Origin of the sequence: Paenibacillus sp. Soil750 (assembly GCF_001428045.1) — a bacterium.
GTDB classification, from domain to species: domain Bacteria; phylum Bacillota; class Bacilli; order Paenibacillales; family NBRC-103111; genus Paenibacillus_E; species Paenibacillus_E allorhizoplanae.
The window spans coordinates 114,000-229,342 of the sequence record NZ_LMSD01000004.1 but is presented as its reverse complement, the minus strand read 5'-3'; the positions used below and the strand labels follow the sequence as shown (position 1 = coordinate 229,342).

The window sequence follows — 115,343 nt, the reverse complement described above, 5'->3', positions numbered from 1 at the left end:
TACTCTGAATATATTTATGCACAAGAAAAGATAATGTTTGTGTCGTTGTTGAGTGCCCAAATATAGCTTTATTTAGAAGTCGCATATAATACGACTTTTATTAATGACAGAAAGTTCTTGTAAAAATTAGATATCAAGAACTAACGAAACATTGCTACAGAAGAGGTGACTATCGTGATCTTAGGCGCGTCAGCTACTGTTTGAGAGACAGGCACCATATAGCGAAAGCGTATACAATAGGTGGCACGTTTTTGATGGGAAACCCGCTAAAAAAACGTGTAAAAGGTTAATGGGGCGGTATCTCGAGATAAACCTGTGGAAATCCCTCCAGCAAACCTTTTTCTGTTTTGGTAGATACTTACCATCACAACACAAAAAGGACCGAAAGCGTTACGTATGCCTTCAGTCTTTCCTTACAGGAAGAAAAAGGATTATCTAATTGGGTGTAGAAAAAGAGTGAATCGGAATTTTTGGTACTAATGGATGGAGGCAGCGTTGTGGGCATTTACCTTAAAGAAGTGAGAATTCGTAATTTTAGGTCGTTAAGGGAGATCAATGTATCTTTGGATTTTACTACGATCCTTGTGGGAGCAAATAATTCAGGTAAGACCGCATTTCTTAAAGCTCTCGAGGTCGTTTTCGGGCTGGAGAACAAAAAGGTGAAGAAAGAGGACATATACTTATCTGGAGCCGGGAATTCCTATCCTAATGAAGCGGTTATCGATGTGCTTATTGTCCCTGTAGACGATCACGGAGAAGTATGTAAGGAATTCGATAATGGTTGGTACCAGCACTTTGGTGCTAGCAGAATCCAATTGGATGATGAGGATAATCATATTTTGCCCATAAGGACTTTCGTAAAGTTTGATCCGGTAAGAAACGGTTTTGGTATATCCCAATTTGTTCTTGATAAATGGTATGCGAATCCTGAATTTTGGAATGATTCCATAACGAAGGAGCAGGTGCCATCGGGGTTAATGGATATATTGCCACTTGTCTATTTGGATGCACAGAGAGATATTGTTGATGATCTGCGGAATCCTGATTCGTTCTGGGGCAGGATTGTTGCGGACGTTGGGATGGGACTGGAAGAAACAGTTGAAGCGGAGAAAGACTTGGATCGAATGAATCAGATGGTCATAGACCATAGCCCTGTATTGTCACACATACATGGACAACTTCAAATGTTAAAAGATATAAATGCTGGTACCAGCAACGAGGTGGTTGTTTCTCCATTACCGCGAAAAGTACGCAATCTCTACCGTGGAATTGATGTCTTGTTTAAAGACGGGATCAGTGAGTTAATGCCGTTGGAGCAACACGGTATGGGGACGAGAAGTTGGGCTACCCTTCTGGCGCTTCGTTGTTACATTTCTTGGTTGAAAAAAGTACATCACGATAAGAATACTCCATATCACTGCATGCTGGCTTTGGAGGAACCAGAAGCCCATTTGCACCCCCAAGCTCAACGCAATCTTTTGGCGCAAATTAGTGGAATTGGGGGACAGAAGATCATAAGTACTCATTCCCCCTTTATAGCGAGTGTATCTGAATTATCTAGTTTGAGACATTTCAGAAAAGTAAGTGCGGAAACTGTCGTTTCCTCTATTATGACAGAAGCCCTCGAACCGGAGGACCTGAGAAAAATCGAAAGAGAAGTCATGAATACCCGCGGCGAATTATTGTTTGCAAGGGCTATTATCCTCTGTGAGGGGGAGACTGAAGAACAAGCTCTTCCACTCTGGTTTCATGAATATTTCGGGAAGCGTACATTTGAAATGGGAGTTAATGTAGTGGGGGTCGGAGGGAAAGGGAAAAAATATTTACCCTTTCTACGGGTTGCAGAAGGTTTGCAAATCAAGTGGTTTATCTTCTCGGATGGCGAGATGGATACGGTTGATGAACTGAGGACCGCGGTCACTGAAGTGGGATACACCTTGCCTGATTCAAATATAGTTACTTTGGATACAGGAATGAAATTTGAAACCTATATGTTGGCAGAGTATTATAATGAGATGGAGAACTTGATCCGAGATTTGCATCTGACTAAAGCAGTTAATGATCATCATAAACAAGCCATTCAAAATAAGGTTTATTCTTATACTGATCTGCAAGATGAGCTAAAGGGAGGAAAAACTAGATTCGGACCTATAGTTGCACATAAACTGATTGGCTTGCCGGACCAAGCTAAGAGAATTCCGTCGAAAGTGAGGACTTTATTCGAAGCGTTGTCCCATGAGTTTGATACCCATTAGAGAGGGGTTGTTCCCATGTCTTACCTGTTAACGGAATTACAGAAAAAAGTAGTAGAGCATAAGAATGGACCACTTTTGATCCTGGCAAAGCCGGGAACAGGTAAAACCTTTCTGTTGGCACAAAGAATAAAGAAGCTATTGACCGATGAACAGGGAAACCACCATATATTGGTTCTCACATATACCAAAGTGGCGTCTGAATCCTTGAAATCCAGACTGTCTCACGAGCTTTCGGAGATGGAAGGTTGGGAGCAAAGAGTATATATCGGGACGTTGTTGAAGTTTGGTCTTGACATGCTTAGGGCAAGAGGAGATCTAATTGGACTACAGTCTAACCATATGGTTCTGATGGATGAATATGAGCGGAACGATGTTCTTCGGAGAGTTGTCTACTCCCTACCTGATATGGATAGAAGCTCATTTCATCCAGAGAAAAGCCGGGAGACTTTAGATTTTATCAGGGGAAGAAAACGTCAATTGACACCCCCAATAGAGATTCCCCTGATTCAGATAGACAGCCCAGAACTAGAGGAGAATGAGCTGCTTTATCGTGAATATGACCGATATTTGCGGCAACATGGGCTGCTGGACATGGATGATCTGATTTATTTGCCATACCGAATCATCAAAGAGCGTGAATCTCTAGGTGAATTATATAGGAAACAATATACTTATGTTTGTATGGATGACGGACAGGACTTGGATTTTGCAAGTTATCAGCTTATCCGAGCTCTGTACCCCGATACAAAGAGTAATATTATGATAATGGGAGATCCTGACCAAGCTATATTTTCTTTTATGGGAGGAGACGGCTCATGTTTATCAAGCTTTCAGCGGGATTATGAGCCCACGGTTATTGAACTGGATAAAAGCTATCGTTTACACGAAGATATTGTAAAGTACGCACGGAAGCTTGTCCCAGAGCTAGAGCTTGAGCCCAATTTCATTGGTAAGGAAGGTTCTGTTGATGTAAAGGGCTTTGAAACTCAGGAAGCGGAAGCAGCATGGGTAGCGGACAACCTTAAGGAAATCCAAAAGTTGGGAATAAAGGGTTTAGAGAATCCTCCAGCCTGGAACCAGATGGCTGTTATAGCACGGAGCAGGCATACCCTAAGGAAGGTGGAAGTCGCGCTTAGACAAAGGGGGATTCCTTACAATAACGGAACCTTGGGTTACTTGGAAAGCGAGTCACGTTTTATTCAGCTTTTTGAGCTTGGTATAAGAATTATGACAAGTTCATCAAACCGCATAAACATGGAGCAAATGTTGAATTTCCTTCAAGTTAAGCGCAAACCGGAATCCATCCTGAATACTAATCGGGGAATAGATGCTCTTCATGCCATGAAGAATTTAATAAATGGACAAACGGGAAGCTCCAACTATGACGTTCTTCTTAAGGTGTGGGATTTTCTATCTATGAATCCTTCGTCCTTTCCTGACGCACTTGAAAAGTTAAGATTTTATATGGAGGATGAATTAGAAGGCAATTGGGAATCCCATGGGGAAGGCTACATCATTCAGGATGATCTGGCCATGTGGTCTGACTACTGGAAACAATATATGAACACCAAACCTATAAGACCGTCCCTTTCCCAATTTCGAACTAACCTGCCGGGTTTAACCCGGAAAAATAATACCAGTGGTGTGAACTTGTTGACGGTTCATCTCGCCAAAGGGTTGGAGTTCGATATTGTGCATATTATTGAACTTAACCAGGGGACTTTGCCATTTCAGCATATGGAGCTTTCCGAGGAGAGGAAAATCTTATATGTCGCAATGACCAGAGCTAAACGAATGCTTTATTTGTCCTATTGTGAAAGTAAAGGAACAGGAGCCCGCAAAAGAAATCTTCGGCCTTCTGTTTTCTTGGAGGAAATGGGCTTGTTAACAGAGCGGACCTGACGAAGGTCCGCTTTTTATTGGCAAGGTACAAATTTGATAACGGGGGATCTTTCTGAAGAGCCACGCAACGCAATAAATGCTTCAAATTTTTTGGTCAGGGGTCAGGGGCCATGCCAAAACAAAGAAGTCCTCATTAAATGAGAGCATTTCTGTTATTTTTAGCAGAAATGTAAAGGGGATTCACTTTATGAATACGATCGGGGTTAAGATTAAGCAAATTCGTAAAGTTAATTATATGACTCAGATTGAATTCTCAAAATTAATTGGAATTAGCCAAGGTGCTATAAGCCAAATCGAGAAAGGAAAAGCAAAACCTACAATTGAAACATTGCAGGAGATAAAACAAGTGTTTTCGAACAGATTTGAATTGGCTTATTTTAGAAAGCTATGGAACTATAGAACCATAGAACCATAGAACCATAGAACCATCTATATCTGAAATTGAGCTAAGTAACAAATTAAGAGCACTTGATAACAGCTTATAAAGAAAATTTTTTGAGTTTATTGATTTTTAAATTAACACGAACACAATCTTGTGAAGTAGAAGAAATATAGCGCATATTCTTAATTTTGGTTTATTGGTAAGTTGACCCGTGGTCGAAGAATCTTCGCTCAGAAGAAAAACCACAGGATAGTTTTCATCCTGACGGTTTTTTGGTGCTTAAGTGGTGGGGGCATCCGCCATCTCGGGAGAAAATTAATTAGACTGAAAAAGCATTTTAACATAAAGTGAAGCTTTAGTCTTATCAATGGTATAGAGCTTTTTAGGTGGATTCAGAGGCGGATCAAGCCAGCCAGATCTATCAATCTAAGCTGTCTACTTTCAGAGCCAAGATCCCTAAAGTCACGGTAGAGAAAAATTATATTTCTATTCGCTTAAAACCGAAAGACTCGAGATAACCTCTGTCCTCATCTGTTAGAGTAGGCACAGCCCAAATTAAAGAGTATTTTGCACGTGTACTTGCTACATAACCTATCCGAGTTCCTTCCCCATTACCATTAAGCCAATGTTTCCAATGGGCCCCACTTCCACGATTATGTTTACTTGATACAACTAAGACGCCATCGAAGTCACTGCCTTTAACAGAATGAATTGTATTAATAGTAATGGATTCAGGTTTCTCTGCATTGTTTAATATAACTACAGTATCGGTTGCAGTACCACTAGGCGCTTTGAAAGTCGGTAAATTATCGAAGTCACGTATATCACTGTCAAATGCCTTTAGATTTATATAAGCAGATTTTAATAAAGTGGAACGTTGTTCCCGAGCTTGCTTATACCAGTGGCTATAATTTTTACCGACAATGTCAGTCAATTGGGGAATAGAACAACATAACTCAAGGAAGTCTTTAATAAATATCCTCCATCGAAAAGCTGAGTTAATGCCAGATGGACAATGATAACCTTTGCTTGTTCTTGCGCCACCAAACCACCTCTGCAATTCCTTTCCAGCGAATTCCAAAGCTGTTCTTCGTGTTATTGGTGTTTTTAAGTTCCACAGTTGAATGGCATTGAGCAGTAAGTGGGTGTTTATTTTATGTTGTATTTCAAATTCTGATTTTAAGTTATGCTGTCGAACTAAAATTGTTGATCTGTCTGAAGATAGATTAAAACGTCTAAGGAGAATTGAATATTGATTTTCAATCAAATTTAAATCCGAATATTCGTAATAACATACACTATCATCATTTAATTTATTTTTGTTTAATCCTCTAATTGGCAAGGATATAGATGAAATTCGATTAGCTAATTCCACAATCGGTTGGCAACTTCTAAAATTATCCGTTAAACTCAGATTTTTAAAGGTTGATAGATAGCTTTTTGTATATGCTGGATCTGCATCTTTAAATTCATAAATCGATTGATGTAAGTCACCAATAAAGTGAAGGCTAGTACCTGATTCTCTGAGCTTATTAAGAATTTCTATTTCAATCCATGATAGATCTTGGCATTCATCTATGAGTATTGTTGGAAACCTAGTTGTAATTGATCTTGCGATTCTCCTGTTTTTCAAGATTGTATAGCCTACATTGTTCATATCCTCAAAGGTTGCAAAACCATCACCTAAAAACTTCATTTTTGCTGCATGGAATTCTTGTTTTACATATTCAATTTTAAATAACCATTCTTTACCGGTTTTTTTGCGTATACTCTCAACATAAGCACTAAAACCAGGAGAATTATAGTACTCTGTAACACTCATTTTAATATTATCAGGTATAAATATTATGTAATCGTTGCTTTTGAAATCAAAATAAATTTGGTTTGCGTAAAGATCTCCCGAATGACCTGCTGAGGTCACATAAGGAATAGATATTTTGTATTTTACTAGCCAATGGTTGTTAAAAACATCAACAGATTTATCTACAAGTCTAAATGAAGTATCGTCACCTATTTTTTTATGATTGAAATATTTATATCCAAATAATTGGGAAATATATCCATGAATAAACCCTGTTAAAGTTCCTATATAGTGCGGATGAAAGGATGTTTTTTTTGAAAAACTCTCGACTCGATTCACGATAGTGTCAGTTGCTTCATTAGTGAAAGTCAGAACAGCAATTCCACTTTTAGTGTTGGTCCATTTATTAATTTCATAAGACATCTTCATCCCAACAACCTCAGTTTTTCCACTACCTGCACAAGCTTCTAAAAAGACATTATCAGTCATAGATGACAATATATAATCCAGTTGTTGTTCTGTCTTTTCAGTCACACGGCATTGCTGGTACCCTGAGCAGGGTAATGTTTTACTAGTGTGATTTTCAAAGCAACTTTCAAAACTTTGTGTGGGATCTTTGCTACACAATACATGAGCAATTGCATTTTGGATATCTAGCTTATTCACCTGTTTCACCTCCACATGCCCATAGAATAGCATCTTCTAAGTATTTAGGGATAAGCACTATCTTGCTAATGTTCTCAAGTATTGACTCTAAATTTGATTTATCTTTGTTAAGACCCTTTAGCTCCCCGTTAATTTCGAGATCAATTAGATCAGTAAATGCTTGAGCATATACCCCTTTTCCAACTTCATCATTATCAATATGTTCAAGTAGAAATTTGGAATCATTTGATAGTGACGTTTCATCAGTGTAGTTATTATCTCGGCTAATAATCTCGTCACAAAATTTTGTGATCTTACCGTCTTTGGTAGGCCAAAGTTCTTTTAGAGTACGCGCCATTATTTTTGTGTTTTTTTCCATTGCGATATCGTATTCAAATGTCTTAAGAGGAGATCCATATAGACGCCCCCATCGACTTTTGTTAATTTTATCAATAAGTGAAAGGGCACTATTACTTCCTAGAGGACGATTACTTGGAAGTGGATATACTTCGATTGATTTAGTTAACGGGTCACCGTCTTTATCTTTTTTTAATTCCCCATCTTTATCATAAATTGGTATCACATCTTTTGGAGGGTCGTTATCTGTGATACCAGAACAAAAGAGAGGTAACTTAACTTCATCTGTAGAATCATCTAGGCAAGAGAATAACTTCATGAAATGTTTAAAATTAATTCCGTTAATGTTGATAGTCGATACTCCAGCCTCTTCTAAAGAATTTGGCAATAACTGCTTGGAATTCTCAATTGCCGCTTTGTTATATTTGGCTAAGACTACCTTTGCAAATACGGGAATCAGCATAGCTTCGCTGATTCCTTCAACTAAAATAATACCTTTTGAAAATAATAATGTTGATTTTGTAACATCCAACCATCGCTCTAAATAATTTTTGCTATCCCCTAGCTGTATGAGTCCAAGAGGTGTAGAAATAATTTGATTCCCCTTTTCTACGATATGAACTAATTTGTCAATACTAATTGATGAAGCTAGGACAGGTGAATGAGTAGTAATAAAAATCTGAGTGTTTGATAAAGACTCACTCATTTCCTGTAAGTATTTTATAAATTTCACTTGAAGTTGAGGGTGTAGGTGTGCTTCAGGTTCTTCAATTAATAAAACAGTCATGAGATTGTTATCTTTAAGCAATTCAAGTTCAGCAAATACAGTGGCAATATACAGTAAATTATTATAACCAAGACTATTGGTGGCAATATCTCTGAATTTATTAGGATCGGTCTCATTGCTATTTGGGAAAAAGACCATCTTAATACTTTCGACAATTTTACTGAAGCTTGTGTCTGCGAACTGCAAATTTATGCTCTGTCCAAGTCGCTGTCCCAAGGTTTCGTTTAATTTGCCATTAATATTGCTTTTAGCCAATGAAATTTCATTATATTTTCCATCCGTATTGTTTGTAATATTATCGTTGAACTCTTTAACACTATTTACAAGTATCTCTTTTTGATCTCCGTATTGCTTTTTTAATAACTGTGCCAGTCGTGATTTTTTCCCATTTGTTAGTTTCTCTTCTGCATCTCTAAGCGGCGGCAAATAGATGCAGTCTATACAATCAAATGTCTCGTCCTCAAAAATACTGGATTTGGAGTTTCCTCCCCAAATTTCCTTTTTGTAATAACCTTTTCGGTTGGGGTTTGAATTTACCTCTAAGTGAAGAAGGGCTTTGAAATCAGCATCACACCATGTCAAAAATGTAACTTCTTCATCTGGAGTAAGTGATTCAAAAGTTAGGTCGATCTTTATTTTATCTGAAGAGGATTTCTTGTCTAACGATATATAAAAGTCGTCCTCAGAGATATTCATATATGAGAATTCATTCTCTCGAAGGATTAACCTAAGAGCATTAATTATTGTTGTTTTTCCAGAACCATTTTCACCAACTAATACATTAAGTCCTTCATTGAATTTTATAGTTGATTTCTCTTTTGCGTTTTTATAGCCTGTTATGCTCATCTCGGAAATATACATTCAAAGCTACACCTACCCAATAAGGATTTTTATAGTAAAATAATACCATGAGACGATGACTTGCTATTAGTACTTTTTTCCTCCAAAAGGAATACGGGACCTAGCTACGCGGCTATCGCAGATCCCGTATAAGTTCCTTCAGTTAGATAATCCCTTTCAGTGTCTTTGTCGAATCTTTCCCTTTCTTTTTATGCCATGTTCCATCCGGGTTCATAACACCCTTGTGCTTCCCTTGTTTGTTGTATACCTCTACCTCGCCATGGAGATTATCTTTGTGATAGTACCAGCCTGTCCTTGGATCTTGGTAAATCACTTCCCCTTTACATATCTTTTTAGTCCTCTGCATCCCCTTGAAAACAGGGTATTTGGAGGCTGGTTCACTTACCCAATCGATAAATTTTTTCATGATTTCTTCGCTCCTTTTAGTTGTGTGGGAAATAAAAAAAGCGCTGGAAAACCAGCGCTTAACCCACGTTTTTTGCGGAAAACAAAAAAAGGCCCAAGTAGGCTGCCGTAACCGGCAACCCACTCGGGCCTTTATATAAAATGGAAAATATGAAGTTGTATGAGAAAATTTGAAAACAAAAAAAGCCTCTTTATAAGAGGCCTGATTAAAGAGAAACTAAAAATACCCATTTAGGGCTAATAAAATATGCTCCATGGCCATACAGAGTTAGAGGCGACACGAGGAAGGGAGAGTTTAAACGGGTATAAACAGAAAAAGGCCCATTTTGGGCCTATTTAAGAATCATAATCTATTCAGTTGGTGTTAGCCCTCAAGACGTATTCTAGGGCTAGTCAGAGTAGTTTCGTCCTTTACCCTAATAGAAAGCCTCTTAGGTTAAGAAACTGAAAAAGCCTCTTTAGAGGCTTCCGATAATAAGCATTTAAATGTGCAATAGAGAGGATCGATCATCAATGAATAAGAATAGAAATAATCACGTTAACGTTGAATTCGATACCGAGTGACAGGATAACCTTGTCGAATATTTAGTTCCCCAGCTCGTCCATCAAAATATAGACGTTTTTAAATTTTTTTCAATTCTTTTTTTGCTTCGAGCAAAATGTTTCTCTCCGCTCTATTCTTGGTTAAATTCAAAGTTGGTTGAGTGACACCTAGTAAATCAGCTGCTTCCTTCTCCATTAATTCACGTTGACCATAAACCAGTTCCATCACCTGGATCTGTCTCGGTCTGCGAAGGATTTGCAGATGTATTCCCAGTTGAACAACCCATTGAAACAATGTTCGCCGTTCGGGTAAAGGGAGATGATGTCCATTAGCGATCTCCACACAAGATTGCAACACCCATTTTCGTTGCTCCTCCCGACTTAACTCAACCTTCGGAGAATGCTGGGAAGCAAGAGCATACTGCTCGAGAATAAATTGCTTAGGCTTAGCGGAGGACGAGTTATCGGCGTTCACATACTTTTCTCTCTTCCAGATCCTTTTGACCCTGCTTTCTACCTTGATTCGAATAAGGGTTAGAAGTTTGCCGCGATCACGTGAGTATTTTGGAATAAACTCCGTAATGATATCCTCATACAGTTGTTCCTCCAATTCCTCTCGAGTCATGATAGTGACATCGTTCCACAGTTCCCTAACTACTCTCTTTATAAGAGGTCGGAAATATGATTTAAAACGAATTAGCTCACTATTGGCTATAGCTTCATTCCGTTTGATTTTCCAAGCGATTTCTAGTGCCTCAGAATCGGTTAGTACGGGCTCTATGGGCTGCGGTAAAGTACCGCTTGGAACTTCAGTTAGGTCTTCAATACGTCTTAATGTGAAGATTTGAAATGGCTTCTTTAAATTGCTACCATACCTCTGCTTTACATATCCCAGCGCAACTTTTTCGGAAGGTGCCGTTACAAACTCATCAACGACGATTCCGTGGAAAGTAGTACCTTGCACTTTGTAATCGGGCAATACAACACCTCCTATTCGTCAGTATTTTAACACACTTTTTGCAACTACAAGAAAATAGCCTATATATAATTGTTCTTAAAATTCTGTGGGGAAATGGTTTGTTTTTGGTCGAAGAGTCTTCGATTGGAAGTTGAGGTAGCGATTCACTATTAATATTTAGTTAGAAATAAATTATTATAAAAATATCGATAATAACAATAAAGGATTTGGGGGACTTTATGATTAACGAAGAATATCAGTCAGACATTGCGTCCGTTACACCTTTAGGTATTCGTCTTCATCATTGGCTTTACTCTGGCAGGAGAGCAGTCCGAGAACAATGGTTTCACAAAGCAATTAGTAGTGGAGATTGGAGTATTTCTGTATTATATGATTCGTCAGATAGGTCTCATCTGTTTCTTCCCGATCATAATCTCGAGCTCTGCAGTATCATTCAGTTCAAAATTTTTGATCAGGATGAACTAAATCAATATCATAGCCTTATTGAAATTTATAAGGAGAGTAAGAAGAAGTTAAACAGACTTAAGCGGGGGCATAGGCATGGATATTTACGCTAAGTTGGAACTAATCGATGATAACCCCCATTCAAAACTGGTAAGCGAATTGTATTCCCTTCAACCGATTGGATTAAAAACCGGATATGTAGAATCATTGACAAGCTATATAACTCGGCTTGCGAAAGCGCATTGTGTAAGAACGGGTTCCATGTTCTCAAAAATCTTTTTTCCGTACTTAAATAAGGATTACATGAATAATGGAGGTAGCGGCTTTTATACGTCAGCTCACTTAATAAACGGGCTTTCAAATGTTGCGAATGAATTTATAGAGATGATATCAGCTCTAACTGGAATAAATACCATCGATCAACTGACTCTTTTGAGATTTAAGAGTGTGATTCCAACTAGAGGGCTATATAGACCTAATAAAGCATGGTGTCCTCGCTGTTTCGATGAAATGAGGCATCAAGAAGAGATGGTATTTGAACCACTATTATGGTCAATACGACCTGTAAATGTCTGTCTAAAACATCAAATAAACCTGTTGGAGAAATGTAATAATTGCTGCAGCAATATTCCGATGTTAGATGGTCGAAGTAAATCCGGCTACTGTCCCAAGTGTTCTAACTGGCTAGGCATTGAGGAATTGGATACTAGTGAAGGAGTTGCTAGTGATTGGGATGTTTATAGAGCTAAACTGATTGAAGAGCTGCTTTCCTCACAGTGGGGACGCTTTGAAAGTGCTGATGTGACGTGGACATTATCTAGACTTGTCGATCAATTTACTGGTGGTAATGTATCTGAGTATGCGAAGTTTGTTGGCGTGCCTAAAACAACGTTCTGGGGATGGTATTCCGGAAAGAATTTACCTACACTAGACGATGCGCTCAGGATTTGTAATAAGTGTGATGTAACTCTTGTTGCGTTTTACTCAGGTAGTTCACTTGGGAAGAATGGGAAATTTGTAATTGTGAATACAAGGATCAAGAAGGAAAATGTCTTCCTTACAGCAAAATCGATTCCTGAAGTTGGAAAGGATCTTGAACAAGTGATAATGAACCGGAAAAATATGCGGATCAATGTAACCCAGATTGCCGGTGAGCTGCAATGTAATAAAAAGACATTATATAAGTACTTCAGGCCAATATGTAAATTGCAGACTAGGATGAATAAGTATTACAAAGCTGGGCTTAAGGGATTGAGGCTAACTAAATTAACAGGAGAAGTTTCAAGGGCTTTTATTTCTTTAATTGATACCGGACAAATACCTACGGTCCGCAAAATTGAGACAAAGCTTAATCGTCCTGCTATCTTGCGCGAAATGGAAGTCAAAAAGTACTACAATTTCCTGAAAACAAAGGTGGACTGAGAAAGTGTTATTCCTCAACAAATGCTACATGTAGAACTTTTTTTGAAAAAAACATCTACATGTGGTAGGATTATTAATTTACATGGAGAATTATTTGAATAATCTAACAATATGAGGTGAGCGAATTGGCCATCAAGGACTTCTCGATTATTACTCAGAAACTTCATCTCTCCGAGCAAGCCGTTAAGGTCATTGAAAACATTAGAGGATTACCACCGTCTCGAAATGTTCGAAGTGGCAAAGGAAATGTCACAGGATTTTACCCAAGTACTAAAATGGGCATGACTATTCAATTCGAGAGTCATACATTAGAGTTAGCGGCAATTTATTTAAAGGAACACGATGAGACTGTACTTGAATATTACGATCAACCTCCTGCCTTTCCAATTCAATATTCAATTACTGATAAAAATAATAAAGTGAAAAATAATGGTCATCTGTACACTGCTGACTTCTTTGTTATAGAGGATGACTGGATCGGCTGGGAAGAATGGAAGCATGAAAAAGATTTATTGCAATTAGCGATCAAGTATCCCACTAGATATGTTTTAGACGAAGGCATCTGGCGTTGTCCTCCAGCTGAAGAGTACGCAAAAAAGTTTGGACTATCCTTCCGTGTAAGAACAGATAGAGAAATTGATGTAACCTACCAACGGAATATGATATTTCTTGATGATTATATGCTCCGTACCCCCCTCACTGTAGATACTAAGTTTGAGGATGTACTAACTGAAATAGTCTCAAATAAACCTGGGATATCTCTTAAAGACCTAATAGTACTTCATTCCTTGGACCCCGACGAAATTTATACCTCGCTGTTAAATAAATCAATTTATTTAGATCTCTTTAAGGAACCTCTTGCAGATTCTGATATTGTAAAAGTTTTTTTGAATAAAGAAGTCGCCAAAGCCTTTATGAATGTTAAGGAAGTCGAAATTGAAAGGAGTATACACTCAAACATAATTGACATCGAAGTAGGCAGCTGCATTCAATGGGATGGTCGAAAATATACTTTCTTGAATATTGGAGAGACCACGTACACCCTATTGAGTGAAGATGAAAAGTCAATAAACGTACCTATAGCCGTATTTAAAGCACTAGCAAAGGAAGGATTAATTCGAGGATTACAAGTGAAGGATTCCAAGGGTGATACTGCATTGAATATCATAAAAGGCGCGAGTAAGGATCAATTAATGGAGGCAAATCGTAAATTTAAACATGTAATGATGTACATTGAAGAATCTGTTGTACCGGCCGGTCTCTCGGTGAGAACGCTGAGGCACTGGGTAAAAAATTTTAAAGAAGCCGAAGTACAATATAATAATGGTTTCCTTGGCTTATTACCTCGAACTAGTACGCAAGGTAATGCATACAGTAGGTTTTCAACAGAAGTATTGGGGATCATAAATAGTTTTATTGAACAGTATTATGAAACCCCAGTAAGAAGGAATAAAAGTACGGTGTACAGGTTGTTGGTGGATGCTTTAAAGAATCAAGGACATATAGCGCCGAGTTTTCGTACTTTCAGTACGATGGTAGACGAGAGGCCAAAACATGAGCAAAAAAGAAAGAGAGAAGGGCATAAGGCTGCATACAATAGTGAACCCGTCTATCTTGAACTTGATCAACAAACTCCGCGTCATGGTGATCGTGCTTTTGAGATTTGCCATATCGATCACACAGAATTAGATATCGAACTTGTTTGTTCAAGAACGGGAAAAAATTTAGGGCGCCCTTGGGCAACGTTCTTAGTTGATGCTTTTAGCAGAAGGTTGTTAGTGGTATACATTACTTTTGATCCGCCCAGTTATAGGACATGCATGATGGTTCTTCGTGAATGTGTGAAAAGGTTTTCGAAACTTCCCCAGAAACTCGTCGTCGACGGTGGTAAAGAATTTCATAGTGTCTATTTCGACTCTATGCTGGCGTATAATAAAGTAGTTAAGTTGGAACGGCCTGGTGCAAAACCTCGATTTGGTTCGGTTTGCGAAAGACTTTTTGGCACCACTAATACAACTTTTGTCCATAACTTACTTGGGAATACACAGGCAACTAAAAATGTAAGACAAGTTACTAAAGAGGTCAACCCTAAAAATCTTGCTGTTTGGAATCTTGGTAGTCTCTTCGAGAAATTAAAGGAATGGGCATACGAAGTTTATGATACAAGCGATCATCAAGCCGTAGGTCTTTCTCCGCGGGATGCGTTTCTTCAATCGGTTGCGCTAACAGGGAGAAGGCAATTCGCATTTATTAAGTACGATGAGACTTTTCAGATGCTATCTTTACCTACTACTCGTAAAGGAACGGCCAAAGTAGAACCAGGTAAAGGAGTTAAAATGAACAGGTTTTATTATTGGTCAGACAAATTATTGCATCCTGAAATTGAAGGCAAGCAAATTCCTGTTCGTTATGACCCCTACAATATGGGAATAGCGTATGCCTATTTCTTAAATCAGTGGATAATGCTAAATTCAACGCATTACAAGTCCATGGCTAATAGAACGGAGAAAGAGTTAATGCTTGCAGCGGACGAACTCAGGAGAAGACAGAAACTACACGGCAAGACTGGTGATGAAATTTCTGCTGCGAAACTTGTCCAATTTCTTAAGTCCGCTGAGGCAGAGGAAGTATTGCAAAAACAACGGCTTAAGGATAATGAGCAAAAATCTATTTTTGAAGTTATTAAAGGTGGAAAGTCAGAAGAATTGCTGACTAAAAAAGAAACACAAAGCAAGAAATCATCTTCCAAATTAGTAGCGTTGCCAGTTATTAAAAATAAAATCGATATTAACTCCGAGGGATTTTTACGATTGGAGGAGTTTTAAATATGGCTGGTAACTTCGGATTTCCAGAAGAGATACTGAACTCCGACAAAGATAAGAAGATAACCTATTTCAAAAAATATACGGTTTCACATTATTATTTAAAACATGCTTACAAAAAATTGTGTGATACCATCTCTAAACCAGTTAATACCCCAGTCATATTGGTTTATGGACCTTGTGGTGTGGGTAAAACTACTTTATTTTTAGGAATTGCTAAACATTTTATAGAGTTAGCCGCAAAAGAATTAACCGTTGACCCGGGTCGTATTCCGATCGCAGGTATGGAAGCGATCGCCCCAGATACCGGTAATTTCGATTGGAAGGATCATTATATAAGATCACTAAAATCATTGGATGAACCATTAATTGAAAAGAAGATAGATTTTGAAAGCAGGAATGATAAAACGAATAACCACCTTGCAGCGCGTGCTTTTAGAAGCTCATTAGAAAACGCGCTGAAATACCGTCGGCCTTATGCATATATGATTGATGAAGCCCAACATTTAGCTCATATCACAAGTGGGCGGAAGTTGCGAAACCAAATGGATGTAATTAAGTCTCTAGCATCAAATTCTCGTGTGCCCCATGTCTTGTACGGTACGTATGAATTACTTCCATTTCGTAATTTAAGTGGCCAGCTAAGTAGAAGAGGCATTGATATTCATCTCCCACGGTATCGAACTGAAGTTAAAGGTGATATGGATCAATTTATTTTTGCATTAGGTGCTTTTCAAAAGCACCTCCCTTTGGAAAATGAACCAAAGCTTGTCGATAATTATGAGTACTTTTATCAGAGATCTTTGGGATGTGTTGGGATATTAAAGGATTGGCTTTTAAAAAGTTATACATTTGCAATAGAAAACAAACGGAAAGTTTTAAGTATGGATATCTGTAAGGAGTTTTCTCTTTCTGATGATCAATGTGTGAAAATTATTCGTGAAGCCCGAGAAGGCGAAAGTTTGCTTGAAGAGAATCAGGAAAAACAAAATGAATTACTCCGTTTGTTAGGAATGGACACCAAAGATGATGAACTTATTGAAACGACAGGACGAAAGAGGAAAAACAAAGTCGGTGAGCAGAATCCTACACGTCATAATGTAGGCGAGGTTAGGAATGCACAATAGTACGAAATTTTTAGAGTTATGTAATGAAGCTGATGCCGCTCACCAAGTTAGGAGTGTATTGTATCCGTTAAAACCTATAGGCTTAGGCACTCCTTATATGGAGTGCCCTAGTAGTTACATAATTCGATTAGCAGAGGCGCATAGTGTAAGGCTAAAAGAAATAGTTAAAATTGCTTTACAGGCCAATGGGGCAGCTATTCAAGATCCTAGCGTGAAAAAGCTTAATGGAATGGGTTTCAATGTAGCAAATATCTTGAAGGGCTTGGAGATGGTAACTTCCCGAAACGATTTAAAGCTATTAGGGACCCTGAACTGGAAAGGTTTTATTAAAAATAAGAATATAAATAAAGATCATAAGACATGGTGTCCAAATTGTTTCGAAAGCTGGAAAAGAATTGGGTATATTCTATACGAACCTCTTATCTGGCAGATTAGTGGGATTGAATTTTGTTATAAACACAACACACGCTTAGTAAGCCATTGCCATTCTTGCAAGGAAAGCTTGGAAGTTTGCAGTGATTTAGAGAGAATCGGGTATTGTCCAAAATGTTCGGCTTACTTAGGGAAATATAAGATTAATAAAGAATACCGGATGACTCCTGTTGAAAAAGAAAAGGCTGACTACGTCGCGGAAAGTATAGTCAATGCAAGGAATATTGCGGAGTTAAAACCAGAACGGCATGACCAGGCAATAACCCTCAAGCAAGTCACCGATATAGTGGACAGAAATAATTCGGTGGCCTTCCGATTATTTCAGGAGAGTTCAAGTGAGTATAAGTTCTATTAAAAATAAAAACCGAAGTAGCCATTTTGTTGTATTATTCCTAGTTTAAGATGTTTCTACTTGCAATCCTGTCCAAAGTTGACGTTGCAAAATGTACTCATTTGGATGAAAAACATGTCCAAATGCAGTAATCATGACAATTTGAAAATTTTTGACTAATTGTAACTGTCATATTTTTCGGGTTTTTGGCCAAAAGGCAACGTTGATGGGCTATTTTAAAGCTTTTGGACATTAATGATCTCACCAACCATTGCCCTCTTCTCCCTCTACCCGATCTCTTATAGAGTTGCAGGTCTAGCAATGGAGTGCTGGGCCTTGAAATATCGTGGATGCATGGAAAAACCAGTCAAGGCTAAATGGACGCGCCGCAGCCTTGACTGGTCAACTGTTCTGCTCACCTTAGCAATCAGATCACGGACATTCAACTCGTTTTGTTGATTATCTCAGAGTTCAAATATTAGTTGTTAAAATGTGGCGAATATAATGTTAGTCTGCCATAGATCACTTGGTGATGTATAATAGATGAAACAAGTAAATACACTATTGAATTATACTAAAAGGATTGCATCAATTGAATAACAAGGGGCTTACAAATGACTAACGAAGAATTCAAAAAACTAAAGGCTGATTTGTGGGCAGCTGCTGACCAGCTGAGAGCCAACTCGGGACTAAAATCCACAGAATATGCTACTCCAATTTTGGGGCTTATCTTTCTGCGTTTTGCTGAGAGCAAATATTCACAACACGAAGCAGAGATTAACGCAGAATATAATAGACTAAAAGGCACACGTATAGAGCGCGATGTTCATGAAATAGCTATTGAAAAGTGCGGATTCTATCTCCCTGATGAAGCAAAATACAACCACCTACTTAATCTACCGGAGAGTGAGAACTTAGCACAGAAGGTAAAGGAAGCAATGGTGGCTGTCGAGAAATTCACCACTGAGCTTGAAAATACACTGCCAAAGGACGAATATTACAGTGTTAATGGTAAGGAAGACAAGACCGTCCTGAAGAAACTCTTGAAAAATTTTAAAGACATTCCAGACGACATTAGCATTGACCTATTTGGTGAAATATACGAATACTTTCTTGGCAACTTTGCACTTGCAGAAGGTCAAGGCGGCGGTGAGTTTTTTACCCCGTCAAGTGTTGTGCGTTATATGGTTGAGGTGCTTGCTCCTACTGAGGGTAAAATATTGGACCCTGCTTGTGGCTCAGGCGGTATGTTTGTTCAGACAGCTCATTATATCAAAGAGCACAAACATAACGGGAACGACATCAACCTGCGTGCCTACGGTGTGGAGAAAACAGGTGCAACCGTTAAGCTTGCGAAAATGAATCTTGCCCTGAATAACATTAGAGGAACAATAACCGAAGCCAATTCTTACTATTTAGATCCCTATGATTGCTTTGGTGCATTTGATTATGTAATGGCAAATCCTCCGTTTAATGTGGATGGCGTGGAACTTGACGCAGTGAAATCTCAGCCACGCTTTAATACCTATGGTGTACCGCAGAATAAAACGAAAAAAACGAAAAACACCAAAGGTGACAAATCGGAAAACGTACCTAATGGGAATTACCTTTGGATCAATATGTTTGCAACCTCTCTGAATGAAAAAGGTAGAGCCGCCCTTGTTATGGCCAACTCTGCATCAGATGCAGGCCACAGCGAGAAAGAAATTAGAAAGAAATTAATAGAAGAAGGCCTCATCAGTCAAATGCTGACCATGCCCAAAAACATGTTTAGCACAGTAACCCTACCTGCTACCCTTTGGTTTTTTGATAGGCAAAAGAAGAATAAAGATGAGATCTTATTCATTGATGCAAGAAATGTGTTTACTATCATCGATAGAGCTCACGTTAAATTCAGTGACGAACAAATAAAAAACTTAAGTATGATATCAAGATTATATGAGGGCAACATTGAGGCATTTAACACCCTTATTAATGAATATAAAATGAACCTTGAACATGCAGAAACAGAAGTTGAAATGAAGTATTGGCAATCTAATATAGATTGGCTTACTGAGCGTTTCCCAGAGGGTAAATACTGCGATGTCTTAGGGCTTTGTAAGGTAGCAAAGATCGAGGGAGAGGATGGAATATCCGCCCAGGATTATTCGCTTAATCCTGGGCGTTATGTTGGCGTGGTTATGGAAGAAGACGGCATGACCAAAGAAGAATTTAACGCAGAAATGTTAAGGCTTAATGAAGAACTTACAACTCTAAACAGAACCGCGCAGAAGCTAGAAGGGAAGATAAACGAGAATTTGTTGTCTTTGGTGAGTGAGTGATGTGGGTAGAAAAGAAGTTAGGAGATATATGTGAACTTGGAGATGGCGCACATACAAAACTCAATAGAGTAAATGATGGGATTCTATATTTATCATCAAAAAATTTTCAAAATGGAAATATTAATTATGAAAATGTTGATTATATTAGTATTGAAGACTATAACAGACTATTTAGCATTAGCAATAATTCAGTGAGGAACTTACAGGCTGGAGATTTAATAATAGGCATAATAGGAACAATCGGCAATGTGTATGTATACAAAAAGGAAGATAAATTCGGTATTTCAAGTTCTGTTGCTATAATAAGACCAAATGCAAAAGAAGTAAATTCATACTATTTATACTATGTATTGAATAGTAGCTACTTTCGAAAAATGTTAGATATTATGAAGGGTGGCGTTGCACAAGGGTATATTAATTTACCGCTTCTAAGAAAAATGCCAATATTACTTCCGCCCCTACCTACCCAACAAATAATTGCAGATATATTATCTGTCTACGATAATTTCATTGATAACAACAACCGTAGAATAGAGCTATTGGAGCAATCCGCTCAGCAAATATACAAAGAGTGGTTTGTGCGTTTCCGTTTTCCAGGCTATGAAACTGCCAGCTTTACAAAAGGAATACCTAACGGTTGGGAAGTAAAAAGTATATCAGAATTATCACACATTACGGATGGGACACACGATACACCAAAGCCAACTGATGAGGGGTATTACCTCATTACAGGTAAACATATTGTAAACGATACTATTGACTTTTCCACTGCTTATTACATTAGTGAAAAAGACCATATTGCTATAAGTAAACGGAGTGGTTTAGAAAAAGGAAATATTTTATTTTCCAATATAGGAACGATAGGATCTACCTGCATAATTGGCGAAAATACTGACTTTAGTGTAAAGAACGTTATTATAATTAAACCGCATGATAATAAAGGCACTTGTTTTTTATATTGTTTATTGAAAAATAATACTACTCAAGAAATATTTAAACAGCAAGCAAGCGGGTCATCGCAACAGTTTATTTCTCTTGGTTTTATGAGGAAGTATAAAGTGTTAATACCGAATCTAGAAGTGCTTAAAAAGTTCTCATTGCTAGTTGAACCAATATTGGATGAGAAATCATTGTTGCATACCAAAAACAAAAACCTAGCCAAACAGCGGGATCTATTACTCCCTCGCCTAATGAACGGGCAATTGGAAGTATAGATAATGAGAAAACCACTGATTAAAAAGTATCTTGAACTATCGTTGTAATATCGGCAGATCCAAGAAGAATAGTATTGGGGGACTCACATATGCCACGCATCATTACAGAGGACATGATCGAGCAGGCGACGATCAAGTTGCTGGTTGAATCAAACGGATACAACGCCATGAACTGCTTTACACCGGAAAAGGAAACATTACCCGATGGCACTGGCAGAGAGAATAAAAAGCAGGTTGTCTTGCAAAGCATCCTGTTTAAAATGCTATGCAAAATCAACCCGACTATCCCTGTTGCAACAATCAAATCAGTGGTAGAAACCTTAAGGCATACCCCCCATACTGCAGATTTAATGGCGATTAATTGTACAAATTATCAAATGCTAAGAACGGGTATAACCGTAAAATATGAAGTGAACGGCAAGCAAGAAAGCAATACATTAAACATTATCGATTATAAAGAACCACTAAATAATAACTTTACCGTTGTCTCACAAATGTGGATTAAAGGCGAAGCTCATTGGCGGCGCCCTGATTTAATCATCTTTATAAATGGCTTACCCCTAGTATTTATTGAACTTAAAAATTCAAATATTTTAGTGAAAAACGCTTATGATAAGAACCTAACCGACTACCTAAAAGATATTCCTTATTTATTCGATTACAATCAAATTTGTGTGCTATCAAACGGTGTAGAAACTCGAGTTGGCAGCTTTAAGGCCGGCTATGAGCATTTCTTTGAATGGCTAAAGGTAGATAGTGAAAAAGAAAAGCCAAACAGAGAGCAAATAAAAGAAAACGGAATTAGTATTGAACTCTTAATTAATGGACTATTAAAAAAAGAATCACTAATCGATTACATAGAGAACTTTATTTTATTTGACCGTAGAAGAACTAAAATAATAGCCAAAAACCATCAGTTCTTAGGCATTAATAAAGCTTTTTACTCTTTTGTAAATCGAGAGAGCTTAAAGGGTAAACTTGGTGTGTTTTGGCATACACAAGGTAGTGGGAAAAGCTATTCGATGGTAATGTTTGCACGTAAAATCAAGCATAAGTGTGCGGGTAACTTTACATTTTTAGTGGTGACCGACCGTCAGGATTTAGATGACCAGTTATATAAGAATTTCCTTCGTACAGAGTTTATTGCAAAAGATGAGGATGTTCGCCCTGCCAACAGTGCCAAGCTACGTGAACAGCTCGCTACAAATAAGTCGATTATATTTACAATGATACATAAGTTTAGATACGACAAGGGCAAGAAATATCCTATTTTATCAGAGCGTAAAGATATTATAGTTATGGTGGATGAAGCCCACAGAACCCAGTATAAAGATCTTGCGGAAAACATGAGAAACGGGCTTCCCAACGCGCAATATATAGCATTTACAGGAACACCTCTACTTGGAAGCAAGCGATTAACAAGCGCTTGGTTTGGTGATTATGTTAGCGAATATAACTTTTCACAGTCTATTGAAGATGGTGCAACAGTTCCGCTTTATTACACAAAGCGCGTGCCGACTGTGGAATTGAGCAACGAGTTTCTGGATTCTGATTTTTCGGAAATACTCGAGAAAGATAACTTAACAGATGAAGAGCAAAAAAGACTAGAGAATCACTACGCAAAAGAGCTTGAAGTTATTAAACGCGACGATAGACTTGAAACAATCGCCCAAGACATTGCATACCATTTCCCCCGTCGGGGCTTTCTCGGCAAGGGTATGGTTATCTGCGTAGATAAATTTACAGCAGTGAGAATGTATGATAAAGTAGCGCACTACTGGAAAGAAGAAATCAAAAGACTAAATAAGGAGATTAAAACTGAAAAAGATGGGGAAAAACGTCTTGAGTTAAAGCGCATCGTTGATTATATGCGAGAGGTTCAAATGGCAGTTGTTATTAGCTATGAGGATGGTGAGGAAGAAAAATTTGCTGATCAAGGCTTATCTATCAAAAAACATAGAGATTATATGAATGCTGTTGATGATAATGGCTTTGATCTTGAAGATCATTTTAAGAATGAAAAGCACCCTTTCCAGCTTGTTTTTGTCTGTTCCATGTGGCTTACTGGCTTTGATGCACCAAGTGTATCCACGATGTATTTAGATAAGCCAATGCAAGGGCACACCTTGATGCAGACGATAGCAAGAGCAAATCGTGTGTTTCCAGGTAAGGATAACGGGATTATTGTTGACTATCTTGATGTATTTAAGTATATGAAGCGTGCCCTTGCCGACTATGCAACTTCAGAAGAAGAAAATATGCCTGTAAAGGATATTGAAAAGCTAGTTGATCTATTAAACCAAGCAATCGATAATACAACTTTATTTTGCGGTTCAATTGGAATTGATCTCAATGAATTAATTACTAAAAATGATACGTTTAAAAAGCTTGATTTGTTTGAAGGCTTTGCAAATACCATTTTACAAAATGATGAATGGAAAAATGAATTCAAAGTATATTCAAACACAGTTGAAATGTTATATGAATCGTTGCGACCCGACATTTTCAAAATGGATTGGACCAACCCACTTAAAGAAGCTATTCTCTACCTAAGAGGAATTATTGCTGGTAAAATAAGACCCGATAAATTAGAAGAAGCACGCAAGAAAATTGATACACTATTAGACCAAAGTGTGGTTGCTGAACAAGCTGCTGTATACGAATTAGCAAAGCATTCAAAGGAAATTGACCTCTCAAAGCTCAATATTGACGAGTTAAGAGAGCAATTCAAAAAAATTAAGTATAAAAACATAGAAATCGCCAATCTTAGAGATTACATAACAAAAAAACTTGAGCAGATGCTAAAGAAAAATCTTACAAGAAGTAATTTTGCTGAGTTATTCCAAAACATCATTGATAATTATAATGCTGGAGGCTCGACTAATGATGATTTCTTTGAAAAGCTACTAGAGTTCATGGAGAAATTAAAGGCTGAAGATGAGCGACATATAAAGGAAGAATTAACAGAAGAAGAACTCGAAATATTTGACTTACTACGTAAGGAAAAGTTATCTGCCGCGGAGGAAAAGAAGGTTAAGCTTGCGGCAAAGATGCTTTACGAAACGCTTACACAAAAGAAATCAGAGCTTTTTGTGGTCGGCTGGCATAATGACCCTCAGCCAAAAGAAAGGGTTAAGAGTGAGATAATTACCGTATTAAATAGCTTTTTACCTGATAGTTATGGCAGAGATGTTTTCACTTTAAAAAGCAATATTGTGTATGAACACATAATTGACCAAGCAATAACTGGATTTGGGTGGATAGCAAGTTAAAAGTCGAAGATCTATCGGAATGATTCACGCGAATAACAAGCGTAAGGACTAATTTTTAACTATTCATTACTCGCGGCATAATCTAAAGTAAATAACTATGCGGAATGCTTCATCGCACTTAAATAAGCCGTTATAGCGTATACGTGACAGTATAAAATTATTCAATATTATTTGTGTTAGAAGAAAATAATGTATAAGACAGGACGTCTTTATTCCATACAGCTTCTCGAACCGTCAAAGCGTTAGAGTCCATAAAATAAGTTTTAGACTGATTCCAGAAATCAAAACAGCGATAGCCACGGACGAAAAAAATAAGTCCGTGACTATCGCTGTTTTTGATTTCCTTCTTTATGATGCGGTTGGTTCTATCCATTCATCTAAAAATACTGCGAATTCAGCTGCTTTATGAGTGTGATAATTTAGAATTAGCTTGGCTATCATACCAAGAAGAAATGAGCGCCCTAATATGATCGGGGTTTCTTCCTTTGTTTTATCTACGTCTCTTAGAGGCCAAAGTAATACTCTACCAGTTGCATCTTCCAAGGTAGCATTTGTAAGTGCTGTCGTGCCGTGCGCTGTAGCGGAAAGTCCAGCATAAATCGTTCTGTATTCATTTTCCATGTTTACGCGTTGTGCTAAAGCGAAGATAGTTGATGGGCCACCAAATAACGAGTACCATTTCGGTATACCGCGTCTTAAGGCGCTTTTTACTGTGTTCCATTCATTTGTTATATGAGTCAAACTTGGCGTGATTAACTGGGCTTCAAGTAATGCTTTTTTTGTAAGGAGGGTTGCCTCAGTAACCTCTGGCTCTAAGGTCCTTTCATCAATTGCCATTTGAAACCACTCGATGTCTTGATTAATGTAACCAACCTTATAGCTTAAAGCCCGATCGGTTAGTTGCGCCGGGTCTTGATAAATATATTCAATAGCTAAATTGGTTTCGAATGCATTTCTTACCGATGCTCTGATTACTTCTAAGTTGTTATGATCCCCACCGATGAAAATGCCGTCTACTTGCTCGATTAACTGCCTAAACAATGCGAAAATGATGACTTCTTTTTCAGAATGTCCTCCATTTTCAGCTACTTCCTCCAACAGCTTATCTGCGTACAGAATGGTCTGACTTAGTGAATCGAGTAAAGGATTTTGCTCTTCTGTTTCAGTCATCCGTATTTCTCCTTTATTGGTATATTTGCGTAAGTAAAGTTTACCACATATTATTGTGTGAGGTCTTTAATTATCCTGTCAGATGTATAAATTGTCGTCAGTCTACTTTATTTACTTTGGACAATTTGGGATATCACACTCTACAGACCGTAAGCAAATTGATTTAATCCAAGTAGTTAAAGGCTTTTACACTCAATGGCTAAAGTATCGATGTGTATTCATTATTCGGTGGGTAATTATATATAGATTCTAATGAAAGAAACGACGTAAAATCAAATTAGTACCGGTGGCAAAGAAATGCTTCAAATTTAGAACTTGCGGCAAAGAAATGCTTCAAATTCTTATTTAGATGAATGGGAATAGCCTAATATCATCTGGTTTTAGGCAAAAAAATGATTCAAACCGCGGCAAGGAAATGATTCAAGTCACAGAGGGTGCTTTTTTCTTGTGCTTGTATGGGTGAGCAGGGAGTTGAACCCCTCGAGGGTTCGCCCGCGCGGACCGGAGCGTGAGCGGAGGGAGCACGGCACTCGTTTATGCTCAATATGTATTGAATTTATATTGGAAGCAGGTTCAACTAGATCAAGAAGTTAGAGATAAATTTACAAAAAGACAATGGGTGTTAATAGCAATTGGTTCTTTGTTTTGGATGTTGATGTTAATTGGATTATTCGCATAGTTCAAAGAAGTGAATTTCAGGCAGTCCAAAGATATTCCTATTATGAGATAAGGAGATCATGACTTATAATCAAATACGCAAAGCAAATGTACTCATTTAATGTAGCTTCCATAAATGGAAGCTTTTTTTCTTTGTATTTCCATGAATAAAGACCTGCAAAATAATACATTATTCTCCACAAATCATGAACACATGGTACAATTTAACTATTCATCCAAATAAGGAAGAATCTTATGCTCTAGTGCTAGGGTGGATTTAAAGGTGAAAGTTACATCTGAGGTTATTTATACGAAGAATTTGGTAAGCACTATAAACAAATACGAGTAAGTTGTTTTAGGCAAAGGCGAGGTACAAAAGATATATGATTCTATTCAGAAGGCTAGCATATTGCATGATATAGATATTGATTGTAAAAACGGTTACTTATTTGACTCTGTTTATTCGTATTCATAATACTGAATAAAAGACTGGTATCATCAACGTATTCGCTATGGATTGAGTATTGACTAGCGCACTTATAAAAAATGTTAGGAGGCGATCTTAATGTATAAGGTCTCAAAGTTAATGTTTTATTATGGAATCTACATTATTATTCTAGGGGGTTCCCTTCTTTTTACACCCAAGTTAGTGCAACCAATGTTACAGTTTAATGATGATGCAACAGTATGGCTTCAATTCTTTGGTATGCTCCTTTTATGTATTGGTTTCTATTACGTTCGTTCAGGTTTGGAAAATAATATACAATTTGCTAAATCGACGGTCATCGGTAGAATATTCGTATGTATCGTTACAATTACTTTAACGGCTATGTACCATCTACCGATTAATTTTATTGTTGTAGCTGCGCTTGATTTTGTAAGTGCTGTCCTAATAATTATGCTCTTACCTAAAAGTATCGAAAAGACAAATAGCAGCAAAACTGAAAGTATAAACAGATAAAATATGAAAATAACGATGAACTTCTTGAAATCTCATGAGTGTCTCGCTTACCTACGTAGTCCTCGAACTGAGAAGCAGTTGTCGCAGAGATTCCTCTGTGATGGCTGCTTTTTCTTTTACAGTCGGAGCTTGAGCAGCTTTTTCATGAATTCAGCGTGTAGCTTTAGGAGCAGAAAATAAAGGATTCACCTCACTTTTTGTCGAAATTTCTTATAAGGAAATGCTTGCAATAAGTAAGGAGACCAAGGTCGATGATTCGTGTAATGCTCATTGATGACGAAGAAGATGCGCTGGATTTATTGGAAATTTTGCTCGGACAAATAGGAAATATCAACATAGTAGGAAGGTATATGAATCCGATTCAAGCGATTGAAGCGTTAGCTAACTCTCCTGTGGATGCAGTGTTTCTGGATATTCAGATGCCGGGAATGAAGGGCACGGAGGCTGCTAGAAAAATCAGAAGCATGTTCCCTCGCATGCCGATCGTTTTCACAACGGCCTATGCGGAATATGCGGTCGAAGCGTTTGAAATTCAATCGATGGACTATTTGTTGAAGCCTTTTACGATAGATAGATTGCAGAATACGGTTGTGCGTATTAAACAATCCTTATCCGAGTTCGTCATTCAGGCGCACCAAAGCGCAAGCATCGCCCCGACTGTTAACTGCCTAGGAGGCTTCCATATTGGGTTGCCGAGTGACGAGAACAAGGTGCTAACATGGAAAACGAAGAAGGAAAAGGAGCTTTGCGCGTTCCTGATCCATTATGCAGGAAAGTCTGTGAATACGGCTTCGATTATTGAGGCGTTATGGCCGGGGTACGATTTGAACAAGGCGAAAACGTATTTATATACATGCCTGTCCTATTTAAGAAGAAGCTTGGGGGAACAACAGATTCCAATCCATATACGCAAAGTGGATCAAGGATTCGTCGCTGTTTTGGATGGGAGCACGGTCGATGTAACCGAATTTGAGCAGTTACTGAGCAACACGTGGGCCGAAGCGGAGATGGATGAACGGTCCTATGACAAAATGAACCAGATGTACACAGGCGAATATATGGAAGCTTGCGATTTCAGTTGGGCTACCGCCAGACAGTTGGAGATCAAAGCCACGTATGTTCGTGTACTACGTAAATGGTACGGGCATTTTCAAAGTAAGGGTAATCGTACGCTTGCGGTGGACAGCATGGAAAAGCTATTGTCACTTGCCCCTGACTCCGAGATCGACGGACGTGAGTTGATCAAGCTGCATCTGAAGATGGGCAATCGAAATGAGGCATATCGGATATGCTTGCATTTGGAGCAAGCGGTGCGCTTTCAATTGGGAGCTGAGCTGGAGGAAGAGACATTACGGCTATTCCAACAAACGAAAGACATGATGGAGCAAGCGCGATGAGGAAAAAAGTTGCGGCAGCGCTTATTACTTTATCTCTGTTGATTGCAACCTATGGGCTGTTGTTGGCTTACTTCTCTACTCATAAAAATCCAATGCCTGTAGCGGTAAAAGGGGCGATGGACTTATCCGCTTGGAAGTTTGAGGAGGAAGGAGTCGTTCGGCTGGATGGGCAGTGGGAGCTTTATCCAGATCAACTATTCACCAGTCAGCCTTCTCCATCTTCTGCCACTGCAGGGGGATTAACACCTGAGATGATTCAGGTTCCTGGATCATGGTCCAAAAAGATGGATACGCTTGGCATGGCGACTTATCGATTACAGATTCGGATCGGCGACGCTGGCGCGGTGTATGGTTTGAAAACAGCGGCTATCCTGATCTCGAATCGGCTCATCGTCAATGGCCAAATCGTTGGAACAAGCGGAAATCCGGCCGAGAAGCAGCAATACAAAGCGCTTAATAAACCGTATGTCAGCTACTTCACGTTGCAGCCGGGCTGGAATGACATTCTGGTTCAGGTGGCAAATTATGAATTCCATGTAAGCAGTGGGATCGGCGAATCTCTACTACTGGGCAAGGCCGAGCAAATCGCCGGGATTCGTGATCGTGCGACAGCTCATGATTGGATCGCGTTAACCGCCTTCTTGATCATGGGATTATATTTTATCGGTTTATTTTCCCAACGTAGGGACGATTTATCACTTGTGGTGCTTGGCATCGTTTGCGTATGCATTGCTGCTTTTACAAGCGTCAGCGGTGAGAGAGTATTATTTGTTGCGGTCGGTTCGATTCCGTTCTGGCTATATTTCCGAATTCAGATGGTATTGACAGTTGGCGTAGGTGTTGGATTTTTCCTTTATGTATACACGGCTTTCCGGCCTTACTGTTATAAATGGCTCACTCGAGGCGGGCTGGCTGTGGGGGGGATACTTGCGGTGTTGCATGTCGGCTTCGCTACCGAGCTTACAACAGGGCCAGTTCGTCAGTTCACGTCGTTTTACGTGACTTTCTCGTTGTTGTACGCAACGTATGTATTCGTATATACGGCCTTGCACAAGGTAGCTGGAAGCGGGTATTTGGCCGTGGCGGCAATGGCTCTGAATGTGCTGGTGCTGAACCAGAACATGAACGTGTACTTCGGCGTGCCCATCTATTCACTTGCGCCGGTGGAACCTTTTCTAGTTCTACTGATGCTAGCTTTGCTGATGTCGCTCCGGTTCTCGAACGCTTTCCATAAAATCGAAGAATTGTCAGGGCAATTAATGCAAGCGGACAAGTTGAAGGACGATTTTCTGGCCCGAACTTCGCATGAATTCAAGACGCCGCTTCACGGAGTGATGAATATTTCTCGGTCCATGTTGGACGATACCACACATCCACCAACTGCGGAACAACGGGAAAAGCTGCAATTGATAACTGATATTACGAGGAAGCTTTCGCAGCTCGTTTACGATATTTTAGACTTATCCAAGCTGAAACTAGGTGAACTGAGAATCGTTCCTGCTCCAATCGATGTTCGTTCGGTCGCAGAGGTGCAAGTGCGCTTCTATTCCTATTTGTGCACGGAAAACCATATTCAACTGGTGAACGCTGTGCCTGCGCAGTTATCCTCCGCTTTGGCTGATGAAATCCGCTTGAGTCAGGTTATCGGAAATTTGCTGGACAATGCAATTAAGCATACGGAGAATGGAAGGATTGTCATTACGGGCAGAGAACATGGAGGCAGGCTCGAAATTGCGGTGCACGACACAGGAAAAGGCATTGAGGCCCAGGATATTCCATTGATTTTTGAGCCATTCAAATCACTTGAGGGTTCACAGCAGCGTGGCTTCGGATTAGGGCTGCCGATTGCAAAACAACTGGTCGAACTGCAAGGAGGGACGCTTTCTGTTACTTCTACGCCTGGAGTCGGTTCGACCTTTACATTCACGCTTCCAATCTCCGAACAACGAAGAGATGCAACATCGTCCTATTCAACTCCCATGGTCGTCCCCAAAGAAATCGAATATTCCTTTGCTACGCCTTATTTTACGAATTCGAGAGGCAAGCATACGGTTCTGATCGTTGATGATCAGTTTGTTAACTTGAAAGTCTTATTGGACGCGCTTCAAGCCCTCGACTATCGCGTGATCGCAGTCAAGAACGGGTATGAGGCGCTGGAGCAACTCGATCAAACGGGCAGGATCGATCTTGTCATTTTGGATTTGATGATGCCGGGGATGTCAGGCTATGAAGTGTGTCAAGAGATTCGCAAACGATATTCGTTGCTGGAGCTGCCCGTTCTGATGGTGACGGCGGCGATTCAACCCCAGGATAAGGTTGCAGCACTTCAAGCGGGGGCTAACGATTACTTGTCAAAACCGTTCGATGTGGAGGAGCTTAAGGCAAGAATCGGCAGCTTGCTCGCGATGAAGGAATCGCTCGGCCGAGCGATCCATATGGAAGTGGCTTTTTTGCAATCGCAGATTAAGCCTCATTTCTTATATAACGTTCTGAACAGTATTGTGGCATCAAGTTATAAGGATGTGGAACGAGCGAGAAAGATGATCGCCGATCTAGCCGATTATTTGCGAGGAAGCTTTCGGTTCAGCAATGCGGAGGAACGCATCGGGTTTGCAGAAGAATTCAGTCTGATTCGAACGTATGTCGAGATTGAGCGGGCTCGATTCAAAGATCGTATTCGCTTCGAATTCGATATCGCAGAGGCTGCCTATGGTTTACGCATGCCGCCGCTTTTGATGCAGCCGCTGGTCGAAAATGCGATTCGTCACGGCATCGGCGATCGCATTGAAGGAGGCACGGTGACATTGACGGCGGAAGAGTCGGATGGGAAGTGGCAATTTGTCGTAGCCGATGACGGCGTAGGAATCGCGCCTGAACGATTGAAGACGCTGCTAGAAAGGCCCGATGCGGACGAATCGCAGGGAGTCGGTTTGAGGAATATTAACAAGCGGTTGAAATACGAATATGGTATTTCGTTGGAACTGGATAGTGAGCTAGGGCGTGGCACGAAAGTCACCATTTGCATCCCTGCTTCGTCGGTTTAACTGCGTGATGCCAATTTACCTAACAGGTTCTCATCTTTTAAGATGAGGCCTGTTTTTTATGGGAAAAATTGTCGATTTTTAAGGTTTCTTTAAGGTGCTGTCAGATATGCTGAGGTAGAAAATGAGGGATATGCGATAGAACGATAATTTGGAAGGAAGATGCAGATTGATTCCGGCAATGAGAAGGAGTAAGACCAACGATAGATTACGCAAAACGGTACATGTATTACTCGCCGTTATACTTTTGTTACCGCTTCTTTTCAACAGTGGCACAGCTTCCGCAGCGTCTGGCTGGTCGATGATCGACGGCGGAGGTCCTAATGGCCTTAATGTGAATGCAGCCAATCGGGCGGAATACCCTGCCATGGCTGTATGGAACGGCGAAGTTTATGTCGCCTGGCAAGAAAAAGTCGTTCCGGGCATCACATACTTCAATCAAATCAGAGTCAAGAAATATAACGGCACGGGCTGGACGAGCATCGACGGCAACGGCCCGAACGGATTAAACATGAACCCGGCCAAAGAGGGAATGAGACCGACTCTGGCCGTATTTAACGGTTCTTTATATCTTGCATGGGTCGAAGAAGTTACATCATCCTACGGTCAAATTCGGGTCAAGAAATATAATGGAACAAGCTGGACAAGCGCCGAAGGAGAAAGCACGACCGGAATTAACGTGGATGCGACAAAGGGCGCTAACTTTCCTACTTTGGTTGAATACAATAATGCTCTGTATGCGTCGTGGTCAGAACTGGGTAAAATTTACGTGAAGAGGTATAACGGCACGGAGTGGACAAGCGTCGACGGAGGTACGAATGGATTAAATATAGATCCAGCCAAAGCCGCGGCTTTTCCTGCTTTGGCCGTATTGGGAAATGAATTAATCGCGGTATGGTCGGAACAGTACGGAGTTATTAATCAGCTCAGGGCGAAAAAGTACGACGGAACGAGCTGGACGACGATCGATGGCGGCGGCCCGACTGGGTTAAATATAGCAACTGGGAAAAATGCGTACTACCCGACGTTAGCCACGGTTGACGGCGTCTTGTACGTAGCTTGGCATGAACCGGTCGATTCGACGACGGACGACCAAATTCGGGTAAAGAAATACGACGGTAACGTTTGGTCAAGTGTTGACGGTGGTGGGAAGTATGGCATCAACGTTAGTACCGCATTCCGAGCTAATTATGTGAAATTAGCAGCTGCTAATCATGATTTATATGCGGTGTGGTCAGAAGATTCCGGAATGGTAGGAGCGGGATCAATCCCCGTATTTAAAATTCGAGCGAAGAAGTATAACGGAACTGCTTGGTCGAGCGCCGAACTTGGCTTAAACGGTTTTATCGTGGATAATACGAAAACCGCTTTTTTTCCTGCGATAACCGCACTGAACAATGGTTTATTCGTAGCGTGGCAGGAGAAAAACAGTGTAATAGAACAACTTCGGGTGGCTAACTTACCGGCTCCGGCTGTAAATAGCGTAGCCGTCACTCCAGGCACGGCAAGCATCGTACAAGGAGGAAGCAAGAATCTCACAGTTGCGGTAGATGCGGTGGGAGGAGCGGCAACGACGGTTACGTGGACAAGCAGTGACGTCACTAACAAGGTGACAGTTAACAGCGAGGGTAATGTAACCGTTGCGGCAGACGCCACGCTTGGTGATTATACGATCACGGCAACCTCGACGGTAAATAACAGCAAAAAAGGAACAGCGACGATTACCGTCATACCACCTACCGTCAATAGCGTGTTCGTCAGCCCGATTAGATTTTCCGTCGTACAAGGTGGAAGTAAGCAGTTCGCTGCTGTGGTAGACGCGGTGGGAGGATCAGCTGCGACGGTCACGTGGACAAGCAGCGACGTTGCCAATAAGGTGACGGTGAGCAGCACGGGTAACGTAACTGTCGCGGCAGATGCCGCGACGGGTACTTATACGATCACGGCAATATCGACGGTGGACAACAGCAAAAAAGGGACAGCTACGCTCACCGTCACGGCAGCGCCGGCCATCAATAGCGTAACCGTCAGCCCGATTACCGCAAACGTGGTGCAAGGAGGAAGCAAGAATCTCACAGCTACGGTAGATGCGGTGGGAGGAGCGGCGACGACGGTCACGTGGACTAGCAGTGACGTCACTAACAAGGTGACGGTGAACAGCTCGGGTAAAGTAACCGTCGCGGCTGATGCGACCCTGGGTAATTATACGATTACGGCGACTTCGACGTTCAATAACAGCAAAAAAGGGACTGCGACGATCACCATCACGGTAGCACCGGCCATCAACAGCGTAACCGTCAGCCCGATTACCGCAAGCGTGGTGCAAGGAGGAAGCGAGCAGCTCACAGCTACGGTAGATGCGGTGGGAGGAGCGGCGACGACGGTTACGTGGACGAGCAGCGACGCGAAGGTGTCGGTGGACATCACGGGTAAAGTAACCGTTGCGGCTAGTGCGGCCCCGGGGGATTATACGATTACGGCAACCTCGACGTTCAATAACAGCAAAAAAGGGACAGCGACGATCACCGTTACGGCCATGCCTCCGGCTGTGAACAGTGTAACCGTCACTCCGAGCACCGCCAGCGTTGTGCAAGGAGGAAGCAAGCAGCTCACAGCAACGGTAGATGCGGTGGGAGGAGCGGCGACGACGGTCACGTGGACGAGCAGCGACGCGAAGGTGACGGTGGACAGCGCGGGTGAAGTAACCGTAGCGGCAGACACCACGCCAGGGGATTATACCATCACAGCCACCTCGACAGAGGACAGCAGCAAAAAAGGGACAGCGACGATCACGGTCACAGCGTCGCCAGCAATTAACAGCGTAACCGTGAACCCGAGCACCGCAAGCGTGGCGCAAGGAGGAAGCAAGCAGCTCACAGCAACGGTGGATGCGGTAGGCGGAGCGGCGACGACGGTTACGTGGACGAGCAGCAATGCGAAGGTGACGGTGGATAGCGCGGGTGAAGTAACCGTAGCGGCAGATACTACGCCTGGCGATTATACAATCACGGCCACGTCGACGGTGAATAGCGGCAAAAAAGGAACCGCGACGATTACCGTCACGGCAGCACCAGCGATCAACAGCGTAACCATTAGCCCAAGCACGGCAAGCGTGGCGCAAGGAAGAAGCAAGCAGCTCACTGCTACGGTAGATGCAGTTGGTGGAGCGGCGACGACGGTCACGTGGACGAGCAGCGACGCGAAGGTGTCGGTGGACAGTGCGGGGGAAGTAACCGTAGCGACAGATGCTACGCCTGGCAACTATACAATTACGGCCACGTCGACCGTGAACAGCAGCAAAAAAGGAACAGCGACAATNGGTGTCGGTGGACAGTGCGGGGGAAGTAACCGTAGCGACAGATGCTACGCCTGGCAACTATACAATTACGGCCACGTCGACCGTGAACAGCAGCAAAAAAGGAACAGCGACAATAACAGTCACGGCAGCGCCAGCGATCAATAGCGTAACCGTGATCCCAAGCACGGCAAGCGTCGAGCAAGGAGGAAGCAAGCAGCTCACAGCAACCGTAGATGCGGTGGGCGGAGCGGCGACGACAGTCACGTGGACGAGCAGCAACACGAGGGTGTCGGTGGACAGTGCGGGGGAAGTAACCGTAGCGACAGATGCTACGCCTGGCAACTATACAATTACGGCCACGTCGACCGTGAACAGCAGCAAAANAAGTAACCGTAGCGACAGATGCTACGCCTGGCAACTATACAATTACGGCCACGTCGACCGTGAACAGCAGCAAAAAAGGAACAGCGACAATAACGGTCACGGCAGCGCCAGCGATCAACAGCGTAACCATTAGCCCAAGCACCGCAAGCGTGGCGCAAGGAGGAAGCAAGCAGCTCACAGCTACTGTGGATGCGGTGGGCGGAGCGGCGACGACGGTCACGTGGACGAGCAGCAACACGAGGGTGTCGGTGGACAGTGCAGGAGTAGTAACCGTAGCGGCGGACACCACGTCGGGCGACTACACCATCACGGCCACATCGACGGTGAATACTAGCAAAAAAGGAACAGCGACAATAACAGTCACGGCAGCGCCAGCGATCAATAGCGTAACCGTCAGCCCAAGCACGGCAAGCGTGGAGCAAGGAGGAAGCAAGCAACTCACAGCTGCGGTAGATGCGGTGGGCGGAGCGGCGACGACGGTCACGTGGACGAGCAACAACGCAAAGGTGGCGGTGAACAGCACGGGTGAAGTATCCGTAGCAGCTGATACCACGCCTGGCGACTATACGATCACTGCCACGTCTACGGTGAATACTAGCAAAAAAGGGACAGCGACGATTACCGTGATGGCAGCTCCTGTCTATACAATCTCTACAATAACGGATCAAACATTAACGGCCCTTACTCAAGGATACGTATCGGATACCCAAGAAACGAGATCCGTTACCATTGTGAATACCGGTACTGGCGATTTAGCGAACCTGTCGGTTACGCTTAGCGGCGTAAACGCTAACGATTTTGTAATCACACAGCCGGATTCTACGTTAACTAGCGGCGAATCAACAAGCTTTGACATTCATAGCAAGGATGGTTTGCTGGCAGATACCTACACGGCAACGGTCACCGTATCCGCAGATTACATGACGCCTGTAACGTTTGTCGTAACGCAAGCTGTGAACTTGCCGAATGCTCCTGCAAATCCGCAAAACCTTACGGCTGACGGAGGCAACCGTCAAATTACGCTGAGCTGGAATACCGTATCGGACGCGACGAAGTACCACATTTATATGGCAATGGATGAAGATTTAACTAGTATCGTCGAAGTAGCGACAGTCACATCTTCTACCTATAGCGTACAAGATCTGGTTAACGGCACCGCCTATTATTTTGTGGTAAAATCAGAAAACTTAGGCGGCTTAAGCGCGGCATCGAATCAAATAAGCGCGACTCCGTCAACGATCCCGGGAGAGCCGTCCAATGTGACAGCGGTCGCGGGTAACGGACAAGCTGTTGTTACGTTTACGGCTCCTAGCGATAACGGTGGAAGTACGATTACCGAATATGAAGTGACTGCTTCTCCGGGAAATATAGTCATTATCGGAGGATCAAGTCCGGTAACCTTCACAGGATTGACGAATGAAACAAGCTATACATTTACGGTAAAAGCGATCAACGGTGCGGGGAAAAGTGCAGCTTCCGCAGAATCGAACGCCGTCATTCCGAGAGCATCTACTACGCCATCTGAGCCCTCTGAGCCATCTCCACCTTCCGCTCCAACGACACCAGTCGATACGAGTACGGGCGTTGATATTCTTGTTAATGGGAAGGTCGAGAATGCGGGAACCGCTAAGATCGGGACGCGAGACAATCAGACCGAAATGACGGTAGTTGTGGATCAGAAAAAGCTGGATGAGAAGCTTGCAGCTGAAGGGCAACATGCCGTAGTCACGATTCCGATCAGCCAAAAATTCGATATCTTCGTTGGCGAACTGAACGGTCAAATGGTGAAGAACATGGAGAACAAGCAAGCCGTTCTGGAGTTCAAAACCGATTATGCGATCTACACGCTTCCAGCTCGACAAATCAATATAGGCGCTATATCCGAGCAGGTTGGTGCGTTAATAGCCTTGCAAGACATTAAAGTGCGAATTGAAATCGCGGTTCCGACAACGGATACGTTGAAGGTTGTGGATAGCGCTGCAGGCAATGGCCAATTCGCGCTTGTCGCTCAACCACTGGACTTTACGGTAAGAGCCATCTATGGCGATAAAATCGTTGAAGTAACGAAATTCGACGCCTATGTGGAAAGAACGATTGCCATTCCAGATGAAGTTGATCCGAGCAAGATTACTACCGGCGTTGTAGTTGAAGAGGATGGGTCAGTGCGTCATGTGCCGACAAAAGTCCAACATATCGATGGGAAGTATGAGGCCCAAATCAACAGCTTGACCAACAGTACGTATGCAGTCGTATGGCATCCGCTCGAATTTAGCGATGCGGTGGATCACTGGGGTAAAACTGCTGTTAACGACATGGGATCTCGGATGGTCGTCGACGGAACGGGTAACGGCCTGTTCAGTCCTGACCGAGAAATCACCCGTGCTGAATTTACAGCCATCATTGTTCGTGGATTAGGCCTTAAGCTGGAGAATGGAGCAACGCCATTCTCGGATGTGAAACCAGCAGATTGGTACAGCAGTGCGGTCAATACGGCTTATTCATATCGGTTGATCAGTGGTCTTGAAGACGGTACGTTCCGCCCGAACGACACGATCACGAGAGAGCAAGCCATGGTATTCTTGCCAAAGCGATGGCGTTAACCGGTTTGAAAGACGAGCTGTCTGAACAATCGGCAGACGCTATACTTCGTCCGTTTGAAGACGCGGCAGGAGTGTCCTCATGGGCGCACAGCAGCGTTGCGGACAATTTGCAGGCTGGCATTGTTTTTGGAAGAAACGAGACTTTACTTGCGCCGAAGGGCTACATGACCCGAGCTGAGGTGGCAACGATGATGCAGAGATTATTGCAAAAATCAGGTCTGATTTAAGCGGAGCAGTAGAAGTTTCGTTATCCTCGTTTGAAGTAGAAATCGGAGATATGAATTACGGTATGGAGATAGACGTTCAAAAACAAGAGACACCCTTGCGGGTGTCTTTTATTTTGTGTGGTGGCGAGCACGGAGCACGGCATTGACATGTACAACTAGGGCAGCCTTGGATATCTACCATTATCCTAAATTTGTAAATCAGTGTTATTATAGATTGTAAGCAGGAGATGGCATCTGTACCTCACCATTCACAGCACCCTTTTCATAACCTCTATTTGCGGTTTGGCAGTAAGCGTGTAGCGATTCCAATTCGATTCCAACTATTAATGGTGTTTATAGCCATAAGCAGCACCATGAATTGACGCTCATCAAATTCTTTCCTCACTTGTTCATAAACCTCATCTGGTACTCCTGCATCTGCAATTAGGGTCACTGCTTCGGTTAATGCCAACACGGCACATTCTTTCTCGGTATAAAAAGGGACCTCTCTCCATACTGAAAGCAAATAGAGACGCTGGTCCGTCTCGCCTAGTTTCTTTAAGTCTCTCGTATGAGAGTCAATACAGTAAGAACAGCCATTGATTTGAGACGACCTCAGCTTAATCAACTCGTATAACTTGGCATCCAGTCCATTACTTTTTACGAACTCTTCTAGCTTTAACATCGTTTCTGTTGCTTCAGGACAGGCTTTGTAATAATCGAATCGGGTACTCATCATAATCTCCTCTTTTCTTATCGTTTTGGTTAATGTGATCTAGACAATTGAGGGTAACTTTTCGTGACAAAAAAATCGTTAATAACATCTGCCTTGACGTATTTGCATATAGTTGATGAACCTGCCTATCAGAAAGGGGAATATTGTGACCACACATTTTCAAACGGTCTATACCACCTATTATTCATATCTGAAATCCGTGGCGTACCATATGCTGGGGTCAGTTTCGGATGCGGAAGATGTTGTTCAGGAACTGTTCTTGGATGTTCATGACAAACTGGATCGGATTGAGCATGTGAAGACGTATCTGACACGTGCTACGACGAATAGGTGCCTAAATATATTGCAATCAGCTAGGAAGAAAAGGGAGGTATACCCCGGAACATGGTTACCAGAACCAAGTTCCGAAGTTTGGCAGCAGCCGAATCAGTTGGTGGAGCAACGTGAGTCGCTGTCCTATGCCTTTATGATTGTGCTTGAGCAGTTGGAGCCGCTGGAAAGAGCGATTATCGTGATGCGGGAGGCTTATGATTATCCGTATGCAGAGATCGCTCAGCTGTTGGACAAATCGGAGGCTAACTGCCGTAAAATTTACAGTCGTGCTAAAAAGAAACTGGATCCGGAGCTCTTAAAAACACCAGTCAGCCAAGGGCAGCATGCGTCGCTCGTGGAACAGTTTGTGACTGCGTTTCAAAGAGGAGATTCGCGCACATTAGTTCGATTATTGACAGACACTTCAATTCTGGTATCCGATGGAGGCGGGAAAGTTAGCACAGCGATCAATCCGATTTATGGCAGGGAACGTGTGGTGTCTTTTTTGGTTGGGGTTTCTGCCAAACGGTATACACACTTGACGTATAAAATGACTATTTTGAACGGGCAACCAGCTGTGGTGTTTTATGAGAAAGAGAAGCCAGTTTCTTTGCTGATGCTGCAAATGGAATCGCAGGGTTCGTATTTTCAACATGTATATTTCATTATTAATCCAGATAAAATTCGGTCGGGGCATTACTAATTTTCATTTGTATACGTTTGAAAATGGGAAGGGGGGAGTTATCTTGTTACAAAGAAAAGTGCTTTCCGCCTTTTTTTCTTCAAGTTATTTCGTATTATTTCTCTCATTTCTAGATGGTTATAATGAATTGCAAAATGATACGTTTGGGTACCTTGCGAATATTTGGTTGGGAATGTTCATCTACTCTCTTTATACCTTTGCAATTGTATTTATATATGGGATTGGTGTGTCGATGTTAATAGAAAGTTTACTCAATAAAGCTAATGTGAAGATAATGAGGTTGTTTTCAGGAGTCTTACATATACTTTTTGGTGCAATAGGTGGTTTAGTGTTTATGAATGTAAGGACATTAGTATTTGGAGGGGCTGTTTCTTTACTTTTTTTCATTGTTGATGAAATGTATAAAAAATTCCTTCAAGCAAGAAAGACATTAGTTATCGTTTCACTTTTACCATTATGTTTTGCGTTATTTAGTTTTATTCTGTATCACCCATATTGGAAGCAAGAAGATGCTAAGTTCACGGCGAATCAAGCTGCTCAGTTTGCCGTGTCATCCAAGGGAACGTATAACTCTCTTTTTCCAGATGAGTTAAACAAAGTCATTGAAACAATAAAGGAAGATTATGTGGTGACTCGGTCCACAGATGTTGAGAAGATAGGCAGCGGAGATTATAGGGTTAAACTTATTGAAAAATGGCATAAGACAGGTACAAGTGGTGAAAGAATTACTTATTATCGTGTTCAGAGAAAAGAAGGAGGTACTTCGTTAAATGCTGCTGGTTCAAGCGGAGATACTATTCCATATAAATACTAGGTACACTTTTCTATTCTTTCCTACCTATGAATCTATATTAAGAGACATGAAATACAAGCGTGGGCCGTCGACATCGCCAACGAGTGGATGGAGTACAACCGCGTAGCGCAGCTGGTTTCCATTCCGATTCTTTGTTTCACCGCCTCTCCTAAAGGGTAATAAGTACAAACAAGCATCATATCCTTCAGGAGGTGTTTCACTATGGAAGCAAACAACACGTTTCACGAAGCTGAGGAGGAAATTGTCCTACAAAAGCAAGGCAACGCCTTCATCCTCAGCACGCTGTCAGGTACGGTCGGCGAGATTACTTACAGGCTGGTCGATACCGATACCTGGGTAATTGATCATACCTACGTGGACCCGCGCTACCGTGGTCGTCAACTGGGTAAACAGCTGCTGGACGTGGTCGTCCACGAAGCCCGCGATAAAGGACGCAAGATTATCCCTTCCTGCTCCTTCGCGTTGGAGGAATTCAAGAAAAACGTCACGTATGCCGATGTTTGGGATAATGATAAATCGGCGAGCGAGTTCTCCGACACGTATAGCTCAGGCAGCGCCATAATGAAGCGATAGGGTTCGACACAAGCAGGCTAGCGTCCGAGAGGATGCAGGCCTGCTTGTATTTTTATGGATTCAGGATGACTTGGGGTAAATCTTCATCAATTAGATGGAGAAAATCCAGCTAGATTGCGGGAAGCAGATTTATTACTGATCGGTCATTAATGAAAAAAGAGGCTGTTTCCAAAAGTCTAAATTGACTTTTGAGACAGCCTCTTGAAGGTCTTAGCTATGCACATGTTAATCTGTCGACATGCCATCCTGATGATATGTTAGGCACAGCGCCGGCTTTACAAGTTGTTGCGATAGCGATCGTTGGGGAAGCCTGTGCTGCTTACGTACCCGTAGTCCGGACTGTAAGTATCCGCATTGAGTGACTTGTGGTCGCGAAAAATCCGATACGCCAGATTGGCGCGCTCGGCGTCGCCGTCTACAAGAACGAGCACTTTGCCATTTTGAACATATTCGTCATAAAGCATCGCGTCTTTCTCGGGGATACCGAGTCCGATTAGTCCGCCGACCAGTCCGCCTGCACTTGCCCCCACAGCTGCACCTGTTAGGGTCGCAACGATTGGACCTGCTACAAGGATGGGACCCAGCCCGGGAATCGCCAAAGCGCCGATGCTCACGAGCAGCCCCGTCACCCCGCCTAGTACGCCGCCTGTCGCAGCGCCTGTTGCAAGGCCTTCTTCCGCTTTGGTGGCGGTCGCTTCTTCGATGTGGTCCAGATCACCGCGGTTGCGGCCCACTACTGAGAGTTCCTCCGAGTGATATCCCTCTGCCTTCAATTGGTTGATAACGCGAATCGCTTCTTCTTCCGTGTTGAATACGCCGATAATATGTTTGCTCATGGTAATCCCTCCTGGAAAGTTGAGTGTTAGCAAGCCGCTCAAGCGACTGTGGCATATGGTTACTTACCCCAAATACCCTAATATTAAACAACTTTTTTATTGGATCGGAGTGAAAAACTTGATTTTCAACCGTGGGTGTTTCTTTCTATCTCTTTAGGTGATTTTTAAAATTGCAATCATTGCGATCTCTACACACAAACCTATATACTAGCTTTAGGAAGCGATGAGGAATACCCATTATTTGATCTGAAAGGTGAGATAACCATGTCGATTGATTTATCCAAAGGTCAACGCATTGACCTAACCAAAACCAACCCAGGTCTAACCAAAATCATTGTAGGACTTGGCTGGGATACCAATAAATATAATGGCGGTGGAGATTTCGATCTTGACGCCTCCGCGTTTCTTCTTCATGAAGATGGTAAAGCCAAGTCAGCAGCAGATTTTGTTTTTTATAATAACCTTAAGGCTTATGATGGTGCTGTTGTTCACACTGGAGACAATCGTACGGGTGAAGGTGATGGTGATGATGAAAAAATCATGATCGATTTCGCTAAAGTACCAGCAGCTATCAGTCGAATTGGCATTACGGTTACGATACATGATGCACAACAACGCGGTCAAAATTTTGGACAAGTCAGTCATGCCTTCGTAAGGGTAGTGAATGATGCGAATAAGAATGAGATACTTCGTTACGATTTAGGTGAAGATTTCTCCATTGAAACAGCAGTCGTCTTCTGTGAGTTTTATCGTCATGGAAGCGATTGGAAATTCCAAGCGGTAGGCAGTGGTTTCGCAGGTGGTTTGGCTGCGCTAGTTACGAACTATGGCTTGAGCTAGAGGTTGGCTTGTATAAGGTGGTTGCCTTCTGGTTGCCACCTTTATGTTTACATCTTTTACAAAGAAGGGTGAAGTCAACATGACCGTCGTTGCTGTAATCAAAGGACAAAAGGTAGATGTAACGAAAGTGCATGCATCGCTTACCAATCTGACTGTCTTTATCGGTTGGCAGGCTCCCAATCAAATTGAGCTCGATACTTCGGCCTTTTTACTTGCACAGAACAGTAAGGTTCGTGGTGATGAAGATCTTATCTTTTACGGTAATCCGAGCAATAGTTTTATGACATATATCGAGAAGCAGGCAAATGAAAGACAACTGAATATCGATCTGAAACGAGTGTTGACTGACGTTGATCGGATTGCTTTTACACTTACGATCTATGAAAGTGAAGCGAGGCGTCAAAACTTCAGTGGGGTCAGCAGCGTCTATCTTCGTATCGTGAATCAAGCATCAGGGCAAGAAATACTTCGTTATGACTTGGGCAATCAGTTCTCCGTAGAATCGGCCATTGTTATAGGAGAATTATATAGATACAACGGTGAGTGGAAGTTTAGTGCGATCGGTGCTGGATACGCTGGAGGCCTTAAAGCGCTATGCGCGAGCTATGGTGTTGTTGTAGATAATGAGCAGCCAACCTTGAAAGCTCCAGAAATTCAGATCGCGCCGCCGGAACCCAAACCGATACCGGAAAAGGGACCACAGATTAATCTTTCCAAAATTGTATTAACGAAAAAGGGAGATAAGATCAACCTCGAGAAGAAATCGGGTGGTCTAGGCGAAATCTTAATCAACCTGAATTGGAATCAACAACCGGCAGGCAATCGTGGCTTCTGGGGGGAATCACCTAGCGGAATCGATCTTGATTTAGCTTGTCTATTCGAACTTAAAGATGGTAGAAAGGGATTAATTCAGGCGCTAGGCAATTCATTTGGATCGCTTACGCGTGAACCTTATATCGCTCTTGATGGGGATGATCGAACAGGTTCGGTTAAAACTGGAGAGAACATTCGAATTAATGGAACTAAGCTTGCCAATTTCAAGCGGATACTGATTTTTACCTTCATTTACGAGGGTGTGTCGAAATGGTCTGAGGCGGATGGCATAGTCACAATTAAGCAAAATGGCGGACCTGATATCATTGTTAATCTCGATGAGCATGATAACGATCTCCCGATGTGTGCCATCGCTTTAATTCAGAATGTGAAGGATGAAACGTTAAGTATTGAGCGAATCGTAAAGCACTTTCAGGGGCATCAAGAGTTGGATAAAGCCTATGACTGGGGTTTAAGTTGGGTCAGAGCGAGCAAGTAAAAACCAATAATCGAAGCTCGATGAGGTTGTCGTTGCAGGAGGTTAGGCTATGTTAGAATTTTCTTTTGAAATCATGTCAGATTCTAATATTAACATCGAATATATCTATGGCAGCGAACTGTTCAAGTTAAATCTTTTTCTGAAAAATGGTTACTGGACCATCCACCCCTTCGACGGAATGCTCCTTCAAAACCGAGAGTTATGCAAACTCGTCATTATTGATTTATTCAAAAATAAGTATTTTCAAATCATGCTGGCGAAAGAAAATATTGCTTTGTCGAGTTTACGAACATCGATCGAATTGGAGCCGTCGAGAGAGCCTGAGGAATCTAACCCTGCTGAGCGTAGAGGGGGCAGATGGGAAGATCCTATTGATAAGACAGAAGAATTCATTGGCAATCATTCCATTGAGGAAATTATCCAGATCGAGCATGATGTGCTTGAGCAACGAGTTACCTTTTACACAGATTTGTTGAAGAAAATGTTCATGGATAACTATGGACCTGGAGATTATGAGTTTGATAAGGTGCAATCCCTGGTACGTATATTCAAGGAGTCACAAGGTAAGATGATCGAGCTTACGAATACAAAGTAGTCGCTAGGGATTACTGAGCAATAGACCTCACCTGCCACGAAATGGGCCAAGGAGGTCTATTTTTTCATGCTTTTATCACCTTTTTACATACGAGATCAAGAAAAGAGAAGTTTAGTCAAAAATGTCATATAACTGCCAAATGGTTTCTTACAAGAGAATTTCATTTTTGAAAAAATGTCTAATAGACGGCGTAGCCAGTCAAGTTCTACAGTTAGTACACGGGCCAATCGTACCAACGGGTATGAGCTGTATGGGTCATCGTTATCGATTCTATTTGGCGGGGAGGGGAAGAAGGAGTAGTTCTGAACGAAGGCAGATAGTGATTCTTAGGATATGCAAAACCTTGCACGATGAGGAATTACCGAGAGCAAGCACAATCCTCTCATAGCTCGAACAGAAGGAGTGAAAATAACAATGCGAACTAAAAGACAATGGAGAAAAATCGTTTCGTTACTTATTGCAAGCGCTCTCTTAATACCGAACGGGTTGATGGCGTCTGCCGCTGTTGGTAACAATGGGGTCGAACTCGATAGCGTTTATTATAGTGATTTCGGTGATACGGTCGCACCGGACCCCATTAATTGGGGATTTGTAACAGCGAATGCTACGGTATCGATTAATACATATGAAGTGATGGGGAATAACACCCCGATGCTGCAGTTTACTCAAACGAACCAAAGCGGGGGGCGCGTAGCGACTAAGACCTTTGGTACTTCGGTTAAAGGCAGCCAAGTTCTCGTTGAATTTGATTGGTATCCTGGTAAGGTGAATGATAAAGCAGCTAGCAATCCTAGTGAAAACGGCGGCGAGTTTAGGATCCTCGATAGTACTGGCAATACGGTATTTACGCTAAATAATACGAATAATGCACCTTTGCAGTATTTTGCAGGAAAGCAGCCTGCCGCAAGTACGGGTATTACGAATCCGCAAGCGTGGTATAAGGTAGGGATTAATCTGGATGTGGAAAATGAGGTCGTCAAATTCAAGCTAACCGACAAAGCTGCGGGTACAAGTCAAGAATTCACGTCCTCGCTAAATGGTGTAGCTTTTGACGGTTCAGTCGCTTCGGTTAAATTGGTGGGCATGCGGACATCTGGCAATAATATTGCTTGGACGACGTACCTTGATAACTTCGGTGTGTATCATATGCCGATTCCAGAAAATCGTATTACGAAGGTGGATAAATTATCCTATCATACAGTGTATGTAGATCAAACGACACGGGATATCGATTCCGTTGGTTTACCGCCATCCGTAAGTGTTACCCTAGCCAATAATAGTAAGGTAACCGTGCCTGTAAGTTCGTGGGTTAACGTAGGCAAATCTTGGAATCCCCATGAAGCGGGCGTATACACGTTTAAGGGTGAACTAGCGGTTCCTGCAAGTCTGGAGAATGGTTTTGGCCGATATGCAACCCAATATGTATACAACCGTCTTACACCACCAGATACGGCAAGACAGACAGAGTGGCTGGACAGAGGCGTTATTGCTTTACAATCCAATGAGGGCATATTCGTAAGCTGGCGTCTGCTTGCAGATGAGTATGACCGCGATGTGAAGTTCAATATTTACCGCAATGGGCAAAAGCTGAATACGTCACCATTGTCTGTGACCAATTTTGCAGACACGGCTGGTGTCGCCGGAGACACCTATGAAGTGGAGACGCTTGTCAATGGAAAGCCAGCAAAGGATAGAGAGGAAACATCAGCAGCAGCTAACGATTATCTCTCGATTCCGATGCAAAAGCCTGAAGGAGGAACAACGGCCACAGGCAGCTACACATATAGTGTCAATGACGCTGGCGTAGGGGATTTGGATGGAGACGGCGAGTATGAGGTCGTTGTGAAATGGTACCCATCTAACGCTATCGACAGTTCGCAGAACGCGATGACAGGGCCGACTATTTTTGATGCTTATAAAATGGACGGCACCTTATTGTGGCGGATGAATATGGGGCTTAACCTCACATCAGGCGCGCATTATCATCAATTTATCATCGCTGATTATGACGGGGATGGCAAAAGCGAATTCCTCATTAAAACGGCAGATGCAACGACCGTCTACGGGGTTACAGATGGCAAATTTGATAGCAGCAAGGTCATCAGCGTCATTGGTAATGCGGCAGATAATGGCAAGTGGGTAAATGAGTTCGGCCATATTTTCGGGGGGCCGGAGTACATTTCCGTATTCAAGGGTGAAACGGGTAAGGAGATCGACACCATTGATTATGCATTCCCGTTAGGGGATGTTGCCTCATGGGGAGACACCTGGCATAACCGTTCGGATCGGTTCCTTGCTGGATTAGCTTATTTGGATGGTAAGAAGCCAAGCGCCATCTATGGCAGAGGTTATTATGAACGGACTACGTATGTGGCCTATAGCTTAGTGCATGGCAAGCTCAAAGAAGAGTGGACCTTCGACTCCGCCCAAGCGGGTAGAGGGGCAGGCCTAGGCTTCCACAATCTGGCCACGGCGGATGTTGATAATGATGGTTTTGACGAAATTATTGCAGGATCGTTGACCCTGGATCAGGACGGCAGCATTCTCTATGAAATGGATGGCGAGATGCAGCGTGAACAAGGTTCGCATGGCGACGCGCTTCATGTAGGGGCATTTGATCCAGCTCGTGAAGGTTTGCAGGTTATGGCAGTACATGAAGTCCCTTCTGTAGCCTCGGTAGAGCTTCATGATGCTGCAACAGGGGAAACACTGATGTCCTACAATGGTTACGTGGATACAGGACGTGGCTTGGCGGCAAATATTACCGCAAGCCCTGGTTTTGAGTTCTGGGGGACAGGCGGGACAACGCCAGCGTCGGGCGGAGGCATCTACAACGTGCAGGGTAAGGTCGAAGCTGATAGCTTTAGAACGGCAGGCGTATCTGTGAACTTCTCTCTTCTCTGGGATGGGGATTTATTGAATGAGTTGCTGGATAATACATCTATTTCAAAGTTTAATCCAATAACGAAGAAAGCAGAGCCTTTGAAAAGCTTTGCAGGCGTAGTCAGCAATAATGGAACAAAGGCGACTCCGACTTTACAGGCCGATATCCTAGGTGATTGGCGTGAGGAAGTTCTTTTACCTACAACAGATAGCTCGGAACTGAGAATCTTCAGCACGACGATTCCTACGGAGTACCGGATGTATACGCTTATGCATGACCCGGTATACAGAAACGGAATCGCATGGCAGAACACGGCGTACAATCAGCCGCCACATTTAAGCTTCTATCTCGGTGAAGACATCAGAGAGACCGTTCTAGCAGGCGGTTTGCAAGCGCCTAAAGTCGATTATACGGACAAGCACCACGATAAGAAGCCGAAGGATCCAAAAGATCCAAAGGACCCAAAAGATCATAAATGATGGAAAAACCCGCTCATGGAGCGGGTTTTTCTTACCAAATAAGCGTGTTGATGTGTTGGTGGCGAGTGGAGAGGGAGTAACTGTAGACGTAAAAGTATCAAATCGAGTTTTCAAAGAAATTTCTCGTAAATAGCTGTATGTTTTCCAGTTCATACACCAACGCCGTCTGAAATCTCGTTCGATAGAAAGTGCATAACGCTTACCCCGTGGTGCCTCTCCCTACCTTCACAAACAGAAACTCAACACGACCGTAATATCTTTCTCCGTTAGATCGATATGTCCGTGTTCGTTTCGGTTTAATTGATATCCGTTCTCTTCGATCCCCTTACATATACGAAATAGCCGATGTTCATCCATTTGGATTAACTTTGCGAAATGTGCTAGATACATGGGCTTATCATTTAGAGAAATCATTCTACCTACCTACTCTCTGTGAGGTTTTTTTGCGACTTAGCATTAAATTAACAAGAATAGGTTGAAAAGTATCAGGAAAATTGTCGTCGATACGTTCGAAATAGGGATTGTTTGGTAGTTTGTCACAAACCGTGGTTAGGTAGTCAGAGGTGAACGAGAAAAAACAAAAGGCCGCCGCATCATAGCGACAGCCTACTTACATGAATTTTGCTAAGCATGTACCAATTGTTTATACACAGCCCCACGGTATACACCGTTTCGACCGTTCCTTTTGGCCTGGTATAGGGCCTTGTCACACGTGGAGTAAAGCTCCTCAAGATGTGTCCGTTCATCTGGTATGAACGTAAGAACTCCCAAACTAATGGTATAGGAAAGCTGTAATCCAGGAACTAGCGCACCTTCTGCAGCCTGTCTAAGCTTCTCAGAATAAAGCGAGGAATCTCGCTCATCCATGCCAGGTACGATGATGGCAAATTCGTCACCGCCGTATCTGGCGAAAAGATCATCAGCGCCGAGCTGCTCCATCATTCGTGTCGTGAGGTCGACGAGCACTTGATCGCCCGTATCATGACCGAATGTATCATTGATGGACTTGAAATTATCAATATCAAATAGCAGCAAGGTGATTGGTTTCTGCATTTTCGCGTAGGAAGTAATGTATTGATTGGTACGTGTGATGAACGTCCTGCGGTTCAGTGTACCGGTCAAATCGTCATAATTGGCCAGCCGAATAAGTGCTTGGTCGGTTTGTTCTTTCATCAAGAGAATGAATCCCGTATTTCCCGCAATCATGACGAAATATTGGCCTAGTAGGACCATGGTCTGATTACCGTTCATATGATAAAAGCTTATCAACGTTTCGAAGAATACGGCACTAACGGCTCGAATCAGAAGAAATACCAAGATTGTAAGGTACAGATAGCCTAGCACATGGGTCACCATGGAAGCTGCTCGTTTTTGAATCATTTTGTATGCGGGTATGAGGAGGCTCGTAGCGACACCCATGGAAACAAAGGAAATTCTGAGCTTCTCTACGTTGTCGAAAAGAAGGATGGAATGGAAGCCTATTATGTTGAAAATTGTCAAAGCAATATACAAGTTACGCGTCAGCTTGCTCAGGATATTCTGAATTTTCAGCACGGAAATGGTTTCAAAGGCATAACCGATAAAAAGTGTTGAGTTCACAAGAGAAATTGTAAGTGTATCCGATAGACCGTCACGGAGGATGAAGATCACCCACGCAGTGGCTTGTAAGCATTTTGCATAGAAAAAGTATCTGATTGTACTTTCGTTCTTATGTTGACGCCAGTAGGCGATTATGAACACGGCTGTGAATAGGTGGCCGATGACCAGTGTCAACAGGATGGTTTTCATATCTAGAAGTAGATCCATTTTGAACCTCATCTGACTGTTAGAAGTTTTGGATGTTCTCAAAAAAATGTCGAATACCATTACTTTACCATAAAATTGAAGTGCTTTGCTTCGAATTTTTGCTAACGATCATTTTCGAGTCGATTCGACTGCACAAACCAAATATTCCTTGAAATGTATGGAACAAGTGTGTCACTATAGACCTATATAGACATAAATTGAATGATGGTGATTTGGGATGAATTATTCGGGACGAATCGTTATAATTTCGGTCGTTTTAGTCACGATTGTAGCCTTAAGAACCTACGGTACGATGTATTATAATTTTCCTTCTCTTCAGTTCCCTGTCGCTGGCATATTGATTTTATTGGCAAGCTGGGTGCTAGGCACGCAGTATGATCGATTGAAGTTTCTCTCAGAGAAAGATAACCTTACAACACTGTATAACAGAAGATTCATCCTCGAAGCCTTTCCTAAGCTCACTACTTCGGTGGAGCGCAGACAAGGGCAGTTGATTTTATATTTTATTGATGTCGACAACTTCAAATTAATTAACGATTCTCGCGGTCACAAGATCGGTGATCAAGTTCTGCAGCGTATCGCGAATGTCTTACTGCTCGATTTACAGAAAAAAGATTTAGCCGCACGGTGGGCGGGGGATGAATTTCTGATCCTATCGACGTCTACGGATGCGTCCAAGAAAGAAGTACTGATCAGTCATATTCAGAATGAATTAAAGTTAGCTTCGCGAGAGTTCAATTTGGAAATATCCGTATCGATCGGGACGGCTGTGTATCCTGACGATGCGCGAACGTTGGATGATTTACTACATGCAGCGGATCTCGATATGTACTCTTTGAAGTTAGATAGGAAAAATACGAACCATTGTGGCTAGAGCCAATAAATAGAATAGTAAGAGCCTGTCACTTCAGTAGAGTGACAGGCTCTTCTTCATGTTAGAGTGGTTACTGCGAATTATAACGCCCGCATCCGATTATTTCTTGGATTGTGTTCGACTTCTGCAAGACCAAGTACCTCCATTAATGGGGGGATATACATGCCGAATCTGCCGCGGAAGCCTTTCTTCAAGCCATACCAACCGCCAATGGGGTTTTCAGGAGAGCGGCCCCAAGCTTCAACCGTTCCTTCTTTGGCTGGCTTCTGCTCATCAGCGCTACCTAGCTCGATCCAATCTCCATGCTGTTTGAGCATCTCTTGTAAGTCATTAATGCAGCGGTAGTCGTAATGCAAAACGGTTTTACCTACCGTGCAAACAAGGATGGTTTTGCCATCTTTTTCGTCTTTATACATCTCATATTCAGAGGTTTGTGGAGGTGTTTTTAAGGACCATGGATTTTCTTTCGTACCGATCACTGTCGACATTGGAGTGACTCCTCTGATTAGTATTTGTTCTTATGTACAGAATATATCAAAGAAAGGGTCGGAAACGTTGCTGGTATTTGACCATTCTGCCTTCCCAGAAGAGCAAGGTGAGCATCTTGCAGCAGGTTGGCATACGAATTATTGGGAGCCGATAGCGAAATTATTGACTTAATTAAGTGAGGAAGCGCGCTGATGGATGGCGTGCTTTTTATATTGAAATGGAGGTTGTCATTGTCAATATGGTTGATGTTTTCACGGAAATAACAATCAATTGTCCTCGTGAGCAAGTATCGGAATACGCGGCTAACCCAGATAAGGCACCGGAATGGTATGTGAATATTAACTCGGCCGAATGGCAAACACCTAAACCTCTCCAGGTAGGGTCAAAAATTGCTTTTAAAGCCAATTTCCTAGGTAGACAACTAGCCTATGTGTATGAAGTCACGGAATTTAGTCCTGGTCATAAACTAGTGATGCGTACCGCTAACGGCCCTTTTCCCATGGAAACAACGTATACGTGGGATTCAGGGGGTAGTAGTCGTACCACGCGGATGACTTTACGTAACAAAGGGAATCCGGCAGGTTTTTCCATGATATTTTCTCCGTTTATGTCTTTAATGATGAAAAGGGCTAACCAAAAGGACTTGAATAAAGTGAAGTTGATTATGGAAACGCGCTTGTGAGTGCATTAATTAAATATTCCTGGTTGCAGCTGAAATCATAAAAGTAGAAGAAGCACCCGCGAGGGTGCTTCTTCTGCTAGGCGCAAGCGCCGCTTATAGTTTGTTCGGGACAGCACACGTGCCGTCCAAACAAGCCTCATCGCTGGCTGCTTCTACAACCTGTTTCGGCTGCTCGGCGTCCCAGAGCTGTTGCATAGCGTTTAAGTAAACGCCGCTTGCTTGAGCCCCGGATATGGCATGCTTGCCGTTAATGACATAATACGGAACGCCGCGGATTCCCATGCGGCTGCCATTCTCTTCTTCGGTCCGCACCGACTGGGCGAACTGATCACTCGCGAGAACGGACAAAGCTTCTTCCCGGTCGATTCCCACGGCTGCAGCAATGTCCGCAAGGATACTGTGGTCGCTGATGTTTGTGGATTCCGTGAAATAGGCGCGGAATAACAACTCGGATATAACGGCGCCTTTGCCCTGTTTCTCAGCAAAAAGCCGTAAACGATGAGCATCGAACGTGTTCGTCAGCACGAGGCTATCGAATTGAAAGTCGAGCCCTTCTACCGCCGCTTGCTGACGCATCTTCTCATTCATAGCGATAGCTTCCTGACGGCTCATGCCGTAGCGGGAAGAGAGCATATCATAGACGTCATGCGGGACGCTTTTGGGTGCATGACGGTCTAGCTCGAAGCTGCGATAGACAACTTCAACCTGATCGCGGTGTGCAAACTCCGCTAGGGCCTGCTCAAAGCGACGTTTGCCAATGTAACAGAACGGACAAGCAAAGTCCGACCAAATTTCAACTTGCATGAGGTTCACCTCTTTGTTGGGTTAATAAAAGGATTATTTACTGAATAATAGCGCAATACTTTCATGAATGGAAGTCGGTTTTTTCCCGATGAGCTTCTCAAGGTCTGGGGATGTGTGTCCTTCTGTTCCTGCGGCCATCTTCCTGTCAATGGCAACTAGGAATTGGGAGAGACCTTCAGGCAGTCCAGCCTGAACCATACCTTGGAAGGAGTCAGCATCAGAGACGGATTGGTGTGTTACTTTTTTGCCGGATACGTGAGATAAAATGTCTGCTAATTGCTCGAAGCTCCATGACTCGGATGATGCTAATTCGTAGACTTGGCCTTGATGTCCTTCTTCGGCAAGAACAGTTGCAGTAGCCAACGCTAAGTCATCACGTGTTACTGTATTAATTTTCCCTGTACCTGCAGAATTTATAATGCTGCCGGTATCGATGTAACCCTGCAAGCTTGGATTAACATAAAGCTCCTGATACCACGTATTGCGCAGGATTGTTGTTGGAATGCCTGATGCCTTCAGCGTGAATTCGGTTGCTAGATGTACGTTAGCCAGAGGGGCGAAAGCATCGACATCCGCAAAGGCGAAACTCGTGTAGACAATGTGGGGAACGCCTGCTTTATGGGCGGCTTCAATTGCGCTAACATGTTTACGAACACGACTGATCGACTCATCTTGTGGGGAAGAAATCAGCAAAAGCTTGGATGCATCCGCAAAAGCTTGCTCCAGTGAAGCTGGATCATCCCAATCACCATAGCGAACTTCAATGCCTAGCTCTGCAAATTCAGCAGCTTTCTCTGTATTACGAACACTAACAGCAATCTCGCTTGCTGGAACTCTTGCTAATAAATGCTTGACGACTAATTTCCCTAATTCACCTGTTGCTGCGGTAACGATGATTTTTGACATAATGGACGTCCTCCTATTTATATAAAGTGTTGTTGGATAATTCGTCATAGTCATATATTATTATAGTAGCTCGAAATATGTAAGTAGTAATTAAAAAATGACCTAGTCATAAAAATAGAACCATCAAGGAAGGAGCGGGATTGCGTATGTCTCGGACAACATTTCAGGGGGAAATTCCGGAGGAACAAATCGAAGTCTGCCCCGTTACCGCCACCCAAAATGTCATTGCAGGGAAGTGGAAAATCCTTATTCTATGGCATTTAAGGGAAACGAGGAGATTCGGTGAGCTGCAGCGACTGGTGCCAGGGGTATCTAAGGGCATACTGACGTCGCAGTTGAGAGAGTTAGAAAAGGATGATATGGTTCACCGGAAAGTCTATCAGGAGGTCCCGCCGAAGGTTGAATACTCACTAACGGAAGCAGGACGAAGCTTCATACCGATCCTTGAGCGTATGGGGGAGTGGGGGAAGAAGTACGGGATGATGAGTAAAAAGAGTGGTGAGTGAAAGCCGCGAAAAGCACTTAGAAGCAAATAGAGCTTGCGGAGGTATTGCAAAGACGACTTGCAGGATCTAAGAGAGAGGATCTTGAACGAACTTGAACAGCGTCGGGGGTGGCGATCATGCAGATAAGTTAGTTAGTCATCTCCGGTTGAGGTATCGGATCAGATCTGCTTTTATAGATGAGCTGGACAAAATTAAGTTCAATTAGTAAACCCCCGACTGCGAGAGTCGTGGGTCTATTTGGGTTAACTAGTAAAGTTAACGTATTATGTAGAAGTTCACTTACTGTGGATTTGCAATAATCTTCCCGTTTTGCCATTCGAATTCATACTCAAATTGTTCGGTGGAGTCATAAAGGGCTGGTGAGTACGGACCAACAATGTGTTTGTCTGTACGTTGATCTATAAGCTGATCGGGCTGACTCTCTTTGGCAGCAACACCTAAAACCGATAGGGACACTATACAGAAAAATACGAAACCTATTTTGGCTGTCATCGTCGGATGCCTCCGTTACAATAAGATATATTCATCATACGTTGCGTATGTCATTGCAGTATTAGCTGAAAGTAAAGAGATTGTGTTACTTTTATTCTTACCCAACTCCCCAAAAATGAAACAGGTGAGCTAAGATTCGATATCAACGACGTAGTCCGATTTCTCCAAACTAAAACGAGGATAGCTTTTAAAAAAGATTAATTTTGGAAACGTTTTCAAGAACTCCAGACATTACTTAAATACATTTTGACCTCTGTTCAAACTCTTATAGTAAGAAAGCATAGATTCATATATAATTTAGGAGAAAAATGTCGAAATCATAGATATAATCTACGTTTTACATAATGGGGGAGCAGGCTAGCGTGAAACGTAAATTGTGGCAGCAAATTGGAATAGGGATCGTCGGAGGTGTTCTTGCAGCTGTTGGGCTTGCCGCGTATATCCCTTCGAATACAGAGATGAATGACTCTCCGAATATGGGTAAGCGTCATGCTATGATTCGACTGGAGGATGTCGGACTTGGCGGCGACTACAACACCCTCGAAGGCCTAGGGAAATTGCGGGCCGTCATGACCTATATTGAGTCTGAGCACGTGCCTTTTCATGTTGCTGTGATTCCAAGAAGAATGAGCTTGCAAGATGACGGTGTATGGAAGGAAAAGGGTATTGACGATCCAAATCCTGACGAAGTAGTAAGCGCATTCATTAAACTCCTCCAACAGGCAGAGCATCAAGGCGGCGTATTGGGTATGCACGGGTATCGGCATCAATATGGTGAGACGTATCGCTCCGATGGCGAGCAAAATTCAGGAATAGGCTCAGAATTTAACATTAAAGATGCACCGGAAACGCAAGAGCTATCGTATGCGGCGGAACGGATGAAAGAAAGCTTAGCTGCCTTTGCTGGAGCAGATTTACATCCCGCGTTCTGGGAGTCCCCTCACTATAAAGATACCCATGAACAACAGGCAGTGTTTCGTTCCTTCGTCGGCCTTATGTATCAACCTGATCTCTACACCAAAAACGCCAGTGATGATATGAATACCTATGATACGATCAATACGTACGGACAAGATAGTTTGGGTTCCGTCTATGTCCCTGCGCCATATCGCTATATAAGTGATGCTGCATCGGTTGACCGGATGTTGGAGAAGGCAGCGAAGGAGGACGGACTAGCCTCCTTTTACTTCCATCCATTTTTGGAATTCTCGCACCTAGAGCCTGTAATGGCCGCAGATGGAAACCCAGAAGAGAAGGATGGTATTCCCGTCTATCAATATAAAGAGGGAGACACAGGCTCCTACTTGCATAAATTGATTACCGGTTTCAAAAAGCTAGACTATCGCTGGATGTCACTGCATGATATCGTCCCTTTCACCCCAGCGCATCGCGTAATGCTGCCACCAAGAACGAAGCTGCAAAATGTCATGCTTGGCGATGTTACAGGCCGCGGACATGCGGATGTCGTTGTACGCCAACTGCATCGCGTTCTGGTTATTCCGGGGAATTACGATATGCCGAGAAATCGCCAGCAGGAAGCTTCACAAGTATGGTTAAGAGAAACGTTTACGCCCGATGAGTCACTCCTACTCGTCGATGTTAATGGTGATGGGAAGCAAGATCTGCTTGCGTATAACACAGAAACGGGGAATGTGCGGGTGGCCATAGCGGATAAGCGACAGTTCCTGCCAGTCCGCACAATCGGTGCTTTACCAATAGGACTTTCTTCTGTTCGCGCACTCCGATCTAGTCATGGCATGGGCTTAATTGCCAAAGGAGACAAGGGACTTGTGCAAGTTAACTTGTTAAATCAGCAGTTGACGTATACAGAGTCAAACACGAAGCTACCTGAGGATGCAGAAATTTTCACAGCCCAATTGCAGGACACTGATAAAGATGATGATATCCTGTGCGTCTCGCATAAGGAGAAACGCGTATCCATTATGTATCATCAAGGGCAAGGGGGGTTCGCTGATCCGCAGACTGCAGGCGGGGTTTCCTTTGGAAATAGCGACCAGCTGCTGGTTGGCGATACGAATGGCGACGGGCGAGGCGATTTAATTGCCTATACGGCGGAGACGGGCATTTGGCGGGTATTCCAGAACGAGGGCGAGAACTATTTCCAGCCACTGGATAACGAATTTGGACCCTGGGCACAAGGGAAGGAACGACGGGCAATGGTCGCCGATTTTGACGGCAATCGGAAGATGGACATCAGCTCTTATAATGAAACGGAGCATGTGTTGGATTTGGCGCTTTCGTTTCGAAGCGGAACGCCGTAGTCACGATAAAAAAAGCACCCTGAGGGGTGCTTTTTTCTTTACGAATTGACCAGAGCGTGCACCATGCAATCTGATATAATAGGTAGCGTACATACGAGATCGTAGACCACTAGAACAGTCATCATATGGAGGTTACAACGCAATGGTAAACGCAATCCTAAGCTTTTGTGTCAAAAAACAAATTGTCCGTGCAGGCATTTTCTTGCTGCTTATCATGGTGGCGTCGGCATGTTCGTCATCACAAGTAGATGTTGATATTGCAACACCTTCCGCAGCTGCGTCTAACAAGGCAACCGTCAAGGGAACGGATAAATCTACGCTAAATAAGCGAATCCCCGCAAAAGTAGTTCGGGTCGTTGATGGCGACACGATGAAGATCTCTTTTACCGACGGCGGCAAAGAAAAAGAAGAAACGATCCGTCTACTGCTTGTAGATACGCCAGAAAGTGTGGATCCCGAGAAGCCGGTTCAGCCTTTTGCGTTGGAAGCGTCCAACTATGCCAAAACGATGCTTACAGGCCAAGACGTTCAGCTGGAATTGGATGTGTCGGAACGGGATAAATATGGCCGATTGCTGTGTTATCTGTACATTGGGGATAAAATGTTCAATGAGCTCCTGCTCGAAAATGGCTATGCCAGAGTTGCGTATATTTACCCGCCGAACGTGAAATATGTCGATCAGTTCCGTGAAATTCAGAAGAAGGCACAGCAGAAAGCTTTGAAGATCTGGAGCGTAGAAAATTATGCGCAAGAGGATGGGTATCACGAGGGTGTGGTGAAGGGTGGTGCTGCGGCATCACCGAAGTCAACTACAACTCCGAAACCAGTGACGACCTTGCAGCCGAAAGCGAACACGACTTACAACTCGTGCAAGGAGGCCAACGCAGCTGGAGCTTACAAGATCAAGAAAGGCGAGACAGGCTACAGCGCGAAGCTGGATGGGGACGGGGACGGCGTAGCATGTGAGTAGTGAGACAGGTTTAGATTGATTTCCTCCATCTAGTTTCTGGTTTTCATGCAAATTTGGCCGAATAACTGGATTTCCTCCATCTAAATCAACCCATTCCAGCCGAAAAGTGAATTTGTCGCGAAAATACCTGCATATTATCCAGTTGAAGTGAATTTAAAGATGAAATTTCCGGAATTAACTGCGTATTTTCCAGTTATTTGGTGAGTGGAGGCCTAACGGGGAGTTCTCACCCGTAACCAAGCAAATAATGAAAAAAAGCACCCTCACGGGTGCTTTTTTCATTTACCTACTGCAGCGCAGTTTGCTTATCATACTGATTAAACATCATGTTATAGATAGCTGCCGACAAGACAGCAAGTGCAGCTAACAAAATGAACGTCCAGGTAAAGCCGATCCAACTGCTGATCGGGATAGATAGCGGCGCTATGGTGCGCCCGAGTGTATAACGCAAGCTAGAGGCAGCGAAATATTGACCGCGGATATGATCCGGCGCCAATCGGGACATGAAAGCTTGCTGTGGTCCTGCGGACATGAGCTCGGCCAGCGTGAAGACGGCTATCGCAATGGTTAGTCCCCAGAAGGTAGACATCTGGCAGAACATCACCATGCCCAGCGCATAGAAAAGAGAGCCGCCGATGAACACATAACGATCGCGATACATCAGCATCCACTTGGTCACGATGACCGTGAAAATGGCGACGAATAGACCATTCTCGGAGACGATCAAGCCGAACAGTTGCTTACCCGTTAGCTGGAGATTCCAGTCATTGTAGGAAAAGATCGTCGTCAACGGCATCGTTTCTTCTAAGAAGACGGGAAAAAGCAAATCCAGCTGCATGAAGGTCTGCGAAAGCAGCACACCAGCGATAACGAACAGCAGGAATACACGGTCCGTGGCAATGATTTTGTAGTCGCGCAGCTGCACCGCGATGGCATGGTACCAAGGGGTGTCAGCTTGTGCGCGATGGCGATCCGCTAGCTGCTTCGGCAGCGTTTCGTGTAAGCGTCGTGACATCATGAGCGCGAGTAACACGCAAACTACAGCAGCCGCGGCCAGCACAAGATACGGATTGTCTTTATAGAGGAGGGAACCGAGTAAAGGTCCTACAACGACGGCCATGTTCGCGGTTGTATAGAAGATGGCGAATACGCTCGACCGATGCTCCTCATCCACGACATCCGCCACCATTGCTTGGCTGGCAGGCCAATACAACGAGCCGCAAAAGCTAGCGAAGCTGAAGCCGATGAAGCTCATAACTGGCATTGCCAGCCAGGGTGAAGCGGCCAGTGCGAAGATTCCGTAGCCGACGGCTTGTCCCAAAGCGGCGATCACCATCATTCGTTTGCGTCCGAACCGATCTGCGCTGTAGCCGCCGAGCAAATTGCCGAACACAGAAAGCGCCTGCGATAAGACAAGAAGAATACCCGTCCAACCTTTTCCGAACGAATTAGCGAAGTAGATAGATAAGAACGGAAAGAATGCCCAAAAAATAACGTTAAAAGCGGTTTCTCCACCGAGGCGGATTTTTAAATTAATGTCCCAATCTCTCATCTTCATGATTTAATTTACCTCTGGTTAATTTAAGTATTTCCCTATCATACTACCAATCTTCGTGCGGAAACAAGGCGGCTGGGAGAATGAATGGTTCCAGTTGCACCATATATTAACGGGAAAAGGAGCTTGCCACAGATGAACTGTGACAAGCTCCTTCTCATTTTAATCAAGGGTAATCGAGGTGATACTGCCATTCGTTTTAAAATCTTGCGTAAACGCCACCACGGCTTTGGCCGTTATGGTGCCAGTTGGCCCTGTAATGGTAACTGTTGGCGTGGAGGAATAGCCAGCACCCGGATTTGTGATTGTAATGCCAGTTACCACACCATCAGTGACGATGGCTGTTGCGGTTGCGGAGGTCTTTTGCCAAGTTGCCGTTCGATTCCCGTTGTAGCGGTAGAAATTAGATACTTCATCCAGACGGTCGTTAGTGATGCCGTAAGGCCCAAGTACCTTCATTAAAGCGGCTTTGTTTCGTTGTGCGAGCTCATGACTCGGTTGGCTGTCTAACCCAGATGGCGTCACTCCGCTAAAAGCTTCTCGAAACACCTCAGTAGGTACACCAAGAGCGGCGGCAATCAGCACAACGGGACGTCCCTTATCTTGAGGATCTGTTGTGAGTCCACCTGAAATTACGACGGAATAGGTAGAAGGATTCGTAATTCCGCTGGCGGGATCACTGTTGGAAGGAAGTGAGCTGGCAGGTGAGTTTGGCGGGAGGCCATCTCCTTGCCCTTGCCCCGGGCAATCCACACCATCGTGGTTAGGCGGAGGCGGATTCTGACCATTAACGCGAGGGCCACCTGGCTTGCCGGCTTCTCCTTGTCTTGGCTTCGGCTTTGCTGGCTTATCCTGCGGGGCAGATGTTGCCGTTGGCGATGTGTCAGTTGCAGCGAATACTTGGCTGCCTGCGCTTAAAGCAATAATTCCACTGCCTGCTAATACAACGGATAATGCGCTTGCGAGGATGATTTTAGTTTGGATGTTCATGGGGATCTTCCCTTCGTTTTCGTAGATTTGTTGTTCCATGAGACCTATCTTATCCCCACTTGGTGAAATTACGGTGAAAGCCCGAAGGCGATAGATTATACTTGTAAGTAATAGAGCGAACGAGAGATGGTGGCGGATAGATGAAGCTTTTATTGGCGGAAGATGACGTGAAATTAGGCGAGCTAACGAAGTATATGTTGAAAAAAAAGACCGGCTGCAGCGTCGATTGGGTGCAAACGGGGAACGATGCCTTCGACTATGCCGCAGCCTCTAGCTATGACGTGGTCATTCTCGATTGGATGATGCCTGAGGGAGATGGGCGTGGCACCTGTGCTAGGCTGCGCCAGGCTGGATATCGAGGAGCTATTCTTATGCTCACGGCCAAAGACGGGCTCCGTGATCGAGTCGAAGGACTGGATGCGGGGGCGGATGATTATCTCGTGAAGCCTTTTGAAATGGACGAGCTGTTGGCACGCTTGCGGGCGCTGATGCGCAGAAGCTTTGCTCCTTTGCAGGACGACATTGTGCGAATGGGAGAGCTGGAGTTGCAACGGACGAATCAGATGGTTCGGCAAGGCGGTCAAGACATCCAGTTGTCTCCGCGTGAGTTTCAGATTTTGGACCTGCTGCTGCAGAATAAGGGGCGGACGCTTACGCGTGAGGTTATTTTAGATAAAGTATGGGGCTTGGATGCTGATGTGAATTTGAAATCGATCGACGCAATCATCAAATTAATTCGTAAGAAGCTGGAGTCTTCCGATGCACGGGAGCTCATTCAGAGCGTGAGAGGTGTAGGTTATAAAATTGAAGCGTAACAAGAGCTGGCTGAATAAGCGCCTGTCTGAAGGGAATTTATTTGACCAGACACGCCATAAACTTACGCTGCAATATAGCGGCGTGCTGATGATCTTTCTCGGGTTATTTGTTGTGATTGTGTATGCCCTGCTGTATGTGTTCATTTGGAGCGATCAACGGTCACATCTGACGGAGTTGACGAATAGTGAGCTGCAGGTTTTGCAGAAATGGGTGGATGGGGACACGAACCCGAAGCGCCAGCCACCGCGCTCTGTGGAGGATGCCTTCTCGATCAGTGCGGATCAATCGTTTTATTACCTCATTTCCGATATAGGGAATGTGCAATTAGGTGATGAGACGCAGCCGGAATTACGAGAGCAGATGATGGCATTAATCGCGAAGGGTCAGTTCAAGGGAGCGCGGACCCAGCAAACGACCTTGCAGACGTTCGATCAGCCCTCAGTGGATGTCCAAGGTCGACCGCAAAACGGGGAGGATGCCCGGTTTCTCGTGACTAATCGGGAACTCAAGAAGAACGGACAGTTGATCGGTACCTTATATGTAGGGAAGGAAGTTACCTTTCAGCATCAGCTTTTTCGCTTATTGCTCATCCTGATGGTAGGAATGGCGCTGCTCTTCTTTGTACTCGCGCTGTGGTTCAGTCATCGTATGGCGCGTAGAGCGATCATTCCGATTGCCAAAGCGTATGAGCGGCAACGCGAGTTCGTTGCCGATGCTTCACATGAGCTGCGTACCCCGCTCAGCGTCGTGCTCACTTCCATTGAGGCGCTGCAGCTCGATGCGGATGAAAGTAATCCCTTCACCAATAACGTGCTGAAGAGTATGAAAGACGAGGTCAACGCCATCACGAGGCTGACCAGCGAGCTGTTGCAGCTGGCACGGTCGGATGCTGACGAGTTCGTGCTGGAGCGTTCTGTTTTTCAAGTGAAAGCAGCTGCCGAAAGCGTAGTAACGAAGCTGCTGCCCGCAGCGCAGGCTAAAGGCATGGTGCTGCAGCTGCATGTGCCCGACCAGCTGAACGTGGAGTGGGATCGGGGCAAATTGACGCAATTGCTGGTGATTCTTATCGATAATGCAATTAAATATACGCTGGATGGCGGAGATGTGCACATCATTCTTGTGGATAAAGTAGAAAAGGGTGCCCGCTTTCTCACGCTCGACGTGAGGGATAACGGAATGGGGATCGCGCCTGAGGCACTTCCGCGTGTCTTTGATCGGTTTTATCGGCAGGATAAGGCTCGAACCCGGCAGGTTGGCGGTCATGGTCTTGGACTCGCCATCGCGAAGAACCTTGTGGATGCTGCACAAGGGACGATCCAGGTGGAGAGTCAACAGGGGGTAGGCAGCACGTTTCGCGTGCGGATTCCTGTGTAGGCAAAACCGACTAATTCTGGCGAAACGGAGCTGAAACCCCAGAATTAGTCTGCCAAACCGACTAACTCTGGAGAAACGGAGCTGAAAATCCAGAATTAGTCTGCTAAACCGACTAACTCTAGAGAAACGGAGCCATTAGCCCAGAATCCCCAGCCGTCCCATGGCATCGCAATGCGTTCAGCATTTTTTCAGTTGATTAAATCATCAAAACGCAGTATCATTCATTAATAATGATTCTCAATCGCAATTGGTGAGTTAAGGAGTGAAATGAGCATGGAACAGAACGAATTGTTTGATGTAACGGTTATTGGCGGGGGACCAGCGGGTCTGTACTCGGCTTTCTATAGCGGACTTCGTGAAATGAAGACCAAAATCATTGAATTTCAACCGCATCTCGGCGGTAAAGTACATGTATACCCCGAAAAAATGATTTGGGACGTAGGCGGTGTCACGCCGACTCCAGGAGCGAAGCTGATCAATCAGCTTGTTGAGCAAGGACTTACGTTCAGCCCGGAGGTTGTACTGAATGAGAAAGTGGAAGCAATAGCTAAAAACGAAGAGGATATCTTCGTACTGCGCACCACATCAGGTCAACTGCATTACTCCAAAACCGTGATCGTCGCTGTCGGTTCAGGCATCCTTAACCCGAAAAAGCTGGAGATCGAAGGCGCAGAGCGCTACGAAGTTTCAAATTTGAACTACACGGTGAAGTCGCTAGGGCGCTTCAAGAACAAGACTGTCGTTATTTCAGGTGGCGGCAACTCGGCTGTCGATTGGGCGAATGAATTGGAGCCTGTCGCCAAGCAGGTCATTCTCAGCTATCGCAAAGAGCAGCTAACCGGACATGAGGCCCAAGTGAAGCAGTTACAGAACAGCTCTGTGATCTGCCACTTAAATACCTCAATTTCGAAGTTATTTGCTGCTGGTGAGGACGCATCTATTGAACGGGTTGAGCTGACGAATCATGAAACGGGAGAGGTTTCATCTGTGTTGGTGGATGAAGTGATTATCAACCATGGCTATGATCGTGATACGACCTTGCTAGAGAATAGTGAAATCGAGATCGCAAGAGCGGAGAATTACTATATCGCGGGTAATGCGAACAGTGAATCCTCTGTGCCAGGACTATATGCAGCTGGGGACATTCTTAATCATCCAGGCAAAGTGCATTTGATCGCGGGAGCCTTCCAAGACGCGGCGAATGCGGTGAATAAAGCCAAACAGTACATTCAGCCTACAGCAGAGAAGTTCGGGATGGTCTCTTCGCATAATCAAGCCTTTAAGAAGCGCAATAAAGAGTTAGTGAAGCAAATGTTTCAATCGTAATCGGGAAAAGCTACATACAGCTACTCAAACAGGCACCCTGCGGGGTGCTTTTTCCCTTTTTTTATCCAATTTCGTTGTGTCGGTCTCTAGACGGAGGTAAATTCGGAGGAGTGCCCGTATAATTTCTGTAGAACTTGTCATCGAAAGGAGCACTACAATATGAACGCTGAAACACTTATTGGATATGGAATCGGCGCTGTTGTAATTATTTTAGTCATTTGGCTAAGAACACGAGGGAAAGCAAAGCCGATTCGGAATAAAGGAAGAGGCATGCTGATTCCCGTTTTCCTGCTGCTTATTGTGTTTGGGCTTAGTATTAACTCACTGACCCATATACCGGATCATCCTTTTCATATACCAGCTATTTGGGAGTTGCTGTGTGCAGGTGTTCTTGGCGTAGCGCTTGGTAGTATTATGCTGTACCATACAGGGTATGAGAAGCGTGAGGATGGTTTGGTCTATTCGAAGCCTAACCCTAATTTCAAATATGTGATCATTGCCGTTATTGCGGTCCGATTGATATTATCCCAGTATTTCAAAGGCTTGGATCCATCAGAATTTGCTGTGTTAACGATGGTTATGGCGTATTTGTACATTTGCGTGTGGCGCATCGGCAGCTTCCTCAAGTACCGGAGGGTTAGTGCTAGCTAAAAATACATGCGTTTAGGAGCACCCTTGGGGTGCTCTTTTTCAATTCACAAGTTTTCCCCATCTTCTCGGACTTTGCTATAATAAAAAGAACTACATAGAAGCAGGTGATGTCCCATACTAGTGATCAAGTCAACTGAAGTGCAAGAGCTGCTTGCGATGCCAGCCTGTATTGAAATCATGGAAACGGTCCTCTCCGATTTGGTAAAAGGACAAGCCGTGCAATCGTTACGATCTGTTGTCCCGCTGGAAGGCGGCAATGTGATGGGGCTGATGCCGACATATTTAAAAAGAGATGAGAAGGTTGGCGCCAAAGTGATCACCGTTTTTCCTGGGAATCATGGAAAAGGCTTATCTTCGCATCAAGGTTTTGTCTCACTGTTCAATTCGACCAACGGTCAATTGGAAGCGATTGTGGATGGCACCCGAATCACCGCCATCCGAACCGCAGCGGTCAGCGCAGCAGCAACGAAGTTGCTGGCTAAGCCCGAGGCCGCGACCCTTGCCGTGATCGGCACGGGCGAGCAAGCCCGCACGCACATCGAGGCGATGCTGCTCGTGCGCCCGATCACGAAGATCCAGGTATGGGGGCCGAATCCGGCCCATGCCGAGCGATTAAGAGCCGAGACGGCAAGCCGCTATCCGGCTGTCCTCGTCTCGTGTGCATCCTCCGCACAGGAGGCCGTGGTGGATGCGGATATCATCTGCACGGTGACGGCGTCGACGACGCCGATCGTGCAGGGCGCGTGGATCAAGGAAGGCGCGCATGTGAATGCCATCGGCGCCTGCCGAGCCAAAGACCGCGAGCTCGATTCCGAGCTGGTGCGCCGGGCTGAGCTGTTCGTGGACCGCACGGAGTCCGCCGTGAACGAGGCGGGTGACTACCTGATCCCTCTGCAGGAGGGAGCCATCAGTGAAGATCACATTTTAGCTGAAATTGGTGAGCTATTAGTGGGTGCGAAAGAAGGAAGACGCTCTGCCACGTCCATCACGCTGTTCAAATCATTAGGACTTGCCTGCGAGGACCTCGCAGCAGCGCACCACATCTACAAGGAAGCGATTCTTACGCACAAAGGAACCCACATTGACTTCTAGGAGTGAGCATCGATGAATTCGACAGAAGGGCTATATCCATTTAACCTTACACCAGAGCAGGAAGAACGTGCACGGGAGCTGCATGAGAGCTCGATTATTATCGATCTTTTGTTCCAGGGACCGCTGTCCCCGAAGGCAATTCCAGAGGCTATTTCCGAGAGCATTCGGGAGGCGTGTGAGCCGTATAAAGAGGATTCATGGACATACAGCGCGATGCCGAGCAAAATCATTCACGATATGGCGGCTCGCGGAGAGATCTCCGAGTTTAAGGAAGAGTGGTACCGTTCGGGTATCACGGCAGGGAATCGTCAGCTGGATGTATCTAGTGTGGACAAGATCCTGATCAGTATGGGCGACATTCAGCGACAATTTGATGCGAACGACTGGCTTGTAAAAGCTGTGACGGCGGAGCAGATTCGCGCAGCGAAGCGGAACAACCTGAAAGCAGGGATCGTAACCGCTCAGGAAACCGACGGCTTAGGCAAGAATCTAGAGCTGCTCGAGGCGATGTACAATTTTGGGCTGAGAGTGCTGCAGCTTACCTATAACAATCAGAATTATATTGCGTCCGGATGTATGGAAGAGGCGAATGGCGGCGTGAGCAAGTTCGGGATGCGTTTTATTAGCAAAATGAATGAGCTAGGCATCATCGTAGACACGAGTCATTGCGGCAAACAAACGACACTAGACGCGTGCCGACTTTCAACAGCGCCAGTGATTGCTTCGCACACGGGTGTTGAAGCGATTTACAATCATAAGCGCTGCAAAAGCGATGAGGAATTCCAAGCCATTGCCGCAACGGGCGGCGTCATTGGCGTGTTCGCCATGCCGTGGTTTGTCCACGGGGATCCGAATGATACGACGATTGAGCATGTGCTCGATCATATGGACTATCTCGTCCGACTAGTCGGCGTGGACCATGTCGGGATTGGTACAGACTGGCCAATGAGCGATGTGGCGTGGTCGTTGGTGTATTTTAAAGAGCATATTGCGCCTCGCATTGGGTTTGCCAAAGGGGATGGACCCTCGACGGAAACGGTGAAGGGGCTTGAGACATATAGCTATTTTATTAATTTTACCCGTGGCTTGGTGGCCAGAGGTTACTCGGATGAGGATGTTCGGAAAATGATGGGTGGAAATTGGCTGCGCGTGTTTGAAGCGGTGTGCGGGTAGGGGGTGGCGGAGATGACGAGAGAGCGATGGACGAGCAACTATAAGATGTATGCGGCTGGCGTATATGAAGGGGCGATTCGTTTTACAGATAGCGCGATCATGCATGCCAAAGTGGATTCACGTCGGCGTACGCAGATGCAGGAAAATGTGCTTTCAGAGCAAGCTGGCTATATCATTCCTTTGCACAAAATTAGTGTGAATCAGTCCCATTATGCGGGTGCGGAGTGGCAGGGAGACTCTGTTACGCTGGGGAATGGTGAGCTGTATCAGAAGCATATCCAGTACACGGGTGAAGTAGCGGGTAGAGAGGTCGTTGCGCAGGTCTGGGCTTTGCGTAAGGATACCGCGCTTGATATCGTGACTGTGGACGGCTGTGTTGTCGCATTCGTGGCCCCGAACCGCTATGGCATGGAAGTGCTGGTCGTGGACGGTTATGAGGCGGTGACACCGCTTGTGGAGTATGCAGATCCGCTACTGTCTAAACCGAAGTTTGGCGTGGATGACCATGGGGCTGATTTAGTACCGATGCGCGATGGCGTGCGTTTGGCAACGGATGTGTATCTACCGGAGGGCGTGGCACCAGGAACGAAGCTGCCGACGATTCTGATTCGCACGTGCTATGACCGTAATATGCGGAAGACGTTTTTTAAACGGTGGGCGAACAAAGGTTACGCCGTCGTCAATCAGGACGTTCGCGGCCGTGCCGATTCCGAAGGCGAACTCGTGCCGTTCTTTTATGAGCGTGACGATAGCGCGGATACGATCGATTGGATCGTGGCGCAGGGCTGGTCCGATGGTAACGTTGGCATGTGGGGCGCTTCGTACCTCGGCTACGTAGTCACAGCCGCAGCGACGAGCGGGCACCCGAACTTGAAGGCCGTCGTGAACGAAGTGAACGTCGGTTCGCCGTTCGTAGATACGGTGCGCAAGGGCGGCACCGTGTGTTCGTGGCCTTTGCTGTGCTGGACGTTGGCGCAGTCGGTGGGGACGCGGACGGATTTTGATATCTTCGGGGGGCGGACGGTCAGCCCTGAGAAGGCTGTTGATGCGAGGCCGATTCGCGAGATTCCGCAGCAGATGATCGGTAAGGCTTCAGGTCCGTGGGATATTTGGAGCGAGCATCCGGACTATGATGATTTCTGGCGCAATTGTACATATAGCGAGCGCGGAGAGCACGTGAAGGCCCCGATGTTCGTCATCTCGGGCTGGTACGATGGCGATAGTGCGGGCGTTTCGGAGACATGGCGGATGCTCACCAAGCATGATGTGCCTAACCGCAAAATCTGGCTCGGCCCGTGGGAACACGGCCCAAACCGCGCACGTGACCTGCTCGACACGAGCTTCGGCAACGATGCCGTTGTGTACAACTACGATGTGAACGTGCTGCGCTGGTTTGATCGGTTTTTGAAGGGCATTGCCAATGGCATCGAGCAGGAGCCGCGCGCTAGTTATTATGTGGTCGGCACCAACGAGTGGCGGACCTCCGATGATTGGACGCCAAGCGAGGCGACGGCGACGAAGTGGTTCTTGGGCAGCGGCGGGCGAGCCAACTCCAGCCTTGGGGATGGCTCGCTGACGCTCGGCAGCGGTGCGCACGGGGATGGCGAGTCGGACACGTTCGTGTACAATCCGGAGGAGCCCGTGGCGGATAGCGGCGAGCGTGAGCCGGAGAACATGCGGAAGCATGAGCTGCGCAGCGACATCCTCGTGTACACGAGCGAGGTGTTGACGGAGGCCGTGACCGTGGCGGGCGAGCTGTCTTGCGAGCTGTACGCGTCGAGCAGCGGAGTGGACACGGATTGGGTTGTGACCTTAAGCGATGTGGACCCGAAGGGGAACTCCATCAAGCTGTCCAACTACATCGTGCGCGCGAAATACCGTGGCGGTTTGGATGTGCCGAAACTGCTGACGCCGGGGCAGGTCGAGAAATATGCGATATTTATGCAAAATATCGCGCATACCTTCCCTGTCGGGCACCGCTTACGATTTACAGTGACTTCGTCTAGTAAAATGATCGCGTTCCCGAACACGAATACCGGCTTGAATCCGTATGAGGATCCGCAGCCGGTTGTGGTGACGCAGAAGATTTATCACTCGGAGGCGTATCCGAGCCATGTGAAGCTGCCGATTTTGGGGTAGGCATGGGAAGAAAAAGACACCTTGTCGAGGTGTCTTTTTTGCTAGGCGCGCAAGGTAGGTACGAGCTGGGCATTCGATGCTTTCGTCATGTGCAAAGCTCTATGAATCATCACGATGTATACAATGTCCGCTATCGTGGTCAGTAGACACAGCAGCAATAGTAAGAATGAATCCGGGTACAACGAGTAGCAGAGCACGGACGCGCACAAGGTGCCAATCATTTTGTAATAGGCGATGTAGATGGTCTGGCCTTTGAGCCCTTGTTTAAAAGGAAGCTGGATAAACAGAATCGACATCATCAAATTGATGCCAAAGGCTGTATATTTTCCCTCTTGATCATGAAATTCAACGATCATGCCGACATGGAGCAGCAAGGCTATGACAAGTAAGGAAAAGATAGCAGGCAAGAGTAAACGTGGTGGATATTTGGGTTTGGCAAAGTAGACAGCTTGGAACAAGATGACACAGTCCAGAAGAAGCCAGACGAGCGAAACAATCATCTGCAGCGGGTGGAAAGGCATCACGAAGGCGAAGAGAAACTCCCACGTAATGTTAGCGCAAATAGCTGGTAGCGGCATGCCGCAGGCGCGATCCTTGAACCCTTGGATAATGATGAGGATATAGGTGATCGTCCAGAAAATAGCTAGTCCATATTGCAGAAATAGCTCCATTTGATTAGATAGCAAGTGCTGCATCTCCATAGTGGGACGCACATCCTTTCGAGGGTGTCTCTCTCCATTTCTATGTACAACCCTCTGGAAAAAGAAGGGGTCTATGTGGACAACTTGAATGTTTTATAAATGGAAAATGTTAGCTAAACTCATACTGAGTTAATAGTTTCTATTGAATTCTCCTTACATTTTTCCGATAAGATAGGCTTGGGATAAAGAGAGAGAATGCTAATAAATTGAAATTTCGGAGGATTTAGATGCAAGCGACAGCTAGATTAGAAGAGTGGATGAGACGTACACAGTTAAAAATGAATTTGAAGCAAAAACTTATTGGTTCCTTTGCAGTTGTTCTACTGTTTATGGGTATTTTGGGTCTTACCGATATGGTAAGGATGAAAAATATGAAGCAGGATATGACGGAGATTGCTCAGAATTGGATGGTCGGAACTCAGCTGATTCAGGAATTCAGTTATTTGACGGAGCATTTTGCGAAGGATTTAGTAGGTGTTAATAATCAGAAGGATGCCTCAGTGAAGCTAGAGTTAACGCGTGACATTCAAGCGACGATTAGTAAAGGTGACAAGGCGATAAACAGCTACGGCAACTCGCTAGCTGATGAAGAAGATGAGAAAAATTACAACATGATTCTAGAACAATGGGGCAATCTAAAAAGCAATTACCTCAAGTACAGTAAGGCAACAGACGAGATTGAACTAATTAGGCTCTATGACGAGCTAACACAAAGCTATAATTTTGTACAAACGATAAGTCGCAAAATGGTTGCCTTCAACCAACAAGGCGCAGATGAAAGTGTGGAAAAGAATGCAGCGGCGTATCGCAGCAGCATCATAAGCGGTATTAGTCTATTGATCGTCGCAATATTGTTATCCGTTGCGATTACATGGGTGATTGTCCGTAACATTACGAGACCCGTTATTGCCGCATCTCATGTGCTGGTTCGTATGGCAGAAGGGGATCTGACGGCTTCGGAGCTACGTTTTAGTAATAAAGACGAAATTGGCGTCCTCGTTCAGGCGGTAAATGGGATGATACGTCAAATGCGCGACGTCATGGCTCGTATGCAGGAATCGTCCAGTGCCGTGGCCTCCTCTTCTGAGCAGTTGTATGCGAGTTCGGAGCAAAACAGCGAAGCCTCCCAGCATGTCGCTGTGGATATTCAGACCATTGCCACAGAAGCAGAAACACAGCGCATCAACGCGCTGGAATGTGCTCGTGCAATGGACGAAATCACGATTGGCGTACAGCGCATTGCTGAAACGACGTCAGACGTTTCCGATCTGTCGGTCCATGCATCTGAGCAAGCACGCAAAGGTCAAGCGGATGTTCAACATGTAACGATGAGTATGAACGCTTTAAGCAGTGCGGTTACACAGGCGAATCAGACGATTCTCCAGTTGGCCGAGCACTCTCAGAACATCGGTAAAGTATCGCAAATGATCGGCGAAATTGCGACGCAGACGAACCTCCTTGCCTTGAATGCAGCCATTGAAGCGGCTCGTGCTGGTGAAGCTGGTAAAGGCTTCGCGGTTGTTGCAGAAGAGGTTCGCAAGCTAGCTACGCAAACAGGGGAGTCGGTTGGTGCGATCAGAGGTGTGGTTACCAACATTCAAAAGGATACACAAGAAGCAGTTAAAGCGATGGATGCTGGACTGGTTGAGGTGCAGAAAGGACTTCAATCCGTCGATCGCACGGAACTGAGCTTCCAAGCCATTGTTCGCTCCGCAGACGAAGTGGCTTCCAAGATTCAGGAAACAGCAGCGGCTGCCCAGCAAATGGCGGCAAGCTCGCAGCAAGTCGCCGCAACGGTCACCAACATGGAGCACGTAGCGAAGATCACCTCGGAGTTGTCGCAGAGTGTAGCTGGGGCGACGGAAGAGCAGCTGGCTTCCTCACAGGAGGTTACGTCATCTTCCCAGATGCTCGCAAGCATTGCCCAAGACCTACAAGACGTGATTAATACATATAAAATGCACTAATTCATACAACGGACACGAAAGACACCCTAGCGGTGTCTTTTCTCATCGCTGCATTTGCGTAGAGCGATCTCCATGATTTAAACTAGCAAGGAATGGGAAAATAACCATGACCAAAGGATGGAATTCTGTATGAATATGATTACGAATCAGTTTTCGATGAATGATTTGAAAAAGTTTAAGCACGAAATTACACGTTTTATGATGACCTATAAGTTTGCGCTGGATGAAATGGAGACGAGAATTGATATCCTCGTTCAAGAATTCGAGATGCTGCATGAATATAACCCGATTGAACACACGAAGTCTCGGTTGAAATCGCCTGAAGGTATTTTTCAAAAGCTGATGAGAAAAGGCGGAGAGCTCTCTTTCGAAGGCATTAAGGGCAGCGTGAAAGATATTGCCGGCCTGCGAATTACATGCTCATTCGTGTCTGATATTTATGTCATTTCCAAGATGTTGAGAAATCAGAATGATCTTCATATTTTGAGCGAAAAAGACTATATCAAGAATCCGAAGCCGAATGGCTACCAAAGCTTACATTTGCTCATTGAAGTGCCTGTACATATGTCGGACCGCGAAGAGCGCGTCTGTATGGAAGTGCAAATTCGTACGATTGCTATGGACTGTTGGGCAAGCCTGGAGCATAAAATATTTTATAAGTTTAATGAAGGCAACCAAGCTGTACCCGCTCGTCTCTTAGAAGAGTTAAAGCAAGCAGCAGCCTCAGCGGCGGCACTTGATTCACAGATGGAACGGCTGCATGCGGAGATCAGTGTGATTAAGGAAGAGCAGGCGGATATCGCCGAAGAAGCCTTGAATCAAATCATGATAAGCAATCAGAAATTTGCGTTGCCGAAAGCACTGCTAGCGCTCATGAGTGAAGAGGAGTCCTAGATGGCAGATGAAGGTAATTGGGTGAAGAAGGTGTTTTCGTGCTATAATAGAAGGATCGGATTGAGAAGGGTGCGAAAACATGCAATCATTTGAAGACTGGAATCAAAAGGTGAAGACAACCTTCAACGCGACTAGCAATGAAGCGGTGCTCACGGTAATGGAAGCGGGTAAGATCTTAGGTCTGTCCAAAGATCAGATGAAGCAATATGTAGACAAAAACAATTTGACGAAAGTGCCGATCATGCGAAGTGTGCACCGTTATCTATTATTAGAGAGTGAGATTACTCAGATTGTGGGGAAATAAGTAGATGAAGGTTCAGAATTATGTCAATCATCGACGTATGCATCCGTTGTTTCACTATGTGTTTTCGTTGTTGGCATTAGGCTTAGTGGTTCTATCCATTATGCAGCTCGTTAGCGCTTTACGGACCAACGATCAGGTGCTGCCAGCAGTCATTTTTGTCCTCATTGCTGTTATTGTGGTTGTGATCTTTGTGCTTATCCGTTCCTACCCGATCAAGGCGCAGGATCGGGCGATTCGGGCAGAAGAGAACCTTCGGCACTTCGTGCTGACACAGAAGCTGTTAGATAAGAAATTGACGATGGGACAAATTACGGCTTTGCGTTTTGCATCGGATGAAGAGTTTCCTACACTTTGTAAGAAGGCAGCAGCGGAGCGGATGAGTCCGGATGCGATTAAGAAAGCAATTCGCAGCTGGAGAGGCGACAATTTTAGAATTTAATAGAATGTCTGCTAGGAAGACACATCTACGGATGATGTCTTTTTTTGTATTTTCTTACGTCGTTTTGTTGAAAATGTAGTTATTTTTTCCTAGGACTTCTGGTACAATTTTAGGAAAGAGTCATGATCGTTTAATTTTTAGAATGAGGTGTCGTGTGAGTAGCAGTATTAGTAAAACGTATCGTTCCTTTCTAAATAAGATGACAGAGGATAAGAAGGAATACAGAAAAGTATTTCTGTTATTTGCCTATTTGTTCTTCGTGGTATCGGCATCGACCATCGGACGGACGGCGGCGGATACACTCTTCCTAAGTCGATTCGACAATTCGTATTTGTCCCTGATGTACTTGCCGCAGGCACTTGTCATGATTACGGCAGGCATCGTGTTCCAACGATTCTCTCCCAGGGTACGCTTAGAAACCCTTCTCAAGCTGATGATTCCGCTGATCTCGGCTTTCGTGCTAATCTCTAGATTCGGTGTAGGACTCGAGCTGCGATGGGTGTTTCCTGTCATTTATATCGGATACGATGTGTTCAATTTTCTGATGATCGTATGCTTCTGGCAGTTCGCAACTTCGGTAATGGACCAACGGAAAGCGAAGCAAATGATCGGGCTCGTAGGTAGTGGGGGGATTATGGGCGGGATTTTGAGCGGTTTCGGCCTCAAGGTTCTTGTTCCACTCGTCGGAACGGCGAATTTAATCTATGTGTATGCCGGACTACAATTACTTGGTCTTGTGGTGGTATTTGTCATCTTGGGCATGACCAAAGATCAGGGTGATTCGAAGCCAGCGCAGGTACGCAAAGCCTCATCTAAGTCGTCATCTGTCCAGCAAAAAGGCGGCCTTTTCGCGAGTGTGCCGCATCTCAAATATGTCGCAATTTTGGCTGCTGCGCTTGTCGTTTCTCTAACCTTAATTGATTATCAATTCAAAGTCATTCTGCGTGGCACCTTGCAAAATGAAGCATTAGCCGGCTTTATGGGAAGCTTCTACGGCTTCTCAGGGTTGATTGCCCTTTGTGTGCAATTGTTCGTGTCAGGGCGTGTGATTACGCGATTCGGTGTGATGACGGCGCTATTAATTTTCCCGATTGCTCTCTTCGCGGGTAGTCTCGGGATTCTGGTATTGCCGGTCCTTGCTATGGCGGTTGTTGTCAAAGGAAGCGATAAAGTCGTTGGTGATACGATCTACTCCTCCGTGAGCCAATTAGTGATGTTCCCCGTTCCTCCGGAATGGCGGAATAAAGCGAAGGGCTTCTTGGACGGGATTGTCCGTAACGGTGCCAAAGGACTTGCAGCCATCTGCCTTCTCCTCGTTACACGATTCGTAGCCCCTGAGAAGTTGAGTTATATCGTCTTAGTTTTGCTCGTTGTGGGGATATTTGCGGGCATCAAGGTAAAGAAAGCGTACTTGACGACGCTCTTGTCCAACCTCAAAACAGGCGGCGACGACCTGCAAAAGGTCGAGCTTAATCTCATGGATTCCGTAACTCGGCAAATCTTGATCGATGCGCTGAATGGTTCGGACAAGCAGCAAGCGTTGTATGCGTTCGGTCTTTTGAAGGAGACAAGCTCATTTGATCTAACCCTTCATTTGGACGGTTTACTGCGTCATAGCATACCCGAAATTCGCTTAGAGGCCTTGGCGTATGTGGAGATGAAGGTACCCGAAGGTTTTGAGCCTGTTTTGCAGGAACTGATCACATCTGAACATGTACAAGTCAGAGCCAAGGCGATTATCGCGCTCTCCGCTTATGCGGAAGAAGATTATGTCGATGAGATTACTGTGCATTTGGAAGATTCTTCTGTCGAGGTTCAAGCAGCAACGATTGCTGGCTTAGTCAAATACTACAGCATTGAAGGCATGTTCCGCGCGGTTGGGAAGCTGAAAGACATGATGGAGAGCGGACACGAAGAGGAACGGATCGCGATGGCCGCGTTATTCGGACAAATCCGTGTGAAAAATTTTTACAAGCCGCTTATCTCCCTTTTGCAGGATAACAGTCCCTTGGTTCGAATTCGCGCTTTGGAGTCTGCTGCTATCCTCCACGTGCCTCCGTTACTAGTACCCATTATAGGTATGTTAAAAGATAGCAAAACCCGGCGCTACGCCATCGACGCGCTCGCCGCATACGATGAAGATGATGTGCTGCCACAACTGGCGCCTTATTTGGAGCAACAGGAAATTAGTTTGTATTTGCCTGCGGTGTTTGAAAGGATTGCAACCCAACGTGCGATGGACATGTTGTTTGCTTGTTATGAGAAAGCGCCATACGCCCTGCGTGATCGTATCTTAGAGTCATTGCAACGCATGAGTAAGCAGTTGCTTCAGCCGGATAGCCGCAAGGTGGAGGGCTATATTTTCCAAGAGCTTACGCTGTATGCACAGTTCGCTGAGCATGGTGCATGCGTTGTTGGTGTAGATGACTATGCGGAGATTGAGAAGATGATCGGCGAAATTCGTACGGCCATTACTCGTCGTGTGTTTTTATTGTTGGCGCTTCTGAAAGATGGGCAAACCATGCAGGCCGTGTATCTGGACTGGTCGGAAGGAGATTCGCGTCAGCAGGCTAATGCCGAAGAGGTCATTGATCAGACGCTTCAAGGGACTTTGCGTACAGAGATGGCCAAATTCATGGCAGGCTCTCGCAAGCTGTCCAAGGTAACCGCAAGTAAGGTTGAGCTGAATCTGCATTTGAGCTGGCTAGCTGAGCAAGGTGATGAATGGCTGACTCAAACGATCCAGTACCATACACTTCGGAAGTCGGAGACAGTGGTGAACGTAGAGCTTGCAGATCTCATGCATCGCGTGCAGTTGCTTCGTCGTGTTTCGTTATTCCAGGGACTCACGAGCAGAGACTTATCTGTTATTGCCAAGCGATTGCATAAATTGGCCGTCGAACAAGGCAATACGATCATTAGAGAGGGCGATCCAGGCGACTCCCTTATGTTAGTAGATGAGGGCAGAGCTGGCGTTTATCGCAACAAGAAGCTCCTCGGAGAGCTCAATCTCGGTGATTGCTTCGGTGAGATGGCGATTCTGACGAACAGTGCGCGTACAGCAACGATTAAAGCAGAAGACACCATGGTGCTGTGGCGACTGGACTCATCTGTATTCTATGATATGATGTTCGATCAGACGAGCATTGCTGTTGAAATGATGAAGCTGCTTTCGCGAAGACTGCGCTCCGAGTTAGAGCGTGGGCAGGAGAAAGCGCAGGCTTCTGCGGTGGAGCAAGGGGAAGAGTTGGCGGACGATCAGGGGCGAGCTCTGGTGGAAGGTCAAGGAGAAGATCAAGTTCATGGTCAAGTGCGAGATCAAGGACGAGATGGGAATGAAGAGGCTGCTCAGTCAGAGCTTGTTCTTGCTCAGTCGGAGGCTGCCGCAGCGGCCGTGCAGGAGCCACAGGCTGCGACAGATTTGACGAGGGATGAAGTGATTTTACGTCGGATCCTCGTCTTGCAAAAGATCGACCTCTTCGCCCATCTGGGCCCGAACGACTTCATGTGGTTGGCTCAAATGGTGGAGGAAGTTGCCTATGAGCCTGGTGAAGCGGTCTGCCGCGCAGGTGACTTCGGAGATACGATGTATGGCATCATCGAGGGAAGCATCCGCGTCCACCGCGGCAGCGAGGAGTTCGCGCTGTTGGGCGAAGGCGCATTCTTCGGCGAAATGGCCATCATCGACAGCGGCCCTCGATCAGCAGATTGCACAGCGAAGGACCCAGCCGTGCTGCTCCAGCTGCACCGTGATCTCGTGCTGAGCTTCTGCTTCCAGAACATCGACGTACTCCGCAGCATGATGCGCGTCATTGCGGATCGCCTGCGTGGCATGATTTAGCATAGTAAACAGAGAAGGAGTCCAACCCTGGTAAGGGGTTGGACTCCTTTTTGGTAGGAAATCGGGGGAGTGAAGTGACTACTTAGTTTATGGCCAGTACTGAGTTCCCCCTACTCCCGATTACCCATCTAATCAGCGGGTCAAACACGAATAACTGGATTTACTCCAGCTAATTGAGCTCTGTTTCACGCATTTAAAGGATTAGATGTATTTCCTACAGCTAATTTTCAGGGCTTAGCCCGATTCATCGAAATCGCAACGAATTAGCTGCATGTTTTCCAGTTATTCGTTAGAAACAAGCGAATTCGCGAAAATTAACTGTAGTTTATACAGTTAAAGCGGAGATCAGGTAAGTAGGTGCTCCGACTCTAACACCCGAGTCCACCTCAACCACAGAGGCTTTCCACGTGATTGCCTCTTCAATAATTAGCTAGTTGGAAACAATAGAAGCTTGAGAAACGCAAATAGATCAAAGCTAGCAATGAGAGTTAGTTATGGCTCCTACCGCCGGCGCCGCTCGCGGCGCAGCAAATAAATAAAGTACGGCGTCCCGATGACCGCCGTCATAATCCCCACGGGGACCTCCCGTGGGAGAATAATGACGCGGCCGACTAAGTCGCCGAGCAGCATGAGATCCGCGCCGATCAAGGCGGCGAGCGGGATCAACCACTGGTGCCGGCCGCCGACGAGGCTCCGCGCAATATGGGGCGCAATCAGGCCGATGAAGCCGATCGCCCCGACAGCCGACACGGAGATGCCGGCTAAGCTAACAGCGAGCAGCAGCAGCCAGAAGCGCTGCCGCCCAATCCGTACGCCGAGCGCGGTGGTCATCTCGTCGCCAAGCTGAAACACGTTCAGCTTGGCGAAGTTCGCCCAGACGATGGGCAACAGCACGGCAATCCACGGCAGCAGGCTGTACACGTTGTTCCAGCTGCGGTTCCACAGACTACCGGACAGCCACAGCAGCGCCGCGTTGATGTCACTGGGATGGCGAACAATCAGATACTGGATGCCAGCCTGAAAGATCGTCCCAATCGCAATGCCCACAAGGGCAAGATGGGAGGGACGCAGGGTTAACCGACGACTTAACAAGAGCAGCAAGAGGAAGGCAGCGAATGCCCCAATGAAAGCGGCAATCGGTAAGTAATAGCTAGGCAGCTTAGGGAACAAGAAAATGACCCCAGCGGCCATAAAGCCAGCCCCTTTGGTAATCCCGATAACATCGGGGCTCGCCAAGGGGTTTCGAATGACGCTTTGGAGAATGACACCGCCAACTGCCAGTCCAAAGCCAGCTAATATAGCAACCAAAATACGGGGCAAGCGCAATTGGTGCACGATAAAATACGAAGGATGCTTCGCATCCGTCAGTGCTGCCCATACGTCGCGATAAGGGATACGAACCGCCCCAACATGCGCATAGATGATGGCTAATACGAACATCAGGACGAAAGCAATGATCAACGATATAACGGGGATCCGTAATGCTTTTAAGGTCATCATCGTGCCCTCCGTTGCTTCAGCGCTAGGTAAATGAAGAACGGAGCGCCAATCAAAGAAGTGACGATCCCAACAGGCGACTCGAACGGAAAGGCAATAAAACGGCTAAGAAAATCAGCATATAACAGCAGAATTCCGCCAAATAAAGCCGTTAACGGTCCGAGAAGAACCAAGTTCGTACCTACTAATGCCCGCGCAATATGCGGCACAATCAGACAGACGAAGCCAATGGGACCACATAAGGCTACTGCGGAGCCAGCGAGTACAATGACGAGCAGCACACTGATACCGCGCACGAACGTGATGCGTTGGCCAAGCCCCGTCGCAATCTCATCATCGACAAGCAGCAGTTTAAACGAGGGAAGTATGAACGCAAACAGCAGCATGCCCCCTATAAAAAACGGAAGGATCACGCGGACTTCCGTCCAAGCGGCTTGACTAAGAGAACCTACCAGCCAGAAAATCATGCTGTCTGTCGCATGTTGATTAAGAATAATGACCCCTTCCGTCAATGAGGACAGGAGGAAGTGGATTGTGATGCCAGCGAGCGCAATATAGACGTATTGTTTGCTGCCCGTTCCAGCGAGCGACCAGACCAATAAAGCACTTAGCGCAGCGCCAACAAAGGCAAAAGCAATCAACCCCATGTTGCCGAAATGTGGCAGGAACACAAGTCCAACTACAACCGCTAAAGCACCTCCCGCATTGATGCCAAAAATATGAGGGGAAGCCAGCGGGTTTTTGGTCGTGAGCTGGGTGAGCAGCCCTGCCAACCCAAGCTGCATCCCGACGATGCAAGCCATGATGGCGCGTGGTAACCGCAGCGTTTGGATATATAGATGTGCCTTATCACTGCCTTGATAGGTCACAGCTTCGTACAACGTATGCCATGATACGGGGGATTGGCCCCATTTTAAACTAGATATAATCCCAATTAGTATCGCTATTAGACTCGCAGAAAATAGGAAGAGCAGAGGCCATTTACGGCTCTGCTTCTCAAGGTTAATGGGTTGGTTCATCGAACTATTGCCCCAGATTCTTCACGATATCGTCGAGGATTTTCTCCGACCCGATCATGCCACGGGATAAGGACCAGTCACGTCGCTCAACAGTGAATACTTTTTTGTTTGCTACAGCATCAATTTTCTGCCACAGCGGATTCTTTTCCCATTCTTGCACGATGGTTACTTTCTCAGTCGGCATGACGAATAGGACTTTCGGATTCGCCTCAACCAATTGTTCCAGGGTAATCTGTGGATAAGCTGTCGCATTTTTAACCGGATCATTGTAGCCAAGCATAGAGAGGAAGGATCCACTGTACGCATGATCGGAGTGTGCGAAGAAGCCTTTTGGATTCACAACCGCAGGGAGAATGCTAATGTTCGATGCGGCAAGTTTCTTTTTCATCGCTTCAACTTTCGTTTGGTGCTCAGCTAGGCGTTTTTTGCCTTCTTCCACTTTACCAACGGCTTGTGCGATAATGCCTACGTTCTTCAGCATTTGATTGTAGTCCGCTTGGAAGTCATCCAACACAAGGACAGGTGCAATACCTTTAAGCTGTGGAATCGCAGCTTTATGCTTATTAATATCAACGATAATCAGATCTGGTTTAAGGGATGAAATAAGTTCAAGATTAGGCTCGTAGCGTGAACCGACGGACGTGTATGTTTTCAGCAAAGCTTTTACGGAGTCCATCAAAAGGTCTGGGGAGCTATCGTCCGCAACCCCGATCGGCTGTACGCCAAGAGAGACAAGGATGTCTGTGAAGCCGAACTCCATGGCCACGATACGTTCAGGCTTCTTAGGCAATTCAACCGTGCCTACCGCATCTTGAACGGTTATCTTTCCATCTGCTTTGGCAGCAGGAGCTGGGCTAGCGGCAGCTGGTGTCGTTGTTGTTGCAGCTGATTCGGTATTCGTCGTTTTGCCACAAGCAGCAAGGCTTAGTGCAAAAACGCTGATCAGTGCGATAAGGCTAATACGCGTAAAAAGGGATTTCATTCTGTATTCCTCCATGACAATGATTATTATTCTCAATGAGTATGATACCGAATAATGGAGGGATAGAACATGTCCAATATGCAGATTAGACATGTCTCAATATTAGATTTTAGGATGGCTAGTCATATATTCGGAGGGCGTAAAACCCGTCTTTTTCTTAAATACCTTGCTAAAATGGAAGTAATCGATGAATCCAACGCGGCTTGCAATCTCTTTGGCCAGCAGATCTGTCTGCAGGAACATGATCTTGGCTTTCTCAATACGCAAGGCGTACAAGTAGCTCATCAGTGTTGTTCCCGTCATCTTTTTAAACAAAACCGTAAAATACCCCACGCTCATTCCCGCACGACGGGCTAGCATAGGCAAAGTAAGCTCAAGCATGTAATGCTCGTTGATATAAGAGATCGTACCCTCGATCGATTCAGAAGCTGACTTTTTCTCATGGGTCAAATCGGATTCATGCAGATAGATAAATAGGATGCGCTCTAACATCATTCTCATTCGCATGATATGTGTCGTGTCTTCCCAGACAGTCAAAGGATCATGGTCCTGCGTTCTCCGGATAATTTCATCGAGCATATAGTGGATTTTGATTTCGCTTAAGGTGGTGAGGTGCCCCTGTAAAGTCCAATTGTGATCCTCAGGTAGCATCGTATAGGTGATGATAACGTAATCGACGATCTTCGTTCTAGGTACTTGAATAGTGTAGTCACCTTGATCGGGATGACAGGCATACGCTTGCGAGCAAATGATGGGTTCATGGCCAGCGAAGTGTAGTGAGAGGTGACCTTGGCGGACGATAACAAGTTGATATTTGCTAGGTGAACTTGTAATGGCTAAGGTGGAATAAGCCACCTGAATATGATCAATTAGCGGAATAAGCGGGATCATTTGATGGAAATTCACAGCACATGAACTCCTTTCTAAGCAGCGTAGGTCGTAGTCTCATAGTGACATAAAAGCAGGGCAGCAACAAGCCTTCAAAGACAAAAAAAGCACCCCAACTGGGATGCCACGCGCGATTACATCGCATACACACTCTTACTAATGATTTCCGGTAACTCAGCACGCTGGGCTAGATATTGCTCAGGTGTGATGCTGCCATTAAACAGTCGCAACTGCAGCTGCTCCGTTAGCTCGGCTAACTGGAGTTCAATGACCTTCTGTACATCAACCTGGTTAGCTTTGGCGATATCGGCTAATGAAAATCCGTTAACCTGTGCTGTATAAATGTCTTCCTCGGACGATAGCTTTAGGACATGCAGCAAATCTTCTTTGATTGGTTTAGGATCTCGTCTACGAATATGAATCTCCACCCCTACAGATCATGTACTCTATTGTATTCAGATGAAAGCCAAGTGGAATGGGGGGATATCACAGAATTCGGATGTGACGAAATATAATGTTGGGATTCAATGAGGTGACTTACACATAATCTCCTGCCGTGGTGTGGCATATTAGTAACAGGTCCTGTTGGCAGTAACTCGCCACAACTCATCACACAAGGCAAGGAGTGCATGACATCCATATGAAAATCTTGCGCATTCTTCTATTTTCCCTAGCTCTTATGGCGGGGCAAATGACCATGGTCTCAGCGGATGGAACCTATCATTTTGGTTTCAAAAAGAGTGTCAACGGCCAACCGCCATCGATTGATGAAGAGGGATTCAAGGGCCTCTTGAAGCAGCGCGGCGCTGTTTTTACAGGCGATCAGTCACAAAAGGAATTGTACTTAACCTTCGATAATGGGTATGAACAAGGCTACACAGGTCGAATTCTGGATGTGCTCAAAGAGAAACAAGTGCCGGCTATATTTTTCGTGACTGGCCACTATATTCGGACAGAACCAGAGCTGTTGAAGCGCATGGCAGCCGAGGGGCATCTGATTGGCAACCATTCATGGAGCCATCCCGATATGAGTCAGATTCCAGCGGAGCGCATTCAGAAAGAGCTGAACCAAGTGAAAGACGAAGTCGCCGCGGTAACGGGGCAAAAGGAAATGCACTATCTGCGCGCGCCGCGGGGCATATTCAATGACCGCTCACTGGCTGTTAGCCAAGGACTGAACTACACGAATGTGTTCTGGTCCGTTGCGTATCGTGACTGGGAACCCAAGCATCAGAAGGGCTGGGAGTATGCCTATAAAAATGTGATGGCCCAGCTTCATCCAGGTGCTGTGATTCTGTTACATTCGGTATCCAGCGACAATACGGAAGCGCTAGGTAAAATCATTGACGCTGCGCGGGCGCAGGGCTACCAGTTCAAAAGCCTGGACGAGATGAAGCTTCGCACCCCGTAATAGGACAGAGAAACCCCCTTAGCTGTTGTAGCTAAGGGGGTTTTTGGTGTTTTGTAGGGGGTGAGGGGCGCCACTCCCACCAAGTGTCCCCCTACCGATTAACTGGATTTTATACAGTTATTTTCCGTGGATATAGCCGGAATCTTCCAAATAGATGGATTTCATGTAGCTAAATTGCGTCATATTTCCGGATAAGCTGAAATCCGGTAGAAATAACTGGAGGTTTTCCATCTAAATCGTATTTCGAGTGGAAATGCCTCAAATTAACTACCTATTTTACAGTTATTTCAGCCCGATGGTATCCGCTGCACAGGACGCAGGTCGGTTTCCCGCTATATTCACCCGACAGCATCAGTCCCACCGGACGCTCGCCCGAATTCACATACGCCTCACTTCAGCCAGAACTAGGTTGTCTTAGTCAAATCGGCAAGATTATTTTCAATTTTTGCTTCGGATTTCTTTTGTTCCAACCAGGTTTGGGAAAGTGTTGAGATTTTTTGATCGACTAACGACTGTTTAATTGTAGCGGTTTTGTCTGCAAGCGTTGGTGTTGAAGCAGCTTTATGATCCGTTACTTTAATAACATCGTAACCTGTTGCTGTTTGTACCGCAGCGCTAAGACCGCCTGTTTCCAAAGCAAATGCCGCGGCTTCAAACGCCGGATCTCCTTGTCCTGCAGAGACATAGCCTAGATCTCCGCCTTTATCCTTGGTAGCTGCATCCGTGGAACTTTCCTTTGCAAGTGTGGCGAAATCCCCACCGCTTTTCAACTTCGCTATAATGGCATTGGCCTCAGCTTCCGTCGCTACAGAGATATGAGAAGCTTTCACTTGTGCAGGTACTTTTAAGGATTCTAAATTTTCATCATAATATTTTTTGATTTCATCGTCAGTGACTGTAACTTGTGGCTCCAAAATCTTTTTCAATGTTACTTGTGATTGCATGTTTTTCTTCAAATCGTCCAGAGTCATGCCGTAGTTGGCAAGCGCTTGGTTGAATTCATCTTCAGAGCCATACGTAGCTTTAATCGTTTGAATCTCGTTCGTCACATCGGCATCCGTGATCTGGATTCCCGCTTTCTTACTCTCTTGGCTAATAAGCTCTTCCGTGATCATCGAGTCTAACGTTTGTGCTCCGCCACTTGCTACCAACGCGTTATACAGCTTCGTCGTGCTGATTTCAACTCCATTGACCTTGGCAACAGCTTTCTCATCATTATTTTTAGAAACGGGTGGGAAAACCGAAGCATAAGCGATCAAGATGACCAAAAGGGCGGATGATGTCCATATCCAAGTGCGATTATTTTTTGAATTCATGTATATACTTCCTCTCGTGATGTGACTGTTGGAGTCGTTCTCGTTCTGAAACCCATTATGCCTGACCAAGCTGAAGGAAGTATGAGTGGAAGCTGAATGCGAGCTTAATACATAATCGGACTGCGTCATTTAATTGTGTGCAATTTAATTGTTGACAAAGTTAATGGCGATTTGATATGATTCACTCATAAGGTTTGTTGAAAATTTAATTGTACGCAATATTAATTCGCGACATCAGCACTACGGTAATATAAAAGGAGGAATTCCTATGCATCACAAAGCGATCATTATCGGTACAGGACCTGCGGGACTAACCGCAGCCATTTACTTAGCACGAGCGAACATCTCACCACTTGTTATAGAGGGTATACAGCCAGGTGGCCAACTGACCACAACAACAGAAGTCGACAATTTCCCAGGTTTCCCAGATGGGATCACAGGACCTGAGTTAATGGACAATATGCGGAAACAAGCGCTTCGCTTCGGGGCTACGATTCAGTCGGGACGCGTAACGGAGGTTGATTTCTCTAAACGTCCATTTACCTTATTTCTCGAGGATGGCGGACGATTGACTGCGGAGTCGCTGATTATTTCAACAGGTGCAACAGCTAAGAAATTAGGGATACCTGGCGAAGCTGACAATATTGGCAAAGGAGTAAGTACCTGCGCAACGTGTGACGGATTTTTCTTCCGGAATAAAAAAATCATCGTTATCGGCGGCGGTGACACAGCAATGGAGGAGGCACAGTTCTTAACTCGATTCGCTTCCGAAGTGCGTGTGGTCCATCGTAGAGACGATCTCAAAGCTTCGAAAATCATGCAGGATCACGCTCGTGGCAATAGCAAAGTAGCTTGGAGCTTGAATCGTACACCACTTGAAGTGGTGGCAGGACCGATGGGTGTGACAGGACTGAAAGTCCACAATAACGCTACAGGTGAAGAAGAGTTATTGGAGGCGGATGGGATTTTTCTAGCGATCGGACATACGCCGAATACCGGTTTCTTAGGTGGGCAGCTACCAACCGATGAGCTAGGTTACTTGCAAGTGATTCCAGGTACGTCCCAAACGTCGATCCCAGGGGTGTTCGCTTGCGGCGATGTACAAGATCGGATCTACCGCCAAGCAATTACTTCAGCAGGTAGCGGTTGTATGGCCGCGCTTGATGCTGAACGTTTTATTTCTGAGCATGCTTCACAGGAACAAGAACTAGAACTTCAAGGAGGAATGAGCTATGTCCGTTAATCATATATCTGATGCTACTTTTCAAAATGAAACAGGTACCGGTACCGTTCTCGTCGATTTCTGGGCGCCATGGTGCGGACCTTGTAAAATGATCGCTCCGATCCTAGACGAACTCTCGGCTGAACTCGGTGACGCTGCGAAAATCGTTAAAATTAACGTCGATGATAACCCAGAATCGGCTGCCAAGTACAACGTGATGAGCATCCCGACCTTACTTGTTTTCAAAGATGGGCAAGTGGTCGATCAGTTGGTTGGGTTGCAGAGCAAAGAGAAGTTGAAAGCTGTTATTGCAGCGGTTTAAGCCAAACTGAAACACCTTGAAAAACAAACCATTCACATAACCCTTAGGAGGATTACGATATGACACAGACAAACCTACAAGAACGCACAGGTATCGCCACGCTTGGAGGCAACCCAATCACTTTACTAGGACCAGAAATCAAAGTCGGAGATCAAGCGCCGGATTTTAAAGTGAATAAGGATCTAATGACCGAAGTCAGTCTGGCGGATTATGCGGGCAAAGTGAAGCTCATTTCCGTTGTGCCCTCCGTCGATACAGGGACTTGTGACGCCCAGACGCGCCGATTCAATGTGGAAGCCGACAAACTTGGTGACGACGTCGTCATTCTGACGATTTCGGTGGATCTGCCTTTTGCACAAAGCCGTTTCTGCGGTGCTGCTGGTATTGATAAAGTCGTCACATTGTCCGACTACAAAAATCGTTCGTTCGGCCAAGCATACGGCGTGCTTATCAAAGAGATCCAGTTGGATCAGCGTGCGATCTTCATCGTGGATGCGAATGACACGGTTCGCTATGTGGAGTATTTGACTGAAATGAGTCACCATCCGGATTATGAGGCGGCTTTGGAGGCGTTAAAAACGTTAGTGTAAAATGTCGATGTGAAATATCGAGATGAAAGAAAGAGCAGTCATCCTTATGGGATGGCTGCTCTTTGGTATGAAGAGAGAATGTTGTAGGTTGTACAACATTTTATAGTTTGAAGGTTCATGTAGCAGGGTAATGTTGTAAGCCTTACAACATTAATGCTCGATTTTGCCGGTAATGGCACAAATCCAAGAACTATGTTGTATGCGATACAACATTTAGCCGGAAATGACACAAATCCAAGGATGTTGTTGCAGTTTCTACAACATCCGAGTCGAAAGAGGAAGATGATAAGAGAGCTACCGCCGTGCCAGCGCGATCTCGCGGCTGCCCTTGACCATGCCCGCGCCGCAGAGCGGGCATGCTTTCGCCGCCAGTCGTGCCTCCTGCGGCGAAGAGATCCGCGACCAGGCCTTGCAGCCGGCCGCGCCACACAACCACGCCGCGACCCGCTCGGTCGCGGTCGCAGCAGCCCCAGCCACGGCTCTGCCGGTGGCTGACCGGCCGCCAGTCGCGGCTACGCCAGCGACTGCAGAACGACCGGCCGCCGCTCCGCCAGCGGCCGTAAACCCGCCAGCCGGCTTGCTGCGGCTGGTTACAACGCCTGCGTCCGCGCCAGGGAACGCGGACAGCAAGAAGCGGGAAGGCTCCGCCTTCTTCCCGCGGTAGAACGCCGGCGAGCTGATCAGCAGCTCGCCTTTGGCCCTTGTCACGGCGACATAAGCCAGTCGCCGTTCTTCCTCGAGCGCGGCGGTTCCCTTGTCGCGCCCCGCTACGCCTGCCATTTTGACATCGTCCAAATGGCTTGCATCGAGTGCCGAGGAATGCGGCATATTGCCTTCAATCGCACAGAGCAGGTACACGATCGGGAACTCGAGACCCTTCGATTTATGAATCGTCATCAGCGAGATTTTATCCGCGAATTGTTCTTTGCTTTGCATCCGCATTTCCGTGCGTTTTTCGGCCACTTCATGGATAAAATAAAGGAACTGCTCGACCGTATTGAACCTCTTGGCGGAGGATTCGAGCTCATCCAGCGTTTCCTTCAGCATTTCACGATGTTGTGTAAGCTTGCTGCGCTTATTCGTCTCCAGGAACGTATCGTAGAAATCCTTGCGAATCGCCTGAATGGCTGCGAGTGGCGTCATCTCCACGAGAGATTTGATCAAACGAATGCGGGCTTTCAGCTTTTCTTTCTGAAATTCCTTTAACTGTGGGAGCCCCAGCAGATGGATTAAAGGCCACTTTTTCGCCTGAATCGCTTCTTGATCTTGAATAATACGCATGCCTTGGTCTCGTCCAATATATAATGAGGGGAGGACCCCTTCGATGGCTTCGAAATTCCGACGCTCATGGGCAATCCGTAAATGGTCAATAATCGGCTTAACCATCCACTGCTCGTAGAACGAATCATTGGTGCCATAATCCACGAAAGGGAGGTTATGCAGAATGAGTTGCTCAATAATAGCCCGACTGTTGCTCGCTGTTCGATACAGAATCGCGAAATCCCCATACTGGCTGCCACCCTCAGCGACTTTAAGCCGAATATCGTCGATTAACCAATCCGCCTCGTCATCACTATTCGCTGGTTTCACATAATGGGGTTTTTGGGTACTTTCTTTAGTAGCTAGTAGTGTTTTGGATTTACGCTGCACGTTATGCTTAATGATCGCATTGCCTAAGCCAACAATACTTGAGGTAGACCGATAGTTGATATCCAACGTAACGGTTGTTGCCGTAGGGTACTGCTCATGAAATTGCAAAATAAATTCATTTCTGGCCCCATTAAACGAATATATCGTCTGGTCATCGTCACCGACAACCATCAGATTCTGATGAGCTGCCGCAATCATTTTAATAATTTCATACTGAACCGTATTCGTATCTTGGAATTCATCGACGCTGATGTATGTGAATTTCCGCTGCATGGAGCGCAAAATTTCAGCATTGTGGAGGAGCAGCTGGTACGCTTTGATCAAAATATCATCGAAATCAATCTTCTGTTGCTCCATTTTCCATTGTTCATACTGTAAGAAAATCTTCTTAACTTCCTGTTCTTCTTCCGTGCCTTCGGGGAGATCTTCAACCTCCATGAGCTGCATCTTATAGGAGGAAAGCAGGGAAATAAGCACCTCAGGCTGATATGTATCCTGCAAGCCCATACTCAGCATGATCCGCTTGAATACAATTTGCTGAAAGCGGCCATCACTTAGAATTTCTTGCTGCAGCCCGTTCATTCGTAGAAGTCGCAGGCAAAAAGCATGAAACGTCCGCACCTGCATCACATTAGCCATACTCGCATGCAAACCTGGCAGCGTTGTGAGACGTTCGCGCATTTCTTCGGCAGCTTTCTTAGAAAACGTAATAAGCAGCAGATTCGCAGGCTGTACCTGATGGACGCGGAGCAAGTAAGCGACACGGCATACCAACACCGTCGTCTTTCCGGAACCTGCGCCAGCTAACGTGAGCAGCGGACCTTTAAAATGTCGGACTGCCTTGATTTGAGCTTCATTGAGCAGAATACCGTGCTCCTCCAAATCGCGGAAGAAGTAACTATCCGAATCGCTATCGGGTACGAGCTTGGTGCTATTGGTAAGAAGCGCCATTTGGGCATGTGGGATTGGTCGCTCTGTGGTTGGTTTAAAGCCTAACGGCGTTGTATACATAGGAATGGAATTCATGTGACCACCTGTTTCATAACATTGTTACTTGCAAGACTGAACCACCTATTCTACCACAAATATGGCCGTAAGAAAGGAAAAATAGACGTATGGTTAAATCTTACGCGAAATTGTTGTGGGGGCAGTTCAATGAACACGATGCTACCGGGCTGGCCGCGCAGTGCGCTTACTATTTTCTGCTTTCCCTTTTTCCATTGCTGCTGTTCGTGATGAGTTTACTCGGCTACTTGCCGTTCTCCTCTGACGATGTCATCGGTTTGATTCGGGAGTATATTCCGGGTGCTGTGGCGGGGTGGCTCGAAGAAACGCTCAGTAATCTACTCAATGTCAAAAGAGGCGGCACACTCTCCTTCGGATTAATCTTAGCCTTAGTGAGTGCCAGCGCGGCGATGAACGCCATTGTCCGAGCAGTCAACAAAGCGTACGGATTGCCCGCACGTAAAAGCTTCATTCACTCTCGCTTTTTAGCTATCATGCTCACGTTAGGTATGTTAATCGTGATCATTTCGGCGCTGCTGCTCAGCGTGTTCGGTCACTGGATTGGAGATTGGTTGGCGGAGCACGTTCACGTGGCGTCTGCCCATATTGAGCTGTGGAATCATCTTCGCTGGATTATTAACTTTGTCATCATTTTTGCCGTATTCATCGGCATTTACTATATCGCACCCAACACCTGTTTAACGTGTAAAAGCGTGCTGCCAGGCGCCTTATTCGCCGCCATCGGTTGGCAAGGAACGTCGTTGGCGTTCTCCTTCTATGTCAACAGCTTCACCAACTACAGCGCGACGTATGGCAGTATTGGCGGGATCATCGTGTTGATGACCTGGTTCTACATCTCAGCGCTCATTATTATTATCGGCGGAGAAATTAACGCTTTACGCCATGTGAAAAATATACACAAGGCCAATGCAGCCCTTGATACGACGGAAAAGAACCGTTTCTGAGAACATCAGAATCGGTTCTTTTTGTGTAATCCTGTTTAGGTCGGTCTGCGAACTCACCAGCTCAGCACCCCACCCTCCAACCGCTTAACACCGCGGATTTTGCCAAGCTGTTCCGCAAGTCGGAACAGAGCCAAATCCTTCACCTTCGCTTCAATCATGACGTCGATGCGGGGGAGATCGATCTCTTTGCAGCTTTTGAGAAAAGCCGTAAGCATCTCTGGCTCGATGTAATCCGCGTGGGAGCGAAATTCCTTCTCGCTCTTGGGCGAGGAAACGTGGATCTTCATCGGCAGTTCTCCCCATGTCTGGGCAATCTGGGGGAGTAGCTCGATGGGGGAAACTGCTGACGGATTGCACCAGTCGTGGTGCAAATCCAACATGCATGGCCGCTGTAGCTTCTGGCTCACGGCGAGTGTTTCTTCGAGCGTGTACGTTTTGTCATCGTTCTCAAACGTCAGCCGCCGCATCGCAGACTCGGGCACCTTCGGCGCATTGTCGAAAAGCTTCTGCGTCGCAGCCTCCTTATCGCCATAAACACCGCCGACATGGATGTTAATGATCGCGGCCTCGTCCAGCTCCATGCCATCCAGAATAGCAGCATGATAATTCAAATCCTCGATCGCCGCAGCAACGACCTTATCGTTTCCGTTGAGCAGCGTGAATTGATTGGGATGCATGCTGAGCCTGATATCGTGCGCCTTTGCGAAGTCACCGAGCTTGCGAAGCTCGTCTGCATATTCTCCGGCAACATCAATCTGCACATCGGGATGTGTCGCCAAGGGGATTAGTGCGGACGATAGTCGAAACAAACGAATGCCGTGAGCGGCATTATAATAGAGAATTCGTTGCGTAGCTTGGAGGTTTTTGCGGCCAATTTCAATGGCACGCTGCATGGCCTCATCGCGCGGTCGCTCTGAGAATAGCTTATACGTGAATGTCGAGCTAGGTGTGTTGTTGAAAATCGCCATTGCAGTAGAAACGAATCCAAGTCGAATAATCACGTGCGTGCGTCCTCCGTTGCTCGAAAGTTAATGTTACTCTAGTGTACCCCTTTTTCTAGCTCGCTTTCTCACAAATTTTCATCTTGGTGGCAGGGGGACACAAACAACCTCCTACTCCACAGGACAGGTACAATCTAAAAATCCTCCCACTCCACAGGACAAGGGTGGAGGGGAGGATTAATGGTCTGCGCTACGCAGGCAGTTTAACTGTAAAAAGTACAGCTAATTGACTGATATTGCGCCGAAAATTGCGGTTAAATGGAAAAAGTCCATCTATTTCTCGATGTTTCGCCGATTTCCTCGCAATTCCTCGGAATTAACGGGAGTTTTTCCTGTTATTTCGCTTCGCCAGCCGTTATCACAGAAATTAGATGGAGGTTTTCCATCTAATCGTTCCGTGAGGCGTCTGGGTAGCGGTGGTTACAGCAAGGAATCAGTTAATTGCGGTGGTTTGGTATGATACCCCTAAACGCGCTCAACCTTCAATAGGTTGGTCGTACCGGACTTCCCAACCGGAATACCGGCGGAGACGACAGTGAGGTCGCCTTTCTTCACATAACCAAGCGTCTCAGCTTGGTTGATCGCGGAGCGAATCATTGCATCCGTCGATTCGCAGAACTCGCCAAGAACAGGGATGACACCCTGCACCATGCTCAATTGGCTAATCGCGTGTTGGCTGTTCGTTACCGCGATGATTGGTGCTTCTGGGCGGTATTTTGCGATCATCCGCGCCGTGAAGCCTGTCTCTGTCGGTGTTAGAATCGCCGCAGCATGCAGCTTGTTCGCGGAGGATACAACCGCTTGGCACAACACTTCGGTGATCTCGTTGTTGGATTGCAGCTGTGCGTCAACCAAGGAGCTGCGCACCATGGTTTGCTCGACGCGCTCAGCAATGGTCGCCATCATCGTCACGGACTCGATCGGATATTTACCAGCGGCTGTCTCACCGGAGAGCATCACAACGTCACTGCCGTCAAGCACGGCATTGGCTACGTCACTCACTTCAGCGCGAGTCGGACGCGGGTTACGCTGCATGGAATCCAGCATTTGCGTAGCTGTGATAACTGGCTTACCAGCGAGGTTACAAGCGCGAATCATATCTTTTTGTGCAATTGGAACTTCTTCAGTCGGAATTTCAACCCCAAGGTCACCACGGGCAACCATGATACCGTCGGAAGCTTCCAGGATGCCAGCGAAGTTCGTCATGCCTTCTTCGTTCTCGATTTTCGAGATGATCGGTGTCAATCCTGCGCCATACTGCTCTAGAAGGGCGCGAACCTCACGAACATCGTTTCCGTTCCGAACGAAGGACATTGCGACGATCGAAATATTTTCCTCAACGCCAAATTTGATGTGCATGACATCACGCTCCGTCACACCCGGCAAGGATGTGCGTACACCTGGTAAGTTAACACCTTTGCGCTGCTTCAACTGAGCAGGGTTCAAGACGCTGCAAGTCACTTCTGTGCCATCGATCATTTCAACACGCAGCTCGATAGAGCCGTCGTCGATCAATACAAGATTGCCCGGCTTCACATCCTGCGGCAAGCCTGGGTAGTTCACGGATACGCGGCTGGAGTCGCCGATAATTTGTTCAGTCGTTAAGACGATGCGATCGCCCGTTTGCAAGTCATAGGAAGCATCTTTCAATTGACCGATGCGGATTTCGGGGCCTTTGATATCCATAAGGATTGGGATAATAACACCCATTTCTTGCGCAGCTTGGCGTACACGCTGAATACGACCGCGGTGCTCATCCAAATCGCCATGTGCCATATTTAAACGCGCGACGCTCATGCCGGCGCCAATTAATTCTTTCAGGGTGGAGACGGAATCGCACGCAGGACCCATCGTACAAATGATTTTCGTTTTACGCATTATGAAGGACTTCCTTTCGAATGTAAGAGATTAGTTGGCTTCATTATATGCCTTATGCATGCGATTTTCTATGAACTATAGTATGATATATGTAATATAGTATGATAAAAAGAGGCGAGACTCCTATGCAACTAACTGGCTTTCATTATGATAAAAGCAGTACATGGAACGAGGAACAGCCCATTAAGCATCCGGATTGGACGCTTATATTCGTGATCTACGGCCGCTGTGTGTACTGGATCAATGAGAAGAAACAAGTGCTAGAGAAAGGGCAATGGCTGCTTATCCCGAGCGAAACTCCCTTCTATGGCCGTAGTGTGCCAACGAAAATTCATGAGAAATTTGTGCTGCAATTTGATGCACAAGCAGCACAGGGCATCTTTCCACTGCTCCAACAGTCATCTCACACGACACGTCTAACCGGCAAATTCGACATCATCGCAGATCGACTGCGCTTGATTCATCGCGGCTGGCAAGACAAACAGCCCTATTACATGGCGCTATGTGATGCGCACCTGCAAGAGCTGTTTGTGTATCTCCAGCGGGAGTGGGATCAGGCAGCCACATCCTCGGCAACCGCACTTCTCGTGGAGCAAATGAAGGGCTATATCCAGAATCATTATCGCGAGCATGTCACCAAGGACGAGTTGGGCACCTGCATCAGCCGTTCGCCGAATTATGCAGCTTCGCTATTTCGTCAAGTTACGGGTCAAACGATCAGTGAATTCGTTCACGTCACGAGGATCAAAACAGCCGTCTACATGCTGCGCCATTCCGCCCTGACCGTCACCGAAATCGCCGAGTTTATTGGCTATAATGATCCGTCTTATTTCTATCGCGTATTCCGAAGAATGACAGGATTAGTACCAACTGAACTAGTTTCAGATCGTGAAACCATTCGCAAATAATTACATCGTTCCGCCGCCAAGTCGTATGTTAGCAGGAATTTGTTCAGGACCTTTGTTGATATAGTCGTGAATGAATGTGCCGACACTAGCTTCATCGAATTTGGCAAGCGACATTGTTTTCGTCCAAGCCGTAACCACGACCTCTTGATCAGCAGGAACATCCACATTCGGAACTGCGAGAACACCAGCACCAGCTGTCTTGAAGTGGGTCAAGTAGTCAAGTCGATCTTTCAGCTCCTTCGGTGCATCGGGATGGTAATGGATGATAATATCGCCGTGCTCCAAGTTGTGGACAAGCATCTCGTACCCAGGTCTCTCCTTGTAGAAACCGAATTTCAAATCATGAGGGCTATGCGTACCTGAAGTAGGGATTTTCATCTCATACATCAGGGTGCCATCTTTGTGATCGCGTCCGTAATCCTTATCGGTTGTGACCTGAATGTTGGCATGGAAATTAAGCTTATCTAGGCTGTATTTGCCTGCGGAGCTTTGAATGAGTGAAGTACCAACACTGCCGAGAGCGATAATGAGCAGGGCATGTGAGAGAAGGAGCCATGTTTTATGTTTCTTTTTCAGGGCTTGCTTTTCAGCCTTTTTCAACCGTGAGGTGTTGTCTTTGTTTATTCTTGCTGCGAGTACATAACCAATGATAGCTGCAATGAATAGAGCTAGTCCGATATAGAGCAATATGGTCATCATTTCAATCCCTTTCTGCATCGTGGAATCATCCACCCTGAATAAGTTTCTTTGTTGAAAAATAATGAGGACACTACAAATTGTAGTTTTTCTAAGGGGTGGAAGTCAACTTCTAATGTTATCCTGATTTTGGCATGGAAAATAGAGGGTTTGGAGCGCTACTTGTTGAATGCTGTAGAGAAATGTCTGATTATGTAGAAAGTTATTTAGGGGGAGTCACGATGACGGATCAACTGCTCGAATTAAACAGAAGGAATAGCTTAATGGTTAAGCTTTTATGGGCGTGTCTTGCACTTGGAGTCGCGGCTGCGTATACATCTGCATCTATGATGATAACCCTTTCTTCGGTCGGCGTACCGATTGCCATTGTATGCACGATTTTAACTTGGAAGAAGATTGCTATTCCGTATACGAAGTATGTAATTGCGGTTGGGCTTAGTGCGATTTCTTATTTTTTCATGTCACATAGTGCCTCTTTGTTTGGTTTATTTATTTTGTACTTAAGCTTAGCGCTCATTTCTTTATACATGGACTACAAGCCGCTCGTGCTCAATGGTGTACTAGGGCTGATTAATATGAATGTTTACATAACGACGCTTACTCCACATGTGGATCCGATTGGGGTTAATGCCTTTTATCTGCTCACGATCATGACACTCATCGGTCAAAGTCAGATTGGTAGGAGAATGTTAACGAATGTTGCCAGAAGTGCGAAGGAATCGGAGATCGCAAAGATCAAAACGGATGAAGTGCTGTCAGGTGTTCGTAATACGACAGAGGTACTGGGTACATCGAGTGGAAACCTGCAAGAGAATGCTGCAGTAACAGGTAGAATTACGGAGGAAGTCGTTGCTGCTTTTCAGGAGATTACGATTGGTATTGAATCACAAGCGTCCAGCATTAACGATATTACATCCGCTATTCAGAATGTGAATGAGACTGTGGAGCAGACCACTGCGGCATCGAATACGATGAGCAGCAGATCACGGGATACAGCGAGAATGACGAACGAAGGCAAGACCCAGATGGAAGATTTGTCGCTCAAAATCAAGGATATCACCGTCATCGTCACTGAGACCTCTGACATCATGAATGAAGTGAATGAAGAAAATGTGAAGATTGGGAATATCGTTTCCACGATCGCAGAAATTGCGAACCAGACGAATCTATTGTCGCTGAATGCTTCGATCGAAGCTGCTCGTGCAGGTGAGCACGGGAAAGGGTTCTCCGTTGTAGCAAACGAAATTCGGAAGCTGGCGCAGAACGCACACATCGCATCGACGGATATTTCGGAAATTCTTGGTTCCATTCAGGCCAAAGTTGTGACGGCCGTAGAGAAGGTTGCCGTTGGCATTACTGCCGTAGAGTCCGGTAAGAAATCGACAGATAGCGTTAATCAATTGTTCGAGGTCATCAACACGAATACAGCGGAAGTGATGGAGCAGGCGTCGCACTTGCAACGTATGAATCAACAATTGCAGATCTCATCGCAGCGGGTAGCGGAAGAGATGACGTCCGTTGCAGCGATTACCGAGGAGTCTGCAGCATCCGTTCAAGAAGTGCTAGCTAGCGCGGAAGTACAGCAGCATCGGGTGCAGAATATCGTAGACAGCATCCGTCAATTAAACGGATTGACACAGGATCTGAAGCATCTGATCGAGTAATAAACATCCAACGCGACCCTTTGGGAAAAAAAGGATTGCCAAAGAGCGGCTAATCCGCTACAGTTAAGCCAAATGAATAGCAACACGGGTGCTTGATGAAGTCAGGCTGAGATAGTGGCCCTATGCCACTGACCGTTAATCTGATCTGGATAATGCCAGCGTAGAGACCTGATGTGCTTTTTTTATGCACAAATGTTCAAGCCTGCCGGTATTCCGGTAGGCTTTTTTTGTTCTTAAGGGGCAAAAGAGACCATGTATCCAAGGTTGGCGTGTTCGCCTATCTCATTGACAAATATGATTAGGAAAAAGGAGTCGAGAAGCAGATGGCGCAAAAGGAAGCAAGCAAAAAAGGGTTGAAGCTGACAGATATTTTGATCACCATTGTCATTTCAGCCGTGTTTGGTGTGATTTATCGAATTTGGGGACCGATTTATGATCTCATGAAGCCGCTAGGCTTACATGCAGAGCAGCTGAGTTATGGTATGTGGTTCATGGCGGCAACTTTCGCGTTCCTAGTAATCCGCAAACCAGGTGTTGCCCTGTTGGCTGAGGTGGCGGCTGCAACGGTTGAGGCCTTGTATGGCGGTCATTGGGGCGTATCGACGCTCGTCTTTGGATTATTGCAAGGGCTTGGTGCTGAGCTGGTGTTCGCGGCTTTCCGCTATCGTCGCACCAATGTGGGAGTAACGATTCTTGCTGCCTTCGCTTCCGCCATCATGTCCATCTTTGTGGATACGTACTATGGCTATATCGATCAGCTGGCATTCTGGAATTATATATTATTCATTGGTTTAAGATTACTGGGCAGTGCTTTGATTGCGGGTGTATTCGCCTATTATTTGACGGGTGCCTTATCCCGCACGGGTGTACTGAATCTGATTCGTCCTGTTTCCAAAAAAGATTACGACGTATTGGGGTAACGAGATGAGCGAAGGAATGAGCGTTACAAATCTGCGGTTAAAATATCCCGGCGATGACGCCCCCCTGATCTTTCAGGGGGTTTCCTTTTCCATCGAGCGAGGTGAGAAGGTACTGCTGTTGGGACCTAGCGGCTGTGGCAAATCGACCCTGCTTCAGGTACTGAGCGGAATTGTCCCGGACATGATTGAGCTTCCGCTCAAAGCAGATGAGATTCGAAGGCCTAGCCGGTGGGGGTATGTGTTTCAAGATCCGGATACACAGTTCTGTATGCCATATATCGACGAAGAGATCGCGTTCGTGTTGGAAAATCAGGAAGTGCCGCGGGAAGATATGCCTGCGCGAATTCGGCATTATTTGGATTTGGTTGGGTTGCATGTGCCTGATGCGCATACGTTGATTAGTACGCTGTCCCAAGGGATGAAGCAGCGGCTAGCGATTGCAAGTGTGCTGGCGCTTGAGCCAGAAGTGCTCTTTCTCGATGAGCCCACGGCGCTGTTGGATGATGAGGGCACGAAGCAGGTTTGGGACACGATTCGAGCCATTAGCGGGGACAAAACTCTCCTCATCGTTGAGCACAAAATTAGCGGCATGCTGGATTTGCTCGATCGATTGATCATTCTGACACCGGAAGGTAAGGTGTTGGCCGATGGACCGCCGCTTGCCATGTTTGAGGCTTACAAAGAGCAAATGAGGGAATACGGGATCTGGTATCCCGAGGTGTGGGAGGATTACGCCAAGGAGAATCCGCTTGCGAATGTGAAGGGAGAGGACCAAGGGAACATGCAGCCCACCAATGTGGCGCCGATGCCACCCGTCATGGTCTTCCAAGATTTCGTCGGTGTTCGCGGCGGGCAGATCAGGACCTCTGTGGATAACTTTAGCGTCTATCCAGGTGATTGGATCACCGTTGTCGGTGCCAACGGTGCAGGCAAAAGCTCGCTTCTCCTAGCGATCATGCGGCTCATCCCAACCCGCGGAAGCTGTCTGATCGCGGGCGTGAAGGGCAACAAAGTCGAGCACCTTGCGGAGCGAGTCGGCTTTGTGTTCCAGAACCCGGAGTTCCAGTTCGTCACGAACTCCGTGGAGGAAGAGCTGACCTATGGCTTGCCAGAGGGTCAGCCGAAGAACGGGCAGTGGGCAGCGGCAGAGCTGCTGCTCCGGGAATACGACCTGCTCACGCTGCGCAAGCGGCACCCGTTCCAGCTCTCGCTGGGCCAGAAGCGCAGGCTCAGCGTGGCGTCCACGATGGTTCGCGGGCCACGCATCCTGCTGCTGGATGAGCCCACCTTCGGGCTCGATGCGCGCGGCACGCTGCGCATGCTTGAGCAGCTGGAGCGGCTGCGCGCCAGCGGGACTGTGATCGTGATGGTGACGCACGATCACGAGATCGTCCAGCGCTGGGCAACGCGCGTCTGGCAGGTCGAGGCTGGGCGCGTGACGGAAGTCGCGCAAGCACCCAGTGTCCATGTTGTCCCAGGAGGTGAGCCGCTCGTATGCAAATAACGTTCCCCTTTCGTGAAACGTGGCTGCATCGGGTTAATCCAGGTGTGAAGCTTATCTTGTCGATACTGCTATTCATCGTGGTTGTTTTCACTCATAATCTCAACATGATGCTGTTCCTGACAATTGGCGCTTTGTTACCACTAGCACTATTATCAGGACATCCGACGAAGAGATTGTTGCTATATGCGTCGCCATTTCTGTTAATTTTCGTGTCCTCCACAGCAGGGATGATGATGTTCGGTATCGGAGAGACCGAATGGTTTCATCTCGGGATTATTCGAATTACCGAGGAAAGCTTCTACCGCGGGATCCATCTTGGCTTACGCGGCGTCCAAGTTGCCTCCGTTGGCTTGCTGTTCAGCTTGACCACACGGCCTGTCGCGTTGTTTTACGCGATGATGCAGCAGTGGAAGGTCGCGCCGAAGTATGCGTACAGCTTCCTGGCAGCGCTGCGCATGCTGCCTGTCATCCTCGAAGAGTTGCAGACGCTTCGCTATGCGCTCAAGGTTAGGGGCAAGCGTAAGCAGCGGAATCCGCTGACATCGTGGTACACCACGATGCGGATGATTGCCATTCCGCTGCTGGCTCAAAGCATTCGCCGTGCCCATCGGACGGCGGTGGCGATGGAAGCGAAGCGTTTTTCCATGAGTCGTAAACGCACATATTATTATGTATCTTCCTACTCGGTATTGGATGTATATTACAGCCTCTACTGGGTCGTGCTCATCGCAGCATCCTATTGGCTCGCGGTTACGTGGCCGCTACTAAACAGTGTAGATGTGCGCTAAAAAGAAGAGCAACCCAACTCCTGGTACGGGAAGGGTTGCTCTTTTGCTCATTCGCCCCATTTGAGCATGAGTGTGACTCGGCAGCATGGATTGCCAGTGATGCGGGGACCAACCACGAATTGTATGGCACTGGGGGAGTAGCTAGTTTCAATGTTGGAATCACTACCGAAGGTTTTAACGATGCGATCGACTTCTTTTTGGTTACCACTCTGGGCATTCGTCATTAATTGCTGGGCGATTGCCGGGTCTGTGAGCTTTTTGACGACGATAGAGGCTTCCTTTAACAGATGTTCAGAGGTAACGACGGAGTTAGACAGCATTTTGGTATCGACTGGGGGGAAGTTGCGGTCCCACGCCCAGTAAGGTGCATAGTGGTAGGGATGAGGAGGATACAGATGATACTGAGCTGGAGGATAAGGGTAAAAGGTTGGGTCGTTGTACATCGAGACCGACCCCTTTCTGTAAAATGATGAGCACTAGCAATATATGTAAGAGATGGGCTAGTGTGCGTCCGCATACAAAAAAGCTCCCCTAACGGGGAGCTGGATGTCTTCGCTCAACTTATCTGGATGTTGTTAGTGTAACATAGCTTGTTACTTTGACGCCTGATGCAGAAACGGCAGTAAGTTCAAAAGAGGTTATGTTACCCGTTACATGCACGGTACCATCAGGATCAACCGATACCGTTCCAACAGTGGAGCCGGCTTCTCCTTGCACATCCTTCGTGATAAATAAAGTGCCTAGAGCAAAATTATAATTAAAGATATCGAGGTCTTCGTATTTGTTTCCATAGTTATCTGTAGCCGTAAGATCCATGGCTGTGTATGCATTGAAATTAGCCTTATACACGATGTCTGAAACATCCATAGGTTCAGTAATAGAAGTTTCCCCTGCTGTCAATGTCTTCACACTCACAGAAGTGCTTTCGACAGTTACGCTAACATGCAGTTGTTTGGCTTCCCCATTACCAACTTGCACAATAAGACTCACGTCCGTAGTTCCGGGTTTGTTACCCAGCACGTAGGCATGATGATCCGAGGTAAGGCCTACTTTGGCAATGCTTGGATCTAAGGAGACAACAGACTGTACAATGCCAGGAGTCGCAATTTCTTCACCAGCAGAGTTTGTTAATTTGATTTTGATCTCTTTTGCAAATTTGCTTAGCGTAGGATCTTCAGCAATCGTTTTTGTGATGGTACCTGTGGCGGAGCTAGTTAATCCACTATCAATAACGCTGCCCAAATGGTAATCACCTACAACCGAAACATTGCTTGGGTTAGACGGTGTTACGACTGGCGGTTTCTGAGCGTTGAAAGCATCTTGAGCCCCGTACGAGCTAACTACGAGATCCTCGCGTGTCGCAGCTTGATCGCCAGCTTTGTTTGTTGGATGAATACCAAGCGCAGTGGCCTGTTTAACCGCATCGGTATACCAAGGTGAGCTTGCCATCGAAACCGTTTTTCCTAATCCTTTCAGGAGCACGGTATCCAACTGAGCCGCGGTAACTGATTCGCCAGGTTGGAAGGTTGTATCTGTAACGCCATCGATCAGACCGGCTTTTTTGGCCGCTTCAATATAAGGAATCGCCCAACCATTAGCCGCGTCGTCTGCATGAACATCCGTGAAGCTGGAGACGTTAATTGTAAGATCAACCGGGATATTGTAGATTTTCGTAGCTACTTTAGCGAATTGAGCACGTGTCATATTTTGTGAGATTCCGAAAGTTGTACCGGAGACTCCTTCAAAAATACCATCAGCGATCATCCGATCGATTTTCGTTTTCAGAGCTGCGTTGCTTCCAGCCAAATCTGTAAAATCAGCGCTTGTTTTAACAGCAGCGGAGGCAGGTTGAACCAGTGTCAGAGAAGCGAATAAGGAAAATGCCATGGCAGTCGTGGAGATGAGTGTTAGTTTTTTGTTAAATGTCATATAGGATGGCCCCCTTGGTATAATGAGTATTTGTGTTTCTAGCAATCTAGTCATCTAGTATTTCACGTGCTTGTCTTGTTGCTATAACTATAGCTTGCCTGATCATCTACGTCATTGTCAAATTTCTGGCAGTCTTAATAAGAGAGTGCTAAATTGATGTGGATTTTAAGTAAAGAATAGAAAAGTAGTTCGCATCTATGATATACTCGCCATACAGGAGATGATCAGATGAATGCGAAGGTTTCTTTCCAAACACTCCGCCGTCCCAAGCTAGTGGATGATGTTGTGACCCAGCTGCAGAAGAAAATTTCAGATGGCGAGCTGAAAATGGGTGATAAGATTCCGACGGAGCCGGAATTAATGGAACAGTTCGGCGTTGGCCGCTCCACCATTCGTGAGGCTGTGAGGGTTCTTGTGCATGCGGGATTGCTGGAGAAGAAGCAAGGATTTGGTACCTTTCTAACGGGGCATTCCGATGCAGCGATGCAAGAACCGCTAGTTCACCGACTGCGTCGGGCGGAAGTTTTGGAAGTCTACGAAGTCAGAAAAATGCTTGAACTCGAAATATCCAGACTTGCTGCAGTACGTCGCGATGAAGCTGATTTGGCGCAGATGAGTGAAGCGTTGGATCAACGGTTGCAGGCGCTGGATCGAGGGGATACGAACGCCTATTTAGCTGCTGACATGGTTTTTCATCAGGCAATCGCGGTCGCGAGCAAAAATAGCATTGTTGTCGATTTGTATCGCTCATTTTCAGCAGTCATGTTGGAAGCTCTGACGAATTTAGTCAAGGATGAGCAGGTTCACGATCACCATCATCTTTTTCATGTGAATTTGTATCAAGCGATCCGAGATAAGGATGTTGCCGCTGCGGAGCATTGGACACTTCAGAATCTGGAGAAGACCGTTCAGCAGGTCAAAAAGTTTCTTCAGCAGGACAATTAGAGTAAACGTAAAGAGTAAGATTATGAAGAAGATGGGAGCGGGAGTTATCCTTGCCTTTCCCATGATTTAAAACGTCAGATGATATGATGATAAGGAGTAATGTTCATGCAAACAGCAACAGGTACAGTTTCTGCTACAAATTCAGCACAGACACAGGCACGTACGGTCTATGCCATTTTATTTTCGATCAGCTTAGTGCATTTATTAAATGATGCGATTCAATCGGTTATTCCCGCAATCTTCCCAATTCTGCATGACTCCTTGCAGTTAAGCTTTACACAGATCGGCTGGATCGCCTTCACGCTCAACGTGACAGCTTCCTTATTCCAACCCTTGATCGGGTTGTATACGGACGCGAGGCCGAAGCCCTATTTACTGCCAATTGGCGTGGTTTTCTCGCTGTTTGGTATTGTCGTACTGGCCTATGCAGGAACGTTCTCTCATGTGATCATGGCCGTAATTCTCGTTGGCCTAGGATCATCCGTGCTGCATCCAGAGTCTTCTCGGGTGGCATTCTTAGCTGCGGGTCCTCGTAGAGGGCTGGCGCAGTCGATTTTCCAAACAGGCGGGAACATTGGCCAGGCGTTGGCACCTATTTTTACAGCGCTTTTTTTCGTACCGTTAGGTCAGTTCGGGATCATTTGGTTTACTTTTGCAGCGGCAGCGGGGATCGTAGTTCAGATATTTGTGGCAAAATGGTACCAAGGCGCGTTAGTCGCACGTTCCGCTGTTCGTAAAACAGCTTCCGTGAAGAAGCCTTTGCCAAAGAAAACAGTCGCCTACGCGCTAGGTATTCTGATCATGCTGCTCTTCTCCAAATTCGTTTATGTGGCGAGTATGACAGGGTTCTACGCGTTCTATTTAATGGACCATTTTGGAGTCACGACAGGGAAAGCGCAGCTCATTATTTTCACTCTATTGGCAGCTGGGGCTGTGGGGACATTTATGGGCGGCCCCTTGGCGGACCGATTCGGTAGACGAAATATGATCTGGTTCTCCATCTTGGGAACAGCGCCGTTCTCTTTGCTGCTTCCATTTGTGAACTTGTTCTGGTCAGCGGTTCTATGTGCATGCATCGGTTTCATTCTGTTGTCCGGCTTCTCCGTAATCGTGGTCTATGCGCAGGAGCTGCTGCCTGGTAAGGTGGGGACGGTATCAGGACTATTCTTCGGACTGGCGTTCGGCTTAGGCGGCATTGGTTCAGCGGTGCTGGGGACGTTGGCAGATGCGACAAGTATCGGCTTCGTGATTCGGCTTTGTGCCTATTTGCCGTTGCTAGGATTGCTTGCAGCCTTTCTCCCTACGGATAAAAAGCTAAATATGACGAGCTAGTCGCGAAGTAGGGCTCCATTGAGAATGATAATTATCCTCATTTACTAACTTTTAATTAACTACTTTACAAATGTAAGTGAGTTGGATATAATAAACCCAACAAGATTACATTTGGAGGAGGTAGCGATTATGGGTAAATGTGCATGCGGAAACACACAAAACGGTGAGGGCAACTGCGACGGTTCACACGCTAAAAAAGATAAATAAGGTTTGGCACACATAGAAGATTTCTAAAAAGAATCCAACGAGGTTAGGCTCGTTGGATTCTTTTTTGTATTTGCACGGAAAGGCGGGCGAGTATTCAATAAAAATTGAAAATACGTGGGGGAACATGTACATTTAAATGTAGATAGAATCTTATGCGGTGTTAACGCCGGTCACACCGCCGGATAGGCGCGATTGCGCGGTCAATGCCGAGCGGCTACAAATAATATTCAACCGAATGGGGAGTGGGAAGCATGGATGTGAAAGAAGCGATTCGCCAGCGGCGCAGTATTGGGAAACTCAAGCAAGATCCCATCGAGCACGCATTGATTGAAGAGATTTTGGAAGCTGCTGTCTGGGCACCGAATCACGCGAATACGGAACCTTGGCGGTTCTGGGTGATGTCGGGCGAGGGTAGAAAGCTGCTGGGTCGTGGCTATGCCGAAGTCGCCATTGCAGAAGCGAAGTCAGGCGCAGATGCTGCGCTGACTGAGGAAGAAGAAGAGCAGCTGCGCAGCACCAATGAGAAAAAAGCCATGCGAGCTCCGCTCGTAATTGCAGTAGCTGTTTCGCCGGCGGAGAAGCCAGTCGTACCCGTGATAGAGGAATATGCGGCTGTTCACTGCGCCGTACAGAATATGATGCTAGCTGCACATGCCCTTGGCTTAGGCACGATCTGGCGGACTGGCGATCCCACGTATCATCCGAAAATGCAAGAGAACTTCGGTCTCTCAGGCAAAGAAGAGATGGTCGGATTTGTTTATATTGGTTACCCAGAAGTCATTCCAACGAAGGCAGCGCGTGTTCCTTTTGCCTTAAAAACCCAATGGGTAACGGAGTAACTACTCTGAAGCAGCATGCTTGTTGAAGGGAAGTGTAACTGTGAATACAGAGCCTTCCCCCAGCCGACTGCTCACTTCGATGGTCCCTTCATGGGCCAAAATCAATTGTTTGGCGATAGCCAGACCAAGCCCCATACCGCCGCTGTTACGGGCACGCGCTTCATCCATCCGGTAAAAACGCTCGAATAGGAAGGGCAGATGCGCGGCATCGATGCCCATGCCTGTATCGCGAACGGAGACACGAAGATGCTGGTCGCCTTGCCTTTCTATAAGGACTTCGATCTCACCTCTCTCCGTATACCGAATGGCATTGGTCAGCAGATTATAGAACACTTGGGTCTTGTGGATAAGTTGATGCTGGCTAATATGACTCTCTTAGAGACAGAGAAAGCACTGGCATTGACTAATCCTGAGTTTCTGCATAATCAGACGCTGCGTCAATATGCGATCTATGTGCAGGTAGCTGTCACGGTGTTTATCCTTTGTATTTCGGTGTTCCGGCCTTGGAAAAAGAAGAAGCAGGCTGTTGCAGCCTAATCAGCTTCTTATGATCCTATGGCTACAAAAAACTCGCCCCCACATGGGGAGCGAGTCTATATTAGTTCTTCAGCGCAACCGCAATCCTTGCGGCGGTCTGCGCGTTGTGATAAACGAGCGCGATGTTCGTCTCCAGGCTGCGCCCCTCTGTCAGCTGCTTAATCCGCGCTAGCAAGAAAGGCGTGACCTTCTTCCCGGTCACGTTCTGCTCTTTGGCCTCATTCAGCGCCTGCTGGATGACGGCCTCGATCTCAACATGGTCCATAGCGGATTCCGCTGGGACCGGGTTGGCGATGACGGCGCCGCCGTTTAGGCCTAGCTCCCACTTCGTACGGAGCATAGCGGCCACGTCAGCTGCCTCATCGAGGCGGAAGTCTACGCCATAGCCACTTTCGCGGGCGTAGAAGGACGGGAACTCGCTCGTTTGGTAACCAACCACGGGCACCCCGTGGGTTTCCAAGTACTCGAGCGTACGTCCAATGTCCAGGATCGATTTCACGCCAGCGCAGACGACAGCGACGTTGGTCGCTGCCAGCTCCGTCAAATCAGCGGAGATGTCCATGGAGCTTTCTCCTTCACGGTGGACACCGCCAATGCCACCGGTAGCGAACACTTCGATGCCAGCAAGGGCAGCGCCGATCATCGTCGCAGACACTGTGGTCGCGCCGATTTTGCCAGAGGAGAGGATGTACGGGAAGTCGCGGCGGCTTACTTTTTCCACATGGCCATTCGTTGCAAAAGCCTCGAGCTCCTCCTCGTTTAAGCCAATCTTGATTTTACCATCCATGATGCCGATTGTTGCTGGAACCGCACCGTTATCGCGGATAATTTGCTCCACTTTTTTCGCCATTTCAATATTTTGCGGGTAGGGCATGCCATGAGAAATAATGGTTGTTTCCAGCGCTACGATCGGTTTATTATTCGCGAGAGCTTCCTTCACTTCATCGGTAAAAGTTAAATATGAGTTAGATAACATGGGTTTAGTCTCCTTTAGTCATGGTGTTAATCGTAAGTTGTAAGCGCTCCTCGTTCAGTTCACTGGATGTGGATTGACTAGTTTGAAGCGTAATGTGTGCAGCAGCAAGACCGAATTCACAGGATTTCAAATACGATTGTTGATGGCTAACGCCATAGACAATACCTGCTAAGAAAGCATCGCCTGCGCCCGTAACCTCGACAACCTGGGTTGGAATTGGTGGAAAGAAACGTTCGCCTTCTTCCCCCGCATAATAAACCCCTCGGCAACCGAGTGTAATGAAAACATGCTTCACGCCGCGGTCTCGAATAGTATTAGCAATTTTGCTGTGATCAGGTTCTACATAGAACATATCAATGACGTCTTGATTCATGGAGAGTGGTGTGTCGGTTAGTTGAATGGCCTCTTCTAAATTCGGGAAAATAGCCGTTACACCAGACAGATCTGTCGGAAGTTTCTTAGATTTCTCCGAGGAGACAGGATCAATGAAGAGGGGGATACTCTCCTCCTGACACCGACGAATCAGCTCCTCCAAGGTGTCGCTCGGTAGATTCGTATCTGCAATCACGAGCTTGGCAGCGGCAATATGGGACCATCTATCCCGAAGCATCGCTGGTGAGAATTTATCGTAGATGTCCATATTGGCAAAAGCGAGAAACATCTCCCCCGAAATATCGAGGAGTGCGGTGTATGACCCCGTATTCTCGCCACTCAGTACAATGGCTTGGCTGACATCGACGCCTCGGCGCCTCGTTTCCTCAAGCACCCACTGGCCTGCTTTGTCATCTCCAACCACAGTTAGGAGCGATGTTTGACAAGCTAATCCAGCTAAAGCCTCAGCGATGTTGCGAGCAACGCCGCCACAAGACTCGGTTACTGTTACAGGGTTAGAGGAAGCTAGGCGGACCGCATGCTTGCTAGTGGCTTTACTGTCGAGATTGGCTCCGCCGATGCAGTAAATCATGTGTTCATCCGAGGTGACGTAGGCTCTGCCGCGAATCGTTCCCTTTTTGGTCAAAGAGGCAATATAACCAGCAACAGCGGAGCGGGAGATCCCGATGATACCGGCCATTTCATGCTGGGAAATGAATGGATTTTGACGGATAAGCGCTAGGATTTGCTGTTCACGATCCATGCAAAGCTCTCCTCCTTCGTCGTTCTCTCCTTATTTTAACGCACCCCCAAACAAAAGTCTATTACATAAACAAATGTTTATAATTACAGACCAAAAAGCCCGTTCCCCAATCAGGAACTAGGCTTCTTTCATGGCCCAAACAAAAGCTATTTCGAATACGAAGAGTTGGAGCGTGACCCTAGTCCGAGCAAACCAAGTAAGCCCAATAAACCGAGGTAGCTGTACCAAGGTCTCGTTTTATCTTTTGGCGTAGCAGCGACGGATTGAGCTTGTAGGGTTGTAACGTTAAACGCTGTTGGTGGTGTAATCCCATAAGCAGCAGCGTAGCCATTCAAGTTGTTAGATGGAAGTAATTTTGTTTCCGCCCCTGGCATACCAAAGGGATTGGTTTGATACATCGTGGCAGAGCCCCGCTTTAAATGCTGCAGGTTTTCGGTCTGTGACGCCTGTGTACTGTGATCGTGGGCATGCAGCCGATATTGATGTGCCCCGAGCAGAAGAGAGAAAGTAAGGAAAGAAATCGAAGCTAATTTGATAGAGCGGGTAACCATTATCCATACCTCCAGGTATTTAATAGATAGGGGTCATTCAGTAGGTAAGCATATATTCCCCTACGAATGAGAAGTTATGCATGGAGGAGTAGGCGTGACGTTTGGCACTATAAAAAGAAAAAACCGTTACCCCTAGATAACTAGGAGTAACGGTTCTATACGAACGGTTACTTCGTGACCGTCACTTGAACGGTCGTTTTCATGTTGGCAAAAGTAACGGTAATGCGTGCAGTCCCTTTACCAGTTGCTTTGATAGTACCATCCTTAACGTCTGCGGTCATGATGTTGGATGTTGTCCAGAGTGCCGGCTTGGTCACATCTTCTTCGGATCCATCCGTATAGGTTGCTAGAGCTTCTACTTTGGCTGTTTCGCCTTCCTTCAGCGTAAGCTTAACGACATTGGTTTTCAAATATTTCAAGGTGTCGATTTCCACAGGAATGGATACAGTTTTACCTCCAAAGAAGCCAGTAATGGTTGTTTTCCCTGAAGCTGTTGCTGTGAAAAGTCCTTTTTCGATCGTACCAAGTTTATAAGAAGAAACTTTCCAAGTTGCGCTATCCGTGACGTCTTTCGTTGAGCCATCGGACAAAGTTGCGGTTAATTTCAGTTGCGTTTCAGATCCGCTTTTCGTTACAAAAAAGGATTTATTCGCTGTTAAGCTATCAATCACACCTATTTCTACGGGAACAGAGATTGATTTACCGCCATAAGTTGCCGTAATGGTTGCTTTACCGCGGGCAACAGGTGTAACAAGACCCTTAGATACGGTAGCAATGCCTGTATTGCTTGACTTCCATTCGACATCGGTTGTAACTAAAACATCTTCCCCGTCGTCATCTGTTGCTGTAATTTTGATCAATCTCGTTTCATTTAAATCAAAAACCAAGCTAGCTACATTGGCTTTCAACTCACTTGCCATATCCACTTTTACTGGAATCGTAACTGTTTTGTTGTCCAGTTGAGCGGTAATCGTAGTCTCGCCGGACGCGATGGCTTTTACGACACCCTTGTCAACAGTAGCAGCTTTAACATTACTGCTTGTCCAAATAACATCAGAGGTTACAGGTTTCTTGGTATCATCGGTATACACGGCTTCTGCAGTAAGGGTTGCCGTTTCACCCTTTTTCATGGTTAATTTCTCTTGGCTAATCGTAAGAGTCTTCAACTCGCCTACCGAAACTTGTACAGTTGCTTTACGTGTACCGTATTCGGCAGTTACCGTAGCAGCCCCCGTAGCAATCCCCGTTATGATACCGTCACGAACCTCAACAACATCTTTGTTGCTTGATGTCCATTTGGTTTTGTCATTTAGTTCGTCATCCGTGCGGCCTTTGAAATTTGCAGTCATTGTGACCGTGGTAGAGTCTCCGACTTGCATATTAACTATTTTCTTGTCTAGTGTGATGTTGTTAGGGACGTCAACTTCGACTTGGGTTGTCGTCGTTTTGCCGCCATAAGTAGCAGTTACATTAGCAACACCAGCTTTATACGTTTTGATAAGTCCATTCGTTACCGTAGCGATATCTTCATTATCTACGCTCCATACGGCTCTATCTTTTACGAGATTGTCTGTTGTGCCATCGGCATAGGTTGCAAATAACTCGAGTTGCTGTGTTTCAGCTGTTTTCAAGATAACGAGTTCGCTGCTCACGACCAAACGACGCGGAACTTCAACGTCAACTTTGGCTGTGACTGTTTTATCTCCATACTTCGCAGAGATCGTTGCTTCGCCAATTGCGTTACCAATGAGCTTGCCTTTGGTTACAGAAACGATACTCTCATCGCTGGAAGTCCATTCTGCACGATCTGAAATATCCGTAGGTGTAGTGCTTGTTGGATAGGTAGCGTTAAGCTTTAACGTGCCTGTCCCATTTTTCTTTAACAAAATGCTTTGTTTATCTAACTCAAGTTTCAACGTGCTATCTACATCAACCGTAATTGTCGTTGATTTGGTACCATAGGTAGCAGTTAAAGTTGCTTTCCCTACACTGTATCCGGTGATTGTGCCTTTAAGGGCATCTGCTACCTCTGGCTTGTCTGATGTCCATACCGCTTTCGCAGCTACGTTATCTTTGGTGCCATCCGGGTATGTCGCCGTTAATTCAAGCACGGAAGTCCCCTTCAGAAGTAAGGAAACATTGGATTTCTCTGCATCAAGACGACGTACAACCTCGACATCGACATCCAAAACGATCGATTGATTCATATGAGTTACCGTGATGGTCGTGCTTCCCGGGTTTTGTCCTTTAACTAGACCATTCGTCACCGTAGCGACGGAGCTGGATGCGACTGTGTAGTCTGCTTTACTTGTTACATCTGCAGAAGTACCGTCGTCATAATAAGCTGTTATCAGCACTTGGCTCGTTCCATTGAGACGAAGATCAAGGGCTTGCTTATCGGTGGTTAACGATTTTACTTTTTTCGTAACCGTTACGTTAACGATGACAGTCTCCCCAAGATAGGTGGCTGTAATGACGGCCTTACCTTCTTTTTTGGCTGTCACGACACCCGCGTAGACAGTTGCTACATCGGTCGTGCCGGAGTTCCAATCGGTTTTGACCGTTGCATTCTCCGTGGAGCCACTTGTGAAAACGGCCGTTGCTGTCAGATTAGCTGTATCGCCAACCTGCAAGTTAAGCTCATTTTTATTCAGAACCAACTTCGAAATGTCATTCGCGGCGAAAGCACTTCCTGTGAAAATTGCCTGACTTGCAACAATGAAAATGATGACTAGGGACAACCATTTACTTTGAGAAAACCACTTCATGCTTCATTTCCCTCCATTAAAGCTGTTGCTAGAATCTGCTTGCTGAAAATAGATATCTATTTTCATCGGCATTTCATCGCGGAAAATGAAGGGAAATGGTTAATTAATTTGTTGAGATTTTGTTGATTATGTCGAAAAAGAGAACCCCACCATCTACACGCGCCTGCGGGGAGGGGGCTCAATGCGTTAACCGCGTTTCACAATTTTGAAATTATCTTCAAGCAGCAGCCAGTTCTGCGGGAATTTGAGTCCAAGCTTCCAATAACTGATGCCGCGAAGTCCGAGCTCTTCGATCAAACGAAACTTAGCTTGAATAGAGCGAGCGTCCTCGAACCAGACGGTATGCTCCTTACCCGCGTCATCCCAATAGTTAAAATGCGGCGCTTGTGCCGTGTAGTCATATAAAATTTGCGCATTATACTTGCGGGCTAGATCAATGGCTGCCTGCGGCGAAATTGCTTTGGCGTAGGCGCCTCCTTGGACAAAGGGCAGCGTCCAGTCGTAACCGTACAAATTTTGACCCATCATGATTTTGGAAGAAGGCATTTCACTGCGTGCATACTCCAACACTTTGCGAACAGGTCCAATAGGAGAAACGGCCATAGGCGGTCCGCCGCTGTAGCCCCACTCATAGGTCATGATGATGACAAAATCGACAATCTGGCCATGGGCTTTATAGTCATGAGCTTCGTACCAAGCTCCAGCTTGTGTTGCACTTGTTTTTGGCGCGAGTGCAGTGGATACGAGATAGCCTTTCCGATGAAAGCGATCTACCGCTTTGCGCAGGAATTTGTTGTAAGCCTCCCGATCCGCGGGCAGCAGATGTTCAATGTCAAAATGAATATCTTTAAATCCAAGCTTATCCGCTGTCGTCTCGATGGTATCGAGCAAACGATTTTGAACAGCTTCGTCCGTTAGGATCACGTGCCCCAGTTCTGCGCTGAATTGATCATTCTCGAGGTTGGTGACTACCATCATGAGGGTGACGCCATGTTGCCGAGCGATTTCTCGCAAATCGTTAAGTGGCGGATTGACCAAGGTCCCATCTCGGTTAATGCGGAAGCTGAAGGGAGCTAAATAGGTCAAGTGAGGTGCGGCTTCGCGGGCAGCTTGAACGAGAACAGGTGACACATCCGTCCCTCTAGGTTCGATATAGGCATTGACTTCGGCTTGTTTGCGTGGGGTAGGGGGGATATATAATCGGAAACCGCTGGGTAATGTTTGATATAGCGTAAGTCCATTGGCAGAAGCTAGTGCGTCTAGGTCAATGCCGAGCTTTTGTGCGATTCGATAAAGGCCCTCACCAGGCTGTACCCAATAGTAGGAGCCAACAATCGGAATGACTAATGCCTGTCCGATGACTAACGTTTGAGAGGGGGTTAACTCATTCGCCTCTGCAACCTCCTCGACCGAGACGCCGTAGGTTTGCGAAATACGATACAACGTTTGCCCTTTCTGGACAACGTGAATTTGCATAGATGATGCCTCCTTGAAAAAAATGACCGAGCCGCCTACATGGTAGTCTCAGTGGCTGAAACTCACTAAAGCGCAACTGAGACACCCAAAGTGGGAGGCTCAGGAAATGGGGAGTCGGAAATGACTGTATCCGAGCCTGCTTTTCGATAAAACTAACCTCTTAACCGTGATCGCTCATCCCTGGAATGACCTCGTCAAAGGTTTTCTCATATGTTATTCCGCCGGTAGGCTTTAGGTGAATGTCTTGGGGAAACTTAGGGGAAAAAGATAAAGAGCTCGCCTCTGCGGACCCCGCGTAGGGGCAATGTAGTCAGATTAGGTAATCAGGTGGCATTTCGGCAGATGAGATATTGCTGGCGTGGGCGGGATGCTTACTCTCTTCAATTCCTCTTCCCTTTCTCAAAAATGCAAAAATACAACCTTTTCTACGAATTTATGGTCGAAAGTAGTAAATGCGTGCAAATAGGCAACCTTTGTAACGTATTTCACGATAATCTCCTGAGATCACTCCAAATTGATGTCTATTTGCATCCATTTTCAATAATGGAGGGAGGAACCCATTCGAAAAGTGCTCTTTTGCATTTTTTGAATGGGTAGAGGACCTACTACATTACTCCACTTTTACCCACATTCTTCTTATCCTTACTACTCTCCAATTATTCTCATTACACTCTTAACTCCACATTACTGTCCTAATTACCCACTACTCATAAAGGGGAAGAGTCGAGGAGGGGGGCGTGTAGGGAGAGAGGGATGGAAGATGAATGATGACGAATGAAAGATGCAGACGAATGAAATACGAATGATGACGATGAGGTAGGAGAGCTTACTTACAGCCCTTGCTTCCGTAGCAGTTGGGCTGTCAGCTCGGGATGCGAGATCGGGAAATGGTGCGCCGCCTCGATCTCCATAGTACGGGCGGAGCGAAGCTCCTCCGCCCAAGCTAGGGCGCGATCCTGTGTGCCCCACAGGATCGAAGCCTTCCGCAGCAGCTCCGCCTGCTGCTGCGGAGGGAACCCCTCTGCGCGTGCCAGCGCAGAGAGGGTCTCAGCAGTCGTCTTCCGCACACGCGGCGACTGCAGCTCTTGCAGGACATAAGTGACATACGAAGTCGGTATGTCACTTATGTCCACGAAGCAGCGCTGCGCCAGCAGCTGCTTCCGCAGGTCTTTCTCGCGCAGCCGGCGCAGCGCGAGATGGTTGAGGCGCGCGCTGCGGTACATGCGCGCGGCCGGTTGCAGGGCAGGCTGCAGCAGATGCAGCCTGTGGATCCGCTCCGGCACGCGAGCGTAAGCGTGGGCGGCTAGGAGGCCGCCCAGCGAGTGGCCAACGAGCGTGACCGGGCTGTCGAAGGCGCGGATCGCCTCGACGAGCGCTGCGATATGGCCCTCCATCACGTCAGCAGCGTGATGGTAGGGCGAGCGCCCGAAGCCTGGCAGATCGACCAGGCAGACGTCGTGCTCTGGGAACTGCGCTGCCAGAGGGAGCAGGCAATCTGCTCCGCTTAGTGTGCCGTGCACGAAGAGGAGGGTGTTTTTTTGCTTAACGGGGGGCTTTTGTGCCAGTCGTAGTTCTGTGTCGCTCTTTATCGAACTCACTTCCGTTGTACGCCGCCCTGTTCCGCTTCGCTCCAGACTAGCCAATGGACCTCGCTTCCCTCGCACAAACCCCTCTGTAGGCATATGCCCATGTACGAGCTGAAAATCAAGATCTGCCATCGTAAAAGGCAGCATTTCATCCTGAACCTTATTCGGGAGCTTATGCTTGTGCAGCAAGCTTTCTTTCGGTGCAATCGGAAAAGGGGTGTTCATTTTCACGATAAATTCAAGGGATTCCTTGGGGATACCTAACTTTTGTCCTAACGATGTATCTAAAAGCTTACTGAGCCACTTTGGCGAGATGGATCCATGAGGCTTACGAACGCGCAGTTCTTTGGCGATCATGGAAACTAGCTCTTGCATGGAATGGCCTACCTTCGGATCGTCTAGCAAATAGTACGTTTGCGTAGGTGGTGGTGAGGCTTCTTTAGTTAATAAGTTGATGAAGGAGGCGACATGATCGACATGGACAAGCGGCAACCAATGTGTAGAACCGCCAGGTACGATAGACATCAAGCCGCGCGCCGTAGCTCGAACAAGAATACCGAGACCGCCGGTTTGGGGCGTTTCTCCATGCCGCGAGCTGCCGATGACCACGCTGGGATGAACGATGGATAGTGGGAATCCCAGTTCCTGAGCGCCTTCCCGGATGCGCAAATCCGCAAGACACTTCATCAGCTCATACGGCGGACCTTCCTCTAAATGCGCGATGACGGGAGCGGGGTTGTGCCTATTTTCGTCTGTCCAGGGGCTTTTGAACCCGACCACATGGATGAAATGCTTTAATCCCCCGCGCAGCTGAATGTCCGCAGCCAATCGAAGCATTTCCTCGGCAGCCTGCAGAAAAACCACGCGTGCCTCCGCTTCGCTGATCCGAATGTCCATCGGTCCGCCCGCATGGATAATGACATCTGCAGTCAGAACCTTTTCCCTGTCAGAGTGACTCAAGCCAAGGCCGGGCATGCCCAAATCACCAATGACAGGGCGGATACGACTTTTGATTGTATCAGCACTGTCTGACCAACCTAGCCCCTTACAAATTTGTTCCCACCGCGAACTTGATCGCACGAGCACAGACACCGTGTGATTCTCTTTGGAAATCTCCTCTAACGTGTGGGTCCCGATAAATCCTGTACCACCAGTCATAAAAATATGCGCCAAATGAATAACCTCCATCTTTTGTTGACTAGTACTGTTTAGTACTAATAATGAGTAAAAAAATTACTTTAGCAATTGGGCTAAAGTAGTAAGTGTTTGACCCAGTAAAGCTGGATCTTGATTCGCATGCTGTAGAAAAAGAGCGCCTTCGAGGGTTGAAACGATGAGCCCTGCGACAGCTTTTGTAGAAAGAGTAGAAGAGTACTCTCCTTTGCGCACACCTTCGAGGAGCAGATCTTCCACTAGGCGTATTTGATTCTGAAAAAACAACCCCACTTTCCGCCTAAGTTCGTCCGCCTCCTGCGGCATTTGGGTATACAGGGTGAGGAAGGGGCAGCCTGCTAAGAAGCTGGTTTCTGGGCCTGCCATGCCTTGAAGGAACAAATCGAAACGCTCCTGTACACACAAGTCTGAACGTGCTGCGATCTCTTGCATCTGCCGTGTATAAGCCCCAATAAGCTGATCGAGAATCGCGGATAAGAGCTCTTCCTTA

At 45.8% G+C, this 115,343-nt stretch carries 88 protein-coding genes, 2 pseudogenes and 1 riboswitch (1 of these 91 only partly in view); of the genes and pseudogenes, 55 read left to right on the top strand and 35 right to left on the bottom strand.

The features are described from left to right. Positions 1 to 479: 479 nt before the first annotated feature. The 3 genes from ASL11_RS06310 to ASL11_RS06300 all read left to right on the top strand — a co-directional run bounded on the left by ASL11_RS06310 (position 480) and on the right by ASL11_RS06300 (position 4,572). Entirely contained in the window at positions 480 to 2,255 is a 1,776-nt protein-coding gene (locus ASL11_RS06310; RefSeq protein ID WP_157256831.1) for an ATP-dependent nuclease, read from the top strand. A gap of 15 nt (positions 2,256 to 2,270) precedes the next feature. Continuing rightward, the gene (locus ASL11_RS06305) at positions 2,271 to 4,157 is read left to right on the top strand and encodes an ATP-dependent helicase (RefSeq protein WP_056611219.1); all 1,887 of its coding nucleotides are present in this window, start codon (positions 2,271 to 2,273) and stop codon (positions 4,155 to 4,157) included. 187 nt (positions 4,158 to 4,344) lie between these two features. Further along, positions 4,345 to 4,572: a helix-turn-helix domain-containing protein gene (locus ASL11_RS06300; RefSeq protein WP_056611217.1), complete on the top strand. Its 228-nt coding sequence runs from the start codon at positions 4,345 to 4,347 to the stop codon at positions 4,570 to 4,572. A gap of 445 nt (positions 4,573 to 5,017) precedes the next feature. Here the strand turns inward: ASL11_RS06300 and ASL11_RS06295 are convergent, their stop codons facing one another. From ASL11_RS06295 to ASL11_RS06280, 4 genes are all read right to left on the bottom strand, one after another. Further along, entirely contained in the window at positions 5,018 to 7,006 is a 1,989-nt protein-coding gene (locus ASL11_RS06295; protein ID WP_056611214.1) for a UvrD-helicase domain-containing protein, read from the bottom strand. Further along, on the bottom strand, positions 6,999 to 8,990 hold the full coding sequence (locus ASL11_RS06290) for an ATP-dependent nuclease (RefSeq protein WP_056611211.1): 1,992 nt from the start codon (positions 8,988 to 8,990) through the stop codon (positions 6,999 to 7,001). Before ASL11_RS06290 ends, ASL11_RS06295 begins: the two co-directional genes overlap by 8 nt. A 142-nt stretch (positions 8,991 to 9,132) precedes the next feature. Next, the gene (locus ASL11_RS06285) at positions 9,133 to 9,396 is read right to left on the bottom strand and encodes a colicin E3/pyocin S6 family cytotoxin (RefSeq protein ID WP_056611208.1); all 264 of its coding nucleotides are present in this window, start codon (positions 9,394 to 9,396) and stop codon (positions 9,133 to 9,135) included. Between the two features lie 621 nt (positions 9,397 to 10,017). Continuing rightward, positions 10,018 to 10,917 carry a hypothetical protein gene (locus ASL11_RS06280; protein ID WP_056611204.1) on the bottom strand — a complete coding sequence of 300 codons (900 nt, stop codon included), beginning with the start codon at positions 10,915 to 10,917 and terminating at the stop codon, positions 10,018 to 10,020. Positions 10,918 to 11,457: 540 nt separating this feature from the next. On the opposite strand from ASL11_RS06280, the gene ASL11_RS06270 reads away from it, so the two are divergent. The 7 genes from ASL11_RS06270 to ASL11_RS06240 all read left to right on the top strand — a co-directional run bounded on the left by ASL11_RS06270 (position 11,458) and on the right by ASL11_RS06240 (position 24,302). Next, complete coding sequence (locus ASL11_RS06270) at positions 11,458 to 12,783, top strand: TniQ family protein (RefSeq protein ID WP_056611198.1); 1,326 nt, start codon at positions 11,458 to 11,460, stop codon at positions 12,781 to 12,783. A gap of 125 nt (positions 12,784 to 12,908) precedes the next feature. Beyond that, positions 12,909 to 15,608: a TnsA endonuclease N-terminal domain-containing protein gene (locus ASL11_RS06265; RefSeq protein ID WP_056611195.1), complete on the top strand. Its 2,700-nt coding sequence runs from the start codon at positions 12,909 to 12,911 to the stop codon at positions 15,606 to 15,608. 2 nt (positions 15,609 to 15,610) lie between these two features. Beyond that, complete coding sequence (locus tag ASL11_RS06260) at positions 15,611 to 16,732, top strand: AAA family ATPase (RefSeq protein WP_056611192.1); 1,122 nt, start codon at positions 15,611 to 15,613, stop codon at positions 16,730 to 16,732. Then, on the top strand, positions 16,722 to 17,519 hold the full coding sequence (locus ASL11_RS06255; RefSeq protein ID WP_056611189.1) for a TniQ family protein: 798 nt from the start codon (positions 16,722 to 16,724) through the stop codon (positions 17,517 to 17,519). The genes ASL11_RS06260 and ASL11_RS06255 overlap by 11 nt, the downstream gene beginning before the upstream one ends. Before the next feature lie 590 nt (positions 17,520 to 18,109). Further along, entirely contained in the window at positions 18,110 to 19,816 is a 1,707-nt protein-coding gene (locus ASL11_RS06250) for a type I restriction-modification system subunit M (RefSeq protein ID WP_056611185.1), read from the top strand. Beyond that, the gene (locus tag ASL11_RS06245) at positions 19,816 to 21,030 is read left to right on the top strand and encodes a restriction endonuclease subunit S (RefSeq protein WP_056611182.1); all 1,215 of its coding nucleotides are present in this window, start codon (positions 19,816 to 19,818) and stop codon (positions 21,028 to 21,030) included. The genes ASL11_RS06250 and ASL11_RS06245 overlap by 1 nt, the downstream gene beginning before the upstream one ends. 89 nt (positions 21,031 to 21,119) lie before the next feature. Continuing rightward, on the top strand, positions 21,120 to 24,302 hold the full coding sequence (locus ASL11_RS06240) for a type I restriction endonuclease subunit R (protein WP_056611180.1): 3,183 nt from the start codon (positions 21,120 to 21,122) through the stop codon (positions 24,300 to 24,302). 348 nt (positions 24,303 to 24,650) lie between these two features. On the opposite strand, the gene ASL11_RS06235 is transcribed toward ASL11_RS06240, so the two are convergent. After that, positions 24,651 to 25,472, bottom strand: coding sequence for a DUF5677 domain-containing protein (locus ASL11_RS06235; RefSeq protein ID WP_056611178.1), 822 nt, complete (start codon positions 25,470 to 25,472; stop codon positions 24,651 to 24,653). Between the two features lie 1,222 nt (positions 25,473 to 26,694). On the opposite strand from ASL11_RS06235, the gene ASL11_RS06230 reads away from it, so the two are divergent. The 7 genes and pseudogenes from ASL11_RS06230 (at position 26,695) to ASL11_RS37395 (ending at position 38,037) form a co-directional block, all read left to right on the top strand. Continuing rightward, complete coding sequence (locus ASL11_RS06230; RefSeq protein ID WP_056611175.1) at positions 26,695 to 27,090, top strand: hypothetical protein; 396 nt, start codon at positions 26,695 to 26,697, stop codon at positions 27,088 to 27,090. A 251-nt stretch (positions 27,091 to 27,341) separates the two neighbouring features. Beyond that, positions 27,342 to 28,487: a response regulator gene (locus ASL11_RS06225; protein ID WP_056611172.1), complete on the top strand. Its 1,146-nt coding sequence runs from the start codon at positions 27,342 to 27,344 to the stop codon at positions 28,485 to 28,487. After that, on the top strand, positions 28,484 to 31,531 hold the full coding sequence (locus ASL11_RS06220) for an ATP-binding protein (RefSeq protein WP_056611169.1): 3,048 nt from the start codon (positions 28,484 to 28,486) through the stop codon (positions 31,529 to 31,531). The genes ASL11_RS06225 and ASL11_RS06220 overlap by 4 nt, the downstream gene beginning before the upstream one ends. A gap of 178 nt (positions 31,532 to 31,709) precedes the next feature. Continuing rightward, positions 31,710 to 34,846: pseudogene (locus ASL11_RS38110) on the top strand (Ig-like domain-containing protein); the annotation flags it as partial. Positions 34,847 to 34,848: 2 nt separating this feature from the next. Further along, positions 34,849 to 35,209, top strand: a pseudogene (locus ASL11_RS38105) (Ig-like domain-containing protein); the annotation flags it as partial. Positions 35,210 to 35,269: 60 nt separating this feature from the next. Continuing rightward, positions 35,270 to 37,810 carry an S-layer homology domain-containing protein gene (locus tag ASL11_RS06205; RefSeq protein ID WP_327205088.1) on the top strand — a complete coding sequence of 847 codons (2,541 nt, stop codon included), beginning with the start codon at positions 35,270 to 35,272 and terminating at the stop codon, positions 37,808 to 37,810. Next, positions 37,801 to 38,037 (top strand): S-layer homology domain-containing protein, encoded by a 237-nt coding sequence (locus tag ASL11_RS37395; protein WP_056611156.1) that lies wholly within the window; start codon positions 37,801 to 37,803, stop codon positions 38,035 to 38,037. The genes ASL11_RS06205 and ASL11_RS37395 overlap by 10 nt, the downstream gene beginning before the upstream one ends. Before the next feature lie 271 nt (positions 38,038 to 38,308). On the opposite strand, the gene ASL11_RS06195 is transcribed toward ASL11_RS37395, so the two are convergent. Further along, positions 38,309 to 38,752, bottom strand: coding sequence for a carboxymuconolactone decarboxylase family protein (locus tag ASL11_RS06195; protein ID WP_082595293.1), 444 nt, complete (start codon positions 38,750 to 38,752; stop codon positions 38,309 to 38,311). 145 nt (positions 38,753 to 38,897) lie between these two features. Between ASL11_RS06195 and sigJ the strand changes: the two genes are divergently transcribed. The 3 genes from sigJ to ASL11_RS06180 all read left to right on the top strand — a co-directional run bounded on the left by sigJ (position 38,898) and on the right by ASL11_RS06180 (position 41,154). After that, positions 38,898 to 39,767, top strand: a complete 870-nt coding sequence (sigJ, locus tag ASL11_RS06190) for an RNA polymerase sigma factor SigJ (protein ID WP_056611151.1) — start codon at positions 38,898 to 38,900, stop codon at positions 39,765 to 39,767. Positions 39,768 to 39,810: 43 nt separating this feature from the next. Then, a complete protein-coding gene (locus ASL11_RS06185; RefSeq protein ID WP_056611148.1) occupies positions 39,811 to 40,581 on the top strand; it encodes a hypothetical protein in 771 nt (256 codons plus the stop codon). Positions 40,582 to 40,782: 201 nt separating this feature from the next. After that, positions 40,783 to 41,154, top strand: coding sequence for a GNAT family N-acetyltransferase (locus ASL11_RS06180; RefSeq protein ID WP_063795486.1), 372 nt, complete (start codon positions 40,783 to 40,785; stop codon positions 41,152 to 41,154). A gap of 275 nt (positions 41,155 to 41,429) precedes the next feature. Here ASL11_RS06180 and ASL11_RS06175 read toward each other — a convergent pair whose 3' ends face one another. Beyond that, on the bottom strand, positions 41,430 to 41,990 hold the full coding sequence (locus ASL11_RS06175) for a general stress protein (RefSeq protein ID WP_056611145.1): 561 nt from the start codon (positions 41,988 to 41,990) through the stop codon (positions 41,430 to 41,432). Between the two features lie 264 nt (positions 41,991 to 42,254). On the opposite strand from ASL11_RS06175, the gene ASL11_RS06170 reads away from it, so the two are divergent. The 4 genes from ASL11_RS06170 to ASL11_RS36965 all read left to right on the top strand — a co-directional run bounded on the left by ASL11_RS06170 (position 42,255) and on the right by ASL11_RS36965 (position 48,100). After that, entirely contained in the window at positions 42,255 to 42,830 is a 576-nt protein-coding gene (locus ASL11_RS06170) for a TerD family protein (protein ID WP_056611141.1), read from the top strand. A gap of 79 nt (positions 42,831 to 42,909) precedes the next feature. Continuing rightward, positions 42,910 to 44,142 (top strand): TerD family protein, encoded by a 1,233-nt coding sequence (locus tag ASL11_RS06165; protein WP_056611129.1) that lies wholly within the window; start codon positions 42,910 to 42,912, stop codon positions 44,140 to 44,142. 49 nt (positions 44,143 to 44,191) lie between these two features. After that, positions 44,192 to 44,737 (top strand): hypothetical protein, encoded by a 546-nt coding sequence (locus ASL11_RS06160; RefSeq protein WP_056611126.1) that lies wholly within the window; start codon positions 44,192 to 44,194, stop codon positions 44,735 to 44,737. Positions 44,738 to 45,151: 414 nt separating this feature from the next. Continuing rightward, positions 45,152 to 48,100 carry a rhamnogalacturonan lyase gene (locus ASL11_RS36965; RefSeq protein ID WP_063795485.1) on the top strand — a complete coding sequence of 983 codons (2,949 nt, stop codon included), beginning with the start codon at positions 45,152 to 45,154 and terminating at the stop codon, positions 48,098 to 48,100. Positions 48,101 to 48,724: 624 nt separating this feature from the next. Here the strand turns inward: ASL11_RS36965 and ASL11_RS06145 are convergent. Then, the gene (locus ASL11_RS06145) at positions 48,725 to 49,906 is read right to left on the bottom strand and encodes a GGDEF domain-containing protein (RefSeq protein WP_056611122.1); all 1,182 of its coding nucleotides are present in this window, start codon (positions 49,904 to 49,906) and stop codon (positions 48,725 to 48,727) included. A 217-nt stretch (positions 49,907 to 50,123) separates the two neighbouring features. Here ASL11_RS06145 and ASL11_RS06140 point away from each other — a divergent pair, with 217 nt between their 5' ends. Beyond that, the gene (locus ASL11_RS06140) at positions 50,124 to 50,780 is read left to right on the top strand and encodes a GGDEF domain-containing protein (protein WP_056611119.1); all 657 of its coding nucleotides are present in this window, start codon (positions 50,124 to 50,126) and stop codon (positions 50,778 to 50,780) included. Between the two features lie 80 nt (positions 50,781 to 50,860). On the opposite strand, the gene ASL11_RS06135 is transcribed toward ASL11_RS06140, so the two are convergent. Further along, positions 50,861 to 51,268 carry a DUF6855 family protein gene (locus ASL11_RS06135; protein WP_056611116.1) on the bottom strand — a complete coding sequence of 136 codons (408 nt, stop codon included), beginning with the start codon at positions 51,266 to 51,268 and terminating at the stop codon, positions 50,861 to 50,863. A gap of 239 nt (positions 51,269 to 51,507) precedes the next feature. Here ASL11_RS06135 and ASL11_RS06130 point away from each other — a divergent pair, with 239 nt between their 5' ends. Beyond that, positions 51,508 to 51,951, top strand: coding sequence for an SRPBCC family protein (locus ASL11_RS06130; RefSeq protein WP_056611113.1), 444 nt, complete (start codon positions 51,508 to 51,510; stop codon positions 51,949 to 51,951). Positions 51,952 to 52,044: 93 nt separating this feature from the next. Here ASL11_RS06130 and ASL11_RS06125 read toward each other — a convergent pair whose 3' ends face one another. Further along, positions 52,045 to 52,755 (bottom strand): DsbA family oxidoreductase, encoded by a 711-nt coding sequence (locus ASL11_RS06125; RefSeq protein WP_056611110.1) that lies wholly within the window; start codon positions 52,753 to 52,755, stop codon positions 52,045 to 52,047. 33 nt (positions 52,756 to 52,788) lie between these two features. Beyond that, complete coding sequence (locus tag ASL11_RS06120) at positions 52,789 to 53,661, bottom strand: SDR family oxidoreductase (protein WP_056611108.1); 873 nt, start codon at positions 53,659 to 53,661, stop codon at positions 52,789 to 52,791. A 146-nt stretch (positions 53,662 to 53,807) separates the two neighbouring features. Here ASL11_RS06120 and ASL11_RS06115 point away from each other — a divergent pair, with 146 nt between their 5' ends. Next, positions 53,808 to 54,167, top strand: coding sequence for a winged helix-turn-helix transcriptional regulator (locus ASL11_RS06115; RefSeq protein ID WP_056611105.1), 360 nt, complete (start codon positions 53,808 to 53,810; stop codon positions 54,165 to 54,167). Between the two features lie 279 nt (positions 54,168 to 54,446). Here the strand turns inward: ASL11_RS06115 and ASL11_RS06110 are convergent, their stop codons facing one another. Next, complete coding sequence (locus ASL11_RS06110; RefSeq protein ID WP_056611102.1) at positions 54,447 to 54,659, bottom strand: hypothetical protein; 213 nt, start codon at positions 54,657 to 54,659, stop codon at positions 54,447 to 54,449. A 362-nt stretch (positions 54,660 to 55,021) separates the two neighbouring features. On the opposite strand from ASL11_RS06110, the gene ASL11_RS06105 reads away from it, so the two are divergent. Together ASL11_RS06105 and ASL11_RS06100 are read left to right on the top strand one after the other, a co-directional pair. Next, positions 55,022 to 56,941, top strand: a complete 1,920-nt coding sequence (locus ASL11_RS06105; protein ID WP_056611099.1) for a DUF2334 domain-containing protein — start codon at positions 55,022 to 55,024, stop codon at positions 56,939 to 56,941. Positions 56,942 to 57,083: 142 nt separating this feature from the next. Beyond that, entirely contained in the window at positions 57,084 to 57,911 is an 828-nt protein-coding gene (locus ASL11_RS06100) for a thermonuclease family protein (RefSeq protein WP_056611097.1), read from the top strand. A 286-nt stretch (positions 57,912 to 58,197) separates the two neighbouring features. Here ASL11_RS06100 and ASL11_RS06095 read toward each other — a convergent pair whose 3' ends face one another. Further along, positions 58,198 to 59,469, bottom strand: coding sequence for an MDR family MFS transporter (locus ASL11_RS06095; RefSeq protein WP_056611094.1), 1,272 nt, complete (start codon positions 59,467 to 59,469; stop codon positions 58,198 to 58,200). A gap of 159 nt (positions 59,470 to 59,628) precedes the next feature. Next, positions 59,629 to 60,456, bottom strand: a complete 828-nt coding sequence (locus ASL11_RS06090; RefSeq protein WP_157256830.1) for a hypothetical protein — start codon at positions 60,454 to 60,456, stop codon at positions 59,629 to 59,631. Between the two features lie 140 nt (positions 60,457 to 60,596). Between ASL11_RS06090 and ASL11_RS06085 the strand changes: the two genes are divergently transcribed. The 7 genes from ASL11_RS06085 to ASL11_RS06055 all read left to right on the top strand — a co-directional run bounded on the left by ASL11_RS06085 (position 60,597) and on the right by ASL11_RS06055 (position 69,027). Next, entirely contained in the window at positions 60,597 to 61,271 is a 675-nt protein-coding gene (locus ASL11_RS06085) for a response regulator transcription factor (protein ID WP_056611087.1), read from the top strand. Next, positions 61,261 to 62,646, top strand: coding sequence for a sensor histidine kinase (locus ASL11_RS06080; RefSeq protein ID WP_082595289.1), 1,386 nt, complete (start codon positions 61,261 to 61,263; stop codon positions 62,644 to 62,646). The genes ASL11_RS06085 and ASL11_RS06080 overlap by 11 nt, the downstream gene beginning before the upstream one ends. Positions 62,647 to 62,919: 273 nt before the next feature. Further along, a complete protein-coding gene (locus ASL11_RS06075) occupies positions 62,920 to 63,972 on the top strand; it encodes an NAD(P)/FAD-dependent oxidoreductase (RefSeq protein ID WP_056611081.1) in 1,053 nt (350 codons plus the stop codon). A gap of 159 nt (positions 63,973 to 64,131) precedes the next feature. Beyond that, positions 64,132 to 64,623: a CcdC protein domain-containing protein gene (locus ASL11_RS06070; RefSeq protein WP_056611078.1), complete on the top strand. Its 492-nt coding sequence runs from the start codon at positions 64,132 to 64,134 to the stop codon at positions 64,621 to 64,623. 120 nt (positions 64,624 to 64,743) lie between these two features. After that, on the top strand, positions 64,744 to 65,715 hold the full coding sequence (locus ASL11_RS06065) for an ornithine cyclodeaminase family protein (RefSeq protein WP_056611075.1): 972 nt from the start codon (positions 64,744 to 64,746) through the stop codon (positions 65,713 to 65,715). A gap of 12 nt (positions 65,716 to 65,727) precedes the next feature. Beyond that, positions 65,728 to 66,888 (top strand): dipeptidase, encoded by a 1,161-nt coding sequence (locus ASL11_RS06060; protein ID WP_056611072.1) that lies wholly within the window; start codon positions 65,728 to 65,730, stop codon positions 66,886 to 66,888. A 12-nt stretch (positions 66,889 to 66,900) separates the two neighbouring features. Next, positions 66,901 to 69,027 (top strand): CocE/NonD family hydrolase, encoded by a 2,127-nt coding sequence (locus tag ASL11_RS06055; protein ID WP_056611068.1) that lies wholly within the window; start codon positions 66,901 to 66,903, stop codon positions 69,025 to 69,027. A 41-nt stretch (positions 69,028 to 69,068) separates the two neighbouring features. On the opposite strand, the gene ASL11_RS06050 is transcribed toward ASL11_RS06055, so the two are convergent. Further along, the gene (locus ASL11_RS06050; protein WP_063795489.1) at positions 69,069 to 69,713 is read right to left on the bottom strand and encodes a transmembrane-type terpene cyclase; all 645 of its coding nucleotides are present in this window, start codon (positions 69,711 to 69,713) and stop codon (positions 69,069 to 69,071) included. A 242-nt stretch (positions 69,714 to 69,955) separates the two neighbouring features. On the opposite strand from ASL11_RS06050, the gene ASL11_RS06045 reads away from it, so the two are divergent. The 5 genes from ASL11_RS06045 (at position 69,956) to ASL11_RS06025 (ending at position 77,173) form a co-directional block, all read left to right on the top strand. Further along, positions 69,956 to 71,695 carry a methyl-accepting chemotaxis protein gene (locus tag ASL11_RS06045; RefSeq protein ID WP_056611062.1) on the top strand — a complete coding sequence of 580 codons (1,740 nt, stop codon included), beginning with the start codon at positions 69,956 to 69,958 and terminating at the stop codon, positions 71,693 to 71,695. 135 nt (positions 71,696 to 71,830) lie between these two features. Then, complete coding sequence (locus ASL11_RS06040; protein WP_056611354.1) at positions 71,831 to 72,589, top strand: GTP pyrophosphokinase; 759 nt, start codon at positions 71,831 to 71,833, stop codon at positions 72,587 to 72,589. Positions 72,590 to 72,668: 79 nt separating this feature from the next. Further along, positions 72,669 to 72,893, top strand: coding sequence for a hypothetical protein (locus ASL11_RS06035; protein ID WP_056611059.1), 225 nt, complete (start codon positions 72,669 to 72,671; stop codon positions 72,891 to 72,893). 4 nt (positions 72,894 to 72,897) lie between these two features. Beyond that, positions 72,898 to 73,332 carry a DUF6526 family protein gene (locus tag ASL11_RS06030; protein ID WP_056611056.1) on the top strand — a complete coding sequence of 145 codons (435 nt, stop codon included), beginning with the start codon at positions 72,898 to 72,900 and terminating at the stop codon, positions 73,330 to 73,332. 154 nt (positions 73,333 to 73,486) lie between these two features. Then, positions 73,487 to 77,173 (top strand): Npt1/Npt2 family nucleotide transporter, encoded by a 3,687-nt coding sequence (locus tag ASL11_RS06025; RefSeq protein WP_056611053.1) that lies wholly within the window; start codon positions 73,487 to 73,489, stop codon positions 77,171 to 77,173. A gap of 501 nt (positions 77,174 to 77,674) precedes the next feature. Here ASL11_RS06025 and ASL11_RS06020 read toward each other — a convergent pair. The 5 genes from ASL11_RS06020 to ASL11_RS06000 form a co-directional block, all read right to left on the bottom strand. Further along, a complete protein-coding gene (locus ASL11_RS06020; protein ID WP_235550397.1) occupies positions 77,675 to 78,673 on the bottom strand; it encodes a FecCD family ABC transporter permease in 999 nt (332 codons plus the stop codon). Next, positions 78,670 to 79,689 (bottom strand): FecCD family ABC transporter permease, encoded by a 1,020-nt coding sequence (locus ASL11_RS06015; RefSeq protein ID WP_056611048.1) that lies wholly within the window; start codon positions 79,687 to 79,689, stop codon positions 78,670 to 78,672. The genes ASL11_RS06020 and ASL11_RS06015 overlap by 4 nt, the downstream gene beginning before the upstream one ends. Before the next feature lie 4 nt (positions 79,690 to 79,693). Beyond that, positions 79,694 to 80,671: an ABC transporter substrate-binding protein gene (locus ASL11_RS06010; RefSeq protein WP_056611045.1), complete on the bottom strand. Its 978-nt coding sequence runs from the start codon at positions 80,669 to 80,671 to the stop codon at positions 79,694 to 79,696. A 102-nt stretch (positions 80,672 to 80,773) separates the two neighbouring features. Then, the gene (locus ASL11_RS06005) at positions 80,774 to 81,577 is read right to left on the bottom strand and encodes a helix-turn-helix transcriptional regulator (RefSeq protein ID WP_056611043.1); all 804 of its coding nucleotides are present in this window, start codon (positions 81,575 to 81,577) and stop codon (positions 80,774 to 80,776) included. A gap of 116 nt (positions 81,578 to 81,693) precedes the next feature. Then, positions 81,694 to 81,987: a hypothetical protein gene (locus ASL11_RS06000; RefSeq protein WP_056611039.1), complete on the bottom strand. Its 294-nt coding sequence runs from the start codon at positions 81,985 to 81,987 to the stop codon at positions 81,694 to 81,696. A gap of 212 nt (positions 81,988 to 82,199) precedes the next feature. Between ASL11_RS06000 and pdaA the strand changes: the two genes are divergently transcribed. Continuing rightward, positions 82,200 to 82,970, top strand: coding sequence for a delta-lactam-biosynthetic de-N-acetylase (gene pdaA, locus ASL11_RS05995; RefSeq protein WP_056611035.1), 771 nt, complete (start codon positions 82,200 to 82,202; stop codon positions 82,968 to 82,970). 404 nt (positions 82,971 to 83,374) lie between these two features. Here pdaA and ASL11_RS05990 read toward each other — a convergent pair whose 3' ends face one another. Then, positions 83,375 to 84,286, bottom strand: coding sequence for a peptidylprolyl isomerase (locus ASL11_RS05990; RefSeq protein ID WP_056611031.1), 912 nt, complete (start codon positions 84,284 to 84,286; stop codon positions 83,375 to 83,377). Positions 84,287 to 84,554: 268 nt separating this feature from the next. Here ASL11_RS05990 and trxB point away from each other — a divergent pair, with 268 nt between their 5' ends. From trxB to tpx, 3 genes are read left to right on the top strand one after another with little or no spacing between them, the layout of a single operon-like run. Next, positions 84,555 to 85,529, top strand: coding sequence for a thioredoxin-disulfide reductase (gene trxB, locus ASL11_RS05985; RefSeq protein WP_056611028.1), 975 nt, complete (start codon positions 84,555 to 84,557; stop codon positions 85,527 to 85,529). After that, positions 85,519 to 85,830: a thioredoxin gene (trxA, locus tag ASL11_RS05980; RefSeq protein ID WP_056611026.1), complete on the top strand. Its 312-nt coding sequence runs from the start codon at positions 85,519 to 85,521 to the stop codon at positions 85,828 to 85,830. The genes trxB and trxA overlap by 11 nt, the downstream gene beginning before the upstream one ends. Positions 85,831 to 85,889: 59 nt before the next feature. After that, positions 85,890 to 86,420 (top strand): thiol peroxidase, encoded by a 531-nt coding sequence (gene tpx / locus ASL11_RS05975; RefSeq protein WP_056611024.1) that lies wholly within the window; start codon positions 85,890 to 85,892, stop codon positions 86,418 to 86,420. A gap of 294 nt (positions 86,421 to 86,714) precedes the next feature. Here tpx and ASL11_RS05970 read toward each other — a convergent pair whose 3' ends face one another. Further along, positions 86,715 to 89,096 (bottom strand): UvrD-helicase domain-containing protein, encoded by a 2,382-nt coding sequence (locus ASL11_RS05970; protein WP_056611022.1) that lies wholly within the window; start codon positions 89,094 to 89,096, stop codon positions 86,715 to 86,717. Between the two features lie 89 nt (positions 89,097 to 89,185). On the opposite strand from ASL11_RS05970, the gene ASL11_RS05965 reads away from it, so the two are divergent. Further along, positions 89,186 to 90,040, top strand: a complete 855-nt coding sequence (locus ASL11_RS05965; protein WP_056611019.1) for a YihY/virulence factor BrkB family protein — start codon at positions 89,186 to 89,188, stop codon at positions 90,038 to 90,040. A 53-nt stretch (positions 90,041 to 90,093) separates the two neighbouring features. Here the strand turns inward: ASL11_RS05965 and uvsE are convergent, their stop codons facing one another. Both uvsE and pyk read right to left on the bottom strand, forming a co-directional pair. Then, positions 90,094 to 91,041 (bottom strand): UV DNA damage repair endonuclease UvsE, encoded by a 948-nt coding sequence (gene uvsE / locus ASL11_RS05960; RefSeq protein ID WP_056611016.1) that lies wholly within the window; start codon positions 91,039 to 91,041, stop codon positions 90,094 to 90,096. A 465-nt stretch (positions 91,042 to 91,506) separates the two neighbouring features. Beyond that, entirely contained in the window at positions 91,507 to 92,919 is a 1,413-nt protein-coding gene (pyk, locus tag ASL11_RS05955) for a pyruvate kinase (RefSeq protein WP_056611013.1), read from the bottom strand. A gap of 125 nt (positions 92,920 to 93,044) precedes the next feature. Between pyk and ASL11_RS05950 the strand changes: the two genes are divergently transcribed. Continuing rightward, positions 93,045 to 93,827: a helix-turn-helix transcriptional regulator gene (locus ASL11_RS05950; protein ID WP_056611010.1), complete on the top strand. Its 783-nt coding sequence runs from the start codon at positions 93,045 to 93,047 to the stop codon at positions 93,825 to 93,827. Here the strand turns inward: ASL11_RS05950 and ASL11_RS05945 are convergent, their stop codons facing one another. Further along, positions 93,828 to 94,544 carry a DUF3105 domain-containing protein gene (locus ASL11_RS05945; RefSeq protein WP_056611008.1) on the bottom strand — a complete coding sequence of 239 codons (717 nt, stop codon included), beginning with the start codon at positions 94,542 to 94,544 and terminating at the stop codon, positions 93,828 to 93,830. 200 nt (positions 94,545 to 94,744) lie between these two features. Between ASL11_RS05945 and ASL11_RS05940 the strand changes: the two genes are divergently transcribed. The 4 genes from ASL11_RS05940 to ASL11_RS05925 all read left to right on the top strand — a co-directional run bounded on the left by ASL11_RS05940 (position 94,745) and on the right by ASL11_RS05925 (position 99,399). Next, entirely contained in the window at positions 94,745 to 96,187 is a 1,443-nt protein-coding gene (locus ASL11_RS05940; protein WP_056611004.1) for a methyl-accepting chemotaxis protein, read from the top strand. Between the two features lie 74 nt (positions 96,188 to 96,261). Continuing rightward, a riboswitch (TPP riboswitch) is annotated at positions 96,262 to 96,371 on the top strand. Positions 96,372 to 96,510: 139 nt separating this feature from the next. Continuing rightward, positions 96,511 to 97,107 carry an ECF transporter S component gene (locus ASL11_RS05935; RefSeq protein WP_056611000.1) on the top strand — a complete coding sequence of 199 codons (597 nt, stop codon included), beginning with the start codon at positions 96,511 to 96,513 and terminating at the stop codon, positions 97,105 to 97,107. Between the two features lie 4 nt (positions 97,108 to 97,111). Next, positions 97,112 to 98,611 carry an ABC transporter ATP-binding protein gene (locus ASL11_RS05930; protein WP_056610997.1) on the top strand — a complete coding sequence of 500 codons (1,500 nt, stop codon included), beginning with the start codon at positions 97,112 to 97,114 and terminating at the stop codon, positions 98,609 to 98,611. Beyond that, on the top strand, positions 98,602 to 99,399 hold the full coding sequence (locus ASL11_RS05925; protein WP_056610993.1) for an energy-coupling factor transporter transmembrane component T family protein: 798 nt from the start codon (positions 98,602 to 98,604) through the stop codon (positions 99,397 to 99,399). The genes ASL11_RS05930 and ASL11_RS05925 overlap by 10 nt, the downstream gene beginning before the upstream one ends. A 47-nt stretch (positions 99,400 to 99,446) precedes the next feature. Here ASL11_RS05925 and ASL11_RS05920 read toward each other — a convergent pair whose 3' ends face one another. Together ASL11_RS05920 and ASL11_RS05915 are read right to left on the bottom strand one after the other, a co-directional pair. Further along, positions 99,447 to 99,842, bottom strand: coding sequence for a hypothetical protein (locus tag ASL11_RS05920; RefSeq protein WP_056610990.1), 396 nt, complete (start codon positions 99,840 to 99,842; stop codon positions 99,447 to 99,449). A gap of 118 nt (positions 99,843 to 99,960) precedes the next feature. After that, positions 99,961 to 101,328, bottom strand: coding sequence for an S-layer homology domain-containing protein (locus tag ASL11_RS05915; RefSeq protein ID WP_056610987.1), 1,368 nt, complete (start codon positions 101,326 to 101,328; stop codon positions 99,961 to 99,963). Positions 101,329 to 101,556: 228 nt separating this feature from the next. Here ASL11_RS05915 and ASL11_RS05910 point away from each other — a divergent pair, with 228 nt between their 5' ends. From ASL11_RS05910 to ASL11_RS05900, 3 genes are all read left to right on the top strand, one after another. Continuing rightward, positions 101,557 to 102,273: a FadR/GntR family transcriptional regulator gene (locus tag ASL11_RS05910; protein WP_056610984.1), complete on the top strand. Its 717-nt coding sequence runs from the start codon at positions 101,557 to 101,559 to the stop codon at positions 102,271 to 102,273. A 105-nt stretch (positions 102,274 to 102,378) separates the two neighbouring features. Next, entirely contained in the window at positions 102,379 to 103,605 is a 1,227-nt protein-coding gene (locus ASL11_RS05905; RefSeq protein ID WP_056610981.1) for an MFS transporter, read from the top strand. Positions 103,606 to 104,063: 458 nt separating this feature from the next. Continuing rightward, on the top strand, positions 104,064 to 104,651 hold the full coding sequence (locus ASL11_RS05900; protein WP_056610978.1) for a nitroreductase family protein: 588 nt from the start codon (positions 104,064 to 104,066) through the stop codon (positions 104,649 to 104,651). On the opposite strand, the gene ASL11_RS35655 is transcribed toward ASL11_RS05900, so the two are convergent. Continuing rightward, positions 104,652 to 104,933 (bottom strand): sensor histidine kinase, encoded by a 282-nt coding sequence (locus ASL11_RS35655; protein ID WP_235550401.1) that lies wholly within the window; start codon positions 104,931 to 104,933, stop codon positions 104,652 to 104,654. It abuts the gene before it with no gap. Here ASL11_RS35655 and ASL11_RS37390 point away from each other — a divergent pair. After that, positions 104,850 to 105,188, top strand: a complete 339-nt coding sequence (locus tag ASL11_RS37390; protein ID WP_235550403.1) for a hypothetical protein — start codon at positions 104,850 to 104,852, stop codon at positions 105,186 to 105,188. The genes ASL11_RS35655 and ASL11_RS37390 overlap by 84 nt on opposite strands. A gap of 61 nt (positions 105,189 to 105,249) precedes the next feature. Here the strand turns inward: ASL11_RS37390 and ASL11_RS05885 are convergent, their stop codons facing one another. The 7 genes from ASL11_RS05885 to ASL11_RS05850 form a co-directional block, all read right to left on the bottom strand. Further along, the gene (locus ASL11_RS05885) at positions 105,250 to 106,164 is read right to left on the bottom strand and encodes a pseudouridine-5'-phosphate glycosidase (protein ID WP_056610970.1); all 915 of its coding nucleotides are present in this window, start codon (positions 106,162 to 106,164) and stop codon (positions 105,250 to 105,252) included. 4 nt (positions 106,165 to 106,168) lie between these two features. Beyond that, complete coding sequence (locus ASL11_RS05880) at positions 106,169 to 107,299, bottom strand: carbohydrate kinase (RefSeq protein ID WP_056610966.1); 1,131 nt, start codon at positions 107,297 to 107,299, stop codon at positions 106,169 to 106,171. A 146-nt stretch (positions 107,300 to 107,445) separates the two neighbouring features. Next, on the bottom strand, positions 107,446 to 107,850 hold the full coding sequence (locus tag ASL11_RS05875) for a hypothetical protein (protein ID WP_056610963.1): 405 nt from the start codon (positions 107,848 to 107,850) through the stop codon (positions 107,446 to 107,448). Between the two features lie 167 nt (positions 107,851 to 108,017). Next, the gene (locus ASL11_RS05870) at positions 108,018 to 110,618 is read right to left on the bottom strand and encodes an Ig-like domain-containing protein (protein ID WP_056610960.1); all 2,601 of its coding nucleotides are present in this window, start codon (positions 110,616 to 110,618) and stop codon (positions 108,018 to 108,020) included. Between the two features lie 186 nt (positions 110,619 to 110,804). Beyond that, complete coding sequence (locus ASL11_RS05865; protein ID WP_056610957.1) at positions 110,805 to 112,094, bottom strand: glycoside hydrolase family 18 protein; 1,290 nt, start codon at positions 112,092 to 112,094, stop codon at positions 110,805 to 110,807. Between the two features lie 830 nt (positions 112,095 to 112,924). Beyond that, entirely contained in the window at positions 112,925 to 114,853 is a 1,929-nt protein-coding gene (locus ASL11_RS05855; protein ID WP_056610951.1) for an alpha/beta fold hydrolase, read from the bottom strand. Positions 114,854 to 114,913: 60 nt separating this feature from the next. Next, a protein-coding gene (locus ASL11_RS05850) for a TetR/AcrR family transcriptional regulator (protein ID WP_063795483.1) crosses the window boundary here: on the bottom strand, positions 114,914 to 115,343 show its 3' portion. It continues 152 nt past the right edge of the window; the window shows 430 of its 582 coding nt (coding positions 153-582); its start codon lies beyond the right edge, outside the window — the gene reads right to left on this strand; the stop codon is at positions 114,914 to 114,916.

What these genes read in the sequence shown, in the direction of transcription:
- ASL11_RS05940 (WP_056611004.1), top strand. Translation starts at nt 94,745, where the DNA reads ATGACGGATCAACTGCTCGAATTAAACAGAAGGAATAGCTTAATGGTT.
- ASL11_RS06095 (WP_056611094.1), bottom strand. Translation starts at nt 59,469, where the DNA reads ATGAAGATGAGAGATTGGGACATTAATTTAAAAATCCGCCTCGGTGGA.
- tpx (WP_056611024.1), top strand. Translation starts at nt 85,890, where the DNA reads ATGACACAGACAAACCTACAAGAACGCACAGGTATCGCCACGCTTGGA.
- ASL11_RS06220 (WP_056611169.1), top strand. Translation starts at nt 28,484, where the DNA reads ATGAGGAAAAAAGTTGCGGCAGCGCTTATTACTTTATCTCTGTTGATT.
- ASL11_RS06290 (WP_056611211.1), bottom strand. Translation starts at nt 8,990, where the DNA reads ATGTATATTTCCGAGATGAGCATAACAGGCTATAAAAACGCAAAAGAG.
- ASL11_RS06165 (WP_056611129.1), top strand. Translation starts at nt 42,910, where the DNA reads ATGACCGTCGTTGCTGTAATCAAAGGACAAAAGGTAGATGTAACGAAA.
- ASL11_RS06195 (WP_082595293.1), bottom strand. Translation starts at nt 38,752, where the DNA reads ATGAGTACCCGATTCGATTATTACAAAGCCTGTCCTGAAGCAACAGAA.
- pdaA (WP_056611035.1), top strand. Translation starts at nt 82,200, where the DNA reads ATGAAAATCTTGCGCATTCTTCTATTTTCCCTAGCTCTTATGGCGGGG.
- ASL11_RS06115 (WP_056611105.1), top strand. Translation starts at nt 53,808, where the DNA reads ATGTCTCGGACAACATTTCAGGGGGAAATTCCGGAGGAACAAATCGAA.
- ASL11_RS06140 (WP_056611119.1), top strand. Translation starts at nt 50,124, where the DNA reads ATGAATTATTCGGGACGAATCGTTATAATTTCGGTCGTTTTAGTCACG.
- ASL11_RS37390 (WP_235550403.1), top strand. Translation starts at nt 104,850, where the DNA reads ATGCGCGGCATCGATGCCCATGCCTGTATCGCGAACGGAGACACGAAG.
- trxA (WP_056611026.1), top strand. Translation starts at nt 85,519, where the DNA reads ATGTCCGTTAATCATATATCTGATGCTACTTTTCAAAATGAAACAGGT.
- ASL11_RS06300 (WP_056611217.1), top strand. Translation starts at nt 4,345, where the DNA reads ATGAATACGATCGGGGTTAAGATTAAGCAAATTCGTAAAGTTAATTAT.
- ASL11_RS06075 (WP_056611081.1), top strand. Translation starts at nt 62,920, where the DNA reads ATGGAACAGAACGAATTGTTTGATGTAACGGTTATTGGCGGGGGACCA.
- ASL11_RS05865 (WP_056610957.1), bottom strand. Translation starts at nt 112,094, where the DNA reads ATGCAAATTCACGTTGTCCAGAAAGGGCAAACGTTGTATCGTATTTCG.
- ASL11_RS05915 (WP_056610987.1), bottom strand. Translation starts at nt 101,328, where the DNA reads ATGACATTTAACAAAAAACTAACACTCATCTCCACGACTGCCATGGCA.
- ASL11_RS05880 (WP_056610966.1), bottom strand. Translation starts at nt 107,299, where the DNA reads ATGGATCGTGAACAGCAAATCCTAGCGCTTATCCGTCAAAATCCATTC.
- ASL11_RS06250 (WP_056611185.1), top strand. Translation starts at nt 18,110, where the DNA reads ATGACTAACGAAGAATTCAAAAAACTAAAGGCTGATTTGTGGGCAGCT.
- ASL11_RS06170 (WP_056611141.1), top strand. Translation starts at nt 42,255, where the DNA reads ATGTCGATTGATTTATCCAAAGGTCAACGCATTGACCTAACCAAAACC.
- ASL11_RS05905 (WP_056610981.1), top strand. Translation starts at nt 102,379, where the DNA reads ATGCAAACAGCAACAGGTACAGTTTCTGCTACAAATTCAGCACAGACA.
- ASL11_RS06230 (WP_056611175.1), top strand. Translation starts at nt 26,695, where the DNA reads ATGTATAAGGTCTCAAAGTTAATGTTTTATTATGGAATCTACATTATT.
- ASL11_RS06180 (WP_063795486.1), top strand. Translation starts at nt 40,783, where the DNA reads ATGGAAGCAAACAACACGTTTCACGAAGCTGAGGAGGAAATTGTCCTA.
- ASL11_RS06245 (WP_056611182.1), top strand. Translation starts at nt 19,816, where the DNA reads ATGTGGGTAGAAAAGAAGTTAGGAGATATATGTGAACTTGGAGATGGC.
- ASL11_RS06135 (WP_056611116.1), bottom strand. Translation starts at nt 51,268, where the DNA reads ATGTCGACAGTGATCGGTACGAAAGAAAATCCATGGTCCTTAAAAACA.
- trxB (WP_056611028.1), top strand. Translation starts at nt 84,555, where the DNA reads ATGCATCACAAAGCGATCATTATCGGTACAGGACCTGCGGGACTAACC.
- ASL11_RS06120 (WP_056611108.1), bottom strand. Translation starts at nt 53,661, where the DNA reads ATGTCAAAAATCATCGTTACCGCAGCAACAGGTGAATTAGGGAAATTA.
- ASL11_RS06030 (WP_056611056.1), top strand. Translation starts at nt 72,898, where the DNA reads ATGAAGGTTCAGAATTATGTCAATCATCGACGTATGCATCCGTTGTTT.
- ASL11_RS06090 (WP_157256830.1), bottom strand. Translation starts at nt 60,456, where the DNA reads ATGAACATCCAAACTAAAATCATCCTCGCAAGCGCATTATCCGTTGTA.
- ASL11_RS06125 (WP_056611110.1), bottom strand. Translation starts at nt 52,755, where the DNA reads ATGCAAGTTGAAATTTGGTCGGACTTTGCTTGTCCGTTCTGTTACATT.
- ASL11_RS06235 (WP_056611178.1), bottom strand. Translation starts at nt 25,472, where the DNA reads ATGACTGAAACAGAAGAGCAAAATCCTTTACTCGATTCACTAAGTCAG.
- ASL11_RS06070 (WP_056611078.1), top strand. Translation starts at nt 64,132, where the DNA reads ATGAACGCTGAAACACTTATTGGATATGGAATCGGCGCTGTTGTAATT.
- ASL11_RS05930 (WP_056610997.1), top strand. Translation starts at nt 97,112, where the DNA reads ATGAGCGAAGGAATGAGCGTTACAAATCTGCGGTTAAAATATCCCGGC.
- ASL11_RS05945 (WP_056611008.1), bottom strand. Translation starts at nt 94,544, where the DNA reads ATGCAGAAAGGGATTGAAATGATGACCATATTGCTCTATATCGGACTA.
- ASL11_RS06270 (WP_056611198.1), top strand. Translation starts at nt 11,458, where the DNA reads ATGGATATTTACGCTAAGTTGGAACTAATCGATGATAACCCCCATTCA.
- ASL11_RS05910 (WP_056610984.1), top strand. Translation starts at nt 101,557, where the DNA reads ATGAATGCGAAGGTTTCTTTCCAAACACTCCGCCGTCCCAAGCTAGTG.
- ASL11_RS05970 (WP_056611022.1), bottom strand. Translation starts at nt 89,096, where the DNA reads ATGAATTCCATTCCTATGTATACAACGCCGTTAGGCTTTAAACCAACC.
- ASL11_RS06305 (WP_056611219.1), top strand. Translation starts at nt 2,271, where the DNA reads ATGTCTTACCTGTTAACGGAATTACAGAAAAAAGTAGTAGAGCATAAG.
- ASL11_RS06310 (WP_157256831.1), top strand. Translation starts at nt 480, where the DNA reads ATGGATGGAGGCAGCGTTGTGGGCATTTACCTTAAAGAAGTGAGAATT.
- ASL11_RS06100 (WP_056611097.1), top strand. Translation starts at nt 57,084, where the DNA reads ATGGTAAACGCAATCCTAAGCTTTTGTGTCAAAAAACAAATTGTCCGT.
- ASL11_RS05875 (WP_056610963.1), bottom strand. Translation starts at nt 107,850, where the DNA reads ATGGTTACCCGCTCTATCAAATTAGCTTCGATTTCTTTCCTTACTTTC.
- ASL11_RS05885 (WP_056610970.1), bottom strand. Translation starts at nt 106,164, where the DNA reads ATGTTATCTAACTCATATTTAACTTTTACCGATGAAGTGAAGGAAGCT.
- ASL11_RS05925 (WP_056610993.1), top strand. Translation starts at nt 98,602, where the DNA reads ATGCAAATAACGTTCCCCTTTCGTGAAACGTGGCTGCATCGGGTTAAT.
- ASL11_RS06255 (WP_056611189.1), top strand. Translation starts at nt 16,722, where the DNA reads ATGCACAATAGTACGAAATTTTTAGAGTTATGTAATGAAGCTGATGCC.
- ASL11_RS06045 (WP_056611062.1), top strand. Translation starts at nt 69,956, where the DNA reads ATGCAAGCGACAGCTAGATTAGAAGAGTGGATGAGACGTACACAGTTA.
- pyk (WP_056611013.1), bottom strand. Translation starts at nt 92,919, where the DNA reads ATGCGTAAAACGAAAATCATTTGTACGATGGGTCCTGCGTGCGATTCC.
- ASL11_RS06035 (WP_056611059.1), top strand. Translation starts at nt 72,669, where the DNA reads ATGCAATCATTTGAAGACTGGAATCAAAAGGTGAAGACAACCTTCAAC.
- ASL11_RS05870 (WP_056610960.1), bottom strand. Translation starts at nt 110,618, where the DNA reads ATGAAGTGGTTTTCTCAAAGTAAATGGTTGTCCCTAGTCATCATTTTC.
- ASL11_RS06285 (WP_056611208.1), bottom strand. Translation starts at nt 9,396, where the DNA reads ATGAAAAAATTTATCGATTGGGTAAGTGAACCAGCCTCCAAATACCCT.
- ASL11_RS05965 (WP_056611019.1), top strand. Translation starts at nt 89,186, where the DNA reads ATGGTTAAATCTTACGCGAAATTGTTGTGGGGGCAGTTCAATGAACAC.
- ASL11_RS06085 (WP_056611087.1), top strand. Translation starts at nt 60,597, where the DNA reads ATGAAGCTTTTATTGGCGGAAGATGACGTGAAATTAGGCGAGCTAACG.
- ASL11_RS06130 (WP_056611113.1), top strand. Translation starts at nt 51,508, where the DNA reads ATGGTTGATGTTTTCACGGAAATAACAATCAATTGTCCTCGTGAGCAA.
- ASL11_RS05990 (WP_056611031.1), bottom strand. Translation starts at nt 84,286, where the DNA reads ATGAATTCAAAAAATAATCGCACTTGGATATGGACATCATCCGCCCTT.
- ASL11_RS06225 (WP_056611172.1), top strand. Translation starts at nt 27,342, where the DNA reads ATGATTCGTGTAATGCTCATTGATGACGAAGAAGATGCGCTGGATTTA.
- ASL11_RS05900 (WP_056610978.1), top strand. Translation starts at nt 104,064, where the DNA reads ATGGATGTGAAAGAAGCGATTCGCCAGCGGCGCAGTATTGGGAAACTC.
- ASL11_RS06260 (WP_056611192.1), top strand. Translation starts at nt 15,611, where the DNA reads ATGGCTGGTAACTTCGGATTTCCAGAAGAGATACTGAACTCCGACAAA.
- ASL11_RS06145 (WP_056611122.1), bottom strand. Translation starts at nt 49,906, where the DNA reads ATGGATCTACTTCTAGATATGAAAACCATCCTGTTGACACTGGTCATC.
- ASL11_RS06240 (WP_056611180.1), top strand. Translation starts at nt 21,120, where the DNA reads ATGCCACGCATCATTACAGAGGACATGATCGAGCAGGCGACGATCAAG.
- ASL11_RS05920 (WP_056610990.1), bottom strand. Translation starts at nt 99,842, where the DNA reads ATGTACAACGACCCAACCTTTTACCCTTATCCTCCAGCTCAGTATCAT.
- ASL11_RS06040 (WP_056611354.1), top strand. Translation starts at nt 71,831, where the DNA reads ATGATTACGAATCAGTTTTCGATGAATGATTTGAAAAAGTTTAAGCAC.
- ASL11_RS05950 (WP_056611010.1), top strand. Translation starts at nt 93,045, where the DNA reads ATGCAACTAACTGGCTTTCATTATGATAAAAGCAGTACATGGAACGAG.
- ASL11_RS05935 (WP_056611000.1), top strand. Translation starts at nt 96,511, where the DNA reads ATGGCGCAAAAGGAAGCAAGCAAAAAAGGGTTGAAGCTGACAGATATT.
- ASL11_RS36965 (WP_063795485.1), top strand. Translation starts at nt 45,152, where the DNA reads ATGCGAACTAAAAGACAATGGAGAAAAATCGTTTCGTTACTTATTGCA.
- ASL11_RS37395 (WP_056611156.1), top strand. Translation starts at nt 37,801, where the DNA reads ATGGCGTTAACCGGTTTGAAAGACGAGCTGTCTGAACAATCGGCAGAC.
- ASL11_RS06020 (WP_235550397.1), bottom strand. Translation starts at nt 78,673, where the DNA reads ATGATGACCTTAAAAGCATTACGGATCCCCGTTATATCGTTGATCATT.
- ASL11_RS06160 (WP_056611126.1), top strand. Translation starts at nt 44,192, where the DNA reads ATGTTAGAATTTTCTTTTGAAATCATGTCAGATTCTAATATTAACATC.
- ASL11_RS06060 (WP_056611072.1), top strand. Translation starts at nt 65,728, where the DNA reads ATGAATTCGACAGAAGGGCTATATCCATTTAACCTTACACCAGAGCAG.
- ASL11_RS06055 (WP_056611068.1), top strand. Translation starts at nt 66,901, where the DNA reads ATGACGAGAGAGCGATGGACGAGCAACTATAAGATGTATGCGGCTGGC.
- ASL11_RS06110 (WP_056611102.1), bottom strand. Translation starts at nt 54,659, where the DNA reads ATGACAGCCAAAATAGGTTTCGTATTTTTCTGTATAGTGTCCCTATCG.
- ASL11_RS06015 (WP_056611048.1), bottom strand. Translation starts at nt 79,689, where the DNA reads ATGAACCAACCCATTAACCTTGAGAAGCAGAGCCGTAAATGGCCTCTG.
- ASL11_RS06010 (WP_056611045.1), bottom strand. Translation starts at nt 80,671, where the DNA reads ATGAAATCCCTTTTTACGCGTATTAGCCTTATCGCACTGATCAGCGTT.
- ASL11_RS06175 (WP_056611145.1), bottom strand. Translation starts at nt 41,990, where the DNA reads ATGAGCAAACATATTATCGGCGTATTCAACACGGAAGAAGAAGCGATT.